The following is an 85,213-nucleotide window of genomic DNA, read 5'->3' as shown; positions in this document are numbered from 1 at the left end:
GCGTGATGGCGGCTTCGCCTGGTATCAGTACTTCTACGATGGTTGCCAGTACTACGACTTCCAGGACAACCGGTTTCGCGCGGTGGCCGTCCGCAGATTTATCCCTTCAGTCATTTGACCATTTGAGCCGTGGCCCAACATACGCAGCTCCCCATTTATCGAGCGGCGTACGCGCTGCTTGATATCGCAGACGATCTGGTCAGGAACATGCCGCGTGATCCAAAGCGGCTTTTCGGCGCCCAAATCGCAAAGGAATGCGTCGATATCACGATCCTGGTGTTCCGCGCGAATGTGGCCGATGACAAAACGCCCCATTTGACCGAATTGCTCGAGCGCGTCCAAGTCGCCGAATTGCTTCTCCGGCTTTGCATGGACAAGAGGTACATCAGCCGCAAGGGATACGCCGCGGCGATCGAGCACACCACCAGTATCGGGAAACAGGCCAACGGCTGGAAAAGCAGCGCCGCAGCAGCCTGAACGACATCGGCGGTCGAGCCTACGCCATCGCGAAGAACCTGCGCATCCCGGCGACGGCGCCTGCGGAGGGCTGACCATGCGCACCCTCATCAACCTGCTTCGCTGGCTCGTCGGCCTGCCGCCGCGCTGCCCGCTGCGCATCATTTATCACTTTCCACCGAGTAATCCGGATAGCCGTTGGAATGGACCGACTACTGGCCCGAGAACGCACGCGCGCCGCGCGTCAATCAGAATGAGGTGAAATCGTGAGCTGCTACTGCGATTACGACGTCCAGCCGACCCTCTACACGAAGAAGGTCTACACGGCCCGAAAGGTTCACAAGTGCGACGAGTGCGGGCGTGCGATCGCGCGAGGCGAGCCTTATGAAAAGGTCGTCGGCGTCTGGGACGGCTATTTCGACTTGTACAAGACCTGCCGCCACTGCACCGATGCGCGTCAGTACGTGAAGGCCCATGTCCCGTGCGCATGCTTGGCACACGGGAACCTGCACGAAGACATGATCGAAACCGTTCGCGGGTACCAGCACCAGTCCCCCGGCCTTCTCTTCGGCCTCTACCGCTTCATGGTCGCCGCAAAGCGTGCTGGCCGCCGCGCATTGGAGAACCAGAATGCCTGACCACAAGACCGTGACGTTTGATGCGAGCACCCAATGCGTGGTGCCGAAAGTGCCTAGCGGCGAAATGCTTGATCGTGCGGTTGCGTTCGCACTGAATGTCAAGATCGGCGGCGACTATAACTGGTCTGCTTATATGGCTGACCTGTGGGAGCGCATGCTCGCCGCCGCCCCCACGCCAGCCGCACAGAGCGCAGGGCAAGAGGCGGTTGGCGTAGCTGGAACGATGCCAGGTACAGACGGTTTCACGATGGCGTGCTTCAAAGCTGCCGACGTTCCCGTTGGCACGAAGCTCTACGCCGCGCCCGTGAATGGCGGCGAGCGCACCGACCACGACCGGCTCGTGCGTGAGTTGGATGTGCTTTTGAACGGCGAACATGCCGCCTCGCAAGCGAGCCTGTGCGACATCGTTTCGCAGGTTCGTGCCGAGGGTATTCGGTCGCTGAAAGGCGGCGAGCGTTATGCCGAACTGGAACGCGAGCACTTTGGCGATCCCGACAAGCGCACGGGCATCTACGCACAGCGCTCGGCGGATGCGCAGCAAGTGGGGGACCTTGAATTGAGTCTGAACGAATTTGCAGCATTGCAACGGCAAATCGGTGCGGAAGGCTACACGGAAAAGCTTACAAATCAATCGAACGCACTGTATCGCCAACTTCGCGCCGCCCTAACGTCTCCCGCGAAGGTGGGCGGGGATGAGCGGGAGGCGTTCAAGACATGGAAAAGAACCGTGCCACCGTGCCATGCCGAAGAACTCGTGTTCTTGCGTCAGGGCTTCAGTTCGGGATGGGAGCTCGGCCGCGCCGCGCTGTCGGCGGATGGCGGGGATCGCAAGGTAACGCGCTCGCGAGTTCTGCCGGGCGAGCAGCTTCTGACGTTCCCGCTCCCCGAAGGTGGCAAGGTCACGCTGACATGGCCGGAGGGTATTTCGTCTGCCAGCATCGCCACTCTGTCGGAAATGCTCGTAGCGAGCGCTCTGCACTACATGGCGGCGGAGGATGCAGTCATCGGCCCGAAATTCATTGCCGCCAGTACGGCGAAGGGGGATGCGTGAAATCCCGAACCGACACCGAGCGACTGGACTGGATGGCGCAGCGCGGGGCATACGTGGCGCACTCGCACGACGGTGAAAGGTGCTGGGTAATGATCGAAGACCCGGACGAGGATAGCGGGCGTCAGTTCGTGCGAGCCGCAACGAAGCGGTCATACGACAGCACTCGGGAAGCTATCGACGCAGCAATCGCCGCCTCGCAGGCCGACGGAAAGGGAGGTGAAGCGTGAAGATCATCCCAATCAAGACGGCACCCTGCGGCGAGCCGACAAAGGACGTAGCAGGCTGCCTCGGCATGGGCTGGAACGCCTGCTATTCGTGCCCGGTAGCCTCTCAGGCAGCGGAGGAGCGGAAATCGTGATCAGAGACCAATTCCTCCTCGACATTCAGCCCGAATTGATCATCGACAACTTCGCCGGCGGCGGCGGCGCGAGCTGCGGCATTGAGCTCGCGCTGGGGCGCCACGTCGACCACGCCATCAACCACGACCCCGAGGCCGTGGCAATGCACGCCATGAACCACCCGCAGACCGAGCATCATTGCGAATCCGTGTGGGACGTCGATCCTCTCGTACTGACGCAAGGGCGTCCCGTCGGCCTCGCCTGGTTCTCGCCTGACTGCAAGCACTTCAGCAAGGCCAAGGGCGGCAAGCCGCGCGACAAGAAGATTCGCGGCCTGGCATGGGTGGCGATGCGCTGGGCCGCGTTGGTGCGCCCGCGCGTCATCATGCTCGAGAACGTTGAAGAATTCCGCACGTGGGGCCCGGTGCTGGCCGATGGCTCACCGTGCCCGCGACGCAAAGGCGATACGTTCCGCTCGTTCGTACGGCAGCTCGAAGGCCTGGGCTACGCGGTCGATCACCGCGAGCTTCGCGCATGCGACTACGGCGCCCCGACGATCCGCAAGCGCTTGTTCCTGATCGCCCGTTGCGACAGTAAGCCGATCGTGTGGCCCGAGCCGACACATGGCGCCCCGGACAGCGCGGCGGTGCTCGCAGGCCTGCGCAAGCCGTGGCGCACGGCCGCCGAGTGCATCGACTGGTCAATCCCCTGCCCGTCCATCTTCGAGCGCGTCAAGCCGCTCGCAGACGCCACGCAGCGACGCATTGCGCGCGGCATCCGTCGGTATGTCATCGACTCGGCCGATCCGTTCATCGTGAAGGTAAACCACGGCTACGACTACTTCCGAGGTCAAGCCATCGGGGAACCGCTGCAAACGATCACGGCGAAGCACGGTTACGGCATCGTCGCACCGGTGCTCACGGAGTGCGCGAACGCGTCGACGCAACGATCATGGCCAGCAGACGAGCCGCTGCGCACCCAGTGCGCCGAGGTCAAGGGCGGCCACTTCGCGCTTGCGTCCGCGACGCTGGTGCAGACGGGATACGGCGAGCGTCCTGACCGTTGGCGCTGCGGTTCTTGCTCGACAATTTACGATCGCGCAGATCTACCGACTTGCGGTTGCGTGAAGTGCGGCTCTCTCGACGACCCCATCCTGATTGCGGGCCAAGCACCGCGCGCCCCGGGTCTCGACAAGCCGCTCGGCACCGTTGTGGCCGGCGGCGCCAAACACGCGCTGGTGTCGGCCTTCCTCGCCAAGCACTACGGTGGGAACTACGACGGTCCGGGCGTCAGCCTCGATCAGCCGACCAGCACGGTCACGACCACCGACCATCACGCACTGGTGTCGTCCCACCTGGTCAAGCTGCGCGGCGAATGCACGGGAAGCGCTACCGCAGAGCCCGTGCCAACGATATCGGCGCAGGGCAACCATATCGGCCAGGTTCGCGCCTTCCTGGTGAAGTACTACAGCGAGGGCGGCCAGGATCAGGATTGCCGTGACCCGATGCACACGATCCCGACCAAGGACCGTCTCGGCCTGGTCACCGTCGCCGGCGAGCAATACCAGATCGCTGACATTGGCATGCGTATGCTCGAGCCGCACGAGCTCTATGCTGCGCAGGGCTTTCCGTCCACCTATGTGATCGCGCCTGTCATCGACGGCCGGCGCCTACCGAAACACGCGCAGGTGCGGATGTGCGGCAACAGCGTCAGCCCGCCAATGGCTGCCGCGCTCGTGCGCGCGAATGTGCCAGAAATGGCTGCCTGGAGCGCGAAGGAGCGACGTGCGAGGGCGGCAGCATGACCACCCACCCGGCCAGAACGAAAAAAGGCCCATCGATGGGGATGGGCCCTGAATCCGCGGCGCCAGGGGGCAAATCAGCACCATACGGTCAGATCAGTCTACGAAGCCAAATTACGTCAGGAAGTATGGAATACCCGGAACACCCAAACGACCGTTTGATTTCTTCGTCGCTCTCGAACGCAGGGCCATCCAGGGGCCGCTCAGCAGCCAACAAGCCGATGATCGATCGCCATCTGGATCTCTTCGACAAGCGCCGCCTGGATCTCGTCCAGTTCCTCGACCTTCGCCAGCTTCAGCTTGCGGGCGCCGAACGGTTCGATGAGTTCGACGCCGTCGAACGGCGTCACCTCGATGGTGATGTCCCAGAGGGTTGCACGCTCGCCGATCTCGATGTCGACGTTGCAACCGCGGTACACGAAGTTGAGGGTTGGCATGGTTTGAGCGGCTTCCGAGAGTGGCCGGGTACCCATGATAGTACGAACGAACTTCTGCGGGTCACCGCGAAGGAATGGAGGTTAGACGATGGGAGCGATAAGCATTCGTGAAGCCGCCGAACTGCTCGGCGTTTCCTACAGCACAGCATATGCACACCGGCAGGAACTTGGATTTTTCCGAGTCGGAGCCGCGTGGCGGATATGGCCCGAGCAACTGAAAAACATCCCGGCGTACAATGGCAACCGACCGGCGCCGGCGGAGAAGGAGAAACTATGCCCATCCGTAAGCGCGGAGACGTCTATTGGATTGACATCCGCTTACCAGGCGGAGAAAGACTTAGACGTTCTGCTGGCACGAGCGACCGAAAGGAAGCTCAGGAATACCACGACAAGGTCAAAGCCGAAGCGTGGCGAGTAACAAAGCTCGGGGAAAAGCCGTCCCGGACGTTCGCAGAAGCCGCCGTAAGGTATCTGACAGAACAGTCCGGGTCGAAGGACTACGAGAGTAAGGAACGGCACATTTTGCATTTTCGTGAGTCGTTCCGCGGCGAAGCTCTGGACAAGCTCACCCGTGACCGCATTATAGATGCACTGCCTCAGACGTACATGCGCGGCAAGACGGAGACAAAGACGAGCAACGCAACGAAGAACCGCTATCTTGCGACCATTCGGGCGATGCTCAACGATGCCGCAGGCCCGTGGGAGTGGATCAATCGAGCGCCGACATTGGAGGACCTTGTTGAGCCTTCAAAACGCATTCGTTGGATCGCGCCTGAGGAGGCACAAAAGCTGCTCAAAGCCATCAAAACCGACTGGCTGAGAGATGTTGCAACATTGGCCCTTTCCACTGGCTTGCGGCGCGGCAATATCTTCGGTCTGGAATGGTCGCAGGTTGACCTAGTGAGACGACGCGCTTGGATACATCCCGACCAAGCAAAGGCGGGTAAGCCGATTGGGGTTCCGTTGAACGACGAGGCCGTCGAAGTGATTCGCCGCCAGATCGGGAAGCACCAAACTCGTGTCTTTGTGAGGAATGGCGAACCGCTGGAGTATCTGGATAACGTCCAATGGAAAGGCGCATGCAAGCGTGCGGGGATCAGCGATTTCCGATTCCACGACCTTCGCCATACATGGGCAAGCTGGCACGTCCAGAACGGAACGCCATTGCAAACTCTGATGGAGATGGGGGGATGGGCGAGCTACGAGATGGTTCTGCGTTATGCCCACCTTGCGCCCGACCATCTGGCCGAGCATGCAAACTCGGTCACAATTTGGGCACAAGTGCCTCGGAGTTTTGAGGCACAGCAAAACAAAAAGGCCGGATAACCGGCCTTTGAGTCAAGCAGCATAAGGGGCTTGGCGGAGAGGGTGGGATTCGAACCCACGATACGGTATAACCGTATACCGGATTTCGAGTCCGGCGCATTCGACCACTCTGCCACCTCTCCAAGCGTTCTTGCTGCTTTGGCTCGCTGCCTGAGTGGCCTCAAGCAGCGAGAAAGAGATTATAGCGGAATTTCTTTCGCTGCCAACCCCTTTTTTAAGATTTTTTTACGCAGCCGGCTCGAGACGTTCGATACCGCCCATGTAGGGACGCAGCACGTCGGGCACGGTCACCGAACCGTCGGCGTTCTGATAGTTCTCCAGCACGGCGACCAGGGCACGCCCCACCGCCAGGCCCGAGCCGTTGAGCGTATGCACCAGCTCCGGCTTGCCCTGCGCATTGCGATAACGCGCCTGCATCCGGCGCGCCTGGAAGCTCTCCATGTTCGAACACGACGAAATCTCGCGGTATGTGTTCTGCGCCGGAATCCACACTTCCATGTCGTATGTCTTCGCGCTGCCGAAACCCATGTCGCCCGTGCACAGCACGATCGTGCGATACGGCAACTCCAGCTTCTGCAGAATCGCTTCCGCATGGCCGACGAGCATCTCCAGCGTGTCGTAGGATTCCTCCGGACGCACCACATGCACCAGCTCGACCTTGTCGAACTGATGCTGGCGAATCATGCCGCGCGTGTCCTTGCCGTAACTGCCTGCCTCCGAGCGGAAGCAAGGTGTGTGCGCCACCATGCGCAGCGGCACCTCGTCGGCGCTCAGCAGTTCGTCGCGCACCAGGTTCGTCAGCGATACCTCCGCCGTGGGGATCAGATAGAAGTTCTCGGTACGCTCACCGTCTTCACCGCCCACCTTGCGCGGCACCTTGAACAGGTCGTCCTCGAACTTCGGCAACTGCCCCGTGCCACGCATCGACGCCGCATTCACGATGTACGGCACGTACATTTCCGTGTAGCCATGCTCCGACGTATGCGTGTCGATCATGAACTGCGCCAGCGCACGATGCAGTCGCGCAATCCCGCCCTTCATCACCGAGAAGCGTGCGCCGGCAAGCTTGACCGCCGCATCGAAATCCAGGCCGAGCCTCGCGCCGAGATCCACGTGGTCGCGCGGCGTGAAATCGAATTCGCGCGGCGTGCCCCAGCGACGCACTTCAACGTTGTGCGTCTCGTCCTTGCCGACCGGTACGCTCTCGTGCGGCAGGTTCGGCACGCCGAGCAGCAGCTCCGACAGTCGCGTCTGAATCTCCTCCAGGCGCACCGACGACGCCTTGAGCGTGTCGGCAATGCCGCCCACCTCGGCAATCTCGGCCGAGGCGTCCTCGCCCTTGCCCTTTTTCATGCCGACCTGCTTCGAGAGCGCATTGCGGCGCGCCTGCAGTTCCTCGGTTTGCGTCTGGATCTGCTTGCGCTCCGCCTCGAGCGCGGCGAACGTCGCCACGTCCAGCGTGTAGCCGCGCGTCTGCAGTCGCGCCGCAACGCCGTCGAGATCCTTGCGAAGAAGTTGAATGTCGAGCATGGTGGGATGTCTGTCGTTAGCGGCCCACACGCGTGGACCATGGAGTTCGTTGTGGCCGAGCTGGCGCGCGCCTTGCACGGCGCCAGCGCTGCACCAAAGCGGCGATTTTACCAAACACGCACCGGGATTCCGTCTGATTTCACTCGCCGGGCGCCAGCGTCATCGTTCAACACCGCCGCAATGCCATGGGGCGCAGGCTTACGCGGCTTACGTGACTTATGCCGACTCGTCGTCGGACGATTCGGCCGGCGGTGTCTTTTCGGAGGGCGCCGCGCCCGCCGTGGCGGACTTTCCGGTCGGCTCGGGCTTGCGCCCCCTGGTATTCGCGCGGCGCCATTCGGCGTCGAGCGACTTCAGCCAATTGAGCTTCTCGCCGATCTTCCCCTCCAGGCCGCGCGGCACCGGGCGATACCAGTTCTGCGCGCGCAGGTCGTCGGGGAAATAGGTTTCGCCCGCGGCGTAAGCCTCCGGTTCGTCATGAGCATAACGATACGCGTGGCCGTAGCCGAGCTCTTTCATCAGCTTGGTCGGCGCATTCCGGAGATGGATCGGCACCGCGCGCGACTTGTCCTTGCTGACGAACGCCCTCGCCTGGTTATAGGCGTTGTAACCGGCGTTCGATTTCGGCGCCGCGGCGAGATAGAGAATCGCCTGGGCCAACGCCAGCTCGCCTTCCGGCGTGCCGAGGCGCTCATAGGTCTCCGCCGCATCCAGCGCAATGCGCGCGGCGCGCGGATCCGCCAGCCCGATGTCCTCCCAGGCCATGCGCACAATGCGACGCGCGAGATAGCGCGGATCGGCCCCGCCGTCGAGCATGCGACAGAACCAGTACAGCGCGCCGTCCGGCGAGCTGCCGCGCACCGACTTGTGCAGCGCGCTGATCTGATCGTAAAACGCATCGCCGCCCTTGTCGAAGCGCCGCAGATTCTCGGCCAGCACGCTCGCCAGCAACGCTTCGTCGATCGTGTCGAGCCCCTGTGACATTGCGGCCTGCGCAACGATCTCGACGTTGTTGAGCAGCTTGCGCCCGTCTCCGTCCGCCGAATCGATGAGCCCCTGACGCGCCTCGTCCGTGAATGCAATGCCGCCCAGCTCATGCGCCGCGCGCGTGACCATTTCACCGAGCTCTTCGTCGTTCAGACTCTTGAGCACATAGACGGCCGCCCGCGAAAGCAATGCGCCATTCACCTCGAATGACGGGTTCTCCGTCGTCGCGCCGACGAAAATGAACAGGCCCGATTCGACGTGCGGCAGGAAAGCGTCCTGCTGCGCCTTGTTGAAACGATGCACCTCGTCGACGAACACCACCGTCTGCTTGCCTTGCGAGCGTTGGATCTGCGCGGCTTCGACGGCGTCGCGAATGTCCTTCACGCCCGAGAGCACGGCGGACAGCGCGATGAAGTACGCCTTGAAAGCGTCGGCCATGAGGCGCGCGAGCGTGGTCTTGCCCACGCCCGGCGGGCCCCAGAGGATCATCGAGTGCGGACGCCCCGCCTCGAACGCCACGCGCAGGGGTTTGCCCTTGCCCAGCAAGTGGCGCTGGCCAATCACGTCGTCGATGGTATGTGGGCGCAGGCGCTCGGCCAATGGCACCGAAGCCGACAGGGGTGCGTCGTCTGGCATGTCTTCAAGCAGTGCGGCCGGGAAGTCCCCGGCCGCATACGGATCATCAGATGCCTCATTATGCCAGCCCGGCGGCCGTGCGGCCGGCGAGGGCCGCCAAATGAGCGCCGGCGTCGCTCAGCCCTTGATCAGGTCCGCCCCCGTGGGCGGGGTGAACTTGAAGTGATCCGGCGACATTGGCGGGTTCTTCTGGATCTTGTCGAAGGTCAGCAGCGTCACGTTGCCAAATGCATCATAGAGCTCCATGGCTGCCAGCGCGCCGTCGCGAAAACCGATGCCGACGCGCTGGAACTGCGTGTCCTGCGACTTCGGACGCAGCTCGACCCAGTCGATGCCGTTCTTCACCCCGGCGTCCTTGAGCGTGAAGTTCTTCTCGATGTCGTTGCTGCCGAACAGGATCGCCGCCGGGCTCGCGCCGAGCGAGGCGCCCAGCTTGCGCTCGGTCACCTGATTCAAATCCTTGTCGTAGATGTAGAGCGTTTCGCCGTCCGCCTGCAGCAACTGATCGTATGGCTTCACGTAGCGCCAGATGAAGCGGCCCGGACGCGAGAACTCGAACGTGCCGGAAGACGTGTTCGTCACCGACACGTTGCCGTCCTTCTGCGCCTTCACCTGCTTTTGCTCGAACTCGCCGCGCGCGGACTTCACCTGCGCTGCGAACGCCTTGAGCTGTGCCGTGCCGCTCGCGTATGCGGGCGCGACGAGCGCCGCCATCGTCACGCCGACAACCCCCGCCACGAGCGGCAAGCCGCGTTTGAATCCCAGCATGTTTCTTACTCTCCTTCGCGATTCGGCACCAGAATCTCCCGGTTGCCGTTGCTCGCCATCGCCGACACCACGCCGGACTGTTCCATCTGCTCGAGCAGCCGGGCCGCCCGGTTGTAGCCGATGCGCAGATGCCGCTGCACCAGCGAAATCGACGCGCGACGCTGCTTGAGCACCACGGCCACCGCCTGATCGTACAGCGGATCGGACTCGCCGCCGCCCTCGCCGGTTCCGCCGGCGGCGCCGTCGAGGCCACCGTCTTCACCCTCGACAGTGCCTTCCAGAATGCCCTCGACGTAGTTCGCCTCGCCCTGCTCCTTGAGGCGCTCCACCACGCGATGCACTTCGTCATCGGCCACGAACGCCCCGTGCACCCGCAACGGCAGACCGGTGCCCGGCGGCATGTAGAGCATGTCGCCCATGCCGAGGAGCGTCTCGGCGCCCTGCTGGTCGAGGATGGTCCGCGAATCGATCTTGGACGACACCTGGAACGCCACGCGCGTCGGCACGTTCGCCTTGATCAGGCCGGTGATGACGTCCACCGACGGACGCTGCGTCGCCAGAATCAGGTGGATGCCCGCCGCGCGCGCCTTTTGCGCAATGCGCGCGATCAGCTCTTCGACCTTCTTGCCCACGACCATCATCAGGTCGGCCAGTTCGTCGATCACGACCACGATGTATGGCAGGCGCGAAAGCGGCTCGGGCTCCTCGGGCGTGAGCGAGAACGGATTCGGGATGTGCTCGTCGCGCTTGGCGGCGTCGTCGATCTTGTTGTTGTAGCCCGCGAGGTTGCGCACGCCGAGCTTGCTCATGAGCTTGTAGCGGCGCTCCATCTCGGCCACCACCCAGTTCAGCGCATGACCGGCCTGACGCATGTCCGTCACCACCGGGCAGAGCAGATGCTGAATCCCCTCGTACATGCTCATTTCGAGCATCTTCGGATCGATCAGGATCAGGCGGACCTGCTCGGCCGTCGCCTTGTAGAGCAGCGACAGGATCATCGCGTTGATGCCGACCGACTTGCCCGAGCCGGTCGTGCCGGCCACCAGCAGGTGGGGCATCTTCGCCAGATCGGCGACCACCGGCTTGCCGCCGATGTCCTTGCCCAGCGCCAGCGTGAGCAGCGACGACGAATCGTTGTAGATTTCCGAGCCGAGAATCTCTGTCAGCCGCACCGTCTGGCGACGCGGATTCGGCAGCTCCAGCCCCATGTAGTTCTTGCCGGGAATGGTTTCGACCACGCGGATCGACACCAGCGAGAGCGAACGCGCCAGATCCTTGGCCAAATTCACGATCTGGCTGCCCTTGACGCCCGTGGCCGGCTCGATCTCGTAGCGGGTGATGACCGGTCCCGGATAGGCCGCCACCACGCTCACCTCGACGCCAAAGTCCTTGAGTTTCTTCTCGATCAGACGCGAGGTGAATTCGAGCGTCTCGGCCGACACGGTTTCCTGTGCGGCCGGCGCCGGGTCGAGCAACGCCAGCGGCGGCAGCATCGAGTCGGGCAGATCGGCAAACAGCGGCGCCTGCTTCTCCTTCTCCACACGCTCGCTCTTGGGGACGACCTTGACCGGCGGCACGATCTGCACCGGCTCGTGAACTTCGGCGCGCACGCGGTTCTGCACCACGGCGCCCTCTCGCGCGATCGCGGCTTCCTCGCCCAGGCGCCGGTCCTGGCGTGCCTCGCGACGGCGACGGATCACGGTGCCCGTGTCGAGGATCAGCGCACCGAGCTTTTCAGCGGCCGAAAGCCAGGAAAAATGGAACAGCAGCGACAGACCGAACGCGAAGATGAGCAGCAACGCGAGCGTGCCGCCCGTAAAGCCGAGCGCATGCTGGAAAAAGCTGCCGACGGTCTCGCCGATCACTCCGCCGGACGCACGCGGCAACTGCGCCTTGAAACGGTACAGGCGCAGCGACTCGATGCCGGCGCTCGAGAGCAGCACCATCAGCGAGGAGACGATCTCCACCCACCCGCCGCTGACGAGCCGTTCGCGCAGCGGGGGCGCCTCGCGTCGGGCCGAGATGCGCCGGTAGCCCGACACCACGCGCCGGGCAATGAACACGACCAGCCAGTACGCGGACAGGCCGAGCATGAGCAGCAGCATGTCGGCCACCCACGCGCCGACGCGCCCCGCCCAGTTGGCGATTCGCTCCACGTGCGCCGCGTGCGTCCAACTGGGGTCCAGACGGCTGTACGAGAACAGCGCCATCAACAGGAACACCATCAGCGCGACTTGCGCCATCCAGCGGATTTCATGGAATAGGTGCGTCACCCGGTTGGGCAACGACGATCCGGCACCAGCAGAGAAGGAAGATTTCGTCGTCATCAAGCCATGAGGTTGGGCGGGCAGACGGGCGGCCTGCCGCGCGGCAAGGCTCCATTGTAAACAACTATTACAACGCTCAACGCACGAAAAGGTGACAAGCAGTAACGCCAAAGAGCGACGCCGCGTCCCCCATCGGCCGCCGTCCGCCGCCATCGGCCCTGCCGCCCCGCCGCCCCGCCGATCCACCACTGCGCCGCACTTGGGTTTTGGCGCCTGCGCCCCCATCTGCGGGCCGTGTGCCGGCGCGCCATTGCACGCCCGAAGGGCCGGCGCGCAGGCTATCGGCCCAATTGCCAGGCTCGATCAACGAAACCACGTCGCCCCTTTATAATGTCGGTTTGCGCCGGTCCCCGGCGTCAGCTTTCATCCCCCTTTCCGGTGAGTCCGTCCATGTCCGCTCCCAAGCACGCCAAAGTCCTGATTCTCGGTTCCGGCCCCGCCGGCTACAGCGCTGCTGTCTATGCCGCGCGCGCCAACCTCAACCCCGTGCTGATCACCGGGCTCGCCCAGGGCGGCCAACTGATGACCACCACCGACGTCGAGAACTGGCCCGGCGACCCGACCGGCGTGCAAGGCCCCGAGCTGATGGAGCGCATGCGCGCGCATGCCGAGGCGTTCAAGACCGAGATGATCTTCGACCACATCCATACGGCGCACCTCAACGAACGCCCGCTGCGCCTGGTCGGCGACTCCGGCGAATACACGGCAGACGCCCTGATCATTGCCACCGGCGCCTCGGCGCAGTATCTCGGCCTGCCGTCGGAAGACGCCTTTTCGGGCCGCGGCGTGTCCGCCTGCGCCACCTGCGACGGCTTCTTCTACAAGGGTAAGGAAGTCTGCGTCGTCGGCGGGGGCAACACGGCCGTCGAAGAAGCGCTCTATCTGTCGAACATCGCCAGCAAGGTCACCGTGATCCACCGCCGCGACAAGTTCCGCGCCGAGCCGATTCTCGTCGACCGCCTGCTCGAGAAGGCCAAGCAAGGTGTCGTCGAGCTCAAGTACGACCATGTGCTCGAGGAAGTGCTCGGCGACGACTCCGGCGTGACCGGCGTGCGCATCAAGAACGTGAAGACCGGCGCCCATGAAGACGTGGCGCTGCATGGCGTGTTCATCGCCATCGGCCACAAGCCGAACACGGACATCTTCGAGGGCCAGCTCGAGATGAAGAACGGCTACATCGTCACGCACAGCGGCCTGAACGGCAACGCCACGGCCACCAGCGTGCCGGGCGTTTTCGCCGCCGGCGACGTGCAGGACCACATCTACCGCCAGGCCATCACCAGCGCCGGCACGGGCTGCATGGCCGCACTCGACGCCCAGCGCTACCTCGAGAACCTCGACCAGTAAGCCGGCGCGCGGGCCCGCGGCCGACGCCTCGCGGCAGCGCCCGTCTCGTGTGAGCCCCACGCGAGGCCGGCGCCGCCCACACATCCCGTCCTTGTTCCGCACGATCATGAGCAAGAAGCCCCCCAAACTCAGCCTCGAGGACCTGGCCGGTCTGCGCGATTCGCTCGCCAGGCAGACGGCACGGCGCGACGCCGAGCGCGTGGCCGCCGCCAGGCGCGCTGCGCAGGCCGCGCGTGACGCCAACGTCTTTCGCGACAGCATCGGCGACATCGCTCCGCTCTCCGGCAAGGGCGCGGCCAACCGCGTCGAGCATCCGCGTCGCCCGCCGGCGCCGGTGGCGCGCCTGACGCAGGCGGACGAAGCGGCCGTTCTGTTCGAATCGCTCTCCGACGAGTTCGACCCCGAAGCACTCTTCGATACGGACGACCGCCTGTCTTATCGGCGTCCGGGCATCAGCCGTGATACCGTCGTCAAACTGCAACGCGGCGACTGGGTGGTGCAGGCGCAGATCGATCTGCATGGCATGCGCCGTGACGAAGCGCGCGAGGCGCTGTCGGCCTTCCTGCACGACGTCGTCAAACGCGGGCTGCGCTGCGTGCGCGTCATCCACGGCAAGGGATTGGGCTCGGTCAACCGCGAACCGGTGCTCAGGGACAAGGTCCGCAGCTGGCTCGCGCAGAAGAACGAAGTGCTCGCCTGGGTGCAGGCGCAGGGACGCGACGGCGGCAGCGGCGCGCTGGTAGTATTGCTCCAGGCCGGGCAGACGAAGGCGGCTCGCGCCGGCGCCTGACGCTCTCACCGGTGCGCCCGGCAGCGCGCCATACGGGGGTATCGCTGCGGATATCGTCCCATGCCGCTACCCATGCCGCCGCAGATCACGACGTATCACCGACAGGATTCGCCGATGATTCACGAGATGAGCGCCCAACTGCTTACGATTCTGGCCATCATGGAGGCCATTGCCGTATTCTCGTGCGCCATCTCCGGTTTTGCCGAAGCCCGCAAGCAGCATCTCGACCCGGTCGGCGCGTTCGTGCTGGCCTTCGCGACCGCCTTCGGCGGCGGCACGTTGCGCGACGTGCTGCTCGATCACCGTCCCTTCTATTGGGTGCAGCACCAGTGGTACACCGTGCTCATCCTCGTGCTCTCGCTCTCGACCTCCGGCGTGCTGCGCCTCGTCTCGCGCGTGGCGACCGAGCGCGTGCTGCTTATCACCGACGCCGTGGGGCTCGGCTTCTTCAGCGCGTCGGGCACCTCGCTCGCGCTGCAGACGGACATGTCCGCGTTCATGTCCGTGATGATGGGCGTGATCACCGGCGTGGGTGGCGGTGTCATGCGCGACATTCTCTGCAACGAGGTGCCGCTCGTGCTGCGCGACACGCGCCCCTACGCGGTGTGCGCCTTCATTGGCGGATGGATCTACATCGCCCTCACCTACGCCGACATCGACCCGGTCTACTCGCTCTCGATCAGCGCGCTGTCCGTCATCGTGGTGCGCCTGCTCACGGTAGCTTTCGACGTCAGACTCACGTCCTAGCGGGACTGGCCCGGCAGCGCGGCCAGCGCAGTTCTGCCCGATTCTGCGCGATGCAATGAATGCCGGTTGATGGTCAGATTGATGGTCATTTACGTGGATCAACGACGATTGGGGGACGATCGGCGACCATCCATCGACTGTCCATCGACTGTCCATCGTTAACGCCGAAGGGCGACGCCGCTCGCGCAGCCGTCGCCCTCCGTCATGCCCTCTTCGTCCTGTGCGCCTTGCCTGTGAGCGCGCCGCGGCAACGGCGGCGGCGCGCCTGATCTCAGACCGCCTGCTCGCCCTCTTCGCCGGTCCGGATGCGGATCACGCGCTCCACGTCCGTCACGAAGATCTTGCCGTCGCCGATCTTGCCGGTGCGAGCCGCGCCGAGCACAGCGTCGATGACCTGCTCGGCCTGCGCGGCGCTCACCACGACTTCGATCTTGATCTTGGGCAGGAAGTCGACGACGTACTCGGCGCCGCGATACAGCTCGGTGTGCCCCTTCTGGCGGCCGAAGCCCTTCACTTCCGTGACGGTCAGGCCCGTGACGCCGACTTCGGCCAGCGCCTCGCGGACTTCGTCGAGCTTGAACGGTTTGATGATGGCAGTTACGCGTTTCATTGTCGCCTCAATATCTTGGTTGGAATGTTCTGAAAATTCGCCGGGCTATTGTACCGGTCCGGCGGCGGCGCCCCGATGACAGTGCGCCGGGCGCGACAGTCACGGCTCAGGCGTGCGGGTCGTCGGGCACCGTCTCGAGATCCGCGAGCCACACCACCGACTCCGAATCGCTGGGCGCTCGCCAGTCGCCGCGCGGCGAGAGCGAACCGCCCGTGCCAACCTTCGGTGCGTTCGGCACGCACGAGCGCTTGAACTGGCTGGTGCGGAAGAACCGGTCCACGAAGATGCGCAGGTTGCGCTTGATCGCGGCCAGATCGTATGCGTGCCGGGTGAGATGACCCTCGTCGGGCCAGCGGCCGGCCGACGCGTCGTGCCACGCGCTCCAGGCGAGGAACGCGACCTTGCTCGGCGCGTAGCCGAAGCGCAGCGTGTAGTACAGATGGAAGTCCTGCAGCTCGTAGGGGCCGATGAAGTGCTCCGTGCGCTGCTCCGGAGCGCCGTTCGCCTTGCCGGGCACCAGCTCAGGGCTGATTTCCGTCTCGAGGATGTCGATGAGCACGTTGCGGCGGTGCACGGCGCCCCCCGCGTCTTTGGCATCCTTGGCATCCGCGGCGCCCTTCGCATGCTTGCCGCCGGTCATCTGCGCCGACGACGCACCGCCCAACTGCCCCGTCTCGGCAACCCAGCGCACGAGATGCATGATGAGCGTCTTCGGCACGCTCGCGTTCACGTTGTAGTGGGACATGTGATCGCCCACGCCGTAGGTACACCAGCCCAGCGCCAGCTCGCTCAGATCGCCGGTGCCGATGACGATCGCACCGAGATGGTTCGCCAGACGGAACAGATGATTGGTGCGCTCGCCCGCCTGCACGTTCTCGAAGGTGACGTCGTAGACCTCCTTGCCCTGCGCGAACGGATGGCCGAGATCCTTGAGCATCTGCATGCAGCTCGGGCGGATGTCGATTTCGCGCGCGGTGCAGCCGACGGCCTCCATCAATTCGCGCGCCTGACGCAGCGTGCGCTCGCTCGTGGCGAAGCCCGGCATGGTGTACGCGAGGATATTGGTGCGCGGCAGCCCGAGCCGGTCCATGACCTTCGCGCAGACGAGCAGCGCGTGCGTGGAATCGAGACCGCCGGACACGCCGATCACGACCTTCTGGATCTTCGACGACGACAGGCGCTGCATGAGCGCCTGCACCTGGATGTTGTAGACCTCGTGGCAGCGCTCGTCGCGGCGGCGCGGATCGGCCGGCACGTAGGGGAAGCGCTCGATGGCGCGCGCGAGCGGCAGCTCGGCATCGCGCGGCACGGCGACATCGACCCTGACCGTGCGAAAGCGCGCGACCTCCCCGGCGTGGCGCCGCACCGACACGCCGAACGTCGTCTGGTGCATGCGCTCGCGCGCGAGCCGCTCGAGATCGATGTCGGCATAGATCAGATGCGACTCGCTCGCGAAGCGCGCCGACTCGGCCAGCATGTCCCCGTTCTCGTAGATGAGCGCCTGACCATCCCAGGCCAGATCGGTCGTGGACTCGCCCTGTCCGGCCGAGGTGTAGAGATACGCGGCCAGGCAGCGCGCCGACTGTTGCGCGACCAACTGATGGCGGTACGCCGACTTGCCGACAACGATGTTCGACGCCGACAGGTTGACGAGCACCGTCGCGCCGGCGAGCGCGGCAAACGACGACGGCGGCACCGGCACCCAGACGTCTTCGCAGATTTCGCAGTGAAAGCGCAGCAAAGGCTGATCGACCGCTTCGAAGATCAGCGAGCCGAACGGCACGTCGTGGCCGAGCAGCGCCACGGTGTCGACGCCCGCATCGTCCGCCGCATTGAACTGGCGAGCTTCGTAGAACTCGCTGTAGTTCGGCAGATACGTCTTGGGCACCACGCCGTGCACGCGACCGCGCGCGACCACCACGGCGCAGTTAAAGAGCCGCTGCTGCACGCGCACCGGCATGCCCACGATGAGTGCGGCGCCGATTTCGCGGCTGGCCTCGACGACCGAGGCGAGCGCCGTGTTGCACGCATCGAGCAGGGCGCGTTGCTGAAACAGGTCTTCGCAGGAATAGGCCGGAATGCCCAGTTCGGGGAAGGCGACGAGCACGGCGCCGGCGGCATCGGCCTCGCGCGCGAGCGCAATCGTCTGCGCGGCGTTGTATGCGGGATCGGCCACGCGGCATTGCGGCACTCCGACGGCCACACGCGCGAAATCGTGGTTGTAGAGATTGAGGAATCGGTTGGTCATGTCGGCGGCTACCAGGCATCGCCCATGTGCCGGAGCCCCGGCAGGCCGCGCAGCCGCTGCGGCCGGCGCGCCCGCCCGGCGCGCTCGGCGGACGGTGGGAATCGCCAGTATATTACGTGAGCCCCCGTTTTGCCGGGCCCCGCCATGCCCGCGAGAGGTCAGGACGCCACGCGTTTGAACGGCGTATGCCCCTCCAACTCGCCGATGTGCTCGTCCATCGCGGACGTCTCCGCGTCGAGGAACTCCGCGATGGCATCGGCAAAGCGCGCATCGGCGATCCAGTGCGCCGACCACGTCGGCGTGGGCAGCAGGCCGCGCGACATCTTGTGCACACCCTGCGCGCCCCCTTCGAAGCTGCGCAGCCCATGTGCGATGCAGTATTCGATACCCTGCGCGTAGCACGTCTCGAAATGCATGCCGGAGACGAAATCGGTGGTCCCCCAATAGCGTCCGTACATCGTGTCGCCGCTCACCACGTTGAGCGCACAGGCAAGCGGCTGGTCGTCGCGCTCGGCCAGCACGATCAGGAACGCGTCGGGCATCGCCGCGTGTACCTGTGCGAAGAATTCGCGGCTCAGATACGGCGCATTCCAGTGTTCGCGATACGTGTTTTCGTAGCAACGGTAGAAGAAGTCGAGCGCCGCATCGTCGATCCCGGCGCCGCGCAGCCACCGGTAGGTCACCCCGGCGTCGCGCACCCGGCGGCGATCCTGCTTCAGCTTCTTGCGCTTTTCCTGGTTCATCTGCGCGAGAAAGTCGTCGAACGTCGCGAAGCCCGCGTTCTCCCAATGGAACTGCACCCCCTCGCGCAGCATATATCCCGCCTCGGTGAGCGCGGCCAGATCGTCGTCGTGGGTGAACAGCACATGGATCGAGGAGAGGTCCATCTGCCTGGCAAACGCAATGGCGCCGCGCGCGAGCGCGACCCGATCGGCGTGCGTGCGGGCGAGCAGACGCGGTCCCGTGACCGGCGAGAAAGGCACCGCGCACAACAGCTTGGGGTAATAGCGCAGGCCGTGGCGAGCGAAGGCGTCCGCCCACGCGTGGTCGAACACATACTCGCCGCGCGAATGCGACTTCACATAGAGCGGCATGGCGCCCGCGAGCACGTCGCCCGCGTGCATGAGCAGATAGGCCGGCTGCCAGCCGGTGCGCCTCGACGCACAGCCGCTCTCATGCATGGCGTGCAAAAACGCGTGCTGCACGAAAGGGTTGCCGCCTGCGAGCGCATTCCACGCGTCGGCAGGCACGTCCTCGATCGATTGCACTACACGGATGACGACTTCGCTACTCACCGCTCACCTCACTCCGAACCGGTCTCCCGGCATGAACGCCGACAGACATTGTCGCCGAACTCGGCGTCGCTTTCACGGCGACCCCGGCGCGGCGCCCTGTTGCGGCCCGCGCCGGCTCGCGCGATGCCCGGAAACGGCCGCCGGAAAACAAGAAACCCGGCGCGGGGCCGGGTTCCTCGGACGCCGCCGCAGCGGCATGACAGGCGAAAATCGCTTACTTCTTGGCGTTGGCCACGCCGTCGACGATTTCCTTGTGGGCGGCCTCGACGCCCTCCCAGCCTTCGACCTTGACCCACTTGCCCTTCTCGAGCGCCTTGTACTGCTCGAAGAAGTGCTTGATCTGGTCCTTCAGGTAACCCGGCACGTCGTCGATCGACTTCATGTGCGCCGTCATCGGGCAGATCTTGTCGACCGGCACGACGACCAGCTTGGCGTCCACCCCCGACTCGTCGGTCATGTTGAGCATGCCCAGCGCGCGGCAACGCACGACCGATCCGGCCAGCAGCGGGAACGGGGTGACGACCAGTGCGTCGACGGGGTCACCGTCGCCGGCGAGCGTCTGCGGAATGAAGCCGTAGTTGGCCGGATAGCGCATGCCCGTGCCGATGAAGCGGTCAACGACCAGCAGGCCCAGATCCTTGTCGGCTTCGTACTTCACCGGGTCGCTTTGCGCGGGGATCTCGATGATGACGTTGAAATCGTTGGGGATGTCCTTACCGGCAGGCACGTGGTTGAAGCTCATGATGGCATTCCTGTAGATGAAAAATGGCGTGCCGCCGCGCGGCGTGCGCGTCCGGCGGCCTGCCGGATGCCACGCCGCCCGACGGCAACCGGGCGCCGGACATTATAGCGGGTTTGCCTGATTGGCCCGTATTGCCGGCAGCCGGGCCAGGCGCCGCGGCGTGAGCTCGTCCACGCGCGCGCAGCCCGCCAGCTGCATCGTGATGCGCAGCTCGGCGAGCAGCAGCGCGAGCACGCCTGCGGCGCCCTCGCCGCCTCGGGCCGCCACGCCATAGAGCGGCGCGCGCCCGAGGAGCACGCCGCTGGCCCCGAGCGCGACCGCTTTGGCCACGTCGGCGCCGCGCCGCACGCCGCCGTCGACGAAAACGGTCATCGGCGGACCGCTCGCGTGGATCGCCTCGACGATCGGCGGCAGCGCCTCGAGCGGCGCGAGCGTGCTGCCCAACTGACGTCCGCCGTGATTGGAGACGACGATGCCGTCGGCGCCGTGCGCCTGCGCGAGCCGCGCGTCTTCGACCGTCTGAACGCCCTTGACCAGCACTTCTCCCGGCCAGTGCCGGCGCACCCAGTCGAGGTCGTGCCAGCCCAGCGACAGATCCATCTGGCGGCTCAGCATGGCGGCGTGGCGCGCGAGATCGGCCCGCTCGCCGACGCTGCGCGCGATGTTGCGCAGTTGCGGCGCGCCGTGCGCCAGCATCTGCCAGCTCCAGTGCGGATGGCGCAGGCAGTCCGCGATCAGGCGCGGCGTGAACTTCAGCGGCAGCTTGAAGCCATTGCGCGTGTCGTGATCGCGCTTGCCGTGCACCGGCGTGTCGACGGTGAGCAGCAGCGTGCGAAAGCCCGCCTCGCGCGCGCGCTGCATCATGTTCTGCGCGATGCGGCGATCCTGCTGCACGTAGAGTTGGAGCCACAGCTCACCGTCGGGCACGGCAGCGCGCACGTCTTCGAGCAATGAGGTCGACGCCGTCGACAGCACGAACGGCAGCCCCGCGTCGGCCGCCGCGCGCGCGAGCAACTCGTCCGCACGCGGCCAGAACAGGCCGTTGAGCCCGGTAGGTCCCACGGCCATGGGTGCCGCGGCTTTGCGTCCCCAGAACGCCGTCTCGCTCGTCGTGCGCGACGTGTCGGTCAGCACCCGCGGCGAAAAGCCCCACTGCGCGAACGCATCGCGATTGCGGCGCAACGCGTCGCCATCTTCGGCCCCGCCCTCCAGATAATCGAACGCCAGTTTCGTCAGCCGCCGCCGCGCCGCCTGGCGGTAGTCCTCCACGCACGAAAACGCGTGCATTGCTCCCCCTGTCTTCATGTGGCATCGCGACGAGCGTCGCGCATGCCAATCGTTCGCCCCGGCCCTTGACTCAGGGATAAATCGTTAGTCGCACACAAGCAATTGCATTACAATCACAATCGTTACAATCCGAACATACCGGTCCCTACCATGCCGCGCTCGTCCGCTCGGTCTTCCCGCCGTGGTGAAAACGCTCCGGCCTCTGCCCCCGCCAAGGCCGCCGCAGCGGCGAACACGGCGCAACCGGCCGCGCGCTCATCCCTGTTCGTCGGTTCCACGGAAAAGACGTTTCAGGTGTTGCACGCCTTCGACGGCCCCGCGCGCTACATGACGCTCGGCGATATCGCGAAAGCCGCCGGGCTCGATCGCAGCGCCACGCAGCGACTGGTACACACGCTCGAGGCGCTCGGGTATTTGTTCCGAGTGCCCGAAACGCGCACTTACGGTCTCACGACCAAGGTGCTTCAGTTCTCGTACAACTACATTCGTGCCAACGATCTCGTCGAGAAGGCCGCGCCGTATCTGCTCGACATCTTCCGCCGGGTGGGCGAGACGACCAACCTGCAGGAGCTCGACGGCCACGAGATCGTCTATATCGCGCGCTTTCCCGGCCAGCACCTCGTGAACATCGGCATCGTCGTGGGCGCGCGCCTTCCGGCCATGTTTACCGCCTCGGGCATTGCCATGCTGTCGCGCCTGTCCGACACTCGCGTGCGCGAGATTCTCGCGAACACGCCGCTCGAGCCGATGACGCCATACACCGTGCTCGACGAGAAAAAGCTGCTCGAACGCATCCAGACGGCGGCGCGGCGCGGCTACGCGATCGTCGAGAGCGAAACCGTCATGGGCGACATTTCGGTCGCCGCGCCGATCACCGACCACGACGGACAGGCCGTCGCGGCCATCAACATCTCCGTACCGACCTCCCGCTGGACGCGCGAGCGCGTCGAAGCGGAACTCGCGCCGCACGTTCAGGTAGCCGCGACCTCGATCTCGAAGTCGCGGCTGTCGACGTTCCGGCGTTGATCCGGCATTGATCCGGCATTGATCCAGCATTGATCCGGCATTCGGACGACGGCCGTCGCCGAACGTCCGCCACCGGGGCGAGGCGGCCTCGCCTGCCGCCCCGGCGCCAACCCCCTTCGCCAACCCTCCCGCTCGCCGCGAATCAGAATCAGCGTCCTTCGAAGATCGCCAACTGGCGGCGCAGCTCTTCGCGCAGTTGCGCCGACAGCGCGGGCGCGGGGGGCACGAGCGGGGCGAGCATGGCCGGCGCATTCACGCCGATCAGATCCATCACCGACTTCATCGGCCCGGGGTTCGTCTCGGCAAACGCCAGGTTCATCAGCGGAATGAGCGAACGGTGCAGCGCCAGCGCATCGGCCGTCTTGCCTTCGGCGGCCAGCGCGAAGATGCGCTGCCAGGCCGTGGGCAGCAGCGAGGCCGTCACCACGATGCCGCCACGCGCTCCGGCGGCCACATGCAGCGGGAACAACGTGTCCTCGCCGCTCAGCACGGCAAAGGAGTCGTCCACGCCGGCCACGGTGCGCAGGAAGTGCCACATGTCGGTATTGCACGCCTTCATGCCGACGATGTTCTCGTGGCGCGACAGCTCGTGCAGCACCTCCGGCGCGATGGCGATACGCGTGCGGTACGGAATCTCGTAGATCAGAATGGGCAGCGGCGACTCGTCGGCATAGCGCACGAAGTAGTCGCGAATGCCGGCTTGCGTCGGATTGGTGTAGTACGGCGTGAGCACGAGCAGACCGTCGGCGCCGGCCGCGGCAAAGTCACGGCCGGCCTCGATGGCGTCGTGATACCCCGGATCGAGCACGCCGGCGATCACCGGCACGTCGCGCCCGTGATCGCGCACTTCACGCACCGTGAGTTCGGCCATGCGAATGCGCTCGGCGCGCGAGAGCGCGCCATACTCGCCGGTGCCGCCCAGCGGCACCACGCCGTCGATGCCCTGCCCCAGCAAGTAGCGCAGCAGCGCGCGCGTGGCTTCGGTGTGAATCGTGTCGTCGGCATTCACCGGCGTGGGAATTGCCGGCAGAATGCCCTTCAGTTGTGCAGAGCGAAGCATGTGTCAAACGTCCGTGAGTCTTGAGTCGGATGAATCGGATGAATCGGATGAATCGGAGATGCCGCTTCAGATGGCCAGGCTGCGCCGGCGCAGGCGCTCGGCCACCCAGATCAGTGCGGCGATGAACAGGAACAGGCACGTGGAGACCGCCGCGATCACCGGCGAGATCTGCATCGTGATCTCGTCCCAGAATTGCTTGGGCAAGGTGGTCGACAGGCCGCCCGACGTGAACAGCGCGATCGTGAGCTCGTCGAACGACGTGGCGAACGCGAACAGGAACGACGACAGCAGGCCCGCGCCGAGAATCGGGAAAGTCACGCGGCGCAGCGTCGCCCACGGCCGGGCGCCCAGGCTGTAGGCGGCCAGATCGAGACGTGTGTCGTAGTTGCGCAGCACCGCCATCATGGTGATGACGACGTAAGGCACGGCCACCACGGTGTGCGCGATGGTCAGCCCGACGCTCGAGCCCACGAGCCCGACCTTGGCGAAGAAATAAAACACGCCGACGGCCAGGATCATGCGCGGCACGACAATCGGCGCGAGCACGAAGGCGAGCATTGCCGACTTGCCGCGCATGCCGCCGCGCACCAGCAGGAATGCCGCGGGCGTGCCGATCAGCATCGAGAGCAGGCCGGCGCCGATGCCGACGAGCATCGAGCGCGTGATCGCCTGCATCCACAGCGGCGAGTCCCAGACCTGCTGGTACCACTGCAGCGAGACGCCCTTGGGCGGCCACGCCAGCCCCGACGCCGAATCGAACGAGATCGGAATCATCAGCAGCGCGGGCGCCGCGAGGAACAGCACGAGCACAAGGACGAGCACGCGCAATACCGGGCCGTCGCCCTGTTCGCGCTTGCTGCGCGGCAGCGCGCGCAGCAGTACGTCCGTGGCGGCGCCCAGCGCGCCGAGCACCGCCTCGCCGAGCGCGCGCGTCCAGCCGCCGCGACGCTTGCCGGTCTTCACGTCCCCGCCGCCGCCGGCCATCGTGGAGAGCCCCACCATGCGGTCGTAGACGAAGAACACCACGAGCACCACGGCGAGCAGCAGCACGGAGATCGCACCGGCGAAGCCCCAGTTGAGCGCCTGCATGACCTGATCGATGATGAGCTGCGTGATCATCGTCTCGTGGCGGCCGCCGAGCAGCGTCGGCGTGATGAAGAAACCGATCGACGTGACGAACACCATCAGCGCGCCCGCCGCCACGCCGGGCAGCGACAGCGGAAAATACACGCGCCAGAACACCGTGCCGGGACGCGCGCCCAGCGTCGACGCCGCGCTCGGCAAACGGCGGTCGATGTTCTCCATCACGGAGAGCATGGTGAGCACGGCCAGCGGCATGAGCGCGTGCACCATGCCGAGCACGACGGCCGGGAAGCTGTAGAGCAGCGAGAGCGGCGCGTCGATCAGCCCGAGGTCCATCAGCGTGCGATTGACCACGCCGTTGCGCCCGAGCAGCACCACCCATGCGAACGTGCGCACGAGAAAGCTCGTCCAGAACGAGAGCAGCACCCAGAACAGCAGGCGTTGCTTGCGCGCGCCGGTGAGCGTCGAGAGCCGGTAGGCGATCGGGTAGCCCGTGAGCACGGCGAAGAACGTCGTGTAGAGCGAGACCTTGAGTGTGATGAGCAACACCTCGACGTACACCGACGAGGCGAACAGACGCTGGTATTCGGCCAGCGTGAAGCCGCCCTTGTCGCGAATGCTCAGCAGCAGCAGTTGCCCGACCGGATAGATCAGCATCACCGCCAGCAAGATGACGATGGGCGCGGCCATGAGCAGCGGTCGCACGCGCGCACGCCAGCGGGCGCGGCGCGGTGCGGGCTGCGCCGGATGCGAGGAAGAGGACGAGGGACGAACCACGGCGGATGCACTCATCGCTTACCCCGCGATCGCCACGGCGTCGTCGGCGCGCCACGCAAGGCCGAGCGTCTGCCCGATCTCGAAGCGGTTGCCCTGGCGATGCGTCGGGAACGCCGCCACGAGCGGCTTGTCCGCATCGGCGCCCGTCGCCTGCGACTGCAGATACAGCTTCGTCATGCCGCCCGTGACCATGATGTCGGTGAGCCTTGCCGAGATGGTGGCCACGCCGTCGGCGTGGGCGGCCGGCGCCGCGCCGGCGACATCGCGCACGTGCAGGTTCTGCGGACGCAGCATGAGCTTGACCGGCCGGCCGCGCTCGACCTGCGGGTCGTAGACCATCGCGGCGGCGCCTTCCACTCCGGGCATTGCCACGCGCACCTGATCGCCGGCGCGCTCGAGCACGGTCGCGTCGAGCAGGTTCGACTCGCCGAGAAAGTCCGCGACGAAAACGCTCTTTGGCCGGAAGTACAGGTCGTCCGGCGTACCGAGCTGGGCGATCTCGCCGGCATTCATCAGGCAGATGCGATCGGACATCGTCATCGCCTCTTCCTGATCGTGCGTCACGTACACGATGGTGGTGCCCAGCTCGCGGTGAATGCGCTTGATCTCGAGCTGCATGTGATCGCGCAGCTTCTTGTCGAGCGCGCCCAGCGGCTCGTCCATCAGAATGATCGACGGCCGGTAGACCATGCAGCGCGCGAGCGCGATGCGTTGCTGCTGGCCGCCCGAGAGCTCGCGCGGAAAGCGCTCCGCCACGTGCGGCAGATGCACCATTTCAAGCGCGTTCATGACCAGCTTGCGAGCCGTGGCCGCGTCCGTGCGGCGCATCTGCAACGGGAACGCGATGTTCTGCGCGACGGTCATGTGCGGGAACAGCGCGTAGTTCTGGAACACCATGCCGATGTCGCGCTCGTAGGGCGCCCCGTAGGTGACATCGGTCCCATTGATACGGATCGCGCCCGCATCGGGCTGCGCCAGACCGGCGATGAGCGAGAGCAACGTGGTCTTGCCCGAGCCGCTGGGCCCGAGCAGGGTCAGGAATTCGCCCTGAGCGACATCGAGGTCGGTCGGCGCCAGCGCGACGAAATCGCCGTAGCGCTTGGACAGGCCCGAGACTTGAAGATTGGCAACGGTCATGAGATCAGCACCCCATAAAGCATGAAACGAGACGGCAGGTGAGGATCAGGTCAGGATCCAGCGGTTGAAGCGCTCGAGCGCCACGCTCTGGTTCTGTTGCCAGAACTTCGCGTTGATCTGCACGCCGCTCTTGATGTTCTCGGGGAACGTCGGGCAGTTCCTGGCCACCTCCGGCTTCACGTAGTTGAACGCTTCGGGCTGCGTCATGCCGGCCGGGAAGTACTTGACCAGTTCGGCCTGGCGCTTCGGATCGCTCGCGAACTTGATGAACTCGCGGCAGGCCGCGGCGTTCGGCGTGCCCTTGAGAATCGACCAGTTGTCGCAGCCCCAGATGTTCTGATGCCACACGATCTGCACGGGCACGCCATTCGCCTGCGCCGATTGCGCGCGCGAGGCCCAGGTGGCGACCATGTCGACTTCGCCCGAACCGAGCATCTGTTCGACCTGCGCGCCGGTGGTCCACCACACGTCGACGTGCCTGGCGACCTTGTCCAGGCTCCTGAACGCGCGATCGAAGTCGCACGGATAGACCGAACCGGCGGCAACGCCGTCGGCGAGCAGCGCTTCCTCGATGGTGTCGAACGGATACTTGCGGATCGAGCGGCGGCCCGGGAAGTCCTTCACGTTCCACAGATCGGCCCACGAAGCGGGCGCCTTGCGGCCCTTGAACGCGTCGGTGCGATACGCGAGCACGGTCGAGTAGACGTTGGTGCCCACGCCGAACGGCGACATGTATTGCTGCGGAATCTTCGAGACGACCGGATCGGACTCCAGACCGTGGCGCTCCAGATACTCCTTGCCGCCGGAGGTGAGCAGCAAGATCGCGGGCTGGCTGATCTTGGCCATGTCCCACGTGTAGCTGCCCGCCTCGACCATGCTCTTGATCTGCGCGGTCGGCTCCGCGTTGGCCTGCACGCCCACGACTTCGATGCCGGTCGCCTTGGCGAACGGCTTGTAGTACACCGCGTCGTATGCCTTGGTGTAGATGCCGCCGTCGTCGCGCACGACGATGCGCTTGCCGGCCGCGCGCGAGGGGGTCCACACGAACGGGAACGCCACGGCAGCAGCGCCGGCAAGCGCCGTCTTCATGGCCGTGCGGCGGCCCGGTTGCGCGGGCGACGCCGCGGTGTTGTCGATGATGTCGAGCGGGCTTGCGGAGGTCTTGCGTTTCATCATGGTCTCCGGTCAGGGAACGAGGCGCCCCGGGTTGAACAACTGGTTGGGATCCAACGCGGCTTTGAGCGTGCGCATGAGCGCGAGCTCGGCCGTCGATTTGTAGCGTTGCATGAGGGGCAGACCCGTCTGCCCGACGCCATGCTCGGCGCTGAACGTGCCGGCCAGGCGCGCCGCCACGTCGTTCACGCAGGCGCGCATGGCGTCGCCCGTCGCGGCGCTGTCGGCAAGCGCCGCCCAGGCCTCGAACGAGAACATCGGAATGAAATGGACGTTGCCGTCGCCCATGTGGCCGACAATCGCGATGTCGAGCCCGGGCACGATGGCGTGGACCGCGCGCGTAGCGGCTTCGATGAATTCGGGCACGCTCGAGACCGGCACGGCACAGTCCGTCGTCAGGCCGACGGCCGCCTTCTTGTTGGCCTCGCTCACGCTGTGACGCACTTCCCAGAGGTCCGCGCGCTGCGTCTCGTTCGCGGCGATGACGGCGTCGTCGACGAGACCCTGCTCGACCGCTTCGCCCAGTGTTTCGGTGAGTACGGCCTCGAGCGCGTGCGCGTCGCGCGTGTCGCCCAGCTCGACGAGCACGTGCCAGGCATGCGTGCCGCCCAGCGGGTTGCGGCGGTTCGGCACGTGCGCGAGCACCAGTTCGAGCTGGTGACGGTTCATGATCTCGAACGCCGACAGGCGCGAGGCGCACGCCCGCTGGAACATGCCGAGGATCCGCAGCGCGGCGGCCGGGTCGCGCGGCGCGAACCACGCAAGCGCATGGTGCGTGGGCAGCGCATGGAGCTTGAGTGCCGCCGCCGTGATGACGCCCAGCGTGCCTTCGGCGCCGATGAACAGGTGCTTCAGATCGATGCCGGTGTTGTCCTTGCGCAGCGCGCGAAGGCCGTCCCACACGGTGCCGTCGGCCAGCACGACCTCGAGGCCGAGCACGTTCTCGCGCGTGTTGCCATAACGCAGCACGCTCGTGCCGCCGGCATTCGTCGAGAGCGTGCCGCCGATCTGGCACGAACCTTCCGCGCCGAGACTGACCGGATACAGGCGGCCGACCCCGGCCGCCGTCTCCTGCACGGTCTTCAGAATGCAGCCGGCCTCGACGATCATCGACCCGTTGGCCGCGTCCACCTGGCGAATGCGGCGCATGCGCGCGAGGTTGAGAAGCACGGGTGTCGGGCCGCCCGAGGGCGGCACCGCGCCGCCGCACAGGCTCGTGTTGCCGCCTTGCGGCAGGATCGGCACGCCAGCGGCCGCGCACAGCTTCACCACCGTGCTGACCTGCTCGGTAGTGGACGGCAGCACGACGCACAGCGCGTCGCCACGATAGCGGCCGCGCCAGTCCTGCGTGTACCCGGCGGTGTCGGACTCGCCGCTCAACACGGCCGCCGCGCCGAGCGCGTCCTGCAAGCGCGCCATCAGCGTCTCGCGCGTCACTGCATCGTTCATTGCCTGCCTGCTCCTCGATAGCCTGGCCCGTATGGCCTCAATGCGCGTTCGGACCATCACGCCGCGCGACTTCGCCATGGAGATGCGCAGGCAACGGTGCCTGCCAGACGTCCATCTGGCGATTCAATGTGATCAAGGATAGGCGAGAAAAAATTGCAATAAAATATCTTTAATTGCAATGCGATCGTTTTAGGTGTTTATGCGGATGTGCCTCATCGGACGGTCAACGCGCTCGCGAGTTAAGTGATAATGGGCGGCGACGCCACGGTGACCACGCCAGCGGCGTTCCTCATCGCTCAACCCGAGTCCAACCCGACACGAGGTGCAGTCGACATGCCCGAAGCAACACACTTCATCGGCAATCAATGGGTCGCGCCCGCGAAAAGCCCAGCCATCTCCCCCATCGCCGTTCTCGACCCTTCCGACGGACAGCCGTTCAGCCGCATCGCTCGCGGCGACGCCGAAGACATCGACCGTGCCGTGAAGGCCGCACGCGCGGCCTTCGAAGGCGACTGGGGGCGCCTGGCCGCCGCCGAGCGCGGCCGCCTGCTCTATGCGCTCGCCAACACGCTGGCCAGGCATCATGAGGAACTGGCGCAGATCGAAGCGCGCGACACCGGCAAGCCGCTCAAGCAGGCGCGCGCCGATGCGGCCGCGATCGTGCGCTACTTCGAGTTCTACGCCGGGGCGGCCGACAAGCTGCACGGCGAGACGATTCCCTATCAGCAAGGCTTCACGGTCTTCACGGTGCGCGAGCCGCACGGTGTGACCGGCCACATCATTCCGTGGAACTACCCGCTGCAGATCTTCGGCCGCAGCGTGGCCGCGGCGCTCGCGACCGGCAACGCCTGCGTCGTCAAGCCGGCCGAAGACGCGTGCCTGTCGCTGCTGCGCGTGGCCGAGCTGTCGCTCGAGGCCGGCTTGCCGCCCGGCGCGCTCAACATCGTGACCGGTTATGGCGCGGAAGCCGGCGCGGCGCTCGCCCGCCATCCGGGCATCGATCACATTTCGTTTACCGGCTCGCCCGCGACCGGCACGCTCATCTCGCAGATGGCCGCCGAAAACCACACGCCGGTCACGCTGGAGCTCGGCGGCAAGTCGCCGCAGATCATCTTCGCCGACGCCGACATGCAGGCCGTGCTGCCCGTGGTCGTGAACGCCATCGTGCAGAACGCCGGGCAGACATGCTCGGCTGGCAGCCGCCTGCTCGTGCAGCGCGATGCCTACGAATCGGTGCTCGCGCATCTGGCCGAGGCGTTCGCGGCGCTGCGCGTGGGACCGTCGCAGGACGATCTCGACCTCGGGCCGCTCATCAGCGCACGTCAGCAGCAGCGCGTATGGGATTTCCTCTCGGAAGCGCAGCACGACGGCGTCGCCGTGATGTCGCAGGGCGAAGTCGTCGGTAGCGCCCCGGAGTCGGGTTTTTATCAGGCGCCCACCCTGCTGCGCGACGTGCCCGAATCGCACCGCCTCGCGCGCGAGGAAGTCTTCGGGCCGGTGCTCGCCGCCATGCCGTTCACCGACGAGGCGCACGCCGTGCGGCTCGCGAACGGCACGCCCTACGGGCTGGCGGCCGGGGTCTGGACGTGCGACGGCGCGCGCCAGATGCGCCTGGCCCGTTCGATTCGCGCCGGTCAGGTGTTCATCAACAACTATGGCGCCGGCGGCGGCGTGGAGCTTCCTTTCGGTGGCATGAAGCATTCCGGCCACGGACGCGAGAAGGGCTTCGAAGCCCTGTACGGGTTCACTACGCTCAAGACGGTGGCGATCCGGCATGGCTGAGCGTGAGCCGGCAGAGCGGTAGATGACGAGGTAGAGGCGGTTGACGAGGTAGCGCAGTAGAGGCGAAAGAGCGAAAGAGCGAATGAGCGAATGAGCGAAAGAGCAGGCGTCGGGAAGCAGGAATAACGACACAGGAGACAAGGCATGCGTTTGCAAGGGAAAGTCGCCATCGTCACGGGCGCCGGCTCGGGCTTCGGCGAAGGTATTGCCAGGACGTTCGCGCGCGAGGGCGCGGCCGTCATCGTGAACGATCTGAACCGGGCCGCCGGCGAACGCGTGGCGGCACAGATCGCCGAAACCGGAGGGCGCGCCGCGTTCGTCTACGGCGACGTGTCGCGCGAGGAAGATCACGTCACGCTGCTCGACGAAGCCGTCAGCCGCTTCGGCCATCTCGACATCGTGGTGAACAACGCCGGCACCACTCACCGCAACAAGCCGCTGCTCGAAGTGACCGAGGCCGAGTTCGATCGCGTCTACGCGGTCAACGTGAAGGGCATCTTCTGGAGCGCACGCACCGTCATGCCGTACTTTGTGCAGCGCGGCGCCGGCGTGATGATCAACATCGCCTCGACGGCCGGCGTGCGCCCGCGCCCGGGTCTCGTCTGGTACAACGGCAGCAAGGGCGCGGTGATCACCGCCAGCAAGGCCATGGCCGCGGAGTTCGGGCCGCACAACATTCGCGTGAACTGCGTGAATCCGGTCATTGGCGACACGGGCCTCACGGCCGAATTCATGGGCGTGCCCAACACGCCGGAGAACCGTGCCAAGTTCCTCGCGGGCATTCCGCTCGGGCGCTTTTCCACACCGCAGGACATCGCCAACGCGTGCCTTTATCTCGCAAGCGACGAGGCCGCCTTCATCACTGGCGTCTGCCTGGAAGTCGATGGCGGGCGCTGCATCTGAGACAGTCGTCCCCGTAGTTGTCGTACCCCACCATAACGAAAGACAACACAACACGTCATTCCGGAGGAGATCCGTATGAACAGCGTTCCGACGCCCCCCTCGTCCATGCCCGGCGCGGCCCCGGCCGACTTCGAGGCATCCACCTACCGCAAGGTCGGCTGGCGGCTGATTCCGTTCCTGCTGCTTTGCTATGTGGTCGCGTATCTCGACCGCGTCAACGTGGGCTTCGCCAAGCTGCAGATGGTCGGCGACCTGAAGTTCTCCGAAACGGTGTTCGGCCTTGGCGCCGGCATCTTCTTCATTGGCTACTTCATCTTCGAGGTGCCCAGCAACGTGATCCTCCACCGCGTGGGCGCCCGCGTGTGGATCGCGCGCATCATGATCTCGTGGGGCATCATCTCCGGCGCGACGATGTTCGTCACCACGCCGTCGATGTTCTACGTGATGCGCTTCCTGCTCGGGGTGGCCGAGGCGGGATTCTTCCCCGGCATCATCCTGTACATCACCTACTGGTATCCGGCTTCTCGGCGCGGGCGCATGACGGCGTGGTTCATGACGGCCGTGGCCCTCTCGGGGCTCATCGGCGGGCCGATCTCCGGCTGGATTCTCAAGGACATGAGCGGCGTGAGCGGCCTGGCCGGCTGGCAATGGATGTTCCTGCTCGAGGCGATTCCGTCCGTGCTCATCGGCATTGCCGTGCTGTTCGTGCTCGACGACCGCATTCGCGATGCGAAGTGGCTCAACGACGACGAGAAGGCGCTGCTCGAGCGCAATATCGCCAGCGACGTGCTCACCAAGGAAGACCTGCCGCTCGCGAGAGTCTTCGCCAGCCCGCGCGTGTGGACGATGAGCCTCATCTACTTCTCGTTCGTGATCGGACTGTATGGCGTGGGCTTCTGGCTGCCGACGATCATCAAGGGCACGGGCGTGACCGATCCGCTGCAGATCGGCCTGCTCACCGCGATTCCGTACTTCTTCGCGGTGATCGCGATGGTCGCCGTCGGACGCCGCTCGGACCTGCGCGGCGAGCGCCGCTGGCACATCGCGATTCCGGCGTTCATCGGCGCGCTCGGCCTGTTCCTGTCCACCACGTGGAGCCATAACACGCCGCTCGCCATGTTCGCGCTCACGCTCGCGACGATGGGCATCATGATCGTGCTGCCGCTGTTCTGGAGTCTGCCGACGGCCTTTCTCGGCGGCACCGCCGCCGCGGCCGGCATCGCGATGATCAATTCGCTGGGCAACCTGGCGGGGTTCGTCGGGCCGTATCTGATCGGCTTTCTGAAGGACGCCACGCAGAGCACGAACAGCGGCATGTTCCTGCTCACGGTCTTCATGGTCCTCGGGGGACTGCTCACGCTGGCCGTGCCGGCACGGCTCGTCGACAAGTGAGCGCACGGCAGATCGCCTGACGAAACGGCGTCTCGGCGGCCAAGACCGAGACGCCACGGGGCCGCTGGCCTGTGCCGCATCCAGGGAGTAACATGCATCGGGCCGTCCTCGCCGGGCGGTCCGTTTTTTTGCCCCCTAGTGTTTTGCCTGAACATGCTGCGCGATATGCCGCCAATGATCGGTTTCGCCACGAACCGATGACGCTCCCGACCCACATGCCTGCCACCGACTCACAGAAGACGCCTGCAGGCGTCTCGCTCACGCCCGCCGAGATCAAGTCGATCCTCACCGGTCTGCTGCTGATCATGTTTCTCGGCTCGCTGGATCAAACCATCGTCGCCCCCGCCCTGCCGACCATTGCCCGCGATCTGGGCAGCTTCGACGCGGTGTCGTGGGTCGTCACCGCGTACCTGCTGTCGTCCACGGCGATCACGCCGATCGTCGGCAAGCTCTCCGATCTGCTCGGGCGCCGGGTGGTCATTGCCGTGAGCGTGACGGTCTTTCTCGTCGGCTCCGTGCTGTGCGCGCTCGCACCGACGATGCTCGCGCTGATTCTCGCGCGCGGCGTGCAAGGTCTGGGCGGGGGCGGCCTCATCGCGCTGTCGAACACGGTGATCGCCGACATCGTGTCGCCGCGCGAGCGCGGTCGTTACCAGGGCTACATCTCCGGCATGTTCGCGGTCTCGGGCGTGGCCGGCCCCGTCACCGGGGGCGTCTTCGCGCAGTACCTGAGCTGGACGCTCATCTTCTGGATCAACCTGCCGCTCGGCGTGCTCGCGATCTATCTGAGCGACCGTGCACTGCGCCGTCTGCCTCGCCGCACGGGCAAGCCGAACATCGACTACGTCGGCTCGCTGCTGCTGATCGCGGCCACGGTCTGTCTGCTGCTCGCGCTCACGTGGGGCGGGCACCGCTATGCGTGGCGCTCGCCCGAAATCCTCGGCCTGCTGGCCGCGACGGTCATCGTCGGCGCCGTGTTCCTGCGCCATCAGCGCGTGGCGCGCGAGCCGCTGCTGCCGCTCTCGCTGCTGGGCAATCCGGTGTTTCGCATGACCTCGACGATGGCCGTGCTCGTGATGATGGTCAACATCAGCATCGGGATCTACGTGCCGCTGTATTTGCAACTGCAGCGCGGCCAGTCGGCGAGCAGCTCGGGCCTGATGCTCATCCTGCCGTTGCTCGGCATCGTCGCCGGCGCCCTGAGCTCCGGCTCGTACATGCGCAAGACGGGCCACTACAAGCGCCCGCCGCAAATCGGCCTGCCCGTGGCCTTCGTGGGGCTGACGGTGATCGCGCTGGGCGTGCAATCGCTGCCGCTCGTGGCGATCGGCGCGTGCCTCGGTCTCATCGGCGTGGGCTTCGGCTCGGCAATGCCGGTCATGACGGTGGCCACGCAGAACGCTGTCGCGCCGCGCGACATCGGCATCGCCACGGCCGCGCACGCCTTCTTCCGCGCGCTCGGCGGCATGATCGGCGTGGCGGTGTTCGGCGCGCTCATCGTGGGCCTGCTCGTCATGGGCGAAGACGGCGCCGCCCCGCGCGAGCTCACCGACTTCCTGCGCCCCGGGGGGGCGCCGGCCGGCATGGCGTCGCATCTGCGCCTGGCGTTCGGCGCATTCTTCGGCGGCAGTGCGCTCATCGCAGCCCTCGCCATGCTGGCCCTCGGCCGCCTGCAGGAAATTCCGCTGCGCCAGAGTTCGGGCAACGAGGCGACCGCCATCGAGTAGGTCGGCGACGTTCGCGAACTGGCGGCAACGCCGCTCAGGCAGCGTCCGCACGAACACATCCACAATGCCGCCACGCACGCCATGAAACCGTGCTGGCGATGGCTCGCCGGGCCCCCGGACGTGGCGGGACGCCAACACGGCCACACGGCAAATAGGCAAATAGGCAAATAGGGCGATCAAGCCATCAGACGGTGGGGCGGCGCGATCTGCGAAGCGCGGCGGCGCAATGCAAAAGGCGCCGGGCGACGTCGTGCCAAAGTGCGGGCTCCGGCGGACGGCTCCTTTGCCCTGTCCGTTCCCGTCGGTTCCCGTCCGACCCCATCCGGTCCCTTTACCCCTCACCAACGCGAGGCGCCTACCTTGTTTCCCTCCCCGACCCTGCCCGCCGCGACGGAACCGGCCTCCGTCGCCACGACCACCCCGCCGTCTCCGAGTGCGCGACCGTCGTTCGCGAACGACCCGTTCGCCGTGGACTTCGAGCGCCTCGCGCAGATCGCAAGCCCCGTCCACACCGGGCATCCCGCCTCGTGCGCGATGACGCGACACCCCGCCACCTCGCCCTGTACGTTGCGCGCGCCGATCGTCAGCGCGCGCGAAACACCTTCCGGCGCTGCGGCGAGCGGGCGCGAACAGGTTTTCGTGGCGTTGCCCGGCGACGGCGCGATAGCCACGAGCTTGCTCGCGTGCTCGCACCCGTCGTCGCGCGACGCCTTCACCGCGTTCGGCCCCGAGGCCGAAGCCATGGCGGGCGAATGGAAGCGCCGGCGAACGATGGCCGAGCTTGCCGCGCAACCGCGCGATTCGCGCTTCGTCGCAAGCGCCGACGGCCTGCTCGCCCACCCACCCCACGCCGTTCTGCACAAAGTGCTGGTCATGCTCTCGGGCGGCCCGCAGGCCATCGCCGCCGCGGCAAACACGCTGGAGTGGCAGGCGTTCGACACCACGCTCGCCGAGGGCAGCTTCGCCGAAGCCAGGCAGTTGCTCGAAGCGCTCGCCCGGCGGCTGGAAGCGGACCATACGCTGGAACACTGGGGCACGGCGTTCGAGCAATTGCTGGCGCTCAGCCATCGCTTCGAGTCGCGCATGTCGCGCGCGATCGGGCAAACGTTGATGCTGCCCGACTGCACATGCGACGAGGCCGTGAGCGCGCTCGCGGCCAGGGTCACGCGCGCCCGGTTCGATCGCCTGATGTCGCATCGTCTGAATGCCGCGGCGTCGTTCCCCGATCAAGCGAGGGAAAGCGCTTGGCGGGACCTGCTCGGTACGCTGCCGCGCTGCACGACGCTCTTCAATGCCGAGCGTCTTGCCACGCTCGCGAAGTTCATCGTGCTGCTGCCCGAGGCGCACCGGCCGCAGGCCGCGCTCGACGTGGCCGACGCGAGCGCGCGGCTTCGTGAGCCCGGCGGCCGTGCGGCGCTCGTGGGGCAGTTGTGCGATACGCTCGACAGCGAGGTGCGCCTGGGCGTGATTCAGCGGCTGCTCCAGGCGGCAGTGCCGGGGGCGGTCGACGATCTGCGCGAGACGGTCGAGGCGCTCGCGCAGGAACTGCACCGTCTGCCCGAGCGCGACGCGGCCGAGCTGCTCCATCACCTGACGCGACTGGCGGCCATGGAAGGCGAGTATGAGACGCTGCTGTTCGACGACGCGCAGTCCATCGAGTTGCTGTCCATGCTGCGCCACATCAGCGACTGCGACAAACGCGGCTACGCGCGGCCCGAACTGAGGGCTCTCGTGCGCCACCGGGCCTTCGTGTACGCCGACGCCATCGCGGACTGATCTTGCCGGCCCGCCAATGAAAACGGGGGCTTGCGCCCCCGTCTCTGTTTGCCCTGCGTCGTTCAGGCCAACGCGCTGGCCCGGTAATGCCGGTTCGCCTGCTCCATCTGCCCCAACCCCTCGAACAGTTGCGCAAGCGACAAATGCACGCGCTGCTGCAAGTGGCGATCGTCGCTATGGCGCAACGCGCCTTCGAGGAACGTCTGCGCCTTGCCCCACAGCCGCTGGTGCTGGCACAGCTTGCCCAGGGCATACAGCAGGTCCGGATCGTCGGGGTGGCGTTGTTGCCACGCTTCGGCCTTCTGGATGAGCGGCAGCGCGTCGCCGCCCGCGCATTCGGCATAGCGGCGCAGCAGCCGCGCATCCCAATGTTCGGCGAGCGCCGCCTCGACGATGTCGCGCGCCTCGCGCGGGCGGTCGAGGCCGATCAGCAACTCGGCAGCCACGTCCGCGATGCGCGAGGACGTGCGGGCGTCGGCCGGCAACTCCTGCCAGCACTTGAGCAATGCGTCGGCATCGTGGCGATGGTCGCGCAGGATGCCCTCGCTCGCCGTCTGCTTGAGCTTGGCGGCAAGCGCCGGATGCAGCGCCTCGCGCTTCTCGAGCATCTTGAGCAGGTTCAGCACTTCGGGCCAGTGCTTGAGGTGCTGGTGCGCGCGCAGGGCCACGAGCTGCGCCTGCATGCGACGTGCGCCCTGCGCTCGCATTTCGGTCAGCGCGTCGAGCGCGCCTTGCGCATCCCGCGCGTCGACGCGCAGCTCGGCCGTCTGCAGCAGGCGCGCCTCTTCGAGGTTCGCGCCCTGCGCCTCGGCAAGCCAGGTGTCGCGCCGCGCAAACTCGCGCATGCGATGTGCCGCGCGCGCCCCGATGATCGCGGCCACGCCACGATTGTCGTCCTGCTCGGCGGCTTCGCGCGCGGCCTTCTCCGCGCGCGTGTAGCGGCCGGCGAAGAGGTTGGCCACGGCGTCGCGCAGCGCGATGTTCGCGCGACGGCTGCGCTGGCGATTGCGATACGCCGCCACGCGCTCCGGCATCTTGTAGATGTTGCGCAGAATGCGAATGATCACGTACAGCGCAACGAACAACGCCAGCAGCGCCAGCACGAACAGGTTCAGCGACACGTCCACCCGGTAGGGCGGCACCAGCATCACCACCTGGCCGTGATTGAACGTGGCCAGCACCGCGAAACCGGCCGCCACCGCGAACAGGAGCGTCAACCAGATCAGTCCTCGCATGCGCGGCTCCTTACGGCTTGTCCTTGACGTCCTTGACCTGACCGATAGCGGTCAGGCTGGCGTCAAGTGTCGGCAGCTCGATGGTGCGCGAGCCGGCATCGACCTGGTCGAGCAAGGTCTTCACGGCGGCGATGCGTCGCGACTTGCCGTCGAAATACTTGTCGAGCGCCGCCTGGGCCACGAGCACGTCGCTGTGCACGGCCGGCGCGTTGCGGGCAAGCAGGGCCAGGCGCGCGTTGAGCAGACGCAGCTTGAGGTTCGCGCGCAGGAACGCGCCTTGTTCGGGCGCGACGAGCATCACGTCCGGATCGTCGAGACGGCGCACCTGCACCAGCTGCTTCAGGCTGCCGAGCATCTCTGAGGACAGGCGATGCCACGCGGCCGCCCAGCCCGTCTCGCCGGCGCCGCTCGGGCCGCTTGCGTCCGACCTGGGCGCGGCGCGCTGCTCTTCCGCCTGCAACGGCAGCGTATCGATCATGGCGATGGCCTGGTCGAGCTTGCCGGTCAGTTGCGGCAAGTCCGCAGCCGGTACGGCCTTGAGGCGGTCGATGTCCTTTTTCAGCGCGTCGCGCACACCCGCCAGTTGCGGTGCCCCGGTGCGGGCCAGACGCGCGTCGGCCCCCTCCAGGGCGATGAGCGCGCCGCGCACGTTGCCGGTGAGCTGCAACTGCTGGTTCGCGCTCGTGACGATCTGTTCGGTTTCCGCGAGCACCCACTCGTCGCGGTTATGGGCGAGCTCCTGATAGAGCTGTTCGAGCGCGGCCTGCTGGCTGCGCGAATCGGCCACCCGGCCTTCGAGCGCCGTGAGGCGATTCTGCAGATCGCGCTGATTGTCGAGCGCCTGCGCCGTGCGCACCTGTGCCTGCATGAGCTGCGTGTCGCCGGCCTGCTGACGGCGAGCCATCTCCTGCTGCACGCGATCGAGCTTCTGATTGAGCGACCAGCCGCCGATACCCGCCCCCGCGGCCACGAGTACGAAGAGCAGCCACGGCAGGGCGGCGCCCGAGCCGCGCCGCTTCTGCGGCGGCTCGGGCGGCTGCCAGGCCGGCGGCACCCCCGGGTTGCCGTAGGCCGTCGACGAACTCGACGCGGCGGGTGAATTCGACGCCGCCGGACCGGCTGGCGCCGACGGGTTCTGGGAAGACTCTGGAACGCGATTATCTGTCGTCATGCTTGACTTGAATGGGATCCGCCCATGTTTTGAGTGCCGCCAGCAGGTTCTCGTCCCCGGCCGCGCACTGCGTAATCCTATCAAACCCCGCCGCCCGCGCGGCATCGGCGATGCGCGCGTGCGACGTGAAGCACGGCGCAGCGAGGATCCGGGCCAGCACTTGCGGGGCTCCGGGCGTCTGCACGCCGTTGCGGGCGCCGTAGCGCGCGGCGAGCAACGTGGCCAGATGACGCACCGCTTCGGAGCTCGTGAGCACCCACGCGCAACGCCCCGGCGCGCACACCCGGGCTTCGAGCGCGGCCCACGCGGCGGCGTCCGGTGCGGGCGCGCGACGCGTATAGGCGCTCACGATGTCGACCTGCGCGCCATGCGCGCGCAACGTGTCGGCAAGCAACTCCCGGCCGCCATCGCCGCGCACGAGCAATACACGGCGGCCGGCCAGCGCGGCGAGGTCCAGCTCCGCGAGCAGCGCCTCCGAATCGAAGCGCGCGGCGGGCCCCCCGGGCGGCACGATCACGCGATGGCGGGGAGCGGCAATGCCGGCCTCGGCCAATGCCTGCGCGCTGCCCGGCCCCACCACGGCCGCCGGTAACGTTTCGGGCCAGACGTCGCCGACCTGCGCGGCACCAGCCCGGCCGGCGCCCGGTTCGGAGGGCCTGCGCCGGCGGTGCGCCAGGCGCGCGAGCGCATGTGCGACGGCATTGGGCGACACGAACACCGCCAGCGCGTAGGACGACAGCCGACCCATCGCGCCGTCGAGCGCCGCCAGGGCACCGTCGTCGGCCTGTGCCGAGATGTGAAGCAGCGGGAATGCCAGCGTGTCGATGCCGTGCGCGTGGAGTGCGCTGGCGAGCGCGTCGGCTTGCCCGTCAGGGCGCGTCAGGATGGCGCAGGGCGCGGACGCGGCGCAAGCGGCGGGACCGGCGGAAGCGCCCGAAGTGCCCGAAGTGCCAGAAGTGCCCGAAGCTGACGGCGCGCGCGGGGACAATCCGGTCAATCCTTGGCGTCGGGCGGCGGCACCAGCGCCAGTCCCCCCGCATCGATGAGTTCCTGCGCGACGCGCTGTCCCAGCGCCTCGGCTCCGGCCACGTCGCCATCGGCTACCTTGGCGGCGCCTTGCGAGCGCAGCACCGTGGCGCCGTCCGTCGACGCGATGAACGCCCGCAGCGAGAGCTCGCCTTGCGGCGTGAACTGCGCGAAGGCGGCCAGCGGCACCTGGCAGGAGCCGCCCAGGGCACGCGAGACCGCGCGCTCGGCGCTCACCGCAAGCGTGGTGCGGGCGTCATGGAGCGGTGCGAGCCATTGCAGGATTTCGGGACGGCCCGCGCGCACCTCGATGCCGAGCGCGCCCTGACCGGCGGCGGGCAGGCTCGCCTCGGGCGCGAGCGTGGCGCGAATGCGCGAGGCCAACCCCAGGCGCTTGAGCCCGGCCGCGGCCAGAATGATCGCGGCGTAGTCGCCGCGGTCCAGCTTGCCCAGGCGCGTATCGAGATTGCCGCGCAGCGGCATGACCTTCAGATGCGGGTACGTCGTGCGCAGCGAGACCTCGCGGCGCAGGCTCGAGGTGCCGACCACCGCGCCGGCGGGCAAGGCCTCGAGGCTGTCGTAGTCGTTGCTCACGAATGCGTCGCGCGGATCCTCGCGCTCGAGCACGGCAGCGAGCGTGAAGCCGTCGGGCAACTGCATCGGCACGTCCTTGAGCGAGTGCACGGCCAGATCGGCCCGGCCATCGGCCAGCGCGAGCTCCAGCTCCTTGACGAACAACCCCTTGCCGCCGACCTTCGCGAGCGAGCGATCGAGAATCTGATCGCCGCGCGTGGTCATGCCGAGAATACTCACGCGGCACTGCGGATATAATTTGTGCAGCGCGTCACGCACGTGTTCGGCCTGCCACATGGCGAGGCGGCTCTCGCGCGACGCGATCACCAGGGTTTCAGGAGCAGCGAAGTTCATTCAGCAACCGCGTGAAGACCAAAAGAAAAAATGGTAACACGCCTGACGGGCCGTAACGGCCGGTCTCGAGAGGAGCGTCATGAAGAGCAGCGCAAAGGCAAAAGCCCCGCAAGAGGGCCTGGCCACGTCGGTCGGCAACACTCCCCCCGCGAAGGCAGCAGCCGCGGCCCCCTCCACTTCCGGTGCAGCCTCGCCAGCATCGCCGAGCCCGCGCACTTCACGCGCATCCCGCACGGCGGGGCTGTCCGGCACGCCCGCCGTCTCCGCCGCCACGCCTGCGCAGATCCCTTCAAAATCGCGCCGCTCGCGCGAAGACAAGGACGCCCCGCTGCGTGAGGACATCCGCTTCCTCGGCCGCCTGCTCGGCGACGTGCTGCGCGAGCAGCAGGGCAGCGACGCGTTCGACCTCGTCGAGACCATCCGCCAGAACGCCGTGCGCTTTCACCGCGAGGGCGACCGCAGCGCGGCAAAGGCGCTCGACACGCTCCTCAATGGCCTCACCAACGAGCAGGCCATTCAGGTGGTGCGCGCGTTCAGCTACTTCTCGCATCTGGCCAACATTGCCGAGGACCGCCATCACAATCGCCGCCGCCGCGTGCATGCGCTCGCCGGCAGCCGTGCGCAGCCGGGCAGTCTGAGCGCCGCGCTGCAAAGCCTCAAGGACGCCGGTCGCGCCGATCCCGCCACGCTGCAGGCCTTCTTCGCCAGCGCGCTCATCGTGCCGGTGCTCACCGCGCACCCGACCGAAGTGCAGCGCAAGAGCATTCTCGACGCCGAGCGCGAAATCGCCCGCTTGCTCGCGCATCGCGACGATGCGCTCACCGAGCGCGAGCGCGAGCGCAATACCGAGTCGATCCTCGCGTGCGTGACCACGCTGTGGCAGACGCGCATGCTGCGCAGCTCGCGTCTGACCGTCGCCGACGAAATCGAGAACGCGCTGTCGTACTACCGCAGCACGTTCCTGTCCGAAATTCCCGCGCTCTATGCGGACGTCAGTGCCGAGCTGCACGACGCCGTGCCGGACGTGCGCGCCGAAGGGCTCGGCCGCTTCCTGCAGATGGGCAGCTGGATCGGCGGCGATCGCGACGGCAATCCGAACGTCACCGCGCAGACGCTGCAACTGGCGATCACCCGCCAGGCCACGGAAATCTTCGCGCACTACCTGGAGCAGGTGCACCTGCTCGGCGCGGAACTTTCCGTCTCGCAGTTGCTGGCCGGCGCGAGCGATGCGCTGCTCACGCTCGCGCGCCGCTCGCCCGACGATTCGCCGCACCGCACCGACGAGCCGTATCGACGTGCGCTCATCGGCGTGTACGCCCGCCTGGCGGCCACCGCGCGCGAATGGGTCGGCCACGTGCCGCACCGCGGCGCCGTCGGTCAGGCGCGACCCTATCTCGACGCCAGCGAATTCATCTCCGATCTGAACACCATCGTCGCGTCGCTCGTGGCGCATCACGGCGGCGCGCTCATCACGCAACGGCTCGGCCCGCTCGTTCGCGCCGCCGAAGTCTTCGGCTTCCATCTGGCGAGCATCGACCTGCGTCAGAGCTCGGACGTTCACGAGGCAGTGATCGCCGAGCTGCTCGCCAAGGCGGGCGTCGAAGCGAACTACGCGAAGCTCGACGAGCAGGAAAAGCTCGCGTTGTTGCTGCGCGAGCTGCGCGACCCGCGCCCGCTCTTCTCGCCGTATCTCGAGTACTCGCAGCGCACGCGCGACGAGCTCGCCGTGTTCGCCGCCGCCCGCGACATCCGCGCCCGGTTCGGCGCGCGCGCGGTGCGCAACTACATCATTTCGCACACGGAGACGGTGAGCGATCTGGTGGAAGTGATGCTGCTGCAAAAGGAGACGGGCCTGTTCCAGGGCGCGCTCGGCGGCACGGGTGCCCCGGCCGCGGAGCCGAAGGTCGGCGCCATGGTCATTCCCCTGTTCGAGACGATCGCCGACTTGCGCCACGCGCCGGTCATCATGCGCGAGTTCTTCGACATCCCGGGCATGTCGGAGGTCGTGGTGCAGCAAGGCGGCGAGCAGGAAGTCATGCTCGGCTACTCCGACAGCAACAAGGACGGCGGCTTCCTCACGTCGAACTGGGAACTGTACAAGGCCGAGCTGGCGCTGGTGCGCCTGTTCGAGGAGAAAGGCATCCGTCTGCGTCTGTTCCACGGCCGCGGCGGCACCGTCGGTCGAGGCGGCGGCCCGACCTATCAGGCCATCCTGTCGCAGCCGCCGGGCACGGTCAACGGGCAGATCCGCCTTACCGAGCAGGGCGAGATCATCGCCAGCAAGTTCGCCAATCCGGAGATCGGGCGGCGCAATCTGGAGACGATCGTCGCGGCCACGCTCGAGGCCACGCTGCTGCCGAGCCGCAACCAGCCGGCGCGCCTGGCCGCGTTCGAGGCCGTCATGCAGACGCTCTCCGACACGGCCTTCGCGGCCTATCGCGACCTGGTCTACGAGACGCCGGGGTTCACCGACTACTTCTTCTCGGCCACGCCGATTGCGGAGATCGCCGAGCTCAACATCGGCTCACGCCCCGCGTCGCGCAAGTTCTCCGATCCGAAGAACCGCCGCATCGAAGACCTGCGTGCGATTCCGTGGGGTTTCTCCTGGGGCCAGTGCCGCCTGCTGCTCACGGGCTGGTACGGCTTCGGCAGCGCCGTACACGCGTATCTGGATGGCGGCGGCGAGGCCGGGCGCGACAAGCGTCTCGACACGCTGCGCCAGATGGTCAAGCGCTGGCCGTTCTTCGCGAATCTGCTCTCGAACATGGACATGGTGCTCGCCAAGACCGATCTGGCCGTGGCCTCGCGCTACGCAGAGCTCGTGCCCGACGAGAAACTGCGCAAGCGCGTGTTCGATCGCATCGTCGCCGAATGGCAAAGCACCTCGCGGGCGCTCGCGCTGATCACCGGACACGAGGAGCGGCTGGCCGACAACCCGCTGCTCGCGCGCTCGATCAAGAACCGCTTCCCGTACCTCGATCCGCTCAACCACTTGCAGGTCGAGCTGCTGCGCCGTCACCGGGCGGGCGAGTCGGACGAACGCGCACGGCGCGGCATACATCTGTCCATCAACGGCATTGCCGCCGGCCTGCGCAATACCGGCTGACCGCCCGCGGTCCCCGGCGGGCGGGCGGCCCGTCGGGAACCCGGCGCTTCGGCGCAGTGCCGGCGCGCCGGGCGCCCTGTCGGCGTCATGCCGAAGTCATGTCGAGGCCATGCCGGCTTCGTTCGCGACGTCCGGCCTCTTGGGAATCTCCCCAACGACAGTCGACCGATAGGGCGGTATATTTCGTCGAATTCGACACGATGGCTGCCGGGGGGCCCATCCATCATGCATTCCGATTCCAACTCTCGTTCACATGTCCGGCCGGGCCGGACGGCGCGGCGCATTGCCGCGCTCGCGGCGGCAGCGGTGTTCGTCTCGGTCAGCGCGGGGGCGCGGGCCGACGCTTCGGACGTCCACGAACCGGGGCTGAGCCTCGCCCACGCACCGGTGGGTACTGCGCCGATGGGCGCGGCCCCGCATGGCGTGCGCGGTCTGGCCGCGCAGCTCGTGTCGCAGACGCTCGCCACGGCGCCGGGCGCCGCGGCCAAGCCGCCCCGGATCATCGATCCCGTGCTCGATCCGCTCATGCACGGCATTCTGGAGCGGCTCGCGATCAGCGAAGCCGTGGCGCGCAACAAGTTCTCGTCGGGCAAACCGGTGCAGGACACGCCGCGTGAGCAGGCGCTGCTCGACAGCGCGGCCGAGCGCGCCGCGCAGTTCGGCCTGACGCCGGCGCAGGCGCGCACCTTCTTCCGCATGCAGATCGAAGCCGGCAAGCTCGTGCAGACGGCGCTGCTGGCCCGCTGGGCGCGCGAGGGCCGGGCGCCGGGAGAGCCGGTCGATCTGTCCACGCGTCTGCGCCCGGCGCTCGACCGCCTGAGCACGTCGCTCATGCGCGATCTGGGCCGCCTGTGCGCGCTGCCCGACGATCCGTCGCGCATGGCGCGCATCCATCAGGCGCGCGAGCGCATCGCGAAGGCCGCGAAGCTCGAGGCGCTGCAACGCGCCGCGTTCGACGAAGCCACCTCGGGCCTCTGCCTGTCGGCGCCGCCGCGCATCTGGACGCTCTCGCTGGCACGCTGAACGGCGTGCCTCCCGGGCGCCGCGCGCCGCCGGGTAAAGCCCCCGGGGGCTGTATAATCGCGGTTTGCCGTGCTTCGCCACGGTCCGCTTCATTCAGCCTCGATGGGCCTCGATTAGCCACGCTACGACAATGACCTCCCAACTCCACAAGAAAGGCGAAGCCTGGTCGGCCCGCTTTTCCGAACCCGTTTCCGAACTCGTCAAGCGCTACACCGCGTCGGTGTTCTTCGACAAGCGACTTGCGCTGTTCGACATCGAGGGCTCGCTCGCCCATGCCGACATGCTGGCCGCGCAAGGCATCATCAGCGCCGAGGACCTGGCCGACATCCAGCGCGGCATGGCGCAGATCCGCGGCGAGATCGAGCGCGGCGAGTTCGAGTGGCAACTCGATCTCGAGGACGTTCACCTGAACATCGAGGCGCGCCTGACGGCGCTCATCGGCGACGCCGGCAAGCGCCTGCACACGGGCCGCTCGCGCAACGACCAGGTGGCGACCGACATCCGCCTGTGGCTGCGCAGCGAAATCGATCGCATCGGCGCGCATCTCGGCGATCTGCGCCGCGCGCTGCTGGATCTGGCCGAGCAGCACAGCGCCACGATCCTGCCGGGTTTCACCCACCTGCAAGTCGCGCAGCCGGTAACGTTCGGCCACCACCTCATGGCTTACTTCGAGATGTTCAGCCGCGACGCCGAGCGCATGCTCGACGTGCGCCGCCGCGTGAACCGCCTGCCGCTGGGCGCCGCCGCACTCGCCGGCACGAGCTACCCGATCGACCGGGAGCGCGTGGCCGCCACGCTCGGCTTCGAAGAGGTCTGCACGAACTCGCTCGACGCGGTCTCGGATCGTGACTTCGCCATCGAATTCACCGCTGCCGCCGCGCTCGTGATGACGCACGTCTCGCGCTTCTCGGAAGAGCTGGTGCTGTGGATGAGCCCGCGCGTTGGCTTCATCGATCTGGCCGACCGTTTCTGCACGGGCAGCTCGATCATGCCGCAGAAGAAGAACCCGGACGTGCCGGAGCTGGCGCGCGGCAAGACCGGCCGGGTCAACGGTCACCTGATCGCCCTGCTCACGCTGATGAAGGGCCAGCCGCTCGCATACAACAAGGACAACCAGGAAGACAAGGAACCGCTGTTCGACACGGTCGACACCGTGATCGACACGCTGCGCATCTTCGCGGACATGGTGCCGGGCATCAAGGTGCGCGAGGGCAACATGCGCAATGCGGCGCTGCAAGGCTTCTCGACCGCGACCGACCTGGCCGACTATCTGGTGAAGAAGGGTTTGCCGTTCCGCGACGCGCACGAAATCGTGGCCCACGCCGTGAAGATCTGTTCGGATCGCGAGATCGATCTGGCCGATCTGTCGCTCGCCGAATTGCAGAAGTTCTCGCCGCTCGTGGGCGAAGACGTCTTCGACTACCTCACGCTCGAAGGCTCGGTGGCCAGTCGCAACCACATCGGCGGCACGGCGCCCGCACAGGTGCAACGCGCCATCGCCGCCGCCCGCGCCAAGCTCGCCAAGTAAGCCGCCACCGCTTCCGGCGTCAGCAACGAGTCGCCCTGTCGCGAATTGCACCCCGAAAGTTGGACGTGAATCCAACCTTCGGGGTGTTTTTCATGACGAAGCGCCCTGCGCGACCATGCACGCCGGAACACGCGTCAGAAGATTGGCAACCACAGGAAACCCTTGATGATCAGCGCGTTGAGGATGTCGATGAAGAACGCGCCCACCATCGGCACGATGAGAAACGCCAGATGCGATGGCCCGAAGCGCTCGGTCACGGCCTGCATGTTCGCGATGGCAGTCGGCGTCGCGCCAAGGCCGAAGCCGCAATGGCCGGCCGCGAGCACCGCGGCATCGTAATTGCGGCCCATGAGCCGGAACGTGACGAAGATGGCATACGCGGCCATGGTTGCGGCCTGCACCACGAGGATCACGACCATTGGCACGGCCAGCGTCGACAGATCCCACAGCCGCAGCGCCATGAGCGCCATTGCGAGGAACAGCGACAGACTCACGTTGCCGAGCACCGACAGCGAACGCTCGAACACCTCGTAGCCGACGAGCGCCAGCAGGTTGCGCACCATCACGCCCACGAACAGCACACACACGAAGGTGGGGAGTTCGAACGCCGTCCCCGAGAGCCGCTGCGCGATCCATTCGCCGCCGAGCAGACAGATCGCGATCATGGCGACCGTCTCGATGAGCGCCTGCGCCGTGATCAGGCGCACCGTATGCGGCTGCTCGAACCCTTCCGGCGCGGCGTCCCTCGCAGCGTCCACGCCCGGCACCTTGCCGCCCAGACGCCCGACCAGGTAACGCGCCACCGGCCCGCCCAGCAGACCGCCGAACACCAGGCCGAACGTGGCGCAGGCCATGGCGATCTCGAGCGCCGATTGCACGCCGTAGCGCGTGGTGAGCGTCTCGCCCCACGCAGCGCCCGTACCGTGGCCGCCCGCCAGCGTGATCGAGCCGCCCAGCAGGCCGACGCCCGGCGCCAGCCCCATGGCCATCGCCAGTCCCACGCCGATGGCGTTCTGCGTGACGAGCATGCCCGCCACGATCGCGAGAAACAGCGCCAGCCGCTTGCCGCCGGCGCGCAGGCTGGCGAGATTGGCCGACAGGCCGATGGTCGCGAAGAACGCCAGCATGAGCGGCGCTTGCAACGAGGTGTCGAAACGCAGTTCGACCTGCCCGAACTGGCGAAGCGCGAGCGTGCCGAGCGCCACGAGCAGGCCGGCGGCCACCGGCTCCGGAATGCTGTACGTGCGCAGCGGCCTGATCCACTCGACCAGCTTGCGCCCGAGCAACAACACCAAAGTCGCGCACACCAGCGTGCCGTAGGTGGTGAAGACCAGTTCCCGGGTGACGTTCATGACCCCTCCTGCGCGAAAAAATGCGTCGAGTGTAGCAACGCGATCCGCTCAATCTTTTAGGAAAACGCCCAAAACCGTCAAACTGGAGTCAAACCACAAACGCGACACTCGCGGAATGTCCGGCCGACGCTTGCACGCGATTGTCATGAATTTCGCGACATTTCACAGCCAATTCGCGTTTTTGCCGATTCCCCCCCGACACGCCGCCTTCGAGCGCCGCCGGATTGAGAAAGCAGCATCGCGGGAAACGGCGTATGGCGCCAGCGCAAAGCAAAACGGCCCCGTGCTTTCACACGGGGCCGTGGGGTGTCACGGGCCGCGGCGGCAACACACCCTCCTGCGCCCTCCTGCGCTCTCCTGCGCTCTCCCACGCCGGCGCACCGGCGCCGGGCGCTACTGACGCACGCAGTCCACGAAGTACTCCGGACGACCGTCCACTTCCTCGACCACCAGTCCGTGAATGTCGGTATGGAAGCCCGGGAAGCGCTCGTTGAAGTCGCGAGCGAAGCGCAGGTACTCGATGATCGCGGCGTTGAAGCGTTCGCCCGGGATCAGCAGCGGAATGCCCGGCGGGTACGGCGTGAGCAGCACGCTCGTCACGCGACCTTCGAGCTCGTCGATGGGCACGCGATCGATCTGGCGGTGCGCCAGCTTCGAGAACGCGTCGGTCGGCTTCATTGCCGGCTGCATGTCCGAGAGGTACATCTCGGTCGTCACGCGCGCCACGTCGTTCGCCTTGTACACGCTATGGATCTGGTCGCACAGGTCGCGCAGGCCGATGCGCTCGTAGCGCGGGAACTGCGCCACGAACTCGGGCAGCACGCGCCACAGCGGCCGGTTGTGATCGTAGTCGTCCTTGAACTGTTGCAGCTCGGTCACCATCGAGTTCCAGCGCCCCTTGGTGATGCCGATGGTAAACATGATGAAGAACGAGTACAGGCCTGTCTTCTCGACGATGATGCCGTGCTCGGCCAGGTACTTGGTGACGATGGCCGCGGGAATGCCGCTCTCGCCGAACTCGCCGTCCACGTCCAGCCCCGGCGTGATGATCGTCGCCTTGATCGGGTCGAGCATGTTGAAACCGTCGGCCAGATCGCCGAAGCCGTGCCAGCGATCGTTGGCGCGCAGCACCCAGTCCTCGCGCTGAATCGTGCCCTCGTCGCCGAGATTCTCCGGCCCCCACACCGAGAACCACCACGAATCGCCGTACTCCGAGGCCACCTTGCGCATGGCGCGGCGAAAATCGAGCGCCTCGACGATCGACTCCTCCACGAGCGCGGTGCCCCCCGGCGGCTCCATCATCGCGGCGGCCACGTCGCACGACGCGATGATGGCGTACTGCGGCGAAGTGGACGTATGCATGAGATACGCCTCGTTGAAGCGATACGTGTCGAACGTGCGCGCTTCCGAGTCCTGCACGACGATCTGCGAGGCCTGGGAGATGCCCGCGAGCAGCTTGTGCGTCGAGTGCGTGGCATAGATGGTCGCTTCGGACGAACGCGGACGTCCCTCGCCGATGGCGTGCATGTCGCGATAGAACTCGTGGAACGCCGCATGCGGCAGCCACGCCTCGTCGAAATGCAGCGTGTCGATGTTGTTGCCGAGCAGTTCCTTGATCATCTCGACGTTGTAGATCACGCCGTCGTAAGTGCTTTGCGTGATCGTCAGAATACGCGGCTTGGCGTTCGGATCGCGCTCGAGCACTTCGCGCGCGAACGGGTTCGCCTCGATCTTCGCGCGAATGACTTCCGGCTCGAACTGCGACTTCGGAATCGGGCCGATGATGCCCAGGTGGTTGCGCGTGGGCGTGAGAAACACCGGCACGGCGCCGGTCATCGTGATCGCGTGCAGGATCGACTTGTGGCAGTTGCGATCGACCACGACGATGTCGCCCGGCGCGACCGTCGCGTGCCACACGATCTTGTTCGAGGTCGACGTGCCGTTGGTCACGAAAAACAGGTGATCGGCGTTGAAGATGCGCGCCGCATTGCGCTCCGAGGCGCCCACCGGGCCGTTGTGATCGAGCAGTTGGCCGAGTTCTTCGACCGCGTTGCAGACATCCGCGCGCAGCATGTTCTCGCCGAAGAACTGGTGGAACATCTGGCCCACCGGGCTCTTCAGGAACGCCACGCCGCCCGAGTGGCCGGGGCAGTGCCACGAGTACGAGCCATCGGCAGCATAATGCGTAAGCGAGCGGAAGAACGGCGGCGGCAGCGAGTCGAGATACGACTTGGCTTCACGGATGATGTGGCGCGCCACGAACTCCGGCGTGTCCTCGAACATGTGAATGAAGCCATGCAACTCGCGCAGGATGTCGTTCGGGATGTGGCGCGACGTGCGCGTCTCGCCGTACAGGAAAATCGGAATGTCAGGATTGCGGCGACGCACTTCCTGCACGAACGCCCGCAGGTTGATGATCGCCAGCGCCAGTTCGCCCTCGCCTTCGCCGCCCGCCTCGCTCGAGAAGGTGCCGAACTCGTCGTCGTCGATGGACAGGATGAAACTCGACGCGCGGCTCGCCTGCTGCGCGAACGAGGTCAGGTCGCCATAGCTCGTGAGGCCGTTGACTTCCATGCCTTCGGCTTCGATAGCCTCCGCCAGGGAACGAATTCCGGATCCGGAGATATTTTCAGAGCGGAAGTCCTCGTCGATGATGACGATCGGGAAACGGAATTTCATTGGCGTTCCTTCGACAAAAGAACGAGCCACGGTCCGACATGGCCGTGGCTCTTGGGCATTGCAATGGAGAGGATGCTCACCGGCGGCGAGTCAAGCCCGATCGAGCGTAACGGGCTAGGTTTTCGGCAGCGTGACACCGCGCTGTCCCTGATACTTGCCGCCGCGATCCTTGTACGAAGTTTCGCAGACTTCGTCGGATTCGAAGAACAGCACCTGCGCCACGCCTTCGTTGGCGTAGATCTTCGCCGGCAGCGGCGTCGTGTTGGAGAACTCCAGCGTCACGTAGCCCTCCCATTCGGGTTCGAACGGCGTCACGTTCACGATGATGCCGCAGCGCGCATACGTCGATTTGCCCAGGCACACCGTGAGCACGTTGCGGGGAATGCGGAAATACTCCACTGTGCGCGCCAGTGCGAACGAGTTCGGCGGAATGATGCACACGTCGCCCGAGAAATCGACGAACGACTTCTCGTCGAAGTTCTTCGGATCGACGATCGTCGAATTGATGTTCGTGAAGATCTTGAATTCAGCCGCACAACGGATATCGTAGCCGTAACTCGACGTGCCGTAGCTGACGATCTTCTGCCCGTCCTGGGAATACCGGATCTGCGACGGCTCGAAGGGCTCGATCATGCCGTGCTCTTCGGCCATACGCCGGATCCATTTGTCGGACTTGATGCTCATGTGTGGGCCTGAATGGGCGTGGTACGTGAAAAAGTGGGCGTATTTTACGCGATTGTTGCGCTGCGGTGAGGTTTTCGGTCCTCCCGTGCCCCGCGGGGCTTCCCATGCCGCCCCTCGCGCGCTCCAGGCCCGGACGGCCCCCGCCCGTTACGTGTTCTGGACGACGATCGACGGGAACTTGCTCGTCATGTCCTTCTGCCTGGCCGCGATCTTCACCGCGACCTTGCGCGCGATGGCCTTGTAACGCGCCGCCACCCGGCCGTCGGGGTCGCCGACCACGCTCGGCATGCCGGCGTCGGCGTGCACGCGAATGCTCATCTCGAGCGGCAGCTTGCCGAGCAGATCCACGTCGAAGTCATGGCTCATGCGCTCGCCGCCGCCCACACCGAAGATCGGCTCCTCGTGACCGCAGTTCGAGCAGATATGCACGCTCATGTTCTCGATGAGGCCCAGGATCGGCACGCCGACCTTCTCGAACATCTTGAGCCCCTTGCGCGCGTCGAGCAGCGCCAGGTCCTGCGGCGTGGTCACGATGACCGCGCCGGTGACCGGCACCTTCTGCGCGAGCGTGAGCTGAATGTCTCCCGTGCCCGGCGGCATGTCGACGATGAGGTAGTCGAGGTCCTTCCAGTTCGTCTGGTTGAGGAGCTGTTCGAGCGCCTGCGTGACCATCGGGCCGCGCCACACCATCGGGTTGTCCGGCTCGATCAGAAAACCGATGGAGCTTGCCTGCAGGCCGTGCCCGATCATCGGCTCGAGCGTCTTGCCGTCCCTCGATTCCGGTTTGCCGTGAATGCCCAGCAGCGTGGGCAGCGACGGGCCGTAGATGTCGGCATCGAGAATGCCGACGTTGGCGCCTTCGGCCGCGAGCGCGAGCGCCAGGTTCACGGCCGTGGTGCTCTTGCCCACGCCGCCCTTGCCGGAGGCCACCGCGACAACGTTCTTTACGTTGGGTAGCAGCTTCACGCCGCGCTGCACCGCGTGCGAGACGATCTTCTGGCTGATTTCGACGGCCACGCGCTCGACGCCGGGCAGCTTGCCGACGGCCTCGGTAACGCGCGCGCGCATGGCGTCGAACTGGCTCTTCGCGGGATAGCCGTATTCGATCTGGATGCCGACGTGGCCGTGCTCCGCCGCGACTTGCTTCACATACTTTCCGGCGATCAGATCGAGCCCCGTATCGGGGTCGACGATGCCACGCAGCACTTCATTGATCTGGGCAACTTCCATGTGTCTCTCTCGCTCTGTCGAGGCGCGCCGGAGAACGCCCGGCACGGCGCTAACAACTTGTAACATCCGTGGCGCGCGCTCTCGATTAGCATGCGAGGCGCGCGTGTCATGGGGACCAGCCGTCGCGGCAAACTGCGCTTGCCTGCGGTTGACACTCGGCGCTATTGTAAGAGACGGCGCGCCTGCCGGTTTAAAACCCCTGCGGGCTGCGCGTGCTTCGACGAAGTGCTCGCGCGTGTCTCATCACTGCTTAGCTAATCGATAAGGAGCCTCAAATGAACAAGAACACTCTGCACGCTTCCGCACTGGTTCTGGCCGCCGCCGCATTGCTGGCCGGCTGCCAGACGCAGCAGGGCACCAACACGGCTGTGGGCACCGGTGTCGGCGCCGCGGTCGGGGCAGGTCTTGGCAACCTCATCGGTGGCAACACCACCGGCACGCTGATCGGCGCCGCCGTGGGCGCCGCTGCAGGCGGTGCGGCCGGGTACAACTGGCAATCCATCAAGAATACGCTGGGCGGGCACACCGCCGGCACCGGCACCACGATCTCCGAACAGCCGGACGGCTCGCTCAAGGTCGCCGTGCCGAGCGACGTCACGTTCGACACGGGCCGCGCCGACATCAAGCCGAACTTCCGTGCCGTGCTCGACGACGTTGCCACGTCGCTCAATCAGAACCCCGGCATCACGGCCAGCATCGTGGGCCACACCGACAGCACGGGCGGCGATCGCATCAATGTGCCCCTGTCGCAACAGCGCGCAGCCAACGTCGCGCAGTATCTGACGAGCCGCGGCGTGGCCGCCAACCGCCTGAGCGCGACCGGCGTGGCGTCGAGCCAACCGATCGCATCGGACGCCACGGCCGAGGGCCGCGCCCAGAATCGCCGCGTGGAAATCCTGCTGCACGCGCCGAATCAGCAAGCACCGCGCGGCTGACGATCTTTCGGCGCGTTTGCGCCAACAATCGCTCTGCGCTCGTCTCACGCACATGCCCGGCTCGCCGGGCATGTTGCTTTTCGGCGCGCGTGATAGGCGAGTCTCGCATGCTGCAATGCACCATCGAAAGTCAGCGCTTGCGTTGAACTAAACCCGTGCGGCGGGGCTCAGACTCTGCGGAAGTGCCTACCGTGGGCGCTTCCATCTCCTCTTTGTTATTGACGTTACGTGTGCCTAGTTCTGCCGGAACCTTTCGTTCCGGCTTTTTTTTGGCCGCGCGATCCGCCGGGTGCGCCGCCCCAACGATGTCCCGGCGCGCGCCGGGATGCCCGGCACATCCGCACGGCAGCCCCACGGCACTCGGCGACGCCCGACGACACCATTTGGGCGGCAACTTCGCCCGCCTGCTAGAATCGACCCTTCCCGGTTTTTCTCAACAGCAGACTCCATCCCCATGTCCCGCCGCATTCTCGTCACCTCCGCCCTGCCGTACGCCAATGGCCAGATTCACATCGGTCACCTGGTCGAGTACATCCAGACCGACATCTGGGTGCGGCACATGCGAATGCAAGGGCACGAGGTGTACTACGTGGGCGCGGACGACACGCACGGCACGCCGGTCATGTTGCGCGCCGAGAAGGAAGGGCTCACGCCCCGGCAACTGATCGAGCGCGTCTGGAAGGAGCACAAGCGCGACTTCGACAGCTTCGGCATCTCGTTCGACAACTACTATTCGACCGACTCCGAAGAGAACCGCGAGTTGTCCGAGAGCGTGTACCTCGCACTCAAGGAGCAGGGCCTCATCGAGGCGCGCGACATCGAACAGGCCTACGACCCGGTCAAGGAAATGTTCCTGCCGGACCGCTTCATCAAGGGCGAGTGCCCGAAGTGCGGCGCGAAGGACCAGTACGGCGACTCGTGCGAAGTCTGCGGCTCGACCTACGCGCCGACCGACCTGATCAATCCGTATTCGGTCGTCTCGGGCGCCACGCCGGTGCGCAAGACGTCCACGCATTACTTCTTCAAGCTCTCGGACAAGCGCTGCGAGCAGTTCCTGCGCAAGTGGGTGGCCGGCCTCGCACAGCCCGAGGCGGCCAACAAGATGAAGGAGTGGCTCGGCGAAGACGGCGAATCCACGCTGGCCGACTGGGACATCTCGCGCGACGCGCCCTACTTCGGTTTCGAGATTCCGGGCGCGCCGGGCAAGTACTTCTACGTCTGGCTGGACGCCCCGGTCGGCTACTACGCGAGCTTCAAAAACCTGTGCGCGAAGCGCGGGCTGAACTTCGAGGAATGGGTCAGGCCCGGCTCGACCACCGAGCAATACCATTTCATCGGCAAGGACATCCTGTACTTCCACACGCTGTTCTGGCCCGCGATGCTCGAATTCTCGGGTCATCGCACGCCGACCAACGTGTACGCCCACGGCTTCCTGACGGTGGACGGACAGAAGATGTCGAAGTCGCGCGGCACGTTCATTACGGCGCAAAGCTTCATCGACACCGGTCTGAACCCGGAGTGGCTGCGTTACTACATCGGCGCGAAGCTCGGCAACACGATGGAAGACATCGACCTGAACCTCGATGACTTCATCGCGCGCGTGAACAGCGATCTGGTGGGCAAGTACGTCAACATCGCGAGCCGCGCGGCCGGGTTCCTGATCAAGCGCTTCGACGGCCGCGTGTCGGCGCACGCCATGCAGCACGCGCTGCTCGCACAGGTGCGCGGTGCAGCGGCACAGATCGCCGCTCACTACGAGGCGCGTGAGTTCGGCAAGGCGCTGCGGCTGGTGATGGAGCAGGCCGACGCGGTCAACGGCTACGTCGACACGGTCAAGCCCTGGGATCTGGCGAAGGATCCGGCGCAGGCCGCCGCGCTGCACGAGGCATGCTCGGTGTGCCTGGAAGCGTTCCGCCTGCTCACGCTGTATCTCAAGCCGGTGCTGCCGGTCACCGCGGAGGCCGTGGAGCGCTTCCTCAACATCGCCCCGCAAACGTGGCAGGACGTGGAGCGCCCGCTCACCGCCGACACCGCGATCACGGCATACAAGCATCTGATGACGCGCGTCGAAGGCAAGCAGATCGAAGCGCTGCTCGCCGCCAACCGCGACTCGCTGCAGGCGGGCGCGCCGGCAGCCGATGCGGCGGCCGCCAAGGGCAAGGCCGCGAAGGCGGGCGCCGGTGCAAAGGAGGCCCCGAAGGCCGACAAAGCGGCCGGCGGCGACAGTGGCGACAGCGGTGTCATTACCATCGACGACTTCGCGAAGATCGATCTGCGCATTGCGCGCATTGTCGATTGCAAGGCGGTGGAAGGCTCGGACAAGCTCTTGCAGCTCACGCTCGACGTGGGCGAGACGAAGACCCGCAACGTCTTCTCCGGCATCAAGTCGGCCTATCCGCAGCCCGAGGCGCTCGTCGGCAAGCTCACGGTGATGGTGGCCAACCTCGCGCCGCGCAAGATGAAGTTCGGCCTGTCCGAAGGCATGGTGCTCGCCGCGTCGGCCGCCGACGAGAAGGCGGAGCCCGGCATCTACATCCTCGAGCCGCACAACGGCGCGAAGCCGGGCATGCGCGTGAAGTAAGGGGCGCGCCCGTTGGCCGGCCACGTCTTGCGGCCGGCCTCGCCGGCGGTCTGGTGGGCGCGACCGCCAACGTCCATGACGCGGGCGGCGACAGCGCCTAGCGCAGATGGTCCACCGGCAGCGCGGTGGTGAACTTGACCGTCTCCATCGAGAAGCTCGCGCTGATGTCCTGGAGATCGGCCACGCGGATGAGCTTCTTGTAGAAGCGGTCATACGCCGCAATGTCGGGCAGATAGACCTTGAGCAGATAGTCGATTTCGCCGGCCATGCGGTGAATCTCGACGATCTCGGGCAGCTCGCGCGCACCTTCCACGAAGCGCAGCATCCAGTCTTCGCTGTGCGTTGCGGCCTTGATGAAGACGAACGCGGTCACGCGCAGATCGAGTTGCTGGGGGTCGCACAGCGTCACCTGCCCCGTGATCACGCCGCTCTCGCGCAGACGCTGCACACGCCGCCAGCACGGCGTAGGCGACAGATGCACGGCCTCGGCCAATTCCCCGAGCGAGCGCGAGGCGTCTTCTTGCAGATTTTCCAGAATCGCGAGATCGGTTTTGTCCACGACAGCCACTCCGAGGAAAAATTTTCCAAATCGTACCCGATTCGCCGGTGCTTTTGAAAGCCTTTACCTTATCGAGGCCGGTAGACTTCAAAAACATTCCGAAAATAGGGGTCGACATGAAAATTTTCACTCAACATCCAGCCTCTGTCGGCGAAAACTACCTCCAACACATGGGTTCGGCGATCTCCTTCGCGCTGCCGCTGTTGGGGGCATGCCTGGCCTGCCTCGTACACGCGCTGTTACCGTTCGCGTTCGAGAAAACCGGCAGTCGCATCATCGCGCGTCTGCACGAGCGCATGGTGACGAATCGCCACCGTCATGCGTCGGCCAGCGCCGCCGCTCGTGCGGGTGCGGCCGACGGCGCCAGCTCGCGGTAATGCGGCTCAGGGGCGCTCCGAGGCCGGGTCGGGCGAGCGCGAAGTCACGCTCACGCGGCCGTCAGGCCCGAAGTGCGCGTTGAACAGGCCCGGCGTGTTCACGCCGTCCTCGAGCCAGCGCCAGCTCCACACCGTCTCCTTCTTCAGGCGGTAGTCCGCCACGCTCGTCGGCTTGCCGAGCAGGCGCCGGACTTCGTCCTGCGTCATGCCCGGGCGCACCTGCTCGAAGTTCTCCGCCACGAGCGCCTGCGTCACGCTGCGCAGCCTGCCATCGGGCGCAATGTCGACCATGTACGTTCGCAAGCCGCCCGGCGCGCGCGGATACTCCAGACGACGCGAGCCGTCGTCGTTCTCCCAGACGATTTCGGGCTTGCCCATTTGCCCGCGCACCTGCGCTTCGGTGCTCACGCCGGGCTTCAAGTCGCGCAACAGCATATCGTCCGGCTTGACGGCATTGAACGTGTCGCGCGCCTTCTCGCGCACCTTGTCGATCTGCTGCTGGTCACAGCCGAACAGGCCCAACAGACTCGCAAACAATCCCATGGCGACTCCCCAACGAAGGCCACGGCGCGCACAGGGCGCCGCATGAACGAAACGAAGTGACGCTCTCATCGATACTCCCTCCTTGCTCTCGGGCGCGCGCCTCGCGACGCGCGTCTTGCCGCTGCCGCCTCAATCGAAGCGGCGGTTGAACAGCACGTCGAAGCCCGACAGCGACCCGGTGCGCAGCACGAGCTGCCAGCGGCGCGAGACTTGCCAGGTCACCTTCACGATGCTCGCCGCGCTCGTCAGGCTCTGCTCGTAGCCGAGCGCGAAGTTGTCCGAAATCGCCTTGCCGATCTTCACCACCTGCTCGTCGTCCGAGAGGCCCGAGTCGCTGGTGCCAATGCTGAATTCGTCGATGCCCAGATCCTTGATGATGCGCTTGCCGCCCGCGGCACCCAGCAGCGCCGTGGCCGCACCGGCCATTGCCTGGCGCTGGCCGAGGCCCGCGCCGTCCGGGCCGTGGCCGAACAGCAGCCACGACAGCTTCTCCTCGTCCGACACGTTCGGCTCGGACACGAGCGACACGCGCGGCTGACGCACGGTCCCCGTCACCAGCACCCCGGCCGCCACTTCCTGATTGCGCCGCATGGCCTGGATGTAGATGTCGGGGTTGTCGAGCGGGCCGACGAAGTTGATCTGGCCGCGCTCGATGGCGAGCTTGCGATCGAACGCTTCGTAAGTGCCCTCGGCCACCGTGATGGTGCCGCTCGCGCGCATCGGCGAGAGCGGATCGCTCTGCACGCGCATGCTACCGCGCAGGAGCAGGTCGGCGCCTGCCCCGATGAAGCGGAAGTCGCGCCCGAGATTGACTTCGACGTTGATGTGCGGCGAGAAGCGGCTCGTCGGCTTTTCGCTGATGCGCGCGGCCTCCTCCTTCGGGTCGAGCGGCTTGGTGCGCGCCTGCGCCCCGCCGCGCACGACCACCACGTCGTCGCCGAGCCTGGGCGCCGACGTCGGCGGCAGCGCAAAGCGCGCGCGGTCCACCGTGAATTTGCCGGTGACGGACATCGCGTCGCCGCTGCCAGTGGCCTTCGCGTCGCCGGTGAGCGAGAGCTGCCGGTCCGGCGCAGCGAACAATTGCAGCTTGTCCGCCGTGATCGTGATGCCGAGCGCCGGCTCCGGCGTGTCGAGCCGGACGTTGCCGGTCGCGCGGGCCGTGCCGCCCCCGCCGCCGGTCACGACAACGTCGCGCAACACGATCTCGGTCGGCGTGAGCGCGATGCGCACGCGACCGTCCTTCACGCTGATACCGGTGTCGAACATCTGCACGGCAAGATCGTCGGCCGTCAGTTCGCCGGTCGGGCGCGGCTTGCCAACGGTACCGGCGAGCGCCAGTTGCAGACTCGCCCGGCCCTTGAAGGCGTATTGCGCCCCCGCGAGATTCTCGAATTTCGAGAGATTCGGGATGACGACGGCCACGCGACCGGCCAGCGGCGCGTCGTCCGGCAGCTCGGGAATGCCGTTGGCCACGCGCAAGCCGGTCTGCACGTCGGCGTCGAGCGTGCCGACGAGCGAGGACACGGCCTTCACGCTCGTGCGCGCCGACTGGCCCGACAGGTCGATGCGCGCGCGCAGCTCGGAGAGGCCCAGCGGCACTCGCGCGCCTACGCCGCCCTTCTCCGGGCTCAGGTCGGGAATGCCCGTCACGGTGACCTTCACATGATCGTTCACGCCGGCCCGGCGCAGCGTCACGTCGCCGCTGCGGCGCACGATCTCGACAAAGCCGTCGGCACGCGACCCGGTGCGCAAGTCCCACTTGCCGTCGAGCACGAGATCGCTCGCCACGGGCGGCATCTCGCCGGTCACCGACTGCACGACACGCAGCACCTGCGCGATGTCGAGCGTATCGACCGTACCCGTCGTTTTCAACTGGTCCCCGCCGTAGTCGAGATTCGCGAGCGACAGCGCGCCGGCGCCCGTGACGAGCTTCGCCGCGCCGAGATGCACGCTCGCCGCACTCGCTTCGACGCGCCATGGCGCCGCAAGGTGAATCTTCGGAATCCCCTGGTTTTCGAGCGTCTGGATCGTGCCTCGCCAGCCGGGCTTGCCCGCGGTGTTCGTCACGGCGCCCGCGGCATCCAGACCGAGGTCGAGCGGCGCTTCGCGCAGCTTGCCTGCCGCCCGCAGACGAAGCGCATGCGCGCCGCGCGTGCCGGCCAGCGCCAGACTCAGGCGGTCCAGACGCGCGACGCCGCTACGCAGCCCCTGCGCGTCGAGCGTCACGTTCAGCCGGTCGCCGGGCGCGCCCGGCAGCGCGCCGCTAACGTCGATCTTGCCGGCGAGGTGCTCGAGCGTGTGCTCGCCGAACGCCAGCCGGTCGGCCGCGAGCGTGGCCGCCACGACCGGGCGCTCCATCGTTCCCGACACCTGCCCGTCAACCTGCATGCGGCCGGCCAGCCCGAAGCCGAGCTTGTCGAGCGCCGGGGCGTCGACGTTGACCGCCATTCGGTCGCCCGGCGCGCCGAAGCTGCCCCGCAGGACGATCTTGTTGCCCGCGACGAGCAGATTCGCATCGCTGGGCAGCAAACGCGCGCCCGCCAGCTTCACCGTCCCGGCGCCGCTCATCGGCAGATCCGCGTAGACGCTGTCCTGCAGCGCGAACCTGAGCGTCAGTGCAAGCTCGGGACGCAGCGCGCCTTGCGCTTCGAGCTGTCCGGTGACGCTCGCCGCGGGGTTCTTCCGCCCGCGTGTGGCCGTGCCGTACAGGTCGTACCAGGTCGCCGGGTCGAAGCGCGAGAGCTTGACCTGCGCCCGGTACGCGCCGGCGTCGTCGTTCGCCAGCGCGCCGGTGGCCGAGATACGGCCATTGCCGGCGTCGAGCGACAGTGCATGAATCGTGGTGCCCTTCGCATCGAGCGCCACATCGGCCGAGACGCGACGAGTGGCGTCGCGCCAGTCGAGCACAATGCGCTGGCCGGCCGGCTCGAGCTTCACGTCGAGCGGACCGCCGAGCTTCGTCGGCGGCAGCTTGCCGTGAAGCGCACGCAGATCGAGATCGTGCATCGTGAAGGCGAAGCCGCCGACCGTTGCTTCGGTCGCCTGCGCCGTGGCGGGCGGGACGGGCGCGGGCGACGCGTCACCTTGCGTCAGCGCGGGAACCGGGGCCCCCGCCGCGCCGCCTGCGGACGCCGGCGTGGCCGCTGCCGCGGTCGCCACCTTCTCGCGACGCAACGCTCCGCTGCCGGTCAACACCGCGCGCCCGGTCAATTTCAGCTCGATGCCGGTCAACGCCTGACGCGTGGCGTCGAGCAGCACCTCGGCACGCAGGTGCTCCACGGGCAACCGTCCGTCGTCGATCGCCCCCGGCTTCGCGTTGACGACCGATACCGGCCCGAGCACACGCAATTCCTTCGCGCCCGGGGCAGGGCGCAAGTCGGCCTGCACGGCAAGGTCCGCCTGCGGCGCGCCCGGGCTGAAGTCGCGCGGGTTGACGTGATCGAGCGCGATCTGCGCACGCGAGAGGGGCACGGCGCCAAACGGCGATGCCGCGATGTGGGCCGTACCCGCGAGCTTTTCGCCGCTCGCGGCAAGATCGACCACGAGCGCGTCGAGCGAGCCTGAGAGCTTCGCCTGCAGCGCGACCGGCACGTCGCCCGCACGCGCGCGCAGGCCAACGTTGCCGCCAAGCGCAAACGGGCGTTGGCCGTTGAGCTGCACGTCGGCCTGCGCTTGGCCGTATGGCGTGCCGACGTGCTCGAGCACCATCGAATGCTGCGTGCCGTCGCTGCGCGCGGCAAGACGGATGTCCTCGAGCACCAGCTCGGGCGAGTGCAGCGTGAGCCTGGCGACGCGAACGTCACCCAGCGTCAGGCCAAGCGGCAGACGCAGACTGGTCGGCAGCGCCGCGGGCGCGGCGGACGGCGGCGAAGGGGCGAACGCAAGATCGATCTGGCCGGCGTGCAGCTTGTCCACGGTGAAGTGCAGCGGGCGCAGCCGCAGGGCCCAGCGGCTCTCCAGACGGCTCGCCGTGATGCGCGTGGCGCCGTCCACGTAACGCACGTCGTTCACGGTGAAGCCATGGGCGAAGGTGCCGCCGCGCCAGTCGCCGGCGAGCTTGCCGCCGAGCGTCGCGACGGCCGCCTGCCAAAGCCAGCGGCTGCCGCGCTCGCTGGACATTGCCCAGAGCAGCGCGCCGAGCGCCAGCACGACGCCGAGCAGCACGGCCAGCCATGCGGCCGCGAGCGCGCGGCCCCAGCGACGACGCTTCGGCGGCGGGGGTGGCGCGGGTGGAACGTCGCCCGGCCCGGGCGGCGGATTGGCATGACCGGGTGAGGTGAGCACGGGCTCGCGCGTCCGCCGCCCGGCGTCGCGGACATCGCCGGCCGCGCTCGCGTGCGGGGCTGGCGTCGAAGGCGCGGCCGGCGTGGGGCGGCCCGGTGTGACGGCATGGAGCGGCATCGTCGTCATCAGAACGCCACCCCCAGCGAGATGGCCGGACGCAAGCGCCGGTCGTGCACGCCGTAGCCGAGGTCCACGTTTACCGGCCCGACGGGACTGCGCCAGCGCAGGCCGACGCCCACGCCGTGATACAGCGGCGTGGGATGACGGTAATCGTCGGTGGCCGTGCCGACGTCCCAGAACACCGCCCCGCCCCAGTCGCGCGTGACCCAGCGCTGATATTCGAGGCTTGCCGTGCCGAGGTACTTCGTCGGATACGTGGTGCCGTTCTGCTGCCGCCCGATGCTCTGATACGTGTAGCCGCGAATGGACGACGTGCCGCCCGCGAAGAACAGCAGCGACGACGGAATCCGGTTGCTGTTGCCGTTCGTGAGCACCGCGCCGAGTTCCAGGCGGGCCAGCACGAGGTCGCGCTCGGCCACCGGGAAATACTGGCGGATGCGGCCGTACAGGCGCACGAAGCTCTGGTCGGTAAGTACGGGCTTGGCGGCAAACCCGATCTGCGTGTTGATGATGTTGCCCTTGCGCGGAAAGATCAGGTCGTCCACGTCGCGACGATTCCACGAAAACGCCGGCACGAGCGCCTTGTTGAGAAAGCGCGCGCCGCCGTCGGGACGCTCGTCGGTGCGATAAAGATCGAGCGTGTAAGCCCAGTCGTAGCGCTCGCGCGAGCGCGCACGCTTGACGCCCACTTGCGCCGAGCGCTGGTCGAGCCCGTTCAGATAGGTGCGATCGAACGACCCGCGCAGGCTGTTGGTATAGGCGCTCGTGTCGGGCGGCATGGCAATCTCGGCATAGCCGCCCTGCCGATACTGCTCCAGACGCGCCTGCGTGTCGAACGTCCACGCGCGGCCGAACAGGTTGTAGTACGAATAGCGGCCGTTCACGCTCGCGCCGGTGTCGGTCGTATAGCCCACGCCGCTTTGCACGCGATGCTCGGGAAATTCGCGCACCTTCACTTCCACCGGCGCGTTCTCGGCCTTCGACGGGTCTTCCGTCACCGAGATGATCACGTTGGAAAAGTACGGCGTGGCCTGGATCTGGCGCTGCAGTTCCTGCAGACGGTCGGCGTCGAACGCCTCGCCCTCGGACAGCGGATTGACGTTGCGGATGATTTGCGCCGGATAGCGGCGCGTGCCGGTGATCACGAGCGGCCCGAGTGTGAACGGAGGGCCGCTGTCGTAGGTGGCCGCAAGCGAGGCGGCTTCGCGATCGGCGTCGACGACCGCGCGCGAGAACGTCATCCTGGCCGCGTGATAGCGCTTTTGCCCGAGCTGGAACAGCGTATCGTTCTTCGCCTTGTCCCAGTCGGCCTGGCGAAACGGCGCGTCGACCGGCAGTTCCCAGGCGTGGCGCAACTGCGCGACGCGCTGCGGATCGCTCTCGGCCACCGGGCCGGTGAATTTCAGGTCGACGTCCTTGATGTGCGTGCGCGGGCCGGACTCGACGGTGACGCGCACATCGCGCTTGCCGTTGATGGTGGCCACATCCACATGCGTGACCGGCGCGAAGTACCCCTCGGTCGACGTGAGCTCCTGCACCTGCTCGCCGACGGTGGCGATGAGGTGCTCGAACTGGGCGTCCCCAATGTCGTCGCGCCCGGCGTAGCGCGCCAGGTCGAGATTGGTCTCGAGGAGTTTCTCGAGGCCCTTGGGCGCCTCGATGCGAACGCGATAGTCGGCAAGCGCCGCGCGGGGAGCCGCCAGGCCGCCCGCGAGCGTGGCGACGGCGGCAAGCGCGGCCAGGCCGCTCAGTCGGGTCCAGGTGGCCGGCACGGCGCACGCGCGAGAGCACGCACGGGAGGACGCACGAACGCACGCACGAAAGCGACGCCAGGCGTCGTGTCCGGGTTTGATCTGCGAGACGGTCAAAACCTTCCTTGGAGTCTTAAATATCGCCGCCGGTGGTCCGGCGTGCGTGCAATGATGCCCGATCGCACGGCCGGTGCAAGCATGGCACGACGAAGCAACGTGCGAAGCGTTCGTGGTGCGTATTTGACCATAACCGTGCGTCCCGTTGACCGGCGCGTCCCAAAAGCGTCGAAACCGCGACTCGGCACGCGTTTGCGGTAAAATCGGCAGCGACTGGCGCCATTGCGATGGCGCCGCTTTCGTTTTCGCCGCATCTGCCTAATTTTTACGCAAGCCGATTATGTACGAGTCCGACATCACTCAATTCCTCAAGCAACTGAAGGCGGAAAAGCCGACGCTCGAAGCCGAGCAACGCCAGGGCCGTGCGCTGCTGTGGGACAAGCAGCCGATCGACCTGGACGAGCGCCGCCGCGCTCAGCAGTCGCGTGTGGCTCAGCAGCCCTACGTCTATCAGAGCGAATAACGCTCCCGCCACGCCACCGCTGCAGGCCCGCATTGAATCCCTCGACGCCTGACGATCCGTCGCACGCCCCCGAGCCGATGCCCGAGCCGATGCCCGAGCCATCTCCCGAGCCGATCGCCGAGATCGGGCCGGCGGCGACGCACGCCGATGCGGCGGGCGTCGCGGACGATGCGCCGCAGGTGGCTCATGTGCCTCACGCGCCGGCGGCGAGCGCCGGCAACGGCGCCGCGACGGAATTGCCGGCCCCGCAAGACGGCCACGACTCCACGCCGGACACGGTCGACGGCGTCGCGCGGGCGCGCCTCTACGGCGAGCCGCTCTTCGCGCTGCCCAACGACCTGTACATTCCGCCGGACGCGCTCGAAGTCTTCCTCGAAGCGTTTGAAGGCCCGCTCGACCTGTTGCTGTATCTGATCCGCAAGCAGAACTTCAACGTGCTCGACATCCCGATGGCGCAGGTCACGAAGCAATACCTGCTCTACGTGGACCAGATCCGCCGGACCAACCTCGAGCTCGCCTCGGAGTATCTGCTCATGGCCGCGATGCTCATCGAGATCAAGTCGCGCATGCTGCTGCCGGTCAAGAAGGCCGACACCGGCGAAGAAGCCGAGGATCCGCGCGCCGAACTGGTGCGCCGCCTGCTCGAGTACGAGCAGATGAAGCTCGCCGCGCAGAAGCTCGACACGCTGCCGGTGCTCGGGCGCGACTTCCTGCGCGCGCAGGTCTACATCGAACAAAGCCTCCAGCCGCGCTTTCCCGACGTGGACGCCGAGGATCTGCGCGCAGCCTGGGCGGAAGTGCTGCGCCGGGCCAAGCTCGTGCAGCACCACAAGATCTCGCGCGAAGAGCTGTCGGTGCGCGAGCACATGAGCCAGATTCTGCGGCGGCTGCAGGGCGCGCGCTTCATGGAGTTCACCGAGCTCTTCGACGTCACGCGCGGCGTGCCGGTCGTGGTGGTGAACTTCATCGCCATGCTCGAGCTCTCGCGCGAATCGCTGCTGGAAATCACGCAGGCCGAGCCGTTTGCGCCGATCTATGTCCGCCTGACCTATTCTCCGAACTGAGCGCCGGCCGGGCGCCCCATCCGGCGGCGTTCGGGCCTGAAACCCCGAGTCCGCCTCGTCAGCGCGGTTTTGCGCACGCCCGCTGTGATTTCCTCTACAATCCCCCGGACATTTTGGCGGCCCCGCCCCTTGCCCGGCAAGGCGCAAGCCACTCCCGCACGCTAGCCGCGTGCGCCACGCACGGAACCTCAATGAAAGTCATCCCCTCGATTCCCGAACTGCGCGACCAGTTGCGCGGGCAGAATCGCATCGCCTTCGTGCCCACGATGGGCAACCTGCATGAAGGGCATCTGTCGCTGATGCGACTGGCGCGCCAGCATGGCGATCCGGTCGTCGCCAGCATCTTCGTGAACCGCCTGCAATTCGGGCCGAACGAGGACTTCGACAAGTACCCCCGCACCATGCAGGAGGACATCGAGAAGCTCACGCGCGAGAACGTCTACGTATTGTTTGCGCCGGACGAGAAGGAGATGTATCCGGAGCCGCAGGAGTATCGCGTCGAGCCGCCGCACGACCTGGGCGACATTCTGGAAGGCGAATTCCGACCGGGATTCTTCAAGGGCGTGTGCACGGTGGTCACCAAGCTGTTCTCGTGCGTGCAGCCGCGCGTGGCCGTGTTCGGTAAAAAGGACTACCAGCAGTTGATGATCGTGCGCAGCATGTGCCGCCAGTTCGCGCTGCCCATCGAGATCATCGCCGCCGAGACGGTGCGCGCCGACGACGGTCTGGCGCTGTCCTCGCGCAACCGCTATCTGTCCGAGGCCGAGCGCGCCGAAGCGCCGCAGCTCTATCGTCTGCTGAACCGGATCCGCGACGAGGTGAACGGCGGCAAGACCGATTACGCGGGGCTCGAAGCAGCCGCAATGCAAACGCTCGTCGAGCGCGGCTGGAAGCCCGATTACGTGTCGATCCGTCAGCGCGCGAACCTGCGCGTGCCCGCGCCGGGGGCGGCGCCGGCCGAGAGTCTGGTCGTGCTCGCCGCCGCGAAGCTCGGCACGACGCGCCTGATCGACAATCTCGAAATCTGAGCGCCGCAGGCGCGCCGCCGGTCGAGCGACCGGCGCCGCGCCCGGGCGCAAGCCGCGCGCGTATCGATCCTGTCGATCACGCGCGCATCTCTCGTCGCGCGGCATGCGCGACATCGCAACACAAGAGGCACGCCATGTACCGCACCATGCTCAAGTCGAAGATCCACCGCGCCACCGTAACGCATTGCGAACTGCATTACGAAGGCTCGTGCGCGATCGACGAGAACCTGCTCGAAGCCTCGGGCCTTGTCGAAAATGAGCAAATCGACATCTTCAACGTCAACAACGGTGAGCGCTTCACGACCTATGCCATCCGCGGCGAGCGCGGCAGCGGCATGATCTCGCTCAATGGCGCGGCCGCCCGCCGTGCGCAGCTCGGCGACATCGTGATCATCGTGTCGTATGCGCAGGTCGAGGAAAAGGAAGTGCAGGCCGGCTTCAAGCCGAAGCTGGTGTTCGTCGACGAGAAGAACGTGCAAAAAGGCGAGCGTGATCACGTGCCGCTGCAAGCGTGGGAAGAGACGCGCGCGTTCGAGGCGGCCGCCGCGAAGTAACCGGCATCGCATCGCGCGCATCGCACGGGGCGCCGCTATTGCCCTCCCTGGCATCATGTAGCGCCTAGCGCCACCTTGCGCACGCACTGACGAAGGGGCCCGCGGGGCCCCTTTTTGGCGTTTGGCGTTTGGCGTTTGGCGTTTGGCGTTTGGCGTTTGGCGTTTGGCGTTTGGCGTTTGGCGTTTGGCGTTTGGCGTTTGACGTTTGACGACGGCGGCTATCGGTACGCCGGACGCAGCCCGCGCGATGCGCTTACTTCGACACGAATGCCGTAATGCCGTCCCACTGCGGCAGGTCGCGCTCCACCCGTCCGGGCGCGACGTCCCACAGCGTGAGGCCATGGGCGGCCAGTTGCACGTAGTTCTGCGTGTCGCGCAGCATGCCCAGCACCGGCAGGCCCGCCTCGTCGCAGTAGCGCGCGAGCTGGTCGGCAGCCCGGGTGCGCGCGTCCACACGCATGCCCACCACGCCGATGCGCACGTCGCCCTGTCGCACGGCCTTCTCCTCGCCGAGCTTGTGCAGGAAGTCGCGCGTGGCCAGAATGTCGAAGATGGAGGGCTGCAGCGGCACCAGCACGTAGTTGGCGAGCCGCAGAATGGTGTCGAGCCGCTTGCCGTGCAGGCCTGCCGGCGTATCGAGCACCGCATGCGTGGTGCCCTTGGGCGGCCGGGCGACGTCGTTGTGATCCACCTCCCACGCGGCAATCGGCCGCAAGCCGGGAGGCCGCAGACCGAGCCACGCCCGCGAGGACTGTTGGCGGTCCGTATCGCCGAGCATCACGGCATGGCCTTGCGCCGCCAGATACCCGGCCAGGTTCGTTGCCAGCGTGCTCTTGCCCACGCCGCCTTTTGGATTCGCTACCACGATCACCGGCATTACGGACTCCCCGAGGTCATTTGCCGCCAATCTTACAACGGCCGGATGACAACCCGCCGCGAGACCCTGGCACCCGCCGCCCGCCTGCGCTCAGCGCAGGCAGGCCCAAACGCGGTCCAGGTCCAGATGCGCGGCCATCGAATCGGCGAGCCGCTCGAGCGACGCCTCGCGCAATGCATCGTAGTCCTGCATGGCGAGATCGGGCGCCCCGGCCCATGCGAGAAGCGCGTGGAGCGCCTGCGGCGTATCGAACAGCCCATGCAGGTACGTGCCCATCACCTGGCCGTCGGCCGAGCGCGCCCCGTCCGCCGCGCCGGCGTCCAGCCACACGGCCGGACGCGCCAGTGCCGCGCCGCGCGTCACGCCCATGTGAATTTCGTACCCCTTGACCGGCACCTTCGCCGCCCCGCCCGCGAGCCCGACCACGGCAAGGTGCCCGCTCACCAGGCGCAACTGCTTGTGCGGCGCCATCGTCGTTTCGATGTCGAGCCATCCCAGCCCGGGCGTGGTGCCGGCCTCGCCCTCGAGCCCGAGCGGATCGTGAATCGCCTCGCCGAGCATCTGCAGCCCGCCGCATATGCCAAGTAGCTTGCCGCCGTAGCGAAGGTGTCGCGCGATCGCCGTCTCCCACCCCTGCGCGCGCAGCCACGCGAAGTCGGCGCGGACGTGCTTGCTGCCGGGCAGGACCACGAGATCGGACGCCGGCCATGCCTGCCCCGCCGCAACATAACGAAAATCGACCTGCGGATGGGCGCGCAATGCGTCGAAGTCGGTGTGATTGCTAATGCGTGGCAGCGCCGGCACCGCCACGCGCAGGCGCGCCTCGCCGCTTGCTGCCGCCGCATGGCGCTCGCGGGGCAGCATGTCTTCGCCGTCCAGATGCAGGCCATGCAGATAAGGCAGCACGCCGAGCACGGGAATGCCCGTGCGCGCTTCGAGCCATTCGAGGCCGCTCGTGAGCAGCGACGGGTCGCCGCGAAAGCGATTGATGACGAAGCCCTCGATACGGGCGCGCTCGCTGTGCGAAAGACATGCGAGCGTGCCCACGAGTTGCGCGAAGACACCGCCGCGGTCGATGTCGGCCACGAGCAGCACGGGCGCGTCGACCGCTTCGGCGAAACCCATGTTGGCGATGTCGCGCGCCCGCAGGTTCACCTCCGCCGGGCTGCCCGCGCCTTCGACAAGCACGGCGTCGTAGCTCGCGCGCAGACGCTCGTAGGCCGCGAGCACGGCGGCCATCGCCCGCGGCTTGTACTCGTGATAGGCGCGTGCGTCGAGATCGGCCACGACCTTGCCGCCAATGATGACCTGCGCGCCGCGATCGCTGCTCGGCTTGAGCAGCACCGGATTGAAGTCGGTGTGCGGCGCGATGCCGGCCGCCTGGGCCTGCAACGCCTGCGCACGTCCGATCTCGCCGCCGTCCGCCGTCACCGCGCTGTTGAGCGCCATGTTCTGCGGCTTGAACGGCGCCACGCGAACGCCCTCGCGATGGAGCAACCGGCACAGACCGGCGACTAGCGTGCTCTTGCCGGCGTCCGAGGACGTGCCCTGGATCATCAGGGCGCCGCGACGCGCGCGCGAGGACGTTGCGAAATTGACAGGGATTTCACTCATGGCGCGGATTATCGCATCGGGCGCTCGTACAATATCGCCCATGAGTGTCCCCGACCTGACCTTCGTGCTGGGCGGCGCCCGCTCGGGCAAGAGCGCGTTTGCCGAGCGCCTCGCCGAGCAAAGCGGCCTGCCCGTTACCTATCTCGCCACGGCAGCCGTGAGCGACGAGCCCGAGATGCGTGCGCGCATTGCCCACCATCGCGCGCGCCGCCCGGCGCACTGGACGAGTGTCGAGGTGGGCCGCGACCTGGCCGGCGCCCTGCGCGAGCTCGCCCGCGACGGCCGCTGCGTGCTCGTCGACTGTCTGCCGCTGTGGCTCGCGGGTTGGCTTTGCCCGCCGGACGATCAACCGGACGGCCCCGCCGACGATGCGCAATGGCAGGCGGCTGTCGAATCGCTCGCGCAAACGCTCGCGGCCCTGCCCGGCAAGACCGTCGTCGTCAGCAACGAGATCGGCATGGGGGTGATCCCGATGGGGGCGCTCACGCGCCGCTACGTGGACGAACTCGGGCGCCTGAACCAGCGCGTCGCCGCGCTCGCCCCGCGGGTGCGCCTGGTCGTCGCCGGCCTGCCGATGGCCGTCAAAGGATAATCGCCGATGCTCACCGGACTCGCTCCCGAATCGCTCTGGCTCGCCGCGCTGATCGGCGTGCTGCTCGACGCCTGGCTCGGCGAGCCGCGCCGCTGGCATCCGCTCGTGGGCTTCGGTCATGTCGCCAACGGCGTGGAGGCATGGCTCAACACCGAGTCGACGCGCGACAAGCCGTTCAGCGCGATGGTGCGCGGCGCCTGGGCGTGGGCCATCATGCTCCTGGCGCCCGTACTGCTGGCCTGGGCGCTGACGTGGCTGCCGGGCTGGAGCGGCATCATCTGGCAGGCGCTCGCGCTGTATGCGGCGCTCGGCGCGCGCAGCCTGCGCGAGCACGTGATGCCCATCGCGCGCGCGTTGCGCGACGGCGATCTGCCGCAAGCGCGTGCGCTCACCGCGCGCATCGTCTCGCGCGACACCGAGGACGCGAGTGCGTCCGACATTGCCCGCGCGGCCGTCGAGTCGACGCTCGAGAACGGCAACGACGCGATCTTCGGCGCGCTGTTCTGGTTCGCGATCGCGGGCGCGCCGGGCGTGGTGCTCTTTCGTCTGGCCAATACGCTCGACGCCATGTGGGGCTATCGCACCGACAAGTTCCTGTATTTCGGCCGGCCCGCCGCCCGCATCGACGATCTGCTCAACTGGGTTCCGGCGCGTCTGACGGCGGCAAGCTACGCGGTCTTCGGCGACGTGCCGCGCGCCATCGCGTGCTGGCGCACGCAGGCCAAGGCCTGGTCCAGCCCGAACGCCGGCCCGGTCATGGCGGCCGGCGCCGGCAGTCTTGGCGTGCAACTGGGCGGCCCGGCGCGCTATCAGGGGGAATGGGAGACGCGGCCCGAACTGGGGTGCGGCACGCAACCTTCGGCGCAACACATCAGGGCGGCGTGGCGCCTCGTCTCGCGTTCGATGTGGATGTGGCTCGTCGTCTGCGGCGCGCTTGCGCTGTTCGCCGCGTCGCAGGCCGACGCCCTGCCCGTCGGCATGGTGTGAGTGTGAGCGCAATGACCGGGGCTTCCATCGTGCCGGCCGCGCCGCTGGCCGATGACGCCTTGCGACCGACCGCTGCGCGCCACGGCGGCAACCTCGGCGAGGCCGTCATTCGCTACGGCCGCGCTCGCGAGGACTGGCTCGACCTGTCGACCGGCATCAATCCGAACGGCTATCCCGTGCCGATGCCGCCCGCGAGCGTCTGGCGCGACCTGCCCGACGCCTGCGACGACCTCGTGGACGTCGCCGCCCGCCATTACGGGGTACCCGCCAGCACGGTCGTACCCTGCGCAGGCTCGCAGGCCGTTATCCGGGCGCTGCCCGCCTTGCTGCGGCCGGGGCGGGTCGCCATCGCTGCGCTCACCTACAGTGAATACGCCCCGGCCTTCGCGCGCGCGGGCCACACGCTGGTGTCGTGGCAGGGCCCCGAGGCAGGGTTGCCGGACGCGGACTATCTGGTGTGGGTCAATCCGGACAATCCGACGACGCGGCATGTGCCGCGCGAGACCTTGTCACAATGGCAGGCCGCGCTGGCCGACCGCGACGGGCTGTTGATCGTCGACGAGGCGTTCGCCGACGTCTCGCCGCAAGCGAGCATGGCGCCGCGCGTCGGCGAGCCGGGACTTTGCGTGCTGCGCTCCGTCGGGAAGTTCTTCGGTCTGGCGGGTGTGCGCGCCGGTTTCGCGCTGTGCCCGGCAGGGATGGCCGCGCGCCTGGGGGCGAGCCTCGGTGCGTGGACGGTCAGCGGTCCGGCGCGGTTCGCCGTCCGAACGGCATTGCTCGACACCGCGTGGCAGACCCTCGCCCGGGAACGGCTCGTTCGGGACGGACAGCGACTGCTGACGCTGCTGCGCGCGGCCGGATGGCCCGCCGTGGGCACGCCGCTCTTCGCCTGGACACCGCACGCCGCGGCGGCGCAATGGCACGAAGCGCTGGCTCGGCAAGGCATCTGGACGCGGCTTTTCGACGACAGGCCGCTCACACAGCCGGGTGGCGGGACGCAGCGCCTGCCCAGCCTACGGCTCGGCCTGCCGGGCAACGAGGTCGACTGGCAGCGATTGACGGTCGCACTGCGCGCCTGCCAAACCGCATGATGCGTTTGGGAACCGGCACACGCGCACGTCATCCAACGAGTTCGTCGTGCCGACGTCCACGGAGGCCGGCATGTCGACACCGGTCGCTTACCCGGTATTAGGAAACGAGCGTTTAGCACCATTTTCGTTACAAATTGAAGCATTTTTGCAACAACTGCACACAGTCATCACGGAAGCGCACCGTTAGACTGAAGGTTCTTCGCACGGCTTTTCCTACATAAAAGGACGACCAAATGAAAAAACTGCCTCTGATGCTTGCTACGCTTCTGACCGCCGCCGTCGTGACGGTGGGCTGCTCGAAGAAGGAAGACCAATCGGCCGCACCGGCCGCCGACTCGTCGGCGTCGGCACCGGCAGCCGGCGGCGCCATGAGCGCTCCGGCTTCCGACGCGGGCGCAACCACCCCGGCGGCACCGGCACCGGCCTCGAACTGACGCCGCCAAGCGGCGGAGCCGCGCCGTTGTGGATTTCGGTCCACAACGCGCGTAGCGAGGTACGCGTCGAATCCCGGCATCGCCCTGCCGCGCGGTTCAAAAGGCGTGCTCCCGCCGCGCCTGAACGTGACTACGCCCCCTGCACTCGACGGAGTCAGGGGGCGTAGTCGTTTACGGTGGACTCACTACGGTGGACTCACTACGGTGGACTCGCTACGGTGGGCTCACCACGATGGGGTCGCTTGCTGCGGACTCATACACGGGGCCCCGCCTCGGTCAGGACTCACTTCACCAGCGTGACGCCGCCGTCGATCACACCATAGGCCTGCACTTTGCTGCTGCCGGCGCCGGCTCCCGCGCTCGCACCGCCCCGGTCGTCGGGGGCGGCGCACGCGCCGAGCATTGTCACCAGCGCTAGCGCCAGCGCGCCCGCCATTGCGAATTTTTGCTTCACGAGTACGACTCCTTGGTTTTCGTGGGGACGGCGCCGCCGTGAACCCGGTCCAACGGCATGTGCTCGCCGTCACGCAGCATTCGACACCCATGGCGCGGCATCGGTTCGTCGCCACGCACGGCACAGCCCCCTTGCCCGCACGACGCAAGCCATCGAGAATGGCGAGTCCGCGCGCCCATCGGCGGCCGCCTCGCTCATGCAGCGCGGGGGCGCCGTGGGTTTTGCCTTACTTTGCCTCGCATGACTTCGTCCATTCTCGTCCACCGTTCCCCATCCGTGTCGACATCGCCCAAAATCCGTGCCCGGCCCTCCTTCCCGACCTTCCCCTCCCTTCGCGCTTGGCTCGGCGCCGGCCTGTTCACGCTTGCCGCCGCTGCCATCGCGCCGGGCGCCCAGGCGGCCATCGCCGTCACGGACGACACGGGCGCCACGGTCACGCTGGCGGCGCCTGCGCAGCGCATCGTGAGCCTCGCGCCGCACGCGACCGAGTTGCTGTTCGCGGCCGGCGCCGGCGATCGGGTCGTAGGCGCTGTGGCGTATTCCGACTACCCTGAGGCGGCGCGGCGCATCCCGCGCGTGGGCGACAACAGCGCGCTCGATCTGGAGCGCATTCTCGCGCTCAAGCCGGACTTGCTGGTCGTGTGGATGCATGGCAACTCGCACCGCCAGGTCGAAGCGTTGCGGCAGCTCAAGCTGCCGGTGTTCTACTCGGAGCCGAAGCATCTGACCGACCTGCCCGACGCCATCGAGCGCATCGGCACGCTGGCCGGCACGCCCGCGAAGGCGCACGCGTCGGCCGACGCGTTTCGCGCGCGCTATGAAGCGCTGCGCAGGCAATACGCGTCGCGGGCGCCCGTCACGGTGTTCTATCAGGTATGGACGCAGCCGCTCATGACGCTCAACGGCACGCACATGGTGAGCGACGTGATCCGCCTGTGCGGCGGCGTGAACGTGTTCGCAGACGAAGCGCCGCTCGTGCCGCGCGTGTCGGTCGAGGCCGTGCTCGCCAAGCGTCCCGAGGCCATGTTCACCGCAACGCCTGGCGCGACGCAGTCCGACAAGCCGCTCGCGACGCTCGACACCTGGCGCAAGTGGCCGCAACTGCCGGCCGTGGCGCACAACAACCTGTTCGGCATCGACGGCGATCTCATCAACCGTCCGGGACCGCGTATTCTCGACGGCGCCCGCGTAATGTGCGAAGACCTCGACGTGGCGCGCTCGCGGCGTACACCAGCCGCCGCGCGCTGAACTCGCGCCCGGCAACGCGCGTGGCGCCTCAGGCGTTCCAGCGAATCAGCCGCGCGCGGCCGTCGCGGGCGACATGAAGATGACAGATGCCACCGAAGTCGAGCGTCCATGGCAGGCACGCGGTGCTCGGCATTTGCAGCGCCGTGGCGACGTGCAAACGGATCGGGCCGGCGTGCGTCACGGCAACGTGCACTGCTTCGTCGCTCACGACACTCATGGCACTCATGGCACTCGCGGCGCTCGCGGTACGCGCGATCGCCCTCGCCCACGCATCCATGCGCAGCACCACGTCGCGCGCCGACTCGCCGCCCGGCGGCGCAAACGTCGCGACGTTGCGCGCCCAGTCTTCCAGGGCATTACGGTCGATGGCCGCCCACGGTTGCATCTCCCACGCCCCGAAGTGCATTTCGGCCAGCCGCGCGTCCTCGGTCACCGGCAGCGCGAACGATGCCGCGATACCTTCGGCCGCGCGTCGCGCACGCCGCAGCGGGCTGCTGTGAACCGCCGTCGGGCGACGGCCGTCGAGCAACGCCGTCAGCCGCGCCTGCATGGACGCGACGGCGGCGTCGAAGCGCGAGGGGTCGACATCGAGGTCCGTGCGGCCGTAGCAGACGTTCGGCGCGACGCTCGGCGGCGGATGCCGCATCAGGATCAGATCCACGCGCACACCGTGAGATACAACGCGAGCTCGCCGAGCTGTTGCGCGAAGCCGAGCGTGTCGCCGGTGTAGCCGCCCAGCCGGCGGTGCAGGTAACGGACGAAACCGGCGCGCACCGCGATCAGCACGAGCGCGCCCGTCACGCCCGCGCGCCAGTCCGGCCACACGCCCCACGGCACACTGCACGCCACGCCGAAGACCAGGTCTTGCATGCCGAGCCGTTGCGCGATCGGCTTGGCCTTGCCCTCGCCGCGCACGTAGTCGAGCGTGCGCAACAGACTGATCGCCATGCAGCGGCTCGCCGCATGGGCGCCGATCAGCACGACGGCGAAGCCGCTCCAGCCGGCGGCGCGCTGAATGTCGACGAGCGCCTGCCACTTGATCGCGAGCGCGAGCCAGAGCGCGACAGCGCCATACGTGCCGATGCGCGAGTCGTGCATGATCTCCAGCACGCGCTCGCGCGCGAACGCACCGCCGAACGCATCGACCGAATCGGCCAATCCGTCCTCGTGGAAAGCACCGGTCAGCAAAACGCTGGCGGCAAGGCCCAGCGCGATGGCGAGCGCGGGCGACCACAGGCAGCCCATGGCGACGGTGAGCAGCGCTGCGACCGCACCGACGAAGACGCCCACGAGCGGGAAATAGCGCGTCGCGGCGCTCAGTTGCTCGGGCGAGTAGCCCACCCACGCCGGAATCGGCACGCGAGTGAAAAAGCCGAGCGCCGTCAGGAAGAGGCGCCACTGCCCCCGGCATCCGGTGAATCGCTTGAATGCCGGGTCTTGCGCGCAGGGCGTGGACAACACCTCCGGGCGCGCGGCATCGCCATGCGTCGTCGGCGTGTGCGACGGTGCGTGCATGCCGGGGCAGGCGCGGGGGCAGACGTCGGAGTCGCCGCGGCGGGAGGCGTGCGGAGGCGTCTCGCTCATGATGCCGGCGCCTCGCGCTCGCTCACACCCGCGCCTTCGAACGTCGCCATCTCGCGCAGGAACGCGGCGGCGGCCTGGACCAACGGCATGGCCAGTGCGGCGCCGGTGCCCTCGCCCAGCCGCAGGCCGAGCGCCAGGAGCGGCTTCGCGTTCAGGGCGTCGAGCATGGCGCGATGGCCGGTCTCGTCGGACGCATGCGCGAACACGCAGTACTCGGGCACGGCGGGCGCCAGGCGCGACGCAACGAGCAGCGCGGCCGTGCTGATGAACCCGTCCACCACGATGACGAGCCCGAGCTTCGCCGCCGCGAGATAAGCGCCCGTCATCATCGCGATCTCGAAGCCGCCGAAGGTCGCGAGCGTGGCGAGCGGATCCGCGCACTCGCCCGTGGCGGGGTGCGCGGCCAGGGCGCGCTCGAGCACCCGCGTCTTGTGCGCAAGGCCGGCGTCGTCCACACCGGTGCCGCGCCCGACACAGGCGGCGAGCGGCAGCCCGGTGAGCCGCTGCATCAGGCAGGCGGCCGACGAGGTGTTGCCAATGCCCATCTCGCCGAAGCCGATCATGCGCGTGCCGCGCGAGGCGTGCAGCGCGACCCGCGCGGCGCCGGCCGAGAGCGCGGCCTCCAGTTGTTCGCGCGTCATCGCCGGGCCGTCGAGGAAGTTCCGGGTGCCGCGCGCGATCGGCATGTCGACGAGCGCCGGGTGCGGCGGAAAATCGGCCGCCACGCCTGCGTTGACGACTTCGAGTTCGATGCCGTGCGTGCGGCAGAAGACGTTGATCGCCGCCCCGCCACGCAGAAAATTGAGCACCATTTGGGCGGTCACCGCCTGCGGATACGGACTCACGCCCGCCGCGACGATGCCGTGGTCGCCCGCGAAAACGAGCATGGCGGGACGCGCGAGCCCGGGTGTCGCGCTCTGCTGAATGCGACCGACCTGGTGCGCCACGCGCTCGAGTGCGCCCAGGCTGCCGGGCGGCTTGGTCTTGATGTCGATGGCGTGCTGCAGCGCGCCGTCCATCGACGGGCACGGTGCGGCCACGTCGAACAGCTCGGCGAGCAGGGGGCGCAGCGAGTCGGTGAATGCGGGGCGCGGCGGGGCGCTGGATGCCGTCATGCTGAAACTTCCTGAATCGGTGGATCGGTCGATCGATTGACCGACGCCAGGCCCATGGGAACGATCGGGCATTACATTTCCACGCCGTTCTGCGCGCGGATACCCTGCGCGAACGCGTGCTTGACCGGCGTCATGTCGGTCACGGTGTTGGCCGCGTCGATGAGCGCCTGCGGGGCGCCGCGCCCGGTGATCACCACGTGCTGCATCCCGGGCCGCGCCCGCAGATCGGCCACGACCGCGTCCACGTCGAGATAGCCGAGCTTGAGCGCGATGTTGAGCTCGTCGAACAGCACCAGTCCGAACGACGGATCGCGCAGCATGCGGCGCGCCTGCTCCCAGGCGGCCTGCGCCTTGGCGATGTCGCGCGAGCGGTCCTGCGTCTCCCAGGTGTAGCCTTCGCCCATCACGTGAAATTCGCATTCTTCGGGAAAGCGCCGCAGGAATTTCTCCTCGCCCGTAGGGATCGCGCCCTTGATGAACTGTACGACGCCGGTCTTCATGCCATGCCCCATCGCGCGGATCACCATGCCGAAGCCCGAGCTGGACTTGCCCTTGCCGTTGCCGGTGGTGACGACGATCACGCCGCAGTCGCGCTGCGCCTGGGCGATCCTGTCGTCGATGATCGTCTTCTTGCGCGCCATGCGCGCGCGGTGGCGCTCGTTGCGGCCGTCCTCGTCGGCGTCGTTCGGAGATGGCGGGAGGTCTTGGGTCATCGACAGTACCTGTGAAGAGAAAGAGGGGCCGCGCGCGGCCCGACGCGCAGCGGCGTCCGTGAAAGGGAGACGACGTGGGTGCGTGCGGCGTGCATACGGTCAGCCGCGGCGCACGGGCACGAGGGCCTCGTCGTCACCGTCGCGAATGAGGCGCAGCGGGTAACCGAACGCTTCGCTGCAATGCTCGGCCGAGAGGACGTCGTGCGCAGGCCCGGCACGCCAGCCGCCCCGGCCGTCGAGCAATAGCGCGTGCGTGGCGAAACGCCGCGCGAGATTCAGGTCGTGGCACGAGAAGACGACGGCGGCATCGGGCTGGCCGCCGTGGCCGGAATGGCTCGCGTAGTTCGCGAGCAGCGCCAGCGCGTCGATCTGGTGGTGGAGATCGAGGTGCGACACCGGCTCGTCGAGCAGCAGCAGCGGCGTGGCCTGCGCCAGCACGGCGGCAAGCGACACGCGCTGACGCTCGCCGCCAGAGAGCGTGGTCACGTCGCGCTGCGCGAAGTCCTCGAGCCCGACGTGCGCCAGCGCTGCGAGCGCGGCCGCGACGTCGCCATCGGACTCCCAGGCGCCCCAGCGCCCGCGCGTCAGATACGGATGCCGGCCCGCGAGCACGACTTCGAGCGCCGTGGCGCCAAACGCGTCGCGCGACTGTTGCGGCATCAGCGCGCGCACGCGAGCGAGCGGCGCCGGGCGCCATTGCGCCAGCGGCTTGCCGCCGATCTCCACGCGCCCGCTGCCGGCGATGCCTTCGGCGCCGGCCGCCCCTCTCGCGCGGGCCGCCCGCTGGCCGTCGAGCGCGCGCAGCCCGGCGAGCGTGCCGAGCAGCGTCGTCTTGCCCGCGCCGTTCGGTCCGGCCAGACACCAGCACTCGCCCGGCGCGACGCGCAGATCGAGCCAGTCGACGAGCACACGCTCGCCTGCGTGCAGCGTGAGCGCATGCGTCTGCAGCAATGGCGCGCTCATCGGATCACCCGCCGCGACAGGAGCCACAGGAACACCGGCACGCCGAGCATCGCCGTGATCACGCCTACCGGCAATTGCGTGGGGGCGATCACGGTGCGCGCCACCAGATCGGCCAGCATCAGCAGCGCGCCGCCCGCCAGCGCCGCGGCGGGCAGCAGCATGCGCTGGTCGTTGCCAAAGCGCAGGCGCAGGATGTGCGGCACGACGAGGCCGACGAAGCCGATACTGCCGGCCGTGGTGACGGCGACCGCCGTGGCCAGCGAGGCAGCCAGATACACGCGCGAGCGCAACGGGCCGACGGCCACGCCGACGGCCTGCGCGACCGCCTCGCCGCGCAGCAGCACGTTCAGGCGATGCGCCACCGGGCAGACGATGAGCAGCGTGACGGCCAGTACGGCGAGCGGCGCCCACGCGCGGTCGGCGCCGTTCAGATCGCCCGTGAGCCAGAACAGCATGCCACGCAGGCTCGCATCGGGTGCGAGCGTCAGGATGAGCGTGGCGAGCGCGCCGAAGCCGGCGGCCATCATCACGCCGGTGAGAAGCAGCCGCGCGCTGCTGTCGTGCTCGCCGGGGCGCAGGAAGCTGCGGTGGGAAAGCGCCATGACGAGTGCAATGGCGGCGAGCGCGCCCACGAAGGCGCTCGCCTGCACCCAGAAGAACGGCAACATCAGGGCCAGCGCGGCAAGCGCTGCGACGGCCGCGCCGCCCGAAATGCCGAGCACGTAGGGATCGGCCAGCGGATTGCGCAGAAGCGTCTGCATCAGCGTGCCCGCCACCGCCAGCAGGCCGCCGCAGGCAAACGCGGCGAGCGCACGCGGCAGGCGCAGACGCCAGACGACGTCGCCCGCGAGGCCGGCGTCGCGGCCCAGCATCAGCGTGCCCAGTTCGTGCAGCGAGACGGGCACGCTGCCGAGCATGAGCGACGCCGCGAGCACGGCCAGCACCGCGCAGGCGAGTCCCGTCCAGATGGTGAGGGCGCGGCGCAGCGTCATGCGGCGCCGCCTGCGCTCATGGCGCCGTCAGAACTGCGTCCAGCCGAGCGACACGTAGATCGCGCGCCCGAGAGTGTTGTAGCCATAGGCCGTCTGGTAGTTCTTGTTGAAGACGTTGTCCAGATGCGTCGAGACGTACCAGGACTTGTCGATTTTGTAACGCGCCTGCAGATTCACAAGCGTGTAGGCGCCGAGATGCTGGCCACCCGTATCGTAACGCTCGCCGCTGTAGAACACATCGCCGCCCACGGTCAGCCGGTCGAAAAACGTCTTCGACAGCGCGATCGAGCCGAATTGCCTGGCGCGGCGTGCGAGCTGCTTGTCCGCGTCGAGATCGGTCGGATTCTGGCGCGTGAACGACGCTCGCACATCGACGCCGAAGACCGGCCGGCCGGTGTAGGTCAGCTCCAGCCCTTCGACGCGCGCCTTCGCCACGTTGGAGGCCGTGTACGGCGAGACCGGCAGGGACTGGATCAGGTTCGTGTAGTTCGTCTGGAAGCCCACGAGCTTGACAAGGCCGAGATCGCCCCCGCCGTTGAATTGCACGCCGAGCTCCTTGGAGATCGAACGCTCCGGTTGCAGGTTCGGATTGCCGTAGCCCGGGTAGAACAGCTCGTTGAAGGTCGGCGCGCGGAAGCCGTCCGACGCGTTGGCGAGGAACTTCCAGCGCTCGGTCAGGTTGTAGCCATAACCGACCCAATAGCTGTTCGCCCCGCCAAAGTCGGAGTACTGGTCGCGGCGCACGTTGGCCTGGAACTGATGCTTGCCGAACGTGCCTTCGTAGCCGAGGTAGCCCGAGTCGAGATGCCGGTTGTTCCGGTTGTACCGGGTATTGCTGTCGACCGTCTGCTCGAGCCGTGTGTAGCCGGCGATCAGTTTCTGGTCCGGCATGAAGGCGTATTCGTTGGCCCAGTCGATCTGGTTGCTCGACGTGTGGAAGTTGCCGTTGCCCTTGCCGTTCAGGTAGTTGTAGCTGTAGTCGTCGCCCTGCGTCACCGCAAAGCGCGTGCTCCACTTGTCCGTGACGTTGCCCTTCGCGTAGGCCGAGACCTGCCGCACGCGCGTGTCGGTGTCGTTCAGATCGGTCGGCTTGCCGAAGTTGCTGTCATAGCTGTAGCTGCCGTCGCTCTGGAGCAGACGCGCGCCCACTTCCCAGGTGTCGCCGAGCTTGCGCGAGAGCGAGGCCGTGACGCTCGTGTTGTCGTCGCCGTTGCGGTTGGGGTTGGCGTTCCGGTTCTGGCGCGGGTCCATGGCCGAGATGCCATTGGTGTGAAAGCGCGAGACGTCCAGCGAGAAGCGCGTCTTGCCGTCGTCGAACGATCCGGCCACGCCGGCATTCGCCTGTGTGGTGTTGTTCGTGCCGTAGCCCACCTCGGCGTGGGCCCGCGGCGGACCGCCGTCGCCCTTGCGCGTGAAGATCTGGATCACGCCGCCCACGGCCTGCGAGCCGTAGAGCGCCGAGACGTTGCCGCGCACGATTTCGATGTGGTCGATCTGCGAGGTCGGGATCTGCGAAATATTGGTGGTGCCCAACGTGGCAGAGTTGACCGGCACCCCGTCGATCAGCACCAGCGACGAGTTCGAGGCCGCGCCGCGCATGGAAATCGTGGCCGCCGTGCCGAAGCCGCCGTTCTGCACCAGTTCCACGCCTGCCTGGCCGCGCAGCAGCGTGGGCAGGTCCGGCGCCTGGCTTTGCTCGATGTCCTCGCGCGTGATGACCGACGTGGCGGCCAGCGTGTCGGCGAGTTTCTGCTCGGTGCGCGAAGCCGTCACGACGGTGGCGTTCAGTTGGGCCGATGTGGTGTTGTCGGCGAGCACGAGCGGGCCGGCGGCAGTGACGGCGGCGGCCGCCGGCGCGGTCTGGGTCGCCTGTGCCTGGGCACCCGCGCTTGCGAGCAGCATGGCGCAGGCCAGGGCGAGACGATGGGGCAAGGGAGCGAAGCGCGTCGCAGCGGGGCGAGCAAAGGCAGGCGCGAGCGGCGCCGTCGCACGAACGTGGGTGCGCATGGTCTGGTGTGACTTCCGTAGTTTTCTTATTGCCCAGGCCCGTTCCCCCGCGGGCCGCCGGCGCAAGGGGAGCGCCGGTGACACGTCACGGATGCGAAGCATCGACCCATGAAAACGACGACAGACGCCGGGCGGCTGCGCCGGGCGGCATGGCTTTCCCCACTCACTTGCGGCCGGTATCCGGGCTGGTCATCGTCGCGCCTGACCGGCCTTCCCACAGGCGATAGCCTGCAGTGGCGATGGAGGCGAAGCGCGTTTTCGGAAACCTTTCGGACCGAAAGGATGACTTACCGTTGCGGGGGCAGCACAGGTTGGCCAGCCCGTGTGGGGGACGCGGCTCCCTGTTTCCCGTTTAACTGCGCACACCGGGGGGGCGTGCGCGAGCACCGAAGTGCCGCAAGTGTAGGGGCCATTCGAACGAGCGTCAATGCTCGTTCGTCGGGCATTGGCCGCCGATTCCGTTAGAATGTAGGGCAATCAAGAGGACGCAGCCCGATGCTCACCGATCTCGACAATATCACCGACAAAATCGAACAGTTGGTTGTGATAAGCCAACGTTTCCATCAACACAATCAGGCCCTGCTCGCCGAACTCGAGCGCACCCGTGCGGAATGCGACGAGACGCGCGCCTCGCTCGAGCAGTTGCGCGCGGAGCGCGACGCCCTGCGTGTGCAGCGCGACCAGCTCGCGGCCAAGATCGACGAGGCCCAGGTCCGCCTGAACGCCATTCTGGAAAAGCTCCCGACCCAGAATCCCGCTGAGGGACAGATGGACCTGCTCGGCACCCCCGGTGGAGAAAACGCATGACCATCAAGCAGCTCGAAGTCAACATCCTGGAACAGTCCTATCGCCTCGCCTGCCCGCCGGAACACGAGGCCGATCTGCTCGCCGCGGTCTCGCGCGTCGATGCCGAAATGAGCAAGGTGCGCGCGCAAAGCAGCGTGCGCGGCACGGACCGGATTGCCGTCATGGCAGCGTTGAGCCTGGCATCCGAATTGCTTGCGCTGGAAAAGAGTATTGCCGCCGGACAAGCATTCCCCGCCGAGGAAATTCAGAGTAGAATGCAACGCATGAACGAACGGCTGAGCGCAGTGATCGATCAGTATCAAAGCTGAAAGCCCACGCCGCCGTCCGGTTCGAAAGGTTAGTTTTCCCTGCCTGGTTCGCGAAAGTCATAGATTCCTTGAACCAATGATCTGTTGCAGGTTGCGGAAGTTTGTAGTGCTGGCGTGAGCGTCACTTTGTCTGATGAACCCGATGCGCTACTAACCGCGACCACCTTGAACCTCACGGTTCAGGATGCCGGCTTAGCGGCTGAGGCGGGGACCCAATACACGGCACTGCACACGCAGTGCCGTTTTTTTTCGTCCACGATTTCATCGGCGGTGTGCGCCCCCTGTCTCTCACACGCAAACGAAAAAGCAGCCCGAAGGCTGCTTTTTTCTTCGTGCCGGCGAAACGGCTCCACGCCGCTCAGAACTGCGCCTCGCTCAGCGACAGCGCCGAATCGGCGCCCTCGCTGATGGACTGCGCGAGGCCCGGCGCCTGCGTGAGGATATGGTCAGCGAAAAAGCGCGCGGTGCCGATCTTTGCGTCGTAGAACGACGGATCCTGATCGCGCAGTTTCTGCGCGGCCAGCAGCGCGCGGCCCATCTGCCAGCCGCAGAGCACGATGCCCGCAAGCTTGAGGTACGGCACACTGCCCGCGAATACCGCATTCGCATTGTCCTGTGTGTTCGCCACGACGTAGTCGACCACGCCCGACAACGCTTCGCGCCCCTTCGCGAGACGATCGGCCACCGACTGCGCGACACCGCCCGCCGCGCGCAGCTCGCTTTCCGTCGCGGCAATCTGTTCGCACAGCGCGCGCGCTACCGCACCGCCGTCACGCAGCGTCTTGCGGCCGATCAGATCGTTGGCCTGAATGGCCGTGGTGCCTTCGTAGATCGGCAGAATGCGTGCGTCGCGATAGTACTGCGCGGCGCCCGTCTCCTCGATGAAGCCCATGCCGCCGTGCACCTGCACGCCGAGGCTCGTGACCTCCAGCGACATCTCCGTGCTCCAGCCCTTGACGATCGGCACGAGAAATTCGTAGACGGCCTGCGCGCGCTTGGCTGCGGCCGCATCCGTCGCGTGGTGTGCGATGTCGGCTTGCGCGGCCGCGACGTAGGCAAGCGCGCGGGCGCCTTCGGTGAGTGCGCGCATCGTCATGAGCATGCGCTTGACGTCGGGGTGATGGATGATCGTGACGGCGTCGCGCGAGGAACCATCGACCGGCCGGCTCTGCACGCGATCGCGCGCATATGCCACGGCATGCTGATAGGCGCGCTCGGCCACCGCCACGCCTTGCATGCCCACCGCGAACCGCGCGGCGTTCATCATGATGAACATGTACTCGAGACCGCGATTCTCTTCGCCGACGAGATAGCCCGTCGCGCCGCCGTTGTCGCCGAATTGCAGCACCGCCGTCGGGCTCGCCTTGATACCGAGCTTGTGTTCGATCGAAACGCAATGCACGTCGTTGCGTGCACCGAGCTTGCCGTCGGCGTCCACATTGAACTTCGGCACGATGAACAGCGAAATGCCCTTCACGCCCGGCGGCGCATCGGGGGTGCGCGCCAGCACGAGGTGGACGATGTTCTCCGCCATATCGTGCTCACCGAACGTGATGAAGATCTTCGTGCCGAAGATACGATACGTGCCGTCGGCCGCGCGCTCGGCGCGTGTGCGCACCAGAGCGAGGTCCGAGCCGGCCTGCGGCTCGGTGAGGTTCATCGTGCCGGTCCACTCGCCCGAGAGCAGCCTGGGGACGTACAGCGCACGTTGCGCCTCGCTGCCCGCGGTGAGCAGCGCTTCGACGGCGCCATCGGTCAGCAGCGGGCACAGGGCGAACGAGAGGTTCGCGGCGTTGAGCATCTCGGTGCACGGCGTGGCGACCAGCTTGGGCAGCCCCTGCCCGCCGAACTCCTGCGGATGCAGCACGCCTTGCCAGCCGGCTTCCGAAAACTGGCGAAACGCCTCCTTGAAGCCTGGCGTGGTGGTGACGACACCGTCCTTCCACGTGCTCGGCTGCTGATCGCCGACAACGTTCAGCGGCGCGAGCACTTCCTGATTGAAGCGGGCCGCCTCTTCGAGCACGGCCTGCGCGAGCTCGGGCGAGGCGTCCTCGTAACCCGGCAGCTTCGAGATATTCGACAGGTCCGCCAGTTCGTTCATGACGAACTGCATGTCCTTGATCGGGGCCTGATAACTCATGTCATTCCTCCAAGGGGATTCCGCATGCGGATTCCGATTGCCTGCGGATGGCGGCGAATGCCGGGATTCTTGTTGTTCTGGTCGACCGATTCGCATGAGGACATCGAGCGCACCCGGCTGCCGGGCGCGCATCTCCCCATGCGGATCGGCTGCGGGGGGAGCGCCCCCGCAGCTTCACTTCAATACGGCGCAATGTGGCGCAACACCGCGCCTGCCGAACGCTTACAGCGCGCTCGTCAGCTCCGGCACCACGGTAAACAGATCGCCCACCAGACCGTAGTCCGCCACCGAGAAGATCGGCGCT

At 67.0% G+C, this 85,213-nt stretch carries 71 protein-coding genes, 1 tRNA gene, 1 other RNA gene, 1 pseudogene and 1 riboswitch; of the genes and pseudogenes, 35 read left to right on the top strand and 39 right to left on the bottom strand.

Going from position 1 to position 85,213, the window contains the following annotated elements; translation table 11 throughout:
• The first annotated feature begins 129 nt into the window (after window positions 1–129).
• The 5 genes from CDN36_RS17605 to CDN36_RS17585 all read left to right on the top strand — a co-directional run bounded on the left by CDN36_RS17605 (window position 130) and on the right by CDN36_RS17585 (window position 4,287).
• A complete protein-coding gene (locus tag CDN36_RS17605; protein WP_287497442.1) occupies window positions 130–477 on the top strand; it encodes a four helix bundle protein in 348 nt (115 codons plus the stop codon).
• Between the two features lie 245 nt (window positions 478–722).
• The gene (locus CDN36_RS17600) at window positions 723–1,094 is read left to right on the top strand and encodes a hypothetical protein (RefSeq protein WP_287497441.1); all 372 of its coding nucleotides are present in this window, start codon (window positions 723–725) and stop codon (window positions 1,092–1,094) included.
• Entirely contained in the window at window positions 1,087–2,145 is a 1,059-nt protein-coding gene (locus tag CDN36_RS17595) for a hypothetical protein (protein ID WP_287497440.1), read from the top strand. Before CDN36_RS17600 ends, CDN36_RS17595 begins: the two co-directional genes overlap by 8 nt.
• Complete coding sequence (locus CDN36_RS17590) at window positions 2,142–2,372, top strand: hypothetical protein (protein ID WP_287497439.1); 231 nt, start codon at window positions 2,142–2,144, stop codon at window positions 2,370–2,372. Before CDN36_RS17595 ends, CDN36_RS17590 begins: the two co-directional genes overlap by 4 nt.
• Before the next feature lie 127 nt (window positions 2,373–2,499).
• The gene (locus CDN36_RS17585; RefSeq protein ID WP_287497438.1) at window positions 2,500–4,287 is read left to right on the top strand and encodes a DNA cytosine methyltransferase; all 1,788 of its coding nucleotides are present in this window, start codon (window positions 2,500–2,502) and stop codon (window positions 4,285–4,287) included.
• A gap of 200 nt (window positions 4,288–4,487) precedes the next feature.
• On the opposite strand, the gene CDN36_RS17580 is transcribed toward CDN36_RS17585, so the two are convergent.
• Entirely contained in the window at window positions 4,488–4,721 is a 234-nt protein-coding gene (locus CDN36_RS17580) for a hypothetical protein (protein ID WP_287497437.1), read from the bottom strand.
• 88 nt (window positions 4,722–4,809) lie between these two features.
• Here CDN36_RS17580 and CDN36_RS22595 point away from each other — a divergent pair.
• Together CDN36_RS22595 and CDN36_RS17575 are read left to right on the top strand one after the other, a co-directional pair.
• Window positions 4,810–4,929, top strand: a pseudogene (locus CDN36_RS22595) (helix-turn-helix domain-containing protein); the annotation flags it as partial.
• Window positions 4,930–4,994: 65 nt separating this feature from the next.
• Window positions 4,995–6,047, top strand: coding sequence for a tyrosine-type recombinase/integrase (locus tag CDN36_RS17575; protein ID WP_025249618.1), 1,053 nt, complete (start codon window positions 4,995–4,997; stop codon window positions 6,045–6,047).
• Window positions 6,048–6,078: 31 nt separating this feature from the next.
• Here CDN36_RS17575 and CDN36_RS17570 read toward each other — a convergent pair.
• From CDN36_RS17570 to CDN36_RS17550, 5 genes are all read right to left on the bottom strand, one after another.
• Window positions 6,079–6,169, bottom strand: a tRNA-Ser gene (locus CDN36_RS17570).
• 103 nt (window positions 6,170–6,272) lie between these two features.
• Window positions 6,273–7,577 (bottom strand): serine--tRNA ligase, encoded by a 1,305-nt coding sequence (serS, locus tag CDN36_RS17565; protein WP_150556280.1) that lies wholly within the window; start codon window positions 7,575–7,577, stop codon window positions 6,273–6,275.
• 216 nt (window positions 7,578–7,793) lie between these two features.
• Window positions 7,794–9,200, bottom strand: coding sequence for a replication-associated recombination protein A (locus CDN36_RS17560; RefSeq protein WP_287497436.1), 1,407 nt, complete (start codon window positions 9,198–9,200; stop codon window positions 7,794–7,796).
• Between the two features lie 117 nt (window positions 9,201–9,317).
• Window positions 9,318–9,968: an outer membrane lipoprotein chaperone LolA gene (gene lolA, locus CDN36_RS17555; RefSeq protein WP_287497435.1), complete on the bottom strand. Its 651-nt coding sequence runs from the start codon at window positions 9,966–9,968 to the stop codon at window positions 9,318–9,320.
• A 5-nt stretch (window positions 9,969–9,973) separates the two neighbouring features.
• Window positions 9,974–12,295 (bottom strand): DNA translocase FtsK, encoded by a 2,322-nt coding sequence (locus CDN36_RS17550; protein ID WP_150556283.1) that lies wholly within the window; start codon window positions 12,293–12,295, stop codon window positions 9,974–9,976.
• 390 nt (window positions 12,296–12,685) lie between these two features.
• On the opposite strand from CDN36_RS17550, the gene trxB reads away from it, so the two are divergent.
• From trxB to CDN36_RS17535, 3 genes are all read left to right on the top strand, one after another.
• Window positions 12,686–13,642, top strand: a complete 957-nt coding sequence (gene trxB / locus CDN36_RS17545; protein ID WP_150556284.1) for a thioredoxin-disulfide reductase — start codon at window positions 12,686–12,688, stop codon at window positions 13,640–13,642.
• A gap of 106 nt (window positions 13,643–13,748) precedes the next feature.
• Window positions 13,749–14,432: a Smr/MutS family protein gene (locus CDN36_RS17540; RefSeq protein ID WP_287497434.1), complete on the top strand. Its 684-nt coding sequence runs from the start codon at window positions 13,749–13,751 to the stop codon at window positions 14,430–14,432.
• Between the two features lie 126 nt (window positions 14,433–14,558).
• The gene (locus tag CDN36_RS17535) at window positions 14,559–15,179 is read left to right on the top strand and encodes a trimeric intracellular cation channel family protein (protein ID WP_370750351.1); all 621 of its coding nucleotides are present in this window, start codon (window positions 14,559–14,561) and stop codon (window positions 15,177–15,179) included.
• Window positions 15,180–15,450: 271 nt separating this feature from the next.
• Here CDN36_RS17535 and CDN36_RS17530 read toward each other — a convergent pair whose 3' ends face one another.
• From CDN36_RS17530 to CDN36_RS17510, 5 genes are all read right to left on the bottom strand, one after another.
• A complete protein-coding gene (locus tag CDN36_RS17530; RefSeq protein ID WP_010805431.1) occupies window positions 15,451–15,789 on the bottom strand; it encodes a P-II family nitrogen regulator in 339 nt (112 codons plus the stop codon).
• A gap of 106 nt (window positions 15,790–15,895) precedes the next feature.
• Window positions 15,896–18,037 (bottom strand): NAD(+) synthase, encoded by a 2,142-nt coding sequence (locus CDN36_RS17525; RefSeq protein ID WP_287497433.1) that lies wholly within the window; start codon window positions 18,035–18,037, stop codon window positions 15,896–15,898.
• Window positions 18,038–18,195: 158 nt separating this feature from the next.
• Window positions 18,196–19,332: a GNAT family N-acetyltransferase gene (locus CDN36_RS17520; RefSeq protein WP_287497432.1), complete on the bottom strand. Its 1,137-nt coding sequence runs from the start codon at window positions 19,330–19,332 to the stop codon at window positions 18,196–18,198.
• Between the two features lie 214 nt (window positions 19,333–19,546).
• Window positions 19,547–20,074: an inorganic diphosphatase gene (gene ppa / locus CDN36_RS17515; RefSeq protein WP_150556288.1), complete on the bottom strand. Its 528-nt coding sequence runs from the start codon at window positions 20,072–20,074 to the stop codon at window positions 19,547–19,549.
• Window positions 20,075–20,176: 102 nt separating this feature from the next.
• A complete protein-coding gene (locus tag CDN36_RS17510) occupies window positions 20,177–21,379 on the bottom strand; it encodes an alpha-hydroxy acid oxidase (protein ID WP_287497431.1) in 1,203 nt (400 codons plus the stop codon).
• A 132-nt stretch (window positions 21,380–21,511) separates the two neighbouring features.
• On the opposite strand from CDN36_RS17510, the gene CDN36_RS17505 reads away from it, so the two are divergent.
• A complete protein-coding gene (locus CDN36_RS17505; RefSeq protein ID WP_287497430.1) occupies window positions 21,512–22,387 on the top strand; it encodes an IclR family transcriptional regulator in 876 nt (291 codons plus the stop codon).
• 148 nt (window positions 22,388–22,535) lie between these two features.
• Here the strand turns inward: CDN36_RS17505 and CDN36_RS17500 are convergent, their stop codons facing one another.
• The 5 genes from CDN36_RS17500 to CDN36_RS17480 form a co-directional block, all read right to left on the bottom strand.
• Window positions 22,536–23,447 (bottom strand): dihydrodipicolinate synthase family protein, encoded by a 912-nt coding sequence (locus CDN36_RS17500; RefSeq protein WP_287497429.1) that lies wholly within the window; start codon window positions 23,445–23,447, stop codon window positions 22,536–22,538.
• A gap of 66 nt (window positions 23,448–23,513) precedes the next feature.
• Window positions 23,514–25,220, bottom strand: a complete 1,707-nt coding sequence (locus CDN36_RS17495) for an ABC transporter permease subunit (protein WP_150556341.1) — start codon at window positions 25,218–25,220, stop codon at window positions 23,514–23,516.
• 105 nt (window positions 25,221–25,325) lie between these two features.
• A complete protein-coding gene (locus CDN36_RS17490; RefSeq protein WP_287497428.1) occupies window positions 25,326–26,444 on the bottom strand; it encodes an ABC transporter ATP-binding protein in 1,119 nt (372 codons plus the stop codon).
• Between the two features lie 45 nt (window positions 26,445–26,489).
• Complete coding sequence (locus tag CDN36_RS17485) at window positions 26,490–27,533, bottom strand: ABC transporter substrate-binding protein (protein WP_287497443.1); 1,044 nt, start codon at window positions 27,531–27,533, stop codon at window positions 26,490–26,492.
• Window positions 27,534–27,629: 96 nt separating this feature from the next.
• On the bottom strand, window positions 27,630–29,066 hold the full coding sequence (locus CDN36_RS17480; RefSeq protein WP_150556292.1) for an FAD-binding oxidoreductase: 1,437 nt from the start codon (window positions 29,064–29,066) through the stop codon (window positions 27,630–27,632).
• 333 nt (window positions 29,067–29,399) lie between these two features.
• Here CDN36_RS17480 and CDN36_RS17475 point away from each other — a divergent pair, with 333 nt between their 5' ends.
• From CDN36_RS17475 to CDN36_RS17455, 5 genes are all read left to right on the top strand, one after another.
• Window positions 29,400–30,848 (top strand): aldehyde dehydrogenase family protein, encoded by a 1,449-nt coding sequence (locus tag CDN36_RS17475; RefSeq protein WP_150556293.1) that lies wholly within the window; start codon window positions 29,400–29,402, stop codon window positions 30,846–30,848.
• A gap of 144 nt (window positions 30,849–30,992) precedes the next feature.
• Window positions 30,993–31,751 (top strand): SDR family oxidoreductase, encoded by a 759-nt coding sequence (locus CDN36_RS17470; protein ID WP_150556294.1) that lies wholly within the window; start codon window positions 30,993–30,995, stop codon window positions 31,749–31,751.
• 75 nt (window positions 31,752–31,826) lie between these two features.
• Window positions 31,827–33,143, top strand: a complete 1,317-nt coding sequence (locus CDN36_RS17465) for an MFS transporter (protein WP_287497427.1) — start codon at window positions 31,827–31,829, stop codon at window positions 33,141–33,143.
• Window positions 33,144–33,340: 197 nt separating this feature from the next.
• Window positions 33,341–34,870, top strand: a complete 1,530-nt coding sequence (locus CDN36_RS17460; RefSeq protein ID WP_287497426.1) for an MDR family MFS transporter — start codon at window positions 33,341–33,343, stop codon at window positions 34,868–34,870.
• 360 nt (window positions 34,871–35,230) lie between these two features.
• Window positions 35,231–36,646, top strand: a complete 1,416-nt coding sequence (locus tag CDN36_RS17455; RefSeq protein WP_287497425.1) for a hypothetical protein — start codon at window positions 35,231–35,233, stop codon at window positions 36,644–36,646.
• Window positions 36,647–36,708: 62 nt separating this feature from the next.
• Here the strand turns inward: CDN36_RS17455 and CDN36_RS17450 are convergent, their stop codons facing one another.
• From CDN36_RS17450 to hemC, 4 genes are read right to left on the bottom strand one after another with little or no spacing between them, the layout of a single operon-like run.
• The gene (locus tag CDN36_RS17450) at window positions 36,709–37,881 is read right to left on the bottom strand and encodes a heme biosynthesis HemY N-terminal domain-containing protein (protein WP_150556298.1); all 1,173 of its coding nucleotides are present in this window, start codon (window positions 37,879–37,881) and stop codon (window positions 36,709–36,711) included.
• A 10-nt stretch (window positions 37,882–37,891) separates the two neighbouring features.
• A complete protein-coding gene (locus CDN36_RS17445) occupies window positions 37,892–39,052 on the bottom strand; it encodes a uroporphyrinogen-III C-methyltransferase (protein ID WP_241014157.1) in 1,161 nt (386 codons plus the stop codon).
• Complete coding sequence (locus tag CDN36_RS17440; RefSeq protein WP_287497424.1) at window positions 39,039–40,040, bottom strand: uroporphyrinogen-III synthase; 1,002 nt, start codon at window positions 40,038–40,040, stop codon at window positions 39,039–39,041. The genes CDN36_RS17445 and CDN36_RS17440 overlap by 14 nt, the downstream gene beginning before the upstream one ends.
• 5 nt (window positions 40,041–40,045) lie before the next feature.
• Entirely contained in the window at window positions 40,046–41,005 is a 960-nt protein-coding gene (hemC, locus tag CDN36_RS17435; protein ID WP_150556299.1) for a hydroxymethylbilane synthase, read from the bottom strand.
• A gap of 79 nt (window positions 41,006–41,084) precedes the next feature.
• On the opposite strand from hemC, the gene ppc reads away from it, so the two are divergent.
• From ppc to argH, 3 genes are all read left to right on the top strand, one after another.
• Window positions 41,085–44,111: a phosphoenolpyruvate carboxylase gene (ppc, locus tag CDN36_RS17430; RefSeq protein WP_287497423.1), complete on the top strand. Its 3,027-nt coding sequence runs from the start codon at window positions 41,085–41,087 to the stop codon at window positions 44,109–44,111.
• Window positions 44,112–44,336: 225 nt separating this feature from the next.
• Window positions 44,337–45,134, top strand: coding sequence for a gamma subclass chorismate mutase AroQ (gene aroQ / locus CDN36_RS17425; RefSeq protein WP_287497422.1), 798 nt, complete (start codon window positions 44,337–44,339; stop codon window positions 45,132–45,134).
• Window positions 45,135–45,264: 130 nt separating this feature from the next.
• Window positions 45,265–46,662, top strand: coding sequence for an argininosuccinate lyase (gene argH, locus CDN36_RS17420; protein WP_287497421.1), 1,398 nt, complete (start codon window positions 45,265–45,267; stop codon window positions 46,660–46,662).
• 134 nt (window positions 46,663–46,796) lie between these two features.
• On the opposite strand, the gene gltS is transcribed toward argH, so the two are convergent.
• The 4 genes from gltS to apbC all read right to left on the bottom strand — a co-directional run bounded on the left by gltS (window position 46,797) and on the right by apbC (window position 52,673).
• Window positions 46,797–48,014: a sodium/glutamate symporter gene (gltS, locus tag CDN36_RS17415; protein WP_150556303.1), complete on the bottom strand. Its 1,218-nt coding sequence runs from the start codon at window positions 48,012–48,014 to the stop codon at window positions 46,797–46,799.
• A 393-nt stretch (window positions 48,015–48,407) separates the two neighbouring features.
• Complete coding sequence (locus CDN36_RS17410; RefSeq protein ID WP_150556304.1) at window positions 48,408–50,693, bottom strand: arginine/lysine/ornithine decarboxylase; 2,286 nt, start codon at window positions 50,691–50,693, stop codon at window positions 48,408–48,410.
• A gap of 114 nt (window positions 50,694–50,807) precedes the next feature.
• Complete coding sequence (dcd, locus tag CDN36_RS17405) at window positions 50,808–51,377, bottom strand: dCTP deaminase (protein ID WP_039409253.1); 570 nt, start codon at window positions 51,375–51,377, stop codon at window positions 50,808–50,810.
• A gap of 147 nt (window positions 51,378–51,524) precedes the next feature.
• Window positions 51,525–52,673: an iron-sulfur cluster carrier protein ApbC gene (apbC, locus tag CDN36_RS17400; protein ID WP_287497420.1), complete on the bottom strand. Its 1,149-nt coding sequence runs from the start codon at window positions 52,671–52,673 to the stop codon at window positions 51,525–51,527.
• A gap of 209 nt (window positions 52,674–52,882) precedes the next feature.
• Here apbC and CDN36_RS17395 point away from each other — a divergent pair, with 209 nt between their 5' ends.
• Both CDN36_RS17395 and metG read left to right on the top strand, forming a co-directional pair.
• Window positions 52,883–53,542, top strand: coding sequence for a YiaD family glycine zipper/OmpA-like lipoprotein (locus tag CDN36_RS17395; RefSeq protein WP_150556306.1), 660 nt, complete (start codon window positions 52,883–52,885; stop codon window positions 53,540–53,542).
• Between the two features lie 454 nt (window positions 53,543–53,996).
• Window positions 53,997–56,123 carry a methionine--tRNA ligase gene (gene metG, locus CDN36_RS17390; RefSeq protein WP_287497419.1) on the top strand — a complete coding sequence of 709 codons (2,127 nt, stop codon included), beginning with the start codon at window positions 53,997–53,999 and terminating at the stop codon, window positions 56,121–56,123.
• A gap of 97 nt (window positions 56,124–56,220) precedes the next feature.
• Here metG and CDN36_RS17385 read toward each other — a convergent pair whose 3' ends face one another.
• Window positions 56,221–56,682, bottom strand: coding sequence for an Lrp/AsnC family transcriptional regulator (locus CDN36_RS17385; RefSeq protein ID WP_150556308.1), 462 nt, complete (start codon window positions 56,680–56,682; stop codon window positions 56,221–56,223).
• A 47-nt stretch (window positions 56,683–56,729) separates the two neighbouring features.
• Between CDN36_RS17385 and CDN36_RS17380 the strand changes: the two genes are divergently transcribed.
• Window positions 56,730–57,059: a DUF6356 family protein gene (locus tag CDN36_RS17380; protein WP_287497418.1), complete on the top strand. Its 330-nt coding sequence runs from the start codon at window positions 56,730–56,732 to the stop codon at window positions 57,057–57,059.
• 6 nt (window positions 57,060–57,065) lie between these two features.
• Here CDN36_RS17380 and bamE read toward each other — a convergent pair whose 3' ends face one another.
• From bamE to CDN36_RS17365, 3 genes are all read right to left on the bottom strand, one after another.
• Window positions 57,066–57,602 (bottom strand): outer membrane protein assembly factor BamE domain-containing protein, encoded by a 537-nt coding sequence (gene bamE, locus CDN36_RS17375; protein ID WP_150556309.1) that lies wholly within the window; start codon window positions 57,600–57,602, stop codon window positions 57,066–57,068.
• Between the two features lie 129 nt (window positions 57,603–57,731).
• On the bottom strand, window positions 57,732–62,012 hold the full coding sequence (locus CDN36_RS17370; protein ID WP_287497417.1) for a translocation/assembly module TamB domain-containing protein: 4,281 nt from the start codon (window positions 62,010–62,012) through the stop codon (window positions 57,732–57,734).
• Complete coding sequence (locus CDN36_RS17365; protein WP_287497416.1) at window positions 62,012–63,778, bottom strand: autotransporter assembly complex protein TamA; 1,767 nt, start codon at window positions 63,776–63,778, stop codon at window positions 62,012–62,014. The genes CDN36_RS17370 and CDN36_RS17365 overlap by 1 nt, the downstream gene beginning before the upstream one ends.
• A 376-nt stretch (window positions 63,779–64,154) precedes the next feature.
• Here CDN36_RS17365 and CDN36_RS17360 point away from each other — a divergent pair, with 376 nt between their 5' ends.
• From CDN36_RS17360 to panD, 4 genes are all read left to right on the top strand, one after another.
• The gene (locus CDN36_RS17360; protein ID WP_150556311.1) at window positions 64,155–64,337 is read left to right on the top strand and encodes a DUF3460 family protein; all 183 of its coding nucleotides are present in this window, start codon (window positions 64,155–64,157) and stop codon (window positions 64,335–64,337) included.
• Between the two features lie 32 nt (window positions 64,338–64,369).
• A complete protein-coding gene (locus tag CDN36_RS17355) occupies window positions 64,370–65,401 on the top strand; it encodes a segregation and condensation protein A (RefSeq protein WP_287497415.1) in 1,032 nt (343 codons plus the stop codon).
• Window positions 65,402–65,592: 191 nt separating this feature from the next.
• Window positions 65,593–66,429 (top strand): pantoate--beta-alanine ligase, encoded by an 837-nt coding sequence (gene panC / locus CDN36_RS17350; protein WP_287497414.1) that lies wholly within the window; start codon window positions 65,593–65,595, stop codon window positions 66,427–66,429.
• Between the two features lie 134 nt (window positions 66,430–66,563).
• Window positions 66,564–66,983, top strand: coding sequence for an aspartate 1-decarboxylase (panD, locus tag CDN36_RS17345; protein ID WP_150556313.1), 420 nt, complete (start codon window positions 66,564–66,566; stop codon window positions 66,981–66,983).
• 253 nt (window positions 66,984–67,236) lie between these two features.
• On the opposite strand, the gene CDN36_RS17340 is transcribed toward panD, so the two are convergent.
• Both CDN36_RS17340 and CDN36_RS17335 read right to left on the bottom strand, forming a co-directional pair.
• Window positions 67,237–67,860 (bottom strand): nucleotide-binding protein, encoded by a 624-nt coding sequence (locus tag CDN36_RS17340; protein ID WP_150556314.1) that lies wholly within the window; start codon window positions 67,858–67,860, stop codon window positions 67,237–67,239.
• 90 nt (window positions 67,861–67,950) lie between these two features.
• Window positions 67,951–69,474, bottom strand: coding sequence for a cobyric acid synthase (locus CDN36_RS17335; protein ID WP_287497413.1), 1,524 nt, complete (start codon window positions 69,472–69,474; stop codon window positions 67,951–67,953).
• A 40-nt stretch (window positions 69,475–69,514) separates the two neighbouring features.
• Here CDN36_RS17335 and cobU point away from each other — a divergent pair, with 40 nt between their 5' ends.
• From cobU to CDN36_RS17315, 4 genes are all read left to right on the top strand, one after another.
• Window positions 69,515–70,066: a bifunctional adenosylcobinamide kinase/adenosylcobinamide-phosphate guanylyltransferase gene (gene cobU, locus CDN36_RS17330; protein WP_287497412.1), complete on the top strand. Its 552-nt coding sequence runs from the start codon at window positions 69,515–69,517 to the stop codon at window positions 70,064–70,066.
• 6 nt (window positions 70,067–70,072) lie between these two features.
• A complete protein-coding gene (gene cbiB / locus CDN36_RS17325) occupies window positions 70,073–71,053 on the top strand; it encodes an adenosylcobinamide-phosphate synthase CbiB (protein ID WP_287497411.1) in 981 nt (326 codons plus the stop codon).
• An 11-nt stretch (window positions 71,054–71,064) separates the two neighbouring features.
• Complete coding sequence (cobD, locus tag CDN36_RS17320) at window positions 71,065–72,144, top strand: threonine-phosphate decarboxylase CobD (protein WP_287497410.1); 1,080 nt, start codon at window positions 71,065–71,067, stop codon at window positions 72,142–72,144.
• Window positions 72,145–72,377: 233 nt separating this feature from the next.
• A complete protein-coding gene (locus CDN36_RS17315) occupies window positions 72,378–72,578 on the top strand; it encodes a hypothetical protein (protein ID WP_150556318.1) in 201 nt (66 codons plus the stop codon).
• A gap of 283 nt (window positions 72,579–72,861) precedes the next feature.
• Here the strand turns inward: CDN36_RS17315 and CDN36_RS17310 are convergent, their stop codons facing one another.
• The gene (locus CDN36_RS17310; RefSeq protein WP_174966419.1) at window positions 72,862–73,032 is read right to left on the bottom strand and encodes a hypothetical protein; all 171 of its coding nucleotides are present in this window, start codon (window positions 73,030–73,032) and stop codon (window positions 72,862–72,864) included.
• A gap of 240 nt (window positions 73,033–73,272) precedes the next feature.
• Between CDN36_RS17310 and CDN36_RS17305 the strand changes: the two genes are divergently transcribed.
• Window positions 73,273–74,280, top strand: a complete 1,008-nt coding sequence (locus CDN36_RS17305) for a cobalamin-binding protein (protein ID WP_287497409.1) — start codon at window positions 73,273–73,275, stop codon at window positions 74,278–74,280.
• 28 nt (window positions 74,281–74,308) lie between these two features.
• Here CDN36_RS17305 and CDN36_RS17300 read toward each other — a convergent pair whose 3' ends face one another.
• The 7 genes from CDN36_RS17300 to CDN36_RS17270 all read right to left on the bottom strand — a co-directional run bounded on the left by CDN36_RS17300 (window position 74,309) and on the right by CDN36_RS17270 (window position 81,654).
• Window positions 74,309–74,941 carry a histidine phosphatase family protein gene (locus tag CDN36_RS17300; protein ID WP_287497408.1) on the bottom strand — a complete coding sequence of 211 codons (633 nt, stop codon included), beginning with the start codon at window positions 74,939–74,941 and terminating at the stop codon, window positions 74,309–74,311.
• Window positions 74,932–75,864 (bottom strand): adenosylcobinamide-GDP ribazoletransferase, encoded by a 933-nt coding sequence (locus tag CDN36_RS17295; RefSeq protein ID WP_241014147.1) that lies wholly within the window; start codon window positions 75,862–75,864, stop codon window positions 74,932–74,934. The genes CDN36_RS17300 and CDN36_RS17295 overlap by 10 nt, the downstream gene beginning before the upstream one ends.
• Complete coding sequence (gene cobT / locus CDN36_RS17290; protein ID WP_287497407.1) at window positions 75,861–76,979, bottom strand: nicotinate-nucleotide--dimethylbenzimidazole phosphoribosyltransferase; 1,119 nt, start codon at window positions 76,977–76,979, stop codon at window positions 75,861–75,863. The genes CDN36_RS17295 and cobT overlap by 4 nt, the downstream gene beginning before the upstream one ends.
• Window positions 76,980–77,050: 71 nt before the next feature.
• A complete protein-coding gene (gene cobO, locus CDN36_RS17285) occupies window positions 77,051–77,692 on the bottom strand; it encodes a cob(I)yrinic acid a,c-diamide adenosyltransferase (protein WP_150556322.1) in 642 nt (213 codons plus the stop codon).
• Between the two features lie 99 nt (window positions 77,693–77,791).
• Window positions 77,792–78,655, bottom strand: a complete 864-nt coding sequence (locus CDN36_RS17280; protein ID WP_287497406.1) for an ABC transporter ATP-binding protein — start codon at window positions 78,653–78,655, stop codon at window positions 77,792–77,794.
• A complete protein-coding gene (locus CDN36_RS17275; protein WP_287497405.1) occupies window positions 78,652–79,647 on the bottom strand; it encodes a FecCD family ABC transporter permease in 996 nt (331 codons plus the stop codon). The genes CDN36_RS17280 and CDN36_RS17275 overlap by 4 nt, the downstream gene beginning before the upstream one ends.
• Window positions 79,648–79,674: 27 nt before the next feature.
• Window positions 79,675–81,654 (bottom strand): TonB-dependent receptor plug domain-containing protein, encoded by a 1,980-nt coding sequence (locus CDN36_RS17270; protein WP_287497404.1) that lies wholly within the window; start codon window positions 81,652–81,654, stop codon window positions 79,675–79,677.
• A 154-nt stretch (window positions 81,655–81,808) separates the two neighbouring features.
• Window positions 81,809–82,060: riboswitch (cobalamin riboswitch) on the bottom strand.
• An 89-nt stretch (window positions 82,061–82,149) separates the two neighbouring features.
• Between CDN36_RS17270 and CDN36_RS17265 the strand changes: the two genes are divergently transcribed.
• The 3 genes from CDN36_RS17265 to ssrS all read left to right on the top strand — a co-directional run bounded on the left by CDN36_RS17265 (window position 82,150) and on the right by ssrS (window position 82,984).
• Complete coding sequence (locus tag CDN36_RS17265) at window positions 82,150–82,461, top strand: ATPase (RefSeq protein WP_150556326.1); 312 nt, start codon at window positions 82,150–82,152, stop codon at window positions 82,459–82,461.
• Entirely contained in the window at window positions 82,458–82,769 is a 312-nt protein-coding gene (locus tag CDN36_RS17260; RefSeq protein ID WP_150556327.1) for a cell division protein ZapA, read from the top strand. The genes CDN36_RS17265 and CDN36_RS17260 overlap by 4 nt, the downstream gene beginning before the upstream one ends.
• 33 nt (window positions 82,770–82,802) lie before the next feature.
• Window positions 82,803–82,984, top strand: a non-coding RNA gene (gene ssrS / locus CDN36_RS17255) — 6S RNA.
• A 143-nt stretch (window positions 82,985–83,127) separates the two neighbouring features.
• Here the strand turns inward: ssrS and CDN36_RS17250 are convergent.
• The gene (locus CDN36_RS17250; protein WP_150556328.1) at window positions 83,128–84,909 is read right to left on the bottom strand and encodes an acyl-CoA dehydrogenase; all 1,782 of its coding nucleotides are present in this window, start codon (window positions 84,907–84,909) and stop codon (window positions 83,128–83,130) included.
• Window positions 84,910–84,933: 24 nt separating this feature from the next.
• Between CDN36_RS17250 and CDN36_RS17245 the strand changes: the two genes are divergently transcribed.
• Window positions 84,934–85,213 (top strand): hypothetical protein (locus tag CDN36_RS17245; RefSeq protein ID WP_287497403.1); only part of this gene is annotated, 280 nt, incomplete at its 3' end.

It is taken from the genome of Pandoraea sp. CB10b_02 (assembly GCF_002216225.1).
Classification (GTDB): Bacteria; Pseudomonadota; Gammaproteobacteria; order Burkholderiales; family Burkholderiaceae; genus Pandoraea; species Pandoraea nosoerga.
Note: the sequence above shows the minus strand (reverse complement) of the source record. Positions and strands in the feature narration are given on the sequence as shown.

Coding starts and splice junctions, on each gene's coding strand:
- cobT (WP_287497407.1), bottom strand. CDS start 76,979: ATGACGGCATCCAGCGCCCCGCCGCGCCCCGCATTCACCGACTCGCTG.
- CDN36_RS17335 (WP_287497413.1), bottom strand. CDS start 69,474: ATGAGTGAAATCCCTGTCAATTTCGCAACGTCCTCGCGCGCGCGTCGC.
- CDN36_RS17490 (WP_287497428.1), bottom strand. CDS start 26,444: ATGACCGTTGCCAATCTTCAAGTCTCGGGCCTGTCCAAGCGCTACGGC.
- CDN36_RS17475 (WP_150556293.1), top strand. CDS start 29,400: ATGCCCGAAGCAACACACTTCATCGGCAATCAATGGGTCGCGCCCGCG.
- CDN36_RS17270 (WP_287497404.1), bottom strand. CDS start 81,654: ATGCGCACCCACGTTCGTGCGACGGCGCCGCTCGCGCCTGCCTTTGCT.
- cbiB (WP_287497411.1), top strand. CDS start 70,073: ATGCTCACCGGACTCGCTCCCGAATCGCTCTGGCTCGCCGCGCTGATC.
- CDN36_RS17395 (WP_150556306.1), top strand. CDS start 52,883: ATGAACAAGAACACTCTGCACGCTTCCGCACTGGTTCTGGCCGCCGCC.
- ppc (WP_287497423.1), top strand. CDS start 41,085: ATGAAGAGCAGCGCAAAGGCAAAAGCCCCGCAAGAGGGCCTGGCCACG.
- CDN36_RS17595 (WP_287497440.1), top strand. CDS start 1,087: ATGCCTGACCACAAGACCGTGACGTTTGATGCGAGCACCCAATGCGTG.
- CDN36_RS17445 (WP_241014157.1), bottom strand. CDS start 39,052: ATGACGACAGATAATCGCGTTCCAGAGTCTTCCCAGAACCCGTCGGCG.
- CDN36_RS17360 (WP_150556311.1), top strand. CDS start 64,155: ATGTACGAGTCCGACATCACTCAATTCCTCAAGCAACTGAAGGCGGAA.
- CDN36_RS17550 (WP_150556283.1), bottom strand. CDS start 12,295: ATGACGACGAAATCTTCCTTCTCTGCTGGTGCCGGATCGTCGTTGCCC.
- CDN36_RS17340 (WP_150556314.1), bottom strand. CDS start 67,860: ATGCCGGTGATCGTGGTAGCGAATCCAAAAGGCGGCGTGGGCAAGAGC.
- CDN36_RS17305 (WP_287497409.1), top strand. CDS start 73,273: ATGACTTCGTCCATTCTCGTCCACCGTTCCCCATCCGTGTCGACATCG.
- CDN36_RS17280 (WP_287497406.1), bottom strand. CDS start 78,655: ATGAGCGCGCCATTGCTGCAGACGCATGCGCTCACGCTGCACGCAGGC.
- CDN36_RS17505 (WP_287497430.1), top strand. CDS start 21,512: ATGCCGCGCTCGTCCGCTCGGTCTTCCCGCCGTGGTGAAAACGCTCCG.
- CDN36_RS17480 (WP_150556292.1), bottom strand. CDS start 29,066: ATGAACGATGCAGTGACGCGCGAGACGCTGATGGCGCGCTTGCAGGAC.
- CDN36_RS17275 (WP_287497405.1), bottom strand. CDS start 79,647: ATGACGCTGCGCCGCGCCCTCACCATCTGGACGGGACTCGCCTGCGCG.
- CDN36_RS17575 (WP_025249618.1), top strand. CDS start 4,995: ATGCCCATCCGTAAGCGCGGAGACGTCTATTGGATTGACATCCGCTTA.
- CDN36_RS17370 (WP_287497417.1), bottom strand. CDS start 62,012: ATGACGACGATGCCGCTCCATGCCGTCACACCGGGCCGCCCCACGCCG.
- cobU (WP_287497412.1), top strand. CDS start 69,515: ATGAGTGTCCCCGACCTGACCTTCGTGCTGGGCGGCGCCCGCTCGGGC.
- CDN36_RS17295 (WP_241014147.1), bottom strand. CDS start 75,864: ATGAGCGAGACGCCTCCGCACGCCTCCCGCCGCGGCGACTCCGACGTC.
- CDN36_RS17265 (WP_150556326.1), top strand. CDS start 82,150: ATGCTCACCGATCTCGACAATATCACCGACAAAATCGAACAGTTGGTT.
- lolA (WP_287497435.1), bottom strand. CDS start 9,968: ATGCTGGGATTCAAACGCGGCTTGCCGCTCGTGGCGGGGGTTGTCGGC.
- CDN36_RS17540 (WP_287497434.1), top strand. CDS start 13,749: ATGAGCAAGAAGCCCCCCAAACTCAGCCTCGAGGACCTGGCCGGTCTG.
- bamE (WP_150556309.1), bottom strand. CDS start 57,602: ATGGGATTGTTTGCGAGTCTGTTGGGCCTGTTCGGCTGTGACCAGCAG.
- CDN36_RS17535 (WP_370750351.1), top strand. CDS start 14,559: ATGAGCGCCCAACTGCTTACGATTCTGGCCATCATGGAGGCCATTGCC.
- CDN36_RS17470 (WP_150556294.1), top strand. CDS start 30,993: ATGCGTTTGCAAGGGAAAGTCGCCATCGTCACGGGCGCCGGCTCGGGC.
- trxB (WP_150556284.1), top strand. CDS start 12,686: ATGTCCGCTCCCAAGCACGCCAAAGTCCTGATTCTCGGTTCCGGCCCC.
- CDN36_RS17485 (WP_287497443.1), bottom strand. CDS start 27,533: ATGAAGACGGCGCTTGCCGGCGCTGCTGCCGTGGCGTTCCCGTTCGTG.
- CDN36_RS17465 (WP_287497427.1), top strand. CDS start 31,827: ATGAACAGCGTTCCGACGCCCCCCTCGTCCATGCCCGGCGCGGCCCCG.
- CDN36_RS17410 (WP_150556304.1), bottom strand. CDS start 50,693: ATGAAATTCCGTTTCCCGATCGTCATCATCGACGAGGACTTCCGCTCT.
- CDN36_RS17580 (WP_287497437.1), bottom strand. CDS start 4,721: ATGCCAACCCTCAACTTCGTGTACCGCGGTTGCAACGTCGACATCGAG.
- cobO (WP_150556322.1), bottom strand. CDS start 77,692: ATGACCCAAGACCTCCCGCCATCTCCGAACGACGCCGACGAGGACGGC.
- panD (WP_150556313.1), top strand. CDS start 66,564: ATGTACCGCACCATGCTCAAGTCGAAGATCCACCGCGCCACCGTAACG.
- hemC (WP_150556299.1), bottom strand. CDS start 41,005: ATGAACTTCGCTGCTCCTGAAACCCTGGTGATCGCGTCGCGCGAGAGC.
- CDN36_RS17315 (WP_150556318.1), top strand. CDS start 72,378: ATGAAAAAACTGCCTCTGATGCTTGCTACGCTTCTGACCGCCGCCGTC.
- CDN36_RS17530 (WP_010805431.1), bottom strand. CDS start 15,789: ATGAAACGCGTAACTGCCATCATCAAACCGTTCAAGCTCGACGAAGTC.
- metG (WP_287497419.1), top strand. CDS start 53,997: ATGTCCCGCCGCATTCTCGTCACCTCCGCCCTGCCGTACGCCAATGGC.
- CDN36_RS17510 (WP_287497431.1), bottom strand. CDS start 21,379: ATGAAGACAGGGGGAGCAATGCACGCGTTTTCGTGCGTGGAGGACTAC.
- CDN36_RS17495 (WP_150556341.1), bottom strand. CDS start 25,220: ATGGCCGCGCCCATCGTCATCTTGCTGGCGGTGATGCTGATCTATCCG.
- aroQ (WP_287497422.1), top strand. CDS start 44,337: ATGCATTCCGATTCCAACTCTCGTTCACATGTCCGGCCGGGCCGGACG.
- panC (WP_287497414.1), top strand. CDS start 65,593: ATGAAAGTCATCCCCTCGATTCCCGAACTGCGCGACCAGTTGCGCGGG.
- serS (WP_150556280.1), bottom strand. CDS start 7,577: ATGCTCGACATTCAACTTCTTCGCAAGGATCTCGACGGCGTTGCGGCG.
- CDN36_RS17460 (WP_287497426.1), top strand. CDS start 33,341: ATGACGCTCCCGACCCACATGCCTGCCACCGACTCACAGAAGACGCCT.
- dcd (WP_039409253.1), bottom strand. CDS start 51,377: ATGAGCATCAAGTCCGACAAATGGATCCGGCGTATGGCCGAAGAGCAC.
- CDN36_RS17525 (WP_287497433.1), bottom strand. CDS start 18,037: ATGACCAACCGATTCCTCAATCTCTACAACCACGATTTCGCGCGTGTG.
- argH (WP_287497421.1), top strand. CDS start 45,265: ATGACCTCCCAACTCCACAAGAAAGGCGAAGCCTGGTCGGCCCGCTTT.
- CDN36_RS17500 (WP_287497429.1), bottom strand. CDS start 23,447: ATGCTTCGCTCTGCACAACTGAAGGGCATTCTGCCGGCAATTCCCACG.
- CDN36_RS17560 (WP_287497436.1), bottom strand. CDS start 9,200: ATGCCAGACGACGCACCCCTGTCGGCTTCGGTGCCATTGGCCGAGCGC.
- CDN36_RS17450 (WP_150556298.1), bottom strand. CDS start 37,881: ATGCGAGGACTGATCTGGTTGACGCTCCTGTTCGCGGTGGCGGCCGGT.
- ppa (WP_150556288.1), bottom strand. CDS start 20,074: ATGAGCTTCAACCACGTGCCTGCCGGTAAGGACATCCCCAACGATTTC.
- CDN36_RS17250 (WP_150556328.1), bottom strand. CDS start 84,909: ATGAGTTATCAGGCCCCGATCAAGGACATGCAGTTCGTCATGAACGAA.
- CDN36_RS17260 (WP_150556327.1), top strand. CDS start 82,458: ATGACCATCAAGCAGCTCGAAGTCAACATCCTGGAACAGTCCTATCGC.
- cobD (WP_287497410.1), top strand. CDS start 71,065: ATGACCGGGGCTTCCATCGTGCCGGCCGCGCCGCTGGCCGATGACGCC.
- apbC (WP_287497420.1), bottom strand. CDS start 52,673: ATGTTACAAGTTGTTAGCGCCGTGCCGGGCGTTCTCCGGCGCGCCTCG.
- gltS (WP_150556303.1), bottom strand. CDS start 48,014: ATGAACGTCACCCGGGAACTGGTCTTCACCACCTACGGCACGCTGGTG.